116 protein-coding genes, 1 tRNA gene and 2 pseudogenes (2 of these 119 only partly in view) are annotated in these 111,407 nt (G+C 72.1%); 58 read left to right on the top strand and 61 right to left on the bottom strand.

Annotated features, from left to right (window positions below):
- Positions 1-727, top strand: the 3' portion of a protein-coding gene (locus FHX44_RS14310) for an MFS transporter (protein WP_170308903.1). Its footprint begins 644 nt before the window's first position; 727 of the gene's 1,371 nt are visible here — the last part of the coding sequence; its start codon lies beyond the left edge, outside the window; its stop codon occupies positions 725-727.
- A gap of 59 nt (positions 728-786) precedes the next feature.
- On the opposite strand, the gene FHX44_RS14305 is transcribed toward FHX44_RS14310, so the two are convergent.
- Positions 787-978 carry a hypothetical protein gene (locus FHX44_RS14305; RefSeq protein ID WP_147256260.1) on the bottom strand — a complete coding sequence of 64 codons (192 nt, stop codon included), beginning with the start codon at positions 976-978 and terminating at the stop codon, positions 787-789.
- 207 nt (positions 979-1,185) lie between these two features.
- Positions 1,186-1,905: a GntR family transcriptional regulator gene (locus FHX44_RS14300; protein WP_147256259.1), complete on the bottom strand. Its 720-nt coding sequence runs from the start codon at positions 1,903-1,905 to the stop codon at positions 1,186-1,188.
- A 111-nt stretch (positions 1,906-2,016) separates the two neighbouring features.
- Between FHX44_RS14300 and arfB the strand changes: the two genes are divergently transcribed.
- Positions 2,017-2,445 carry an alternative ribosome rescue aminoacyl-tRNA hydrolase ArfB gene (gene arfB / locus FHX44_RS14295; RefSeq protein WP_147256258.1) on the top strand — a complete coding sequence of 143 codons (429 nt, stop codon included), beginning with the start codon at positions 2,017-2,019 and terminating at the stop codon, positions 2,443-2,445.
- 24 nt (positions 2,446-2,469) lie between these two features.
- Here arfB and FHX44_RS14290 read toward each other — a convergent pair whose 3' ends face one another.
- From FHX44_RS14290 to FHX44_RS14280, 3 genes are read right to left on the bottom strand one after another with little or no spacing between them, the layout of a single operon-like run.
- A complete protein-coding gene (locus tag FHX44_RS14290) occupies positions 2,470-3,213 on the bottom strand; it encodes an ABC transporter permease (RefSeq protein WP_147256257.1) in 744 nt (247 codons plus the stop codon).
- Complete coding sequence (locus FHX44_RS14285; RefSeq protein WP_212612471.1) at positions 3,213-3,923, bottom strand: fluoroquinolone export ABC transporter permease subunit; 711 nt, start codon at positions 3,921-3,923, stop codon at positions 3,213-3,215. Before FHX44_RS14285 ends, FHX44_RS14290 begins: the two co-directional genes overlap by 1 nt.
- 8 nt (positions 3,924-3,931) lie before the next feature.
- A complete protein-coding gene (locus FHX44_RS14280; protein WP_147256255.1) occupies positions 3,932-4,792 on the bottom strand; it encodes an ABC transporter ATP-binding protein in 861 nt (286 codons plus the stop codon).
- A gap of 123 nt (positions 4,793-4,915) precedes the next feature.
- Between FHX44_RS14280 and FHX44_RS14275 the strand changes: the two genes are divergently transcribed.
- Entirely contained in the window at positions 4,916-5,377 is a 462-nt protein-coding gene (locus FHX44_RS14275) for a GbsR/MarR family transcriptional regulator (protein WP_425469186.1), read from the top strand.
- Positions 5,378-5,383: 6 nt separating this feature from the next.
- Here FHX44_RS14275 and FHX44_RS14270 read toward each other — a convergent pair whose 3' ends face one another.
- Genes FHX44_RS14270 through FHX44_RS14260 form a run of 3 tightly spaced genes read right to left on the bottom strand, consistent with a single transcriptional unit; the run spans position 5,384 to position 7,992 of the window.
- Positions 5,384-6,589 (bottom strand): FAD-dependent monooxygenase, encoded by a 1,206-nt coding sequence (locus FHX44_RS14270; protein WP_147256254.1) that lies wholly within the window; start codon positions 6,587-6,589, stop codon positions 5,384-5,386.
- Between the two features lie 3 nt (positions 6,590-6,592).
- The gene (locus FHX44_RS14265) at positions 6,593-7,471 is read right to left on the bottom strand and encodes a class I SAM-dependent methyltransferase (protein ID WP_246170375.1); all 879 of its coding nucleotides are present in this window, start codon (positions 7,469-7,471) and stop codon (positions 6,593-6,595) included.
- The gene (locus FHX44_RS14260; RefSeq protein ID WP_246170374.1) at positions 7,468-7,992 is read right to left on the bottom strand and encodes a GbsR/MarR family transcriptional regulator; all 525 of its coding nucleotides are present in this window, start codon (positions 7,990-7,992) and stop codon (positions 7,468-7,470) included. The genes FHX44_RS14265 and FHX44_RS14260 overlap by 4 nt, the downstream gene beginning before the upstream one ends.
- Positions 7,993-8,115: 123 nt before the next feature.
- Here FHX44_RS14260 and nhaA (FHX44_RS14255) point away from each other — a divergent pair, with 123 nt between their 5' ends.
- From nhaA (FHX44_RS14255) to FHX44_RS14245, 3 genes are all read left to right on the top strand, one after another.
- Positions 8,116-9,423 (top strand): Na+/H+ antiporter NhaA, encoded by a 1,308-nt coding sequence (gene nhaA / locus FHX44_RS14255; RefSeq protein ID WP_147256252.1) that lies wholly within the window; start codon positions 8,116-8,118, stop codon positions 9,421-9,423.
- A 115-nt stretch (positions 9,424-9,538) separates the two neighbouring features.
- Positions 9,539-9,871 carry a DUF3040 domain-containing protein gene (locus FHX44_RS14250; protein WP_147256251.1) on the top strand — a complete coding sequence of 111 codons (333 nt, stop codon included), beginning with the start codon at positions 9,539-9,541 and terminating at the stop codon, positions 9,869-9,871.
- 46 nt (positions 9,872-9,917) lie between these two features.
- On the top strand, positions 9,918-10,826 hold the full coding sequence (locus FHX44_RS14245; RefSeq protein WP_246170373.1) for a slipin family protein: 909 nt from the start codon (positions 9,918-9,920) through the stop codon (positions 10,824-10,826).
- Here FHX44_RS14245 and FHX44_RS14240 read toward each other — a convergent pair.
- Positions 10,795-10,980, bottom strand: a complete 186-nt coding sequence (locus FHX44_RS14240; RefSeq protein WP_147256250.1) for a DUF1707 SHOCT-like domain-containing protein — start codon at positions 10,978-10,980, stop codon at positions 10,795-10,797. The two genes, FHX44_RS14245 and FHX44_RS14240, sit on opposite strands and share 32 nt — an antisense overlap.
- Positions 10,981-11,171: 191 nt before the next feature.
- On the opposite strand from FHX44_RS14240, the gene nhaA (FHX44_RS14235) reads away from it, so the two are divergent.
- The 7 genes from nhaA (FHX44_RS14235) (at position 11,172) to FHX44_RS14205 (ending at position 19,471) form a co-directional block, all read left to right on the top strand.
- A complete protein-coding gene (gene nhaA, locus FHX44_RS14235; RefSeq protein WP_147256249.1) occupies positions 11,172-12,422 on the top strand; it encodes a Na+/H+ antiporter NhaA in 1,251 nt (416 codons plus the stop codon).
- Positions 12,423-12,523: 101 nt separating this feature from the next.
- Complete coding sequence (locus FHX44_RS14230) at positions 12,524-13,018, top strand: phage holin family protein (RefSeq protein ID WP_246170372.1); 495 nt, start codon at positions 12,524-12,526, stop codon at positions 13,016-13,018.
- 27 nt (positions 13,019-13,045) lie between these two features.
- A complete protein-coding gene (locus FHX44_RS14225; RefSeq protein ID WP_147256247.1) occupies positions 13,046-13,969 on the top strand; it encodes an alpha/beta fold hydrolase in 924 nt (307 codons plus the stop codon).
- Positions 13,970-14,040: 71 nt separating this feature from the next.
- Complete coding sequence (purD, locus tag FHX44_RS14220) at positions 14,041-15,306, top strand: phosphoribosylamine--glycine ligase (RefSeq protein ID WP_147256246.1); 1,266 nt, start codon at positions 14,041-14,043, stop codon at positions 15,304-15,306.
- A 341-nt stretch (positions 15,307-15,647) separates the two neighbouring features.
- Positions 15,648-17,375 carry a hypothetical protein gene (locus FHX44_RS14215; RefSeq protein WP_147256245.1) on the top strand — a complete coding sequence of 576 codons (1,728 nt, stop codon included), beginning with the start codon at positions 15,648-15,650 and terminating at the stop codon, positions 17,373-17,375.
- A gap of 90 nt (positions 17,376-17,465) precedes the next feature.
- On the top strand, positions 17,466-18,650 hold the full coding sequence (locus FHX44_RS14210; protein ID WP_147261169.1) for an aminotransferase class I/II-fold pyridoxal phosphate-dependent enzyme: 1,185 nt from the start codon (positions 17,466-17,468) through the stop codon (positions 18,648-18,650).
- Between the two features lie 35 nt (positions 18,651-18,685).
- A complete protein-coding gene (locus FHX44_RS14205; protein WP_246170371.1) occupies positions 18,686-19,471 on the top strand; it encodes a potassium channel family protein in 786 nt (261 codons plus the stop codon).
- 104 nt (positions 19,472-19,575) lie between these two features.
- Here the strand turns inward: FHX44_RS14205 and FHX44_RS14200 are convergent, their stop codons facing one another.
- Positions 19,576-20,592 carry a threonine aldolase family protein gene (locus FHX44_RS14200; protein ID WP_425469185.1) on the bottom strand — a complete coding sequence of 339 codons (1,017 nt, stop codon included), beginning with the start codon at positions 20,590-20,592 and terminating at the stop codon, positions 19,576-19,578.
- Between the two features lie 251 nt (positions 20,593-20,843).
- On the opposite strand from FHX44_RS14200, the gene FHX44_RS14195 reads away from it, so the two are divergent.
- From FHX44_RS14195 to FHX44_RS14170, 6 genes are all read left to right on the top strand, one after another.
- On the top strand, positions 20,844-21,362 hold the full coding sequence (locus FHX44_RS14195; protein WP_147256243.1) for a SigE family RNA polymerase sigma factor: 519 nt from the start codon (positions 20,844-20,846) through the stop codon (positions 21,360-21,362).
- Between the two features lie 13 nt (positions 21,363-21,375).
- On the top strand, positions 21,376-22,116 hold the full coding sequence (locus FHX44_RS14190) for a hypothetical protein (protein WP_147256242.1): 741 nt from the start codon (positions 21,376-21,378) through the stop codon (positions 22,114-22,116).
- Positions 22,117-22,137: 21 nt separating this feature from the next.
- The gene (locus FHX44_RS14185; RefSeq protein ID WP_147256241.1) at positions 22,138-22,710 is read left to right on the top strand and encodes a TetR/AcrR family transcriptional regulator; all 573 of its coding nucleotides are present in this window, start codon (positions 22,138-22,140) and stop codon (positions 22,708-22,710) included.
- Positions 22,711-22,925: 215 nt separating this feature from the next.
- Positions 22,926-24,341 carry an adenylosuccinate lyase gene (purB, locus tag FHX44_RS14180; protein ID WP_246170370.1) on the top strand — a complete coding sequence of 472 codons (1,416 nt, stop codon included), beginning with the start codon at positions 22,926-22,928 and terminating at the stop codon, positions 24,339-24,341.
- Entirely contained in the window at positions 24,338-25,168 is an 831-nt protein-coding gene (locus FHX44_RS14175) for a phosphoribosylaminoimidazolesuccinocarboxamide synthase (RefSeq protein ID WP_147256239.1), read from the top strand. Before purB ends, FHX44_RS14175 begins: the two co-directional genes overlap by 4 nt.
- 80 nt (positions 25,169-25,248) lie before the next feature.
- Positions 25,249-25,995, top strand: a complete 747-nt coding sequence (locus tag FHX44_RS14170) for a DUF2334 domain-containing protein (protein ID WP_212612469.1) — start codon at positions 25,249-25,251, stop codon at positions 25,993-25,995.
- A 13-nt stretch (positions 25,996-26,008) separates the two neighbouring features.
- On the opposite strand, the gene FHX44_RS14165 is transcribed toward FHX44_RS14170, so the two are convergent.
- The gene (locus tag FHX44_RS14165) at positions 26,009-26,635 is read right to left on the bottom strand and encodes an MBL fold metallo-hydrolase (protein ID WP_147256238.1); all 627 of its coding nucleotides are present in this window, start codon (positions 26,633-26,635) and stop codon (positions 26,009-26,011) included.
- Between the two features lie 135 nt (positions 26,636-26,770).
- Here FHX44_RS14165 and purS point away from each other — a divergent pair, with 135 nt between their 5' ends.
- The 5 genes from purS to FHX44_RS14140 are packed head-to-tail and all read left to right on the top strand — an operon-like array spanning position 26,771 to position 30,903.
- Positions 26,771-27,004: a phosphoribosylformylglycinamidine synthase subunit PurS gene (purS, locus tag FHX44_RS14160; RefSeq protein WP_147256237.1), complete on the top strand. Its 234-nt coding sequence runs from the start codon at positions 26,771-26,773 to the stop codon at positions 27,002-27,004.
- A complete protein-coding gene (gene purQ, locus FHX44_RS14155; protein WP_147256236.1) occupies positions 27,001-27,675 on the top strand; it encodes a phosphoribosylformylglycinamidine synthase subunit PurQ in 675 nt (224 codons plus the stop codon). Before purS ends, purQ begins: the two co-directional genes overlap by 4 nt.
- Positions 27,676-27,704: 29 nt before the next feature.
- Complete coding sequence (locus FHX44_RS14150) at positions 27,705-28,880, top strand: PP2C family protein-serine/threonine phosphatase (protein ID WP_147256235.1); 1,176 nt, start codon at positions 27,705-27,707, stop codon at positions 28,878-28,880.
- On the top strand, positions 28,877-30,454 hold the full coding sequence (locus FHX44_RS14145; RefSeq protein ID WP_246170369.1) for a sensor histidine kinase: 1,578 nt from the start codon (positions 28,877-28,879) through the stop codon (positions 30,452-30,454). The genes FHX44_RS14150 and FHX44_RS14145 overlap by 4 nt, the downstream gene beginning before the upstream one ends.
- Positions 30,451-30,903 carry a response regulator gene (locus tag FHX44_RS14140; protein ID WP_147256234.1) on the top strand — a complete coding sequence of 151 codons (453 nt, stop codon included), beginning with the start codon at positions 30,451-30,453 and terminating at the stop codon, positions 30,901-30,903. The genes FHX44_RS14145 and FHX44_RS14140 overlap by 4 nt, the downstream gene beginning before the upstream one ends.
- A gap of 21 nt (positions 30,904-30,924) precedes the next feature.
- Here FHX44_RS14140 and FHX44_RS14135 read toward each other — a convergent pair whose 3' ends face one another.
- The 3 genes from FHX44_RS14135 to FHX44_RS14125 form a co-directional block, all read right to left on the bottom strand.
- Positions 30,925-31,323 carry a RidA family protein gene (locus FHX44_RS14135; RefSeq protein WP_147256233.1) on the bottom strand — a complete coding sequence of 133 codons (399 nt, stop codon included), beginning with the start codon at positions 31,321-31,323 and terminating at the stop codon, positions 30,925-30,927.
- A 15-nt stretch (positions 31,324-31,338) separates the two neighbouring features.
- Positions 31,339-31,815, bottom strand: a complete 477-nt coding sequence (locus FHX44_RS14130) for an RrF2 family transcriptional regulator (protein WP_147256232.1) — start codon at positions 31,813-31,815, stop codon at positions 31,339-31,341.
- An 88-nt stretch (positions 31,816-31,903) separates the two neighbouring features.
- Positions 31,904-32,800 carry an RNA polymerase sigma-70 factor gene (locus FHX44_RS14125; protein WP_147256231.1) on the bottom strand — a complete coding sequence of 299 codons (897 nt, stop codon included), beginning with the start codon at positions 32,798-32,800 and terminating at the stop codon, positions 31,904-31,906.
- Between the two features lie 146 nt (positions 32,801-32,946).
- Between FHX44_RS14125 and purL the strand changes: the two genes are divergently transcribed.
- The 10 genes from purL to FHX44_RS14075 all read left to right on the top strand — a co-directional run bounded on the left by purL (position 32,947) and on the right by FHX44_RS14075 (position 45,100).
- Positions 32,947-35,214: a phosphoribosylformylglycinamidine synthase subunit PurL gene (purL, locus tag FHX44_RS14120; RefSeq protein WP_147256230.1), complete on the top strand. Its 2,268-nt coding sequence runs from the start codon at positions 32,947-32,949 to the stop codon at positions 35,212-35,214.
- 81 nt (positions 35,215-35,295) lie between these two features.
- Complete coding sequence (locus FHX44_RS14115; protein ID WP_246170368.1) at positions 35,296-35,655, top strand: sterol carrier family protein; 360 nt, start codon at positions 35,296-35,298, stop codon at positions 35,653-35,655.
- A gap of 125 nt (positions 35,656-35,780) precedes the next feature.
- Positions 35,781-37,955, top strand: a complete 2,175-nt coding sequence (locus FHX44_RS14110; protein ID WP_147256229.1) for a putative bifunctional diguanylate cyclase/phosphodiesterase — start codon at positions 35,781-35,783, stop codon at positions 37,953-37,955.
- Between the two features lie 60 nt (positions 37,956-38,015).
- Complete coding sequence (purF, locus tag FHX44_RS14105; RefSeq protein ID WP_147256228.1) at positions 38,016-39,605, top strand: amidophosphoribosyltransferase; 1,590 nt, start codon at positions 38,016-38,018, stop codon at positions 39,603-39,605.
- A gap of 68 nt (positions 39,606-39,673) precedes the next feature.
- The gene (gene purM, locus FHX44_RS14100) at positions 39,674-40,753 is read left to right on the top strand and encodes a phosphoribosylformylglycinamidine cyclo-ligase (protein ID WP_147256227.1); all 1,080 of its coding nucleotides are present in this window, start codon (positions 39,674-39,676) and stop codon (positions 40,751-40,753) included.
- 223 nt (positions 40,754-40,976) lie between these two features.
- Positions 40,977-41,411 carry an SRPBCC family protein gene (locus FHX44_RS14095; protein ID WP_147256226.1) on the top strand — a complete coding sequence of 145 codons (435 nt, stop codon included), beginning with the start codon at positions 40,977-40,979 and terminating at the stop codon, positions 41,409-41,411.
- Between the two features lie 119 nt (positions 41,412-41,530).
- On the top strand, positions 41,531-42,694 hold the full coding sequence (locus FHX44_RS14090) for an NAD(P)/FAD-dependent oxidoreductase (RefSeq protein ID WP_212612468.1): 1,164 nt from the start codon (positions 41,531-41,533) through the stop codon (positions 42,692-42,694).
- On the top strand, positions 42,691-43,590 hold the full coding sequence (locus FHX44_RS14085; RefSeq protein WP_147256224.1) for an RNA polymerase sigma-70 factor: 900 nt from the start codon (positions 42,691-42,693) through the stop codon (positions 43,588-43,590). Before FHX44_RS14090 ends, FHX44_RS14085 begins: the two co-directional genes overlap by 4 nt.
- Positions 43,591-43,766: 176 nt before the next feature.
- On the top strand, positions 43,767-44,303 hold the full coding sequence (locus FHX44_RS14080; RefSeq protein WP_212612467.1) for a DoxX family protein: 537 nt from the start codon (positions 43,767-43,769) through the stop codon (positions 44,301-44,303).
- A gap of 11 nt (positions 44,304-44,314) precedes the next feature.
- The gene (locus tag FHX44_RS14075; protein ID WP_246170947.1) at positions 44,315-45,100 is read left to right on the top strand and encodes an LLM class flavin-dependent oxidoreductase; all 786 of its coding nucleotides are present in this window, start codon (positions 44,315-44,317) and stop codon (positions 45,098-45,100) included.
- A gap of 48 nt (positions 45,101-45,148) precedes the next feature.
- Here FHX44_RS14075 and FHX44_RS14070 read toward each other — a convergent pair whose 3' ends face one another.
- The 6 genes from FHX44_RS14070 to FHX44_RS14045 form a co-directional block, all read right to left on the bottom strand.
- Positions 45,149-45,988: a class I SAM-dependent methyltransferase gene (locus FHX44_RS14070; RefSeq protein ID WP_147256222.1), complete on the bottom strand. Its 840-nt coding sequence runs from the start codon at positions 45,986-45,988 to the stop codon at positions 45,149-45,151.
- Positions 45,989-46,025: 37 nt separating this feature from the next.
- On the bottom strand, positions 46,026-46,490 hold the full coding sequence (locus tag FHX44_RS14065) for a VOC family protein (RefSeq protein WP_147256221.1): 465 nt from the start codon (positions 46,488-46,490) through the stop codon (positions 46,026-46,028).
- Between the two features lie 53 nt (positions 46,491-46,543).
- Positions 46,544-47,218 carry an NUDIX hydrolase gene (locus FHX44_RS14060; protein WP_147256220.1) on the bottom strand — a complete coding sequence of 225 codons (675 nt, stop codon included), beginning with the start codon at positions 47,216-47,218 and terminating at the stop codon, positions 46,544-46,546.
- 71 nt (positions 47,219-47,289) lie between these two features.
- Complete coding sequence (locus tag FHX44_RS14055) at positions 47,290-48,291, bottom strand: Gfo/Idh/MocA family protein (protein WP_147256219.1); 1,002 nt, start codon at positions 48,289-48,291, stop codon at positions 47,290-47,292.
- On the bottom strand, positions 48,291-49,067 hold the full coding sequence (locus tag FHX44_RS14050) for an SDR family oxidoreductase (RefSeq protein WP_147256218.1): 777 nt from the start codon (positions 49,065-49,067) through the stop codon (positions 48,291-48,293). The genes FHX44_RS14055 and FHX44_RS14050 overlap by 1 nt, the downstream gene beginning before the upstream one ends.
- On the bottom strand, positions 49,067-50,209 hold the full coding sequence (locus FHX44_RS14045; protein WP_147256217.1) for a phytanoyl-CoA dioxygenase family protein: 1,143 nt from the start codon (positions 50,207-50,209) through the stop codon (positions 49,067-49,069). Before FHX44_RS14045 ends, FHX44_RS14050 begins: the two co-directional genes overlap by 1 nt.
- 76 nt (positions 50,210-50,285) lie before the next feature.
- On the opposite strand from FHX44_RS14045, the gene FHX44_RS14040 reads away from it, so the two are divergent.
- Positions 50,286-51,284, top strand: a complete 999-nt coding sequence (locus FHX44_RS14040) for a LacI family DNA-binding transcriptional regulator (RefSeq protein WP_246170367.1) — start codon at positions 50,286-50,288, stop codon at positions 51,282-51,284.
- 83 nt (positions 51,285-51,367) lie between these two features.
- On the opposite strand, the gene FHX44_RS14035 is transcribed toward FHX44_RS14040, so the two are convergent.
- The 13 genes from FHX44_RS14035 to iolC form a co-directional block, all read right to left on the bottom strand.
- Positions 51,368-51,541 carry a type II toxin-antitoxin system CcdA family antitoxin gene (locus FHX44_RS14035; protein WP_147256215.1) on the bottom strand — a complete coding sequence of 58 codons (174 nt, stop codon included), beginning with the start codon at positions 51,539-51,541 and terminating at the stop codon, positions 51,368-51,370.
- 92 nt (positions 51,542-51,633) lie between these two features.
- Positions 51,634-52,521 (bottom strand): sugar phosphate isomerase/epimerase family protein, encoded by an 888-nt coding sequence (locus FHX44_RS14030; protein WP_147256214.1) that lies wholly within the window; start codon positions 52,519-52,521, stop codon positions 51,634-51,636.
- Positions 52,522-52,726: 205 nt separating this feature from the next.
- Positions 52,727-53,755, bottom strand: coding sequence for a Gfo/Idh/MocA family oxidoreductase (locus FHX44_RS14025; RefSeq protein ID WP_246170366.1), 1,029 nt, complete (start codon positions 53,753-53,755; stop codon positions 52,727-52,729).
- Positions 53,752-54,774 (bottom strand): Gfo/Idh/MocA family oxidoreductase, encoded by a 1,023-nt coding sequence (locus FHX44_RS14020; protein ID WP_147256213.1) that lies wholly within the window; start codon positions 54,772-54,774, stop codon positions 53,752-53,754. The genes FHX44_RS14025 and FHX44_RS14020 overlap by 4 nt, the downstream gene beginning before the upstream one ends.
- A gap of 12 nt (positions 54,775-54,786) precedes the next feature.
- Positions 54,787-55,602 carry an ATP-binding cassette domain-containing protein gene (locus FHX44_RS14015; RefSeq protein WP_147256212.1) on the bottom strand — a complete coding sequence of 272 codons (816 nt, stop codon included), beginning with the start codon at positions 55,600-55,602 and terminating at the stop codon, positions 54,787-54,789.
- A gap of 5 nt (positions 55,603-55,607) precedes the next feature.
- Positions 55,608-56,672: an ABC transporter permease gene (locus tag FHX44_RS14010; RefSeq protein ID WP_147256211.1), complete on the bottom strand. Its 1,065-nt coding sequence runs from the start codon at positions 56,670-56,672 to the stop codon at positions 55,608-55,610.
- Positions 56,673-56,735: 63 nt separating this feature from the next.
- Positions 56,736-57,731 carry a substrate-binding domain-containing protein gene (locus FHX44_RS14005; protein WP_170308901.1) on the bottom strand — a complete coding sequence of 332 codons (996 nt, stop codon included), beginning with the start codon at positions 57,729-57,731 and terminating at the stop codon, positions 56,736-56,738.
- A 53-nt stretch (positions 57,732-57,784) separates the two neighbouring features.
- Entirely contained in the window at positions 57,785-58,708 is a 924-nt protein-coding gene (locus FHX44_RS14000; RefSeq protein ID WP_147256210.1) for a TIM barrel protein, read from the bottom strand.
- Positions 58,709-58,710: 2 nt separating this feature from the next.
- Complete coding sequence (locus FHX44_RS13995; RefSeq protein ID WP_147256209.1) at positions 58,711-60,207, bottom strand: CoA-acylating methylmalonate-semialdehyde dehydrogenase; 1,497 nt, start codon at positions 60,205-60,207, stop codon at positions 58,711-58,713.
- A complete protein-coding gene (iolD, locus tag FHX44_RS13990) occupies positions 60,204-62,066 on the bottom strand; it encodes a 3D-(3,5/4)-trihydroxycyclohexane-1,2-dione acylhydrolase (decyclizing) (protein WP_246170365.1) in 1,863 nt (620 codons plus the stop codon). The genes FHX44_RS13995 and iolD overlap by 4 nt, the downstream gene beginning before the upstream one ends.
- Positions 62,063-62,917, bottom strand: coding sequence for a 5-deoxy-glucuronate isomerase (gene iolB, locus FHX44_RS13985; RefSeq protein ID WP_147261162.1), 855 nt, complete (start codon positions 62,915-62,917; stop codon positions 62,063-62,065). Before iolB ends, iolD begins: the two co-directional genes overlap by 4 nt.
- An 83-nt stretch (positions 62,918-63,000) precedes the next feature.
- Positions 63,001-63,873, bottom strand: a complete 873-nt coding sequence (locus tag FHX44_RS13980; RefSeq protein ID WP_212612986.1) for a Cgl0159 family (beta/alpha)8-fold protein — start codon at positions 63,871-63,873, stop codon at positions 63,001-63,003.
- Complete coding sequence (iolC, locus tag FHX44_RS13975) at positions 63,866-64,819, bottom strand: 5-dehydro-2-deoxygluconokinase (protein WP_212612466.1); 954 nt, start codon at positions 64,817-64,819, stop codon at positions 63,866-63,868. Before iolC ends, FHX44_RS13980 begins: the two co-directional genes overlap by 8 nt.
- Positions 64,820-64,939: 120 nt before the next feature.
- Here iolC and FHX44_RS13970 point away from each other — a divergent pair, with 120 nt between their 5' ends.
- Positions 64,940-65,668 (top strand): GntR family transcriptional regulator, encoded by a 729-nt coding sequence (locus tag FHX44_RS13970; RefSeq protein ID WP_147256206.1) that lies wholly within the window; start codon positions 64,940-64,942, stop codon positions 65,666-65,668.
- Positions 65,669-65,715: 47 nt separating this feature from the next.
- On the opposite strand, the gene FHX44_RS13965 is transcribed toward FHX44_RS13970, so the two are convergent.
- The 4 genes from FHX44_RS13965 to FHX44_RS13950 all read right to left on the bottom strand — a co-directional run bounded on the left by FHX44_RS13965 (position 65,716) and on the right by FHX44_RS13950 (position 68,968).
- On the bottom strand, positions 65,716-65,919 hold the full coding sequence (locus tag FHX44_RS13965) for a DUF3073 domain-containing protein (RefSeq protein ID WP_147256205.1): 204 nt from the start codon (positions 65,917-65,919) through the stop codon (positions 65,716-65,718).
- Between the two features lie 240 nt (positions 65,920-66,159).
- On the bottom strand, positions 66,160-67,350 hold the full coding sequence (locus FHX44_RS13960) for an MFS transporter (protein WP_147256204.1): 1,191 nt from the start codon (positions 67,348-67,350) through the stop codon (positions 66,160-66,162).
- A 170-nt stretch (positions 67,351-67,520) separates the two neighbouring features.
- Positions 67,521-68,615, bottom strand: coding sequence for a CAF17-like 4Fe-4S cluster assembly/insertion protein YgfZ (gene ygfZ, locus FHX44_RS13955; protein WP_425469131.1), 1,095 nt, complete (start codon positions 68,613-68,615; stop codon positions 67,521-67,523).
- Complete coding sequence (locus FHX44_RS13950) at positions 68,585-68,968, bottom strand: Fur family transcriptional regulator (protein ID WP_147261159.1); 384 nt, start codon at positions 68,966-68,968, stop codon at positions 68,585-68,587. Before FHX44_RS13950 ends, ygfZ begins: the two co-directional genes overlap by 31 nt.
- 259 nt (positions 68,969-69,227) lie before the next feature.
- Between FHX44_RS13950 and FHX44_RS13945 the strand changes: the two genes are divergently transcribed.
- Positions 69,228-71,330, top strand: a complete 2,103-nt coding sequence (locus FHX44_RS13945; RefSeq protein ID WP_147256203.1) for a DivIVA domain-containing protein — start codon at positions 69,228-69,230, stop codon at positions 71,328-71,330.
- 45 nt (positions 71,331-71,375) lie between these two features.
- Positions 71,376-72,680: a hypothetical protein gene (locus FHX44_RS13940; RefSeq protein WP_147256202.1), complete on the top strand. Its 1,305-nt coding sequence runs from the start codon at positions 71,376-71,378 to the stop codon at positions 72,678-72,680.
- 10 nt (positions 72,681-72,690) lie between these two features.
- Here the strand turns inward: FHX44_RS13940 and FHX44_RS13935 are convergent, their stop codons facing one another.
- The 7 genes from FHX44_RS13935 to FHX44_RS13915 form a co-directional block, all read right to left on the bottom strand.
- Positions 72,691-73,296: a heme-binding beta-barrel domain-containing protein gene (locus FHX44_RS13935; protein ID WP_147261158.1), complete on the bottom strand. Its 606-nt coding sequence runs from the start codon at positions 73,294-73,296 to the stop codon at positions 72,691-72,693.
- A gap of 17 nt (positions 73,297-73,313) precedes the next feature.
- On the bottom strand, positions 73,314-73,472 hold the full coding sequence (locus FHX44_RS42140) for a hypothetical protein (protein WP_170308900.1): 159 nt from the start codon (positions 73,470-73,472) through the stop codon (positions 73,314-73,316).
- A gap of 58 nt (positions 73,473-73,530) precedes the next feature.
- Positions 73,531-73,830: a DUF1416 domain-containing protein gene (locus FHX44_RS13930; RefSeq protein WP_147256201.1), complete on the bottom strand. Its 300-nt coding sequence runs from the start codon at positions 73,828-73,830 to the stop codon at positions 73,531-73,533.
- Positions 73,830-74,681, bottom strand: coding sequence for a sulfurtransferase (locus FHX44_RS13925; RefSeq protein WP_147256200.1), 852 nt, complete (start codon positions 74,679-74,681; stop codon positions 73,830-73,832). The genes FHX44_RS13930 and FHX44_RS13925 overlap by 1 nt, the downstream gene beginning before the upstream one ends.
- Before the next feature lie 136 nt (positions 74,682-74,817).
- Entirely contained in the window at positions 74,818-74,892 is a 75-nt protein-coding gene (locus FHX44_RS44195) for a putative leader peptide (protein ID WP_370645493.1), read from the bottom strand.
- Positions 74,893-74,949: 57 nt separating this feature from the next.
- Positions 74,950-75,741: an LmeA family phospholipid-binding protein gene (locus tag FHX44_RS13920; protein ID WP_147256199.1), complete on the bottom strand. Its 792-nt coding sequence runs from the start codon at positions 75,739-75,741 to the stop codon at positions 74,950-74,952.
- Positions 75,738-76,661 carry an alpha/beta hydrolase family protein gene (locus tag FHX44_RS13915; RefSeq protein WP_246170363.1) on the bottom strand — a complete coding sequence of 308 codons (924 nt, stop codon included), beginning with the start codon at positions 76,659-76,661 and terminating at the stop codon, positions 75,738-75,740. The genes FHX44_RS13920 and FHX44_RS13915 overlap by 4 nt, the downstream gene beginning before the upstream one ends.
- A gap of 140 nt (positions 76,662-76,801) precedes the next feature.
- On the opposite strand from FHX44_RS13915, the gene FHX44_RS13910 reads away from it, so the two are divergent.
- The 6 genes from FHX44_RS13910 to pstB all read left to right on the top strand — a co-directional run bounded on the left by FHX44_RS13910 (position 76,802) and on the right by pstB (position 82,829).
- Positions 76,802-77,581 carry a winged helix-turn-helix transcriptional regulator gene (locus FHX44_RS13910; protein WP_147256197.1) on the top strand — a complete coding sequence of 260 codons (780 nt, stop codon included), beginning with the start codon at positions 76,802-76,804 and terminating at the stop codon, positions 77,579-77,581.
- Between the two features lie 38 nt (positions 77,582-77,619).
- Positions 77,620-78,504 carry a mycothiol synthase gene (mshD, locus tag FHX44_RS13905; protein ID WP_147256196.1) on the top strand — a complete coding sequence of 295 codons (885 nt, stop codon included), beginning with the start codon at positions 77,620-77,622 and terminating at the stop codon, positions 78,502-78,504.
- A gap of 241 nt (positions 78,505-78,745) precedes the next feature.
- On the top strand, positions 78,746-79,858 hold the full coding sequence (gene pstS, locus FHX44_RS13900; protein ID WP_147261157.1) for a phosphate ABC transporter substrate-binding protein PstS: 1,113 nt from the start codon (positions 78,746-78,748) through the stop codon (positions 79,856-79,858).
- 194 nt (positions 79,859-80,052) lie between these two features.
- On the top strand, positions 80,053-80,955 hold the full coding sequence (gene pstC, locus FHX44_RS13895; RefSeq protein WP_342792552.1) for a phosphate ABC transporter permease subunit PstC: 903 nt from the start codon (positions 80,053-80,055) through the stop codon (positions 80,953-80,955).
- Complete coding sequence (gene pstA, locus FHX44_RS13890) at positions 80,955-82,040, top strand: phosphate ABC transporter permease PstA (protein ID WP_147256194.1); 1,086 nt, start codon at positions 80,955-80,957, stop codon at positions 82,038-82,040. The genes pstC and pstA overlap by 1 nt, the downstream gene beginning before the upstream one ends.
- Before the next feature lie 9 nt (positions 82,041-82,049).
- On the top strand, positions 82,050-82,829 hold the full coding sequence (gene pstB, locus FHX44_RS13885) for a phosphate ABC transporter ATP-binding protein PstB (protein ID WP_147256193.1): 780 nt from the start codon (positions 82,050-82,052) through the stop codon (positions 82,827-82,829).
- A 35-nt stretch (positions 82,830-82,864) separates the two neighbouring features.
- Here the strand turns inward: pstB and phoU (FHX44_RS13880) are convergent, their stop codons facing one another.
- From phoU (FHX44_RS13880) to FHX44_RS13855, 6 genes are all read right to left on the bottom strand, one after another.
- The gene (gene phoU, locus FHX44_RS13880) at positions 82,865-83,524 is read right to left on the bottom strand and encodes a phosphate signaling complex protein PhoU (RefSeq protein ID WP_246170361.1); all 660 of its coding nucleotides are present in this window, start codon (positions 83,522-83,524) and stop codon (positions 82,865-82,867) included.
- Between the two features lie 68 nt (positions 83,525-83,592).
- Positions 83,593-84,249: a phosphate signaling complex protein PhoU gene (gene phoU / locus FHX44_RS13875; RefSeq protein ID WP_147256192.1), complete on the bottom strand. Its 657-nt coding sequence runs from the start codon at positions 84,247-84,249 to the stop codon at positions 83,593-83,595.
- A gap of 72 nt (positions 84,250-84,321) precedes the next feature.
- Positions 84,322-87,393, bottom strand: coding sequence for an LCP family protein (locus FHX44_RS13870; protein WP_147256191.1), 3,072 nt, complete (start codon positions 87,391-87,393; stop codon positions 84,322-84,324).
- A gap of 79 nt (positions 87,394-87,472) precedes the next feature.
- Positions 87,473-88,318, bottom strand: coding sequence for a GGDEF domain-containing protein (locus FHX44_RS13865; RefSeq protein WP_147256190.1), 846 nt, complete (start codon positions 88,316-88,318; stop codon positions 87,473-87,475).
- A gap of 32 nt (positions 88,319-88,350) precedes the next feature.
- Positions 88,351-89,487 (bottom strand): tRNA dihydrouridine synthase DusB, encoded by a 1,137-nt coding sequence (dusB, locus tag FHX44_RS13860; RefSeq protein WP_147256189.1) that lies wholly within the window; start codon positions 89,485-89,487, stop codon positions 88,351-88,353.
- Between the two features lie 21 nt (positions 89,488-89,508).
- The gene (locus FHX44_RS13855; protein ID WP_147256188.1) at positions 89,509-90,087 is read right to left on the bottom strand and encodes a superoxide dismutase; all 579 of its coding nucleotides are present in this window, start codon (positions 90,085-90,087) and stop codon (positions 89,509-89,511) included.
- Between the two features lie 295 nt (positions 90,088-90,382).
- On the opposite strand from FHX44_RS13855, the gene FHX44_RS13850 reads away from it, so the two are divergent.
- Positions 90,383-90,458 (top strand) — tRNA-Lys (locus tag FHX44_RS13850).
- A gap of 10 nt (positions 90,459-90,468) precedes the next feature.
- Here FHX44_RS13850 and FHX44_RS13845 read toward each other — a convergent pair.
- The 3 genes and pseudogenes from FHX44_RS13845 to FHX44_RS13835 form a co-directional block, all read right to left on the bottom strand.
- Positions 90,469-90,660: a hypothetical protein gene (locus FHX44_RS13845; protein WP_147256187.1), complete on the bottom strand. Its 192-nt coding sequence runs from the start codon at positions 90,658-90,660 to the stop codon at positions 90,469-90,471.
- A 150-nt stretch (positions 90,661-90,810) separates the two neighbouring features.
- Complete coding sequence (locus FHX44_RS13840) at positions 90,811-91,674, bottom strand: LLM class flavin-dependent oxidoreductase (protein ID WP_147261155.1); 864 nt, start codon at positions 91,672-91,674, stop codon at positions 90,811-90,813.
- Positions 91,675-91,833: 159 nt separating this feature from the next.
- A pseudogene (locus FHX44_RS13835) lies at positions 91,834-91,950 on the bottom strand (transposase); the annotation flags it as partial.
- Positions 91,951-92,189: 239 nt separating this feature from the next.
- On the opposite strand from FHX44_RS13835, the gene FHX44_RS13830 reads away from it, so the two are divergent.
- The 8 genes and pseudogenes from FHX44_RS13830 to FHX44_RS13795 all read left to right on the top strand — a co-directional run bounded on the left by FHX44_RS13830 (position 92,190) and on the right by FHX44_RS13795 (position 102,308).
- Positions 92,190-92,435 carry a hypothetical protein gene (locus FHX44_RS13830; RefSeq protein ID WP_147256186.1) on the top strand — a complete coding sequence of 82 codons (246 nt, stop codon included), beginning with the start codon at positions 92,190-92,192 and terminating at the stop codon, positions 92,433-92,435.
- An 88-nt stretch (positions 92,436-92,523) separates the two neighbouring features.
- Entirely contained in the window at positions 92,524-93,720 is a 1,197-nt protein-coding gene (locus FHX44_RS13825; protein ID WP_147256185.1) for a tyrosine-type recombinase/integrase, read from the top strand.
- A gap of 59 nt (positions 93,721-93,779) precedes the next feature.
- A pseudogene (locus tag FHX44_RS13820) lies at positions 93,780-94,724 on the top strand (IS1380 family transposase); the annotation flags it as partial.
- Between the two features lie 704 nt (positions 94,725-95,428).
- On the top strand, positions 95,429-96,439 hold the full coding sequence (locus tag FHX44_RS13815; RefSeq protein ID WP_147256184.1) for an SIR2 family NAD-dependent protein deacylase: 1,011 nt from the start codon (positions 95,429-95,431) through the stop codon (positions 96,437-96,439).
- A gap of 5 nt (positions 96,440-96,444) precedes the next feature.
- A complete protein-coding gene (locus FHX44_RS13810) occupies positions 96,445-98,937 on the top strand; it encodes an nSTAND1 domain-containing NTPase (RefSeq protein WP_147256183.1) in 2,493 nt (830 codons plus the stop codon).
- A 2-nt stretch (positions 98,938-98,939) separates the two neighbouring features.
- Positions 98,940-99,626: a hypothetical protein gene (locus FHX44_RS13805; RefSeq protein ID WP_147256182.1), complete on the top strand. Its 687-nt coding sequence runs from the start codon at positions 98,940-98,942 to the stop codon at positions 99,624-99,626.
- A 434-nt stretch (positions 99,627-100,060) separates the two neighbouring features.
- The gene (locus tag FHX44_RS13800) at positions 100,061-100,585 is read left to right on the top strand and encodes a hypothetical protein (RefSeq protein WP_147256181.1); all 525 of its coding nucleotides are present in this window, start codon (positions 100,061-100,063) and stop codon (positions 100,583-100,585) included.
- Positions 100,586-102,008: 1,423 nt separating this feature from the next.
- On the top strand, positions 102,009-102,308 hold the full coding sequence (locus tag FHX44_RS13795; RefSeq protein WP_147256180.1) for a hypothetical protein: 300 nt from the start codon (positions 102,009-102,011) through the stop codon (positions 102,306-102,308).
- 658 nt (positions 102,309-102,966) lie between these two features.
- Here the strand turns inward: FHX44_RS13795 and FHX44_RS42135 are convergent.
- Positions 102,967-103,704 (bottom strand): DUF4386 family protein, encoded by a 738-nt coding sequence (locus FHX44_RS42135; RefSeq protein ID WP_170308899.1) that lies wholly within the window; start codon positions 103,702-103,704, stop codon positions 102,967-102,969.
- A 439-nt stretch (positions 103,705-104,143) separates the two neighbouring features.
- Here FHX44_RS42135 and FHX44_RS13785 point away from each other — a divergent pair, with 439 nt between their 5' ends.
- Positions 104,144-104,593: an acetyltransferase gene (locus FHX44_RS13785; RefSeq protein WP_246170360.1), complete on the top strand. Its 450-nt coding sequence runs from the start codon at positions 104,144-104,146 to the stop codon at positions 104,591-104,593.
- Positions 104,594-104,664: 71 nt separating this feature from the next.
- Here FHX44_RS13785 and FHX44_RS13780 read toward each other — a convergent pair whose 3' ends face one another.
- Positions 104,665-104,919 (bottom strand): hypothetical protein, encoded by a 255-nt coding sequence (locus tag FHX44_RS13780; RefSeq protein WP_147256177.1) that lies wholly within the window; start codon positions 104,917-104,919, stop codon positions 104,665-104,667.
- Between the two features lie 237 nt (positions 104,920-105,156).
- Between FHX44_RS13780 and FHX44_RS13775 the strand changes: the two genes are divergently transcribed.
- Both FHX44_RS13775 and FHX44_RS13770 read left to right on the top strand, forming a co-directional pair.
- Positions 105,157-106,032 (top strand): helix-turn-helix domain-containing protein, encoded by an 876-nt coding sequence (locus FHX44_RS13775; RefSeq protein ID WP_170308898.1) that lies wholly within the window; start codon positions 105,157-105,159, stop codon positions 106,030-106,032.
- Positions 106,029-106,223: a DUF397 domain-containing protein gene (locus FHX44_RS13770; protein ID WP_147256175.1), complete on the top strand. Its 195-nt coding sequence runs from the start codon at positions 106,029-106,031 to the stop codon at positions 106,221-106,223. The genes FHX44_RS13775 and FHX44_RS13770 overlap by 4 nt, the downstream gene beginning before the upstream one ends.
- Before the next feature lie 14 nt (positions 106,224-106,237).
- On the opposite strand, the gene FHX44_RS13765 is transcribed toward FHX44_RS13770, so the two are convergent.
- Positions 106,238-106,852 (bottom strand): TetR/AcrR family transcriptional regulator, encoded by a 615-nt coding sequence (locus FHX44_RS13765; protein WP_246170359.1) that lies wholly within the window; start codon positions 106,850-106,852, stop codon positions 106,238-106,240.
- Positions 106,853-106,900: 48 nt separating this feature from the next.
- Between FHX44_RS13765 and FHX44_RS13760 the strand changes: the two genes are divergently transcribed.
- Together FHX44_RS13760 and FHX44_RS13755 are read left to right on the top strand one after the other, a co-directional pair.
- Positions 106,901-107,332 (top strand): nuclear transport factor 2 family protein, encoded by a 432-nt coding sequence (locus FHX44_RS13760; protein ID WP_147256173.1) that lies wholly within the window; start codon positions 106,901-106,903, stop codon positions 107,330-107,332.
- Positions 107,329-108,207 (top strand): alpha/beta fold hydrolase, encoded by an 879-nt coding sequence (locus FHX44_RS13755; RefSeq protein WP_212612464.1) that lies wholly within the window; start codon positions 107,329-107,331, stop codon positions 108,205-108,207. The genes FHX44_RS13760 and FHX44_RS13755 overlap by 4 nt, the downstream gene beginning before the upstream one ends.
- A 35-nt stretch (positions 108,208-108,242) precedes the next feature.
- On the opposite strand, the gene FHX44_RS13750 is transcribed toward FHX44_RS13755, so the two are convergent.
- The 5 genes from FHX44_RS13750 to FHX44_RS13730 all read right to left on the bottom strand — a co-directional run.
- Positions 108,243-108,806 carry a GNAT family N-acetyltransferase gene (locus FHX44_RS13750; protein WP_147256172.1) on the bottom strand — a complete coding sequence of 188 codons (564 nt, stop codon included), beginning with the start codon at positions 108,804-108,806 and terminating at the stop codon, positions 108,243-108,245.
- Between the two features lie 31 nt (positions 108,807-108,837).
- Entirely contained in the window at positions 108,838-109,476 is a 639-nt protein-coding gene (locus FHX44_RS13745; RefSeq protein ID WP_147256171.1) for a LysE family translocator, read from the bottom strand.
- 83 nt (positions 109,477-109,559) lie between these two features.
- A complete protein-coding gene (locus tag FHX44_RS13740) occupies positions 109,560-110,225 on the bottom strand; it encodes a maleylpyruvate isomerase family mycothiol-dependent enzyme (RefSeq protein WP_147256170.1) in 666 nt (221 codons plus the stop codon).
- Positions 110,222-111,112 carry an aminoglycoside phosphotransferase family protein gene (locus FHX44_RS13735; RefSeq protein ID WP_147256169.1) on the bottom strand — a complete coding sequence of 297 codons (891 nt, stop codon included), beginning with the start codon at positions 111,110-111,112 and terminating at the stop codon, positions 110,222-110,224. Before FHX44_RS13735 ends, FHX44_RS13740 begins: the two co-directional genes overlap by 4 nt.
- Positions 111,113-111,312: 200 nt before the next feature.
- On the bottom strand, positions 111,313-111,407 hold the 3' end of the coding sequence (locus tag FHX44_RS13730; protein WP_147256168.1) for a TetR/AcrR family transcriptional regulator. The gene runs 538 nt beyond the window's last position; only the last 95 of its 633 coding nucleotides appear in the window; its start codon lies off the right edge, out of view; its stop codon occupies positions 111,313-111,315.

Raw genomic sequence — 111,407 nt, 5'->3', positions numbered from 1 at the left:
CCCGCCCGAGCGGTGGTGGCCCGCCGAGGTCGACCCGCAGGCGTGGGCCCTGCGCAACCCGGCGCGCCGGATCAACCCGCCCGCCGTTCGCGAGTTCTCCGCGGCGCAGGCGATGCAGACCCGGGTGCTGCCGGTGATGTACCTGATCCTGCTCGCGGCCGGGGCGGTCTCACTGTTCAACGCCGCGTTCATCGTGGTCTACGCCGGTGGCGTCGCGGCCACCGTGGGCGCCGTTGCCCTCGCGGCCGGCCTGTTCGCCGGGGTCAACGGAGCGGGCCGCGCGCTGGCGATGGGGGTGTCGGATCGGCTTGGGCGCTGCAGGACGTTGAGCGCGGTGCTCACCGTCCAGGGCGCGGCGCAGCTGCTGTTCGCACTGTCGGCCACCACCGGATCGACGGGTGCGCTCGTCGTCGCGGCGGGCCTGGCCGGCCTCGGTGGTGGCGGGTTCTATCCGATCTTCGCCAGCCTCGCCCGGGAGTACTTCGGTGAGCAGAGCGCGCTCGAGGTGCACGGCCTGGTCTACAGCGCCAAGGCCGCGGGCGGTGTGCTCGGCGTGGGTGTCGCCGCGCTCGCCGTCACCACGTGGGGCTGGGCTGCCACGTTCGTGGGTGCGGCCGTCGTGTCGCTCGTCGCGGCCAGGGCCGCCGGTGCCCTGCAGCGACCCGGCCTGCCCCGCACCCTGCCGCTGCCCCGGATCCCGGAGCAGACGTCTCGGTATGCCGTCTGAAACGCCGGTGGCCGCCCCGATTCGTTCGGGGCGGCCACGGCGTGGTGTTCGGCGGTCGGTCAGGCCCGGGTGAACGGGCGGTCCTCGGTGGCCGCCGGACGGGTCCGCGTGGTGAGCGGCTCGGCCTCCGCACCGCGGGCCCGCTGGGCCCGCAGTGCGGCGTCCAGTCCGAGGCCGATGCTCCGGCCGTCGGCAGAGGAGCCGCGCGGAAGGTCCTTCAGGGACCGGATGAAGTTGCGCAGCGAACGCATGCTTGTCACCTCCGTGATCAGGGTTCCCCGACCGCGAGCCGGCATGCGGATTCGGACGCGGCGGCGCCGATCGATCGGCGCGCGGGGACGGCCGGCGCGCAGCGTCGCGCGTCGGTTGGGCGTGCGGGACCCGCCGGTCAGGCGGGTGAAATGCCTCGGCTTCGTCGTCGGCGCCGAGGTGGGGCGGGGCGCGAGCGGCCCGGCCGGTCAGTGGACGCGGCCCCGCAGTGCAGGGGCTGCGTCGTCCGCGTCGTCGCGGTGCTCCAGGTAGGAGCGGCGGGTGTGCTCCGTGTGGGCGGCCATGACCTCGCCTGCACGGGCGGCGTCGCCCGCCGCGATGGCGTCGATCAGGGCCGCGTGCTCGATCCAGGACTGCTCGCCGCGGTGGCGGGCCACCGGCGTGTAGTACCAGCGGACCCGGCGGTCGACCTGGGCCGCCAGCTCGACGAGCACGTCGTTGCCGGACATCTGCATGACCTGTTTGTGCAGCTCGGCGTTGAGCTCGACCAGCGTGGTGACGTCCTCGGCCGCGAGGGCGTCCTGGCCGCGGTCGCACAGCTCGCGCAGGCGGGCGACACCCTCATCGGTGGCGCGGGTGGCCGCGAGCCGGGCGGACTCCGTCTCCAGCAGGCTGCGGACGGCCAGCAGCTGGTCGGCCTCCTCGACCGTGGGGGTGTGGACGAACGCGCCCAGCCCTGGACGCAGGTCCACCCAACCGTCGTTCTTCAGCCATTGGAGCGCTTCGCGGACCGGCTGCCGGGATACCCCCAGCATCAGGGCCAGCTCGCTCTCCACCAGGTGCTGGCCCGGCTGGAGGTTCCGGCTGACGATCATGTCCAGGATCGCGTTGTAGACGCTCTCGCGGAGCGGGACCGGCCGGGCGATCCGCCGGCTGCCGGCCTCGGTTGGCGTCTCGGATAGTGCCATCGCGTGCTCCTGGTGCGGTCGACTGCTTACAGCATACAAAGTGCTGCGCCTGTCTGAGCTGTTCCCGGCCGTGAACATGCTCACTCGGGACGGAAAGGGCATCCTGAGGCGGTGGCCGAAGCAGATCTTCCGGTGCGCCGGGCGCTCGTACTGCCCGGCCGGGAGCTGCACTGGCGGTTCTCCCGCGCCTCGGGACCCGGTGGCCAGGGCGTCAACACCACCGACTCCCGCGTCGAGCTCTCGTTCGACCTGGCGCGATCGCCCTCGGTGCCCGAGCCGCTGCGCGAACGCGCCGTGCGCCGGCTCGGCGCGCGCCTCGTCGACGGTGTCCTCACCGTCGTCGCCGCGGAGCACCGCAGCCAGCTCCGCAACCGCGAGGCGGCCCGCGAACGGCTCGCCGCGACACTCCGGGACGCGATGCGCCCCGCCCCACCGACGCGCAGGCCGACCCGGCCCACCCGGGGCGCCCACCGCAGGCGGCTCGAGTCCAAGGCGCGCCGCGGAGCGGTCAAGCGGCTGCGGGGGCGGCCCGAGGCCTGAGCGACGGGTGTGGTCGCCGGACCTTCAGCGGAGCCGCATCGTGACCACCCGCAGGAGGACTCCGACGAGCGCGGCGTTGTAGAGCAGGCCCCCCGCGACGTAGGGCCAGTAGGTGCCGCCGTCGAACGCGGACCAAAAGGCCCGAACCGGCCAGTACGGGGGCACGACACCGAAGGCGAGCTGCCACGGGGAGTCGAGGATGAAGAACGGGATCATCGGAACCGTGAACACGGCGAGCCCGATCACCCGCATCACGGCGAGGCCTTCGATCTTGTTGCGCCCCAGCGAGGCCATGACGAACCCGAGTACGGGCGCGAGCAGGCCCGCTGTGAGCGCGATCGGCCCGCTCAGCAAGAGCGTCCAGGCGTCGACCTGCCCGGAGACGGCGAGCGAGGCCAGCACCGAGAACGTGGTCAGCGCGATGGTCGAGCCGGCGCGGTAGGCCGTGTACGTGGCCGGAGGCACCGGCGTCACGCGGAGCGCGGCGAGCGTGTTCTGGTCCCGCTCGTCGAGCAGTTGCAGCGCGAGGACCGCGCCCAGCAGCAGCGGTGGGCCGAGCACGCAGAACGCGCTGACGATCGCCGAGTGGTACGGCACGAGGTCGAACGCGTACTCGCGGGCGACGTGGCCCGTGATCGACGGGAGGAACCACAGCGCCGCCGCGTACAGGAACGGGCCGAGCATGACCGTCACGAGCATGCTGTCGCGCCGGACGGTGCGCAGGTCGTTGCGGCCGAAGGTGGCGATGAAACCGGTGGCGGTCCCCATCACCGGCCGCCTTCCGAGGTGACGACGTGGCGGTGGAACACGTGCTTCGCGAGCAGGCACAGGCCCGCGATCCACAGCGCCGGGTAGCCGATCGCGTAGGTCCACTGCCATCCCGTGAGCGCGACCTGGTGGAAGGCGGCGCCGAGCAGCCGTAGCGGCCCGTCGGTGGGAACGAGGGAGAACGCGGGGTGCGGGTAGAGCCCCGAGTAGCCGACGATGGGCGCGTTCAGGAGGGCGAGCACGAGGGTCGAGGGCAGGAGCCACTCGCTGATCGACGGGAACAGCGGGGCCGTGATGAACCCGGCGAGCAGCATGAGCAGGGTCATCAGGACCACGCCGGCCACGAACGGGAACAGCGCGACACCGGGCCCGTAGTCGGCGAGCACGACCACGACGCACGTCACCAGGGCGAGCGCGGACATCGTCAGCAGCTTCGCCGTGAGGTAGTGCCGGAACCGTAGCGGTGTGGTCACCAGGGCGAACACGGTGCGCTCGCCCTTCTCGAAGAAGACCGCGCCCGCGATGAAGAACATCATGAATGCCAGGTCCGCCATCAGCAGGTACGGCATGGCCGGGCCCAGCAGCGGATCGGGAACCAGCTGCAGCACCCCGATCCACAGCAGTACGACGAACGCCGTGGCGTACCAGAATCCGTAGCGCCGCTGGAGGCGGAAGTCCATCCGCACCGCGGTGGGGAGAACCCCGCTCATGACCCTGTTCATGCGAGCGACCGACCGGTCACGTCGATGAACACGTCCTCGAGGGTGGCTTCCTGGCTGTGCAGGGCCTCGACGTGGTGCTCGCGGGCGAGGGAGCGGAAGGTCTCGTCGTCGGTGAGGCCGTCGAGCGGGAAGTCCTCGTGCTCGAGCCGGCCCCCGTTGCGGTACGTCACGCGCACGGTGCGCCTGCTGCGGCTGACCTTGTGCTCGGTGGGGGTGTCGAGCGCGGCGATCCGGCCGTCGACCACGAAGGCGACGCGGTCGCACAGCTCCTCGGCGGTCGCCATGTCGTGCGTGGTCAGGAAGACCGTGCGGCCCTGCCCGCGCAGCTCCCGGACGATGTCCTTCACGCGCCCCGCGTTCACCGGGTCGAGACCGGAGGTCGGCTCGTCGAGGAACAGCAGTTCGGGGCGGTGCAGCAGCGCGCGGGCGAAGACCAGCCGCATCTGCATTCCCTTGGAGAACTGCCCGACGCGGGTGTCGGCGGCCGCAGCGAGTTCGACCGCCTCCAGGAGCGCCATCGGGTCCTCCGTGGGGCCGGCGTACAGCGAGGCGAAGAACTGCAGGTTCTCCAGCGCCGTGAGCTTCTGGTAGTGGTTGGGCAGCTCGAACGAGACGCCGATGCGCTGGTAGTACTCGCTTCCCCAGTCGGCGGGGTCGCGGTCCCACACCGCCACGCGGCCGCCGTGGCCGGTGAGCAGCCCGGTGAGGATCTTCTGAGTGGTCGACTTCCCGGCGCCGCTGGGGCCGAGGAAGCCGAACACCTCTCCCCTGTCGACGGAGAAGCTCATCCCCTTGACCGCCGGTGCGGTGGTCTTCGGGTAGCGGAAGGTGAGGTCGTCGACCTCGATGACGGGCATGCGAACTCCTGGGGGCACGCGAGTACGACGGCGCCGACCAGGCTTCCCGGCTCACCACGGCTCCGCGCCCGGGCGGAACCGACCGGTGAACGGTAGCATGATTTCAGAGATTTTTGAAAGGTGGTGACTCGGTTGAGCGGCAGCAGCGAGGTCGCCGAGCGTCTTGCGCTCGCGCTGAACCAGAACGGGATGCAGCGGATGATCGCCCGCGTGCTGGCGGCGTTCCTGTTCTCCGAGCGCGAGTCGGTGACCGCGGCCGAGCTGGGTGAGCAACTCGGCGCGAGCGCGGGTTCGATCTCGGGTGCGATCACCATGCTCCGCACCGTCGGGCTGATCGAGCCCGCCCCGGTCCCGGGAAGCAGGCGCGCCCACTTCCGCATGCGGGACGACGCCTGGGCAACGATGATGAGCAGCCAGAACGAGATGATCCAGGTGATGCAGGAGATCGCGGAGGCAGGAATCGCCAGCGCCCCTCCCGACAGCCCGGCGGCTCGGCGGCTGGAGCGGATGCGGGACTTCTACGCGTACCTGTTCGCGGAGCTCCCCGCACTCATCGATCGCTGGAAGGAAGAGCAGGACACCTGACCCCACTCACCTGCCGCAGGGGTAGTCCTTGACGCGCATCGAGTCGTGCAGACGCAGGCCCTTGTTGTTGGTCTTGGCGATCGCACGGCTGATCGGGGTGGGCAGCGCGGAGAGCAGACGCGCGCCAGTCACCAGCACCCGCGCCCCCAGTGCGGAGGTCGGGATCAGCGTCTTGGCGACACCGCGGGCGAACGCGCGACTGCGCCGGACGAGCTCTCCCATCTCCTGCTCGTAGGCGGGATAGGCGCGCTGGTGGTCGCCGCCCGCTAAGGCCAGCTCGCCGGCGAGGACGTAGGCGCCCAGGATCGCGAGGCTGGTGCTGCCCCCTACGGCAGGCCCGGGGCAGTAACCGGCGTCGCCGACGAGCGTCACGCGGCCCCGTGACCAGGAGTCGAGCTGGAGCTGGGTGATGGAGTCGAAGTAGAACGCCGCGGTGGGTTCCAGCTCGTCGAGCCACCGGTCCACATCCGGGTGCATGCCGGCGAAGGTCTCGCGCAACAGCTCCTGCTGCCGCCGCACGTCGCGATGGTGGTAGTCGAGTTCGCGGTCGGGGCGGAACAGGAACCCCGCTCGGGCGTCCGTCAGATGCCGGGCGCCCTGGACCGCGGCCTCGCGCCCGATCCCCATGTGCATGCGCATCTCTCCGTCGCGCCCGAGCTCCTTGGGGACCGACAGCACGGCGATGTAGGCGCAGGCGAGGTGGATGTGGCGGGCCTCGCCGCCGAAGACGAGCTCGCGGACGCCGGAGTGCAGACCGTCGGCGCCGATCACGAGGTCGAAGCGGCGCGGCGAGCCCTTCTCGAAGGTCACCTCGCCGGAAGGGGAGATCGCCGTGATCCAGTCACCGAAGACGTACTCCACGTCGTCCCGGGCGGCTTCGTAGTAGATCTCGCTGAGGTCGTCGCGCATGATCTCGACGTGGCGGTCCGAGGCCACGCTGAACACCTTGGTGAGGTCGATCTCGACCGGTCTCGCGGCGCCTTCCCGGATCACGGTCAGCCGGTTCGTGCCGGTGACCAGCTCCTCGATGCGGCCGAGCACCCCCATCCGCTCGGAGATCTCCATCGCGGGGCGGAACAGGTCGACCGGGTGTCCGCCGGTCTTGCGCAGCGTAGGGGCGCGTTCGACCACCGTCACCGCGTAGCCGTAGCGGCTGAGCCAGTAGGCGAGAACGGGACCGGCGATGCTCGCCCCCGAGACGAGGATCCGCACCCCTCACACCTTCTCGGCCTGGACGAACCGCTCGATCTCGCTGATCGGCATGTCGCGGCCGACCGGTTGGAGGTAGCGCGCCGCGTACTCCGCGGGGCCCACCTGCTCCCGCTCGGCCCACCCGTACTCGCGCAGCAGTGCAGCGACGTCCCGAGGGGCGATGCCGAACTTCCAGACGGCGTACCTGCCGGTCATCCGATCGCGCAGCCGCCCGGCGTCGTAGAGGTTCGTGCCGTCGAGGTAGTCCGAGCGGACGTAGGTGAAGATCAGCCGGCTGCCAGCGGGTGCCTTCGCGAGGAACGTGAACGTGGCACGGACGGCCTCCTCCGTGAGGTACTGCGTGACCGCTTCCCAGACGAACAGGGCGGGTCGCCCGCTGTCGAAGCCCGCCGCGGACAGTACGGCGGCCAGGTCGTCGACCTCGAAGTCGACCGGGATCACCCGGACCCGGTCGGGGGCACGTTCGTAGATCACCCGCAGCCGGCGCAGCTTGTCGTCCGTGTTCGCGCGCTGGTCCAGCTCGAAGGCGACGGCTCCCGCGGGGCCGACCAGCCGGTATGCCCTGGTGTCCAGGCCGGCGCCGAGGATCACGACCTGGCCGATTCCGGCGGCGAGTGCATCGGTGACCGCGTCGTCGGCGTACCGCTTGCGGCACAGCATGCTGCCCCACATCCCGGGCGCGTACCGCTCCGTCGCGTGCACCAGCAGGTCGCGCACCGGCCGCCAGCGGCAGGCCCGCACGATCCACCGCGCGCCGGGCGGGAGGAACCGCGCAGCCAGCTCGTCGTCGACGAGCCGCTGCGGCAGCGGCGTGTACCGCTCGGCCGCCGCGATCACCATCGGGCCGATCGCGGTCTGCGCGCTCGCCGACCTGCTGTTCACGGGCGTGTTCTCCTCGTCGTGTCGCTGCCGGATGGCAGTGGCGGGGCGGCGGCGAACACGTCGTCCAGCCATGAGAACACGGCATGGGTGGTGTGCATCCGGGTGCCGTGCTCGCCATCGACGAGATCGAGCCCGTCGCGCAGGATGCCGCCGAGCGCGGACAGCGACTGCACCTGCCGCTGCACAACCCGGGCCCACGCGGCGTCGTCGACCCGGTAGTACACGGTGCGTTCGCCCGGCCTGGTGACCTGGCCGAGGAAGCCGACCGACGTCAGCAGGCGCAGGTTGGTCGTGAGCGACGCACGGCTGGCCCCGATCGCCTCGGCGATCTGCGCAGCCGATTGCTCGGCTGGCACGCACACCGTCAGCCAACCGAGGATCCTGCCCGCGATCAGCGGAATGCCGTCCTGGTCGACGCAGTACCTTGCGATGCGTTCGACCCACTCCAGCACCTCCGCGCGCGGAGGATCGCTTCCCAACCTTTCACCTCCGGCTGTCGCTGCTGGCAATTTCAGCCACAACTGAAACACAATCCGACGGCCGGGTCCGGCCTCCGCACCGTCAGGAAGGCGTTAGGGTTGTCGACGGTGTGCCGGGAAGTCTGGTCGGCGAGTGGATCGCCGACGTCTTCCCGAGGAGCATGAATGGGCCCGCCCGCTCGACCCACCCCCTCCCTGCTCGCCAGGCGCAGCTGGCCGGAGGCGCGCCGGATCGGCGACATCCTCCGCACCGAGACCGTCGGTGGCATCCTGCTGGTCGCGGCCGCGGCGGTCGGGCTGCTGTGGGCGAACTCGCCGTGGGCGGACGGCTACCGGTGGCTGAGCGACCTGAAGGTCGGCCCCGCCGCGCTCCACCTCGATCTCACGCTCCACCAGTGGGCGGCCGACGGCCTGCTCGCGATCTTCTTCTTCGTGGCCGGGCTGGAGCTCAAGCGCGAGTTCGTGGCGGGTGACCTGCGCGACCCGCGACGCGCGGCCCTCCCGGTGGCCGCCGCGGTGGGCGGCATGGCGGTTCCCGCGCTGCTCTACACGTCGATCAACGCCGCGGCCGGATCGGAGGCGCTGGTCGGCTGGGCCATCCCGACCGCCACCGACATCGCGTTCGCGCTCGCCGTCCTCGCGGTGATCAGCACGCACCTGCCATCGGCCCTGCGGACGTTCCTGCTGACGCTCGCGGTGGTCGACGACCTGCTCGCGATCACGATCATCGCTGTCTTCTACACGGACTCGCTGTCGTGGGGCCCGCTCGCGCTCGCCGCGATCCCGCTGGGGCTGTTCGCGCTGCTGGTGCAGCGGCGGGTGCGGTCCTGGTGGTTGTTGCTCCCACTGGCCGTCGCCACCTGGGTGCTGGTGCACGAGTCGGGCGTGCACGCCACGGTGGCAGGGGTCCTGCTCGGGTTCGCCGTGCCGGTGATCCGGCGCTCGCCAGGACCGGGGCCGGGACTCGCCGAGCACTTCGAGCACCGGTTCCGCCCGTTGTCCGCCGGTGTGGCCGTGCCGATCTTCGCGTTCTTCGCCGCGGGTGTGACGATCGGCGGTGCGGCCGAGATGGGCGCGAGCCTCGGTGACTCGGTCACGCTCGGGATCATCGTCGGGCTCGTGGTCGGCAAGCCGGTCGGCGTACTGGGCTCCACCTGGCTGGTGCAGCGGTTCACCCGTGCCCGGCTCTCCGACGACCTCGGCTGGACGGACGTGCTGGGGCTCGCGCTGCTGGCCGGCATCGGGTTCACCGTGTCGCTGCTCATCGGCGAGCTCGCCTTCGGCGAGGGAAGCACGGGCGACGAGCACGTCAAGATCGGAGTGCTGCTCGGGTCGCTGCTCTCGGCGCTGCTGGCCACGGTCGTACTGCGCATGCGCAACCGGCGCTACCGGCGCATCTGTGCGGAGGAGGAGCGGGACACGGACGCCGACGGCGTTCCCGACGTGTACGAGTCCGACCAAGGCCGGGCCTGAGCTCGATCCGCACCGCTGCGGGGTGGTGGGTCGACGTGCTGAAACGTACGATCAGGGCGGGGCGTGCCGGGAAGGCTGGTCGGCAGCACATGCCGACTGCGCGAAAGGCCCCGCGATGACCGCATCGTCCACTCCCGGTCACGACGACCCCGACGCCCTGTCCGAGTGGGAGCGTCGAACCCTCGCCGGCATCGAGCGCGACCTGGCCGCGAGCGACCCCCGCCTCGACCAGAGGCTCAGCCGCCCGTGGCGGTACCGCTCGGCGCCGCCACGCTGGTGGCCGCTGTCCGTTCCGACCACGGGCCTCCTGCTCGTTGGGCTGCTCGTCCTCGTGGTCGTCGGCTCGCTGTTGCCGGCGTCGTGGTGGGCCGTTGTCGGTCTCGTCACCACCCTCGTCGTCGTCCCGTGGCTGCTGCTCGCCGTCACCGAGAAGAACGGTTGGGACTGAATCAGCACCTGATCGGAACCAGCCGCCATACGAAGGATGTGGAGCTGTGCTCACAACCGCACTGATCGTGATCGTCGCGCTGGTGATCCTGCTGGTGGCCAGCGGTGTCCGGATGGTGCAGCAGTACCAGCGGGGTGTGGTCCTGCGCTTCGGGCGGCTCCTGCCCGTGGTGCGGCAGCCGGGCCTGCAGCTGATGATCCCGGTCGCAGACCGGATGGTGAAGGTGCCCGTCCAGACCATAGTGCTCGACGTCCCGCCGCAGGGCGCGATCACGAAGGACAACGTGACCCTCAGCGTCGACGCCGTCGTGTACTTCCGGGTGACCGACCCGGTGAAGGCGGTGGTCAACGTCGAGAACTACCTCGGCGCCATCTCCCAGGTCGCGCGGACGTCGCTGCGGTCGGTGATCGGCCGGGCCGACCTCGACACCATGCTGTCGGACCGGGAGCAGGTCAACGCCGAGCTGCGTGCGGTGATCGACACACCTACCGACGACTGGGGGATCTCCGTCGATCGGGTCGAGATCAAGGACATCGCCCTTCCCGAGAGCATGCGCCGCGCGATGGCGCACCAGGCGGAGGCCGAGCGGGACCGCCGCGCCCGGGTCATCGCCGCCGACGGCGAGTACCAGGCCTCGACCCGGCTGGCCGACGCCGCACGGGTCATGGCCGACACGCCCGGTGCGCTGCAGCTGCGGCTCCTGCAGACCGTCAGCGACGTGGCCTCGGACCAGAACAGCACGCTCGTGATGCCGTTGCCGGTGGAGCTCCTGCGCTTCTTCGAGAACGCGACGGGCGCGCCGAGCCGCGACCGGGCCGCTTCCGCACCTTCCGAGGCGTCGAACCCCCTGCCGCCGGTGCGGTCCGTGGCGCCCGCCCCGGACCTCCCGAACACCGATGGTGACGAGGCCGGCAAGCGCGCGGTCACCACAGATCAGGAGGCAGGTCCTCGGTGAGGTCGTCCAGCTCACCGCGCGTTCTCGCCGCGTAGGCGGCCTGCGTCCGCTCGTCGAACTCGACGACCGTCAGCCGCCCGTCCCGGAACGCCCGCTCGAGCCGCCGGGTGACCGCCTGCCGCTCGGCGTCGGACGCTCGGAGTTCGCGTGGCACCTGCGCTCCGCCCCTTTCCTCGACGGGTTACAGCGTAGGGCGGCGGCAGCCGGGCGAGCCGCACCGGACCCGGCCGGGGGCGGGTCGGCGGAGCCGCCACGCATGACCGTGATCACGCCCCCGTCCTCGGTGGATGCGGGTTAAGGTTCTCGCGGGGTGTGCCGGGAAGTCTGGTCGGCGACGTCGTTGTCATGCCCACGGAAGGACCGGAACCGCCCGTGCAGGAACGCCGCCCCGTCACGCCCATCAGTGAGTTCGCGCGCTTCCTGCGCACCGAGACCGTCGGCGGCGTGGTGCTGCTCGTCGCCACAGCTGTTGCTTTGATCTGGGCCAATTCGCCGTGGTCACAGGCCTACGAAGCGATGCGGGGCACGGTGGTCGGACCGTCGGCCCTGCACCTCGACCTGACGCTGGCGAAATGGGCGACGGACGGCCTGCTGGCGGTGTTCTTCTTCGTCGTCGGCCTCGAGCTCAAGCGTGAGCTGGTGATCGGTGAGCTGTCCACGCGCAGCCAGGCACTCCTCCCGGTGGCTGCAGCGCTCGGCGGGATGATCGTGCCCGCCCTGCTGGCGCTGGTCGTCGGCTGGGGTGCGCCCGGGATCGAGCAGGCGTGGGCGATTCCCGTGGCAACCGACATCGCGTTCGCGCTCGGGGTGCTCGCGGTCGCCGGTTCGTCCCTGCCGGTGAGCGCGCGGGTGTTCCTACTCGGGCTCGCGGTCGCCGACGACCTCGGCGGCATCATCGTGATCGCGGTGGTGTTCAGCAGCGGCCTCGACGTGCTCTGGCTCGGGGCCGTCGTGCTCGCCGGCGCCGCGTACTGGTGGCTGCAGCGCAAGCGCGTGCGGGCTCGGTGGCTCTACGTGCCGCTCGGTCTGTTCACCTGGTTCGCGGTGCACGAGGCCGGCGTGCACGCGACGATCTCCGGCGTGCTGCTCGGCCTGCTCACGCGCGTGCGAGCCGACCCGGAGGAGGAGTTCGCACCTGCGCTGCGACTCGAACACCGGCTCCAGCCCTGGTCGGCAGGGCTGTGCGTTCCGGTGTTCGCGCTCTTCGCGGCCGGGGTCCCGATCGGCCCGGATGCGCTGCGGGCGGTGTTCGTGGAACCTGTTGCGCTCGGCGTGCTGGTGGGGCTACTGGTCGGCAAGATCATCGGGATCTTCGGGTCCTGCTGGCTCGTCATCCGGCTCACGCCGGCCTCGCGGCCACGCGGCCTGAGCTGGCGGGATCTCGCGGCCGTGTCCATGCTCGGCGGTGTCGGGTTCACCGTGAGCCTGCTGATCGCGGAGCTGTCGTTGGCCGACCAGGGGAGTCTGCTCGACACGGCCAAGGCGGCCATCCTGATCGCCTCCGCCGCGGCGTCGGTGATCGGAGCGGCGATGCTCATCCGCCGAGTTCGCGCACGGGCCAGGGAGAACGGGGACGACGGGGCCGCGGCGGCCTGATCGGGCGCGGCGCGCCGGTGTTCCTGAGCGGCGCCGGGCCCACCGTCGTGGAAGGATGTCCCGCGATCACCGAACCCGGACGGATGAGCAGGAGGACCGCGGTGGCCAGCCCGACCAGCTCCGGCGGCGGGGACGTTCCGCCCGTCCTGCCGTCGATCCCGCTCGCGCCAGAGCCCGTCCGATCGGTGGACGAGCAGTCGATCGGTGAGCTCGTCCGGCAGGCGACGACGCACGTGTCCACCCTGGTGCGGGCCGAGGTCGAGCTGGCCCGCGCCGAGATCACGTCCGAGGTCAGGAAGGGCCTGCAGGGCAGCATCTTCTTCGTCATCGCGCTGACGATCCTGCTGTTCAGCCTGTTCTTCGCGTTCTTCGCCCTCGGCGAGGTGCTCGACATCTGGCTGCCGCGCTCGGCCGCCTTCGGCATCGTCTTCGGGATCATGCTGGTCGCCGCGGCGCTCTTCGGCCTCCTCGGCTATCTGCGCGTCCGCCGGATCCGCAAGCCGGAGCGCACGATCTCGACGCTCAGGGAGTCGGCGCAGGTGCTCGCGCACCGGGGCCACGACGAGGACGCGCACCCCGAGCTGACGGCGCGCTGACGGCGCGTTCCGGTGGGGGGCGCTGGGGTGCGCCGGGGACCGAACGCCTCCTCGCTCCGGTTGCCCGGCCCGTGGACGCACCGCGCCGTCTCGGCCAACGGGATCCGGCTGCACGTCGCGGAGTGCGACGGCGGTGGTCCCCTCGTCGTCCTGCTGCACGGCTTCCCCGAGTTCTGGTGGGCGTGGCGCCACCAGCTCCCGGCGCTCGCCGAGGGCGGCTACCGGGTGGTGGCCGCCGACCTGCGCGGCTACGGCGAGTCCGACAAGCCGCCGCGTGGATACGACCTGTGGACCCTCGCAGGCGACGTCGCCGGGCTGATCCGGGCGCTCGGCGAGCCGAGGGCGCACGTCGTCGGGCACGGCTGGGGCGGTCTGATCGGCTGGACGGTGACGGCGCTGCACCCGCGGCTCGTCCTGTCGCTCACCTCGCTCGCCGCGCCGCACCCGCTCGCCGTCCGCTCCGCGGTGGTGCGCGATCCGCGCGGCCAGGGCACGGCCACCGCCCGCTACGCCGCGGCGTTCCAGCTCCCGCGCTGGCCGGAGCGGTCGCTGCGCAAGGACGGCGGTGCCCGGGTGGCGCGGATCCTGCGGGACTGGTCCGCTTCGGAATGGGCCGACCTCGAGGAGGCGGCCGGGCACTACCGGCGCGCCATCCAGGTCACGGGCGTGGTGCACAGCGCGCTCGAGTACTACCGGTGGGCGGCGCGGTCGCAGCTGCGCGCAGAGGGGCGGCGGTTCGCCGCCGCCGTGGCCAGGAGCCCGACGGTGCCGGTGCTGCAGGTGCACGGCGCCCTCGACCCGTGCGTGCTGGTGCGCACCGCGCTGGCGTCGGGCCGCTGGGCGGGGCGTGAGCACCGCGTGGACGTCGTGCCCGGCACCGGGCACTTCCCGCACGAGGAGCGCCCGGCAGCCACCACCGCCATCCTCGAGGCCGCTCTGCGGTCCTCGTGAGCGGACACCGGCGCTCCGGCACCCGTATCCAGTCACCAGGGACGGCGCAGGGCCATCTACGATCCTGTGACGTGCGCGTTCTGGTCGTTGGGTCCGGTGCTCGGGAGCACGCCATCGTTCTCGCCCTCGCGCAGGACCCTGGCGTCACGGCGCTGGCCTGCGCGCCGGGCAATGCGGGCACGGCCACGGTGGCCGAGTACCGCGGTGTCGACGCGGCGGATCCCGCCGCGGTGGCCGCGCTCGCCGTCGACTGGCGTGCCGACCTCGTCGTGATCGGGCCGGAGGCGCCGCTCGTGGCCGGTGCGGCCGATGCCGTGCGCGCCGCCGGGATCCCGTGCTTCGGCCCGAGCGCGGCCGCCGCCCGGATCGAGGGCTCGAAGAGCTTCGCCAAGGAGGTCATGGCCGCTGCCGGCGTCAGCACGGCGACCTCGGTCGTGGTGGACAACCCGGCGCACCTGGACGCCGCGCTCGCCCGCTTCACCGCACCGTACGTCGTGAAGGACGACGGCCTGGCCGCGGGCAAGGGCGTGGTGGTGAGCTCCGACCTCGACGTCGCCCGCGCCCACGCGAGCACGCTCCTGGACGGTGGGCACCCGGTGCTGCTGGAGTCCTACCTCGACGGGCCCGAGGTGTCGCTCTTCTGCCTCGTCGACGGCGAGACCGTGGTGCCGCTCCTGCCCGCGCAGGACTTCAAGCGCGTCGGCGACGACGACACCGGCCCGAACACCGGTGGGATGGGGGCGTACGCACCGTTGCCGTGGGCGTCGCCCGACCTCACCGACGAGCTGGTGGAGAAGGTGGTCGCGCCGGTCGCGGCCGAGCTCCACCGCCGGGACACGCCGTTCAGCGGGCTGCTCTACGCCGGGTTGGTGCTGACCGCGGCCGGCCCGGCCGTCATCGAGTTCAACTGCCGCTTCGGGGACCCGGAGACCCAGGTCGTGCTGGCGCTGCTGCGCAGTCCGCTCGCCCGGCTGCTGTTCGCCACGGCCACCGGCCGGCTCGCCGAGGAGCCGCCGCTGCAGTGGGCCGACGGCGCCGCCGTCACCGTCGTCGTGGCGGCGGAGGGGTATCCCGGCCTGGCCCGCGGGGGCGATGTGATCACAGGCGCAGATGCCACCGGCGTGCTGCACGGGGGCACGCGCAGGCGCGACGACGGGGCCGTGGTGTCGTCCGGTGGGCGGGTGCTGTCCGTCGTGGGGACCGGTGCTGACCTGCTCGCTGCCCGCCAGGAGGCCTACCACCGGTTGGAGCAGGTCCACCTCGCCGGCTCCCACCATCGGACCGACATCGCCCTCCGAGCGGCGCAGGGCGAGGTCTCTGTACCCGCCCAGTCGTGAAATTGGGTCCTCCGAACAGGTGACATTTGCGATCTCTTGTCGTACGCTCCGGCGCGTGAAGCGCAAGCTCATTGCCCCGATCGGGGTGAGGCGTGCCGGCCACGGGTCGCTCTCCGCGATTTGCACCCGGACGGGTGGCGCGCCAGGGTCTGCGCACCCGGGGTGATCACGTCGTCGCCGCTCCCCACGACGGCTCCCTACTGATCACGTCGGGTCCGATGTTCGCTCCCCCGAGAAACATGAGGACTCGAATGACGAACAACGCACGGCCTCGACACGCAGCCCCGAGCCGCGCGTCGAAGATCGCCGGGCGCGCTGCTGTCGGCGTCTTGGGTGCGCCGATGGCGATGATGGCCGCAGCCGGGCCTGCGTCGGCCGCCGCCACGGACGCGCACGTCACCGACGACAACACCGGCGCCGACCTCCAGCTGTCGATGGTCGGATCCGTCCTGCCCGGGCTCGAGGCGCTGGGAGTCGAGGGGCTTCCCACACCCGACCTGCCCACGGACGGTCTCACCGGCAACCTCGACGTGTTCGACGTCGCCAGCGCGCTCTCCACGGCGCCCACCCTCGCCGGCGGTGTCCTGCCCACCGGTCTCGGCCCGGGTGCCGACCTGCTGCCGGTGGTCGGCGACCTGACGGCGCTGCCGGTCGCCAGCGGCGCCGACCTGGTCGCGCTGCCGGGCGCCGACGTGCTGCCGCTGGTCGGCGACCTGACGACGCTGCCCTCCCTCGGGTCGCTCTCGGACTCCGAGCTGCCCGCGGTCGGCAACCTGAACCTCGCCGGGAACACCGTCGGCGGCCTGACCGGCGCGCTGGACGGCGTCGACCTGGACGCCCTGCAGGACCTCGACCTGGACGACCTCCCGGTCGACCTGCGGAACGTCCAGCTGGGTGAGCTCGCCGGTGTGCTGGACGACCTGGACGTCGACCTCGACGACCTGCCGTCCGTCCTGCAGGACCTGGACCTGGACAACCTCCCGTCGGCCCTGCAGGGCGTCAAGCTGAGCCAGCTGCCCGCCGTCGGGGACGGGCTCGAGCTCGGCCAGGTCACCACGCTCCTCTCGGACCTGAACCAGCTTCCGGTCGACCTCCAGGACCTCGACCTCGGCGAGCTCCGCAGCGTCGTCGGCGGGCTCGACCTGGACGGCGTCGACCTGCAGAACCTGGACCTCGGCGAGCTGCGCACCGTCCTCTCCGACCTCGACGTGCAGAGCCTGGACGTCGACGAGCTGCAGGCCGTTCTCGACGACCTCGACATCGACGGCGTCACCGGCGATGTCACGGCCACCCTGGCCACCGTGCTGAACGGCAACGACGTGCGCGCCGGCCTGCCGCTCGACCTCGGTGACCTGACCGACGGCGAGCGCGGCGTGCTGACCGGTTTGCTCGGCAGCGACGACGTCGACGACGACGTGCGCGGTGGCCTGCTCGGCGGCCTGCTGGGTGGCGGCTCGGCGAGCGTCGATGTCGACGACGACGACGACGAGAGGGTCCGCGGCGGCCTGCTCACCGGCCTCCTGGGCGGTGGCTCGGCGAGCGTCGATGCCGACGACGAGGACGACGACCGGGACCGCCGTGACGGTGGCCTGCTGGGCGGCCTGCTGGGTGGCGGCGCCACGCAGAACGTCGACGCGGACGACTCGGACGACGAGGAGGCCGACGACGACCAGGACCGCCGCGGCGGCGGCCTGCTGGGCGGTGTGCTCGGTGGCGGCTCCGACAGGAACGTCGACGCCGACGACTCCGACGAGGACGAGTCCGAGTCCGAGTCCGAGGAGGCCTCCGACGACGACCGTCGCGGTGGCGGCGGCCTGCTGGGCGGCCTGCTCGGTGGCGGCTCCTCCGAGAAGGCCGACTCCGACGAGGACACCGACGAGGCGGACTCCGAGGACGCCGACGCAGAGGAAGCCGACGCAGAGGAAGCCGACTCCGACGACGCCGGCTCGAGCGACTCCGACGACGACGACTCCGGCTCCTCGAAGAGCGAGTCCGACGACGAGGGCGACTCGGGCAGCAGCGGCGGCGACCGGTTCTCGGCCAAGGACCTGGTCTCCAGCCTGCTCTGACAGCCGGGCTACATCCCGGTACGGAATCGGCGGCCGCCCTCCATCGACGTGGGGCGGCCGCCGATCCGCATAAGCTCACGAATCGTGCCGATGCAGCCCGTTCCGCCCGCTCAGCTCACGGTCGCCGCGCGGGCCGCGGTGCCGCCGTTCCACGTCATGGACGTGTGGGCGGCTGCCGCCGAACGCCAGCGGACCCACGGCGACCTCGTCAACCTCTCGGCAGGCCAGCCCTCCACCCCGGCTCCGGCCGCAGTGCGGGCCGCCGCAACGGCGGCGCTCGACGCCGACGTGCTCGGTTACACCGTCGCGCTCGGGATCCCTGAGCTGCGCGAGGCGATCGCCGCGCACTACGCGCGCACCTACGCGCTCGACGTGCCACCCGAGCAGATCGTGGCCACCACGGGTTCGTCGGGCGGGTTCCTGCTCGCGTTCCTCTCGGCGTTCGACGCGGGCGACCGCGTGGCACTCGCGCGGCCCGGCTACCCCTGCTACCGCAACATCCTCACCGCGCTCGGCTGCGAGGTCGTCGACCTCCCGTGCGGGCCGCAGACCCGCTACCAGCCCACCGTCGCGATGCTCGAGGGCCTCGACGAGCCCGTGCAGGGCCTCGTCGTCGCGAGCCCGGCCAACCCGACGGGCACCGTCCTCGCCCCGGCGGAGCTGGCGGCTCTCGCGGAGTACTGCGAGCAGACCGGCGTTCAGCTGGTGAGCGACGAGATCTACCACGGCATCTCCTACCCGGGTGCCCCTGCCACGTCGTCTGCGTGGGCAACGTCGCGAGAGGCGATCGTCGTCAACTCCTTCTCCAAGTACTTCTCCATGACCGGTTGGCGGCTGGGCTGGCTGCTCGTGCCCCCGCGGCTCCTGCGTGCCGTCGACTGCCTCACCGGGAACTTCACGATCTGCCCACCCACCCTCGCGCAGCGTGCGGCGCTCGGCGCGTTCGAGGAATCGAGCTACGCGGAGGCCGACGGGCACGTCGCCCGCTACGCCGTGAACCGCGAGCTGCTGCTCGACGGGCTAGCCGGGCTGGGCATCACCCGGCTCGCGCCCGCCGACGGCGCGTTCTACGTCTACGCCGACGTCTCGCACCTGACGCTCGACTCGATGGACTTCACCCACCGGCTGCTCGCCGAGACGGGTGTGGCCACAGCACCGGGCGTGGACTTCGACCCGGTCGACGGCGGGCGGTTCATCCGGCTGTCCTTCGCGGGCGCCACGGAGGACATCAGGGAGACCCTGGCGCGCCTGGAGGCGTGGCTGCCGCGGGCCTGACGCGGGCGGGCAGGCCGGCGCCTACGCTGCGTGACATGCCTCCGCCCGTTCCCGTCGCCGAGCCCCGGATCGCCGCGTGGGATCGGCGGGTCGACTGGTGGCTCACGGGGCTCGCGGTCCTGTTCCTCGTCGCCTACGCGTGGCAGGTGCTCGACACCTCGCTCACGCCTGCCGCCCGGGTTGTGCTGGAGGTCGTGCTCACCGGGACCTGGGTGTTGTTCGCCCTCGACTACCTGGTGCGGATCGCGCTGGCCCGCCACCGCTGGCGCTTCGTGCGCACCCACCTGCTGGACCTGGTGATCCTGGCGCTGCCGATGTTCCGGCAGCTGCGGGCCTTGCGGCTGATCACGGTGGTGAGCGTGCTCAACCGGCAGCTGCGTGACGACGCCCGCGGCCGGGTGGTGTTCTACGTCGTGGGCAGCGTCGCGCTCATCGGGTTCGTCGCGTCGCTCGCCGTGCTTGAGGCCGAGCGGTACGCGCCCGATTCGTCGATCACCACCTTCGGCGACGCCGTGTGGTGGACGATGACGACCATCTCCACCGTCGGGTACGGCGACCGGTACCCCGTGACGCCCGAGGGACGGCTCGTCGCGGTGTCGCTGATGGTGTCGGGCATCGCGTTGCTGGGCGTGGTGACGGCCTCGATCGCCTCCTGGTTCGTGGAGAACCTGCGGCGCAGCGACGCCGTGGTCGAGCGCGAGCTGGACGAGGTGTCGGCCGACGTGAACCGCGCCGAGCTGCAGCTCGCGGCCGTGCTGGTGGAGCTGCGGGCGATCAACGACCGGCTGGACGCGCTCGAGCGGAGCAGCAGGCCTTCCTGAGAATGTGTTCGAGAAGCGCGGAGCGGGCCGCCAGAGCAGGCGAGACTCGCCGGATCACCGGCGTCTGCGGCCCACATGCGTGCTTCTCGAACACATTCTGAACGTCACCGCCGACCCGGGCGGACCGGGGAACGGTGCCCGTCGGCGCGACCGTCCGCGCCGTCGACCGGCCCGATGCGGCGCAGGGCGGTCTGGATGTCGGCGTCGGTGAGGTCGGCGTGCGTCATCAGCCGCACCCGGCCCGCCATGGGCACGGCCCGCACGCCCGCCGCCTCGAACCGCTGGAGGGTGCCGGCCAGATCGGCGACCGAGACGAGCACGATGTTGGTCTGCGGGACGGCCACCTCCCAACCGCGTTCGCGCAGCCCGGCAGCCAGCGTGCGGGCGCGGTCGTGGTCCTCGCTGAGACGGTCGATCCGGTCCAGCGCAACGAGACCGGCCGCGGCCACAACGCCGCCCTGCCGGACGCCTCCGCCGAGCATCTTGCGCAGCCGGCGGGCGTTCGCGACGAACTCGGTCGAGCCGGCCACGACCGAACCCATCGGCGCGCCGAGGCCCTTGCTGAGGCAGACCTGCACGGTGTCGACCCCGACCGTCAGGGCCGCAGGCGGCACGCCGAGCGCCACCGCGGCGTGCCAGAGCCGGGCGCCGTCCAGGTGCACCTTGAGCTTCGCGGCCCGGGCCGCCGCGACGACGGCCGCGTGCTCGTCCGGGGCGCTGACCGTGCCCCCGGCGGCGTTGTGGGTGTTCTCCAGGCAGAGCAGGGTGGTGCGCAGCGCGTGGTAGGGCCCGTCGCCCCCTGCCGCTGCCCGGCGGACGGCCGACGGGGTGACCTTGCCCGGTCCGGCGTCGTGATCCATGGGGCGCGGCATCCCGCCCGCGAGCCAGGCCGCCGTGCCGAGCTCGTTGTCCAGGACGTGTGCGCCCGCCGGGGCGAGGAAGGCGTCGCCTCGGCCGAGGTGGTGCATGAGCGCGATGAGGTTGCCCATCGAACCGCTGGGCGTCCAGAGGGCGTCCGAGGCGCCGAGCATCCCGGCCACCCGGATCTCCAGCTCGCGCATCGTCGGGTCGCGGTCGAGGACGTCGTCGCCCACCTCGGCCGCGGCCATCGCCGCCCGCATCTGCTTGGTGGGCCGGGTGACGGTGTCCGAGCGGAGGTCGATCGGGCCGTCGTGGGCCGATGACCGCCGCGCTCGAGAGGTGGGTCGCACGGCCTCCGATTCAACCAGGAGGAGACGGTCAGGCGGCGGGAGGGTCACGGAACGGTCACAGTGTTGGGCCGTTCGGGGGAATCGCGCGCGCTCGGACAACCACGGTCGAGGATGCTCGCGTCCCTTGCACGACGGACCGGCGGGAAGGGGGGCAAGGCCGGGTGGACGACGCCAGCGAGCGGGAGTTCGCCGAGTACTTCCGCGCGCGCCGCGACGCCGTGCGGCGCACCGCCTACCTGCTGTGCGGTGACTGGCACCGCGCCGACGACCACGCGCAGGCCGCGTTCGTCGCGTTGCACCGCCACTGGCGCCGCATCCGCGACCGTGACGCGCTCGACGCGTGGGTGCGTCGCACGCTGGTGCGTGCCGTCGTCGACGAGTCACGGCGGCCGTGGCGGCGGGAACGGGCGACGGCGGAACCGCCGCCGGAGAGGAGCGGGGTGCCGTCGGCGTCCGAGGCGGTGACCACGCGGCACGTGCTCGTCGACGGCCTGCGGGCCGTTCCGCCGCGCCAGCGCGCCGTGCTCGTACTGCGCTACCTCGACGGGCTCGACGTCGCGGGCACGGCGGCGGCGCTGGGCTGCAGCGAGGGCACCGTGAAGAGCCAGACCGCGCACGGGCTGACGGCGCTGCGCACCGTGCTCGGCGACGCGCTCGACGACCTGCGACCGGCGGGATGAGGAGGTGGGCGACATGACCGACGACGAGAGGCTCGGCGCGCTCTTCCGCGCCGCCGCCTCCGACTCCGCCGCGCCGGAGCCCGGGTTCGACCACCAGACGGTCGTGCGGACGTCGCGCCGGATCACCGTGCGGCGGCGGGCCGCGGTCACCGTCGGGGGCCTCGCGCTGTTCGCCATCGTCGGGATCGGCGGCACCCTCGCGTTGCCCGGGCCGACCGGAGGTGCGGATGACGCGACGGTCGCCGCACCGATGCTCGCCCCGGAGGCGCCGTCCGCGGACTCGCGGCGGGCTCAGCAGCAGGTGCCACCGCCCGCGGCGGCGGAGAGTGCACCGGGTGCGGCGGACGCCCCGCTCGTCGCACCGGCCCCGGGCGCGGCGGCCGTCGGGGGACCGCCCCTGGGACCGGGCACCGGCGAGTGCGCAGACCGGCAGGACCCTGCGCTGCGCTCGGTCGTGGAGGAGTTCCTCCCCGAGGTCGTCGGTGCGCCCGAGGCGGCGGTCACGGAGGAGTGCCGGCCCGGTGGTGAGCGGGGCGTCAACCTCGAGGTCCGCGACGGCGCACGGCCCGGCCTGCTGACGGTGCAGTACCTGCCGCCCGGCGTGGCGCCCGATCTCGTCGCCGGGGCGGTGTCCGCACCGACGGCATCGGGCGGCACCGTTGTCGTCAGCACGCGGGGCGACGGCGCCGATGCGCCTGCTCCGTTCGCGGATCGACTCGACGCCCTGGTCACCCAGCTCGCACCCCGCCTCTGACGCGGCGAGGAGGATGGGGACGTGGGCACGACGAAGGGGGAGCGGCGGCGGGAGGAGCTGATCACCGCCGCCGCCGCGCTCCTGCGCTCCGGCGGGTTCGATGCCGTGCGCCACCGGGCGGTCGCCGAGCGGGCCGGGCTGCCGCTGGCGTCCACCACGTACTACTTCTCCTCGCTCGAGGAGCTGGTCACGGCGGCCGTCGAGCGCACGGGCCGGGACGAGCTCGCCGAGGTCCGCGAGCAGCTCGACGCCCTCCCGGAAGGCCCGCTCGGCGCGGACGAGTTGGTGGAGCTGATCCTCGACCACCTGATCGGGCGGGAGTCGCGGGAGCGCGGGCTCGAGGCGGCGCTGCTGCGCTTCGAGCGGCTGGTCGGCGCCGGGCGGCGCCCCTATCTCGCCCCGTCGATGCGGAAGATGCGCAGCGATTTCGAGGCGCTGCTCGCCGAGATCCTCGCCCGGTCCGGCCGCTCGCTCGACCCGACGGCCGTCCGCGACCTCGTCTCGCTCGTGGACGGTGCCCTGGTCAGCGCGCTCATCGAGGCCGACCCCGACCCCCGCGCCGTGGGCAGGGAGCTCCTCCTCCGCACCCTCTGACGAGGACCGCTCTGCTCGGACGCCCGACTCGCCGCGCCGAAACGTCGGACTCGCCGCGCCGAGACGTCGGACTCGCCGTGACGAGATGCCCGACTCACCGTGTCCGGATGTCGGACTCGCCAGGGGGTGTGCGAGTCCGACGTCCTGGCACGGCGAGTCGGGCAATCGGGCACGGCGAGTCGGGCGCCGCGGCACGGGCCGTAAGCTGCCGGAACGTGATTCCCAACGTGCTGGCCGCCCGCTACGCGAGCCCGGAGCTCGTTCGCATCTGGCAGCCGTCGAACAAGATCGTGCTGGAGCGGCGGCTCTGGATCGCCGTTCTTCGGGCCCAGCGCGACCTCGGCGTCGACGTGCCGGACGGCGTGGTGGAGGACTACGAGCGGGTCGTCGAGCAGGTCGACCCGGAGTCGATCGCGGCCCGGGAGCGGGTCACGCGCCACGACGTCAAGGCGCGGATCGAGGAGTTCAACGCGCTCGCCGGCCACGAGCACGTCCACAAGGGCCTCACGAGCAGGGACCTCACCGAGAACGTCGAGCAGCTGCAGGTGCGGCTCTCCCTCGAACACGTCCGCGACCGCACCATCGCGATCCTCGCCCGGCTGGCCCGGCGCGCGGGCGAGCACGCCGAGCTGGTGATGGCCGGGCGCTCGCACAACGTCGCCGCGCAGGCGACGACGCTCGGGAAGCGGTTCGCCACCGCCGCCGACGAGCTGCTCGTGGCCTACGCACGGTTGGAGGACCTGCGGGCCCGCTACCCGCTGCGCGGGATCAAGGGCCCGGTCGGCACGGCGCAGGACATGCTCGACCTGCTCGGCGGCCCCGACACGCTCGCCGAGCTGGAGGACAGGGTCGCGGCGCACCTCGGGTTCGCCGCCAGGTTCACCAGCGTCGGGCAGGTCTACCCGCGCTCGCTCGACTTCGACGTCGTGAGCGCGCTCGTCCAGCTGGCGGCAGCGCCGTCGTCGCTGGCCACCACGATCCGGCTGATGGCGGGCGCCGAGCTGGCCACGGAGGGGTTCCGGCCGGGCCAGGTCGGGTCCTCGGCGATGCCGCACAAGATGAACTCCCGCTCCGCGGAGCGGATCAACGGGATGCTGGTGCTGCTGCGCGGCTACGCCGGGATGGCGTCCGAGCTCGCGGGCGCTCAGTGGAACGAGGGCGACGTCTCCGACTCCGTCGTGCGCCGCGTGGCGCTGCCCGATGCCTTCTTCGCCCTCGACGGCCTCTACGAGACGACGCTGACCGTGCTCGACGAGTTCGGTGCCTATCCGGCGGTCATCGCGCGTGAGCTGGACCGGTACCTGCCGTTCCTCGCCACCACGGCCGTGCTGATGGCAGCGGTCCGGGCCGAGGTCGGGCGGGAGACCGCGCACGAGGTGATCAAGGAGCACGCCGTGGGCGTCGCGCTCGCGATGCGCGAGAAGGGCCAGGCCGAGAACGATCTCGTCGCCCGGCTCGCCGGTGACGAGCGGCTCGGGCTGCCCGCGGGCGCCCTCGACGGCCTGCTCGCCGACCCGCTGCGGTTCACCGGTGCCGCCACCGCGCAGGTGAACGCCGTCATCGAGCGCGTGCGGGAGGTCGTCGACGCCCACCCGGACGCCGCCGCCTACACCCCCGGAGCGATCCTGTGAAGCTGCTGCACTCGGGCAAGGTCCGCGACCTGTACACGGACGGCGACGACCTGATCATGGTCGCCTCCGATCGCGTGTCGATCTACGACGTGGTGCTCCCGACGCCCATCCCGGACAAGGGCAGCGTGCTCACCCGGCTGTCGCTGTGGTGGTTCGACCGGCTGGCCGACATCGTGGCGCACCACGTGATCTCCGGAACCGACGTGCCGGCCGAGTTCGCCGGGCGCGCCGTCCGCTGCCGGCGCCTGGAGATGCTGCCGGTGGAGTGCATCGCCCGCGGCTACCTCGCCGGGCTGGGGCTCGAGGAGTACCGCAAGCAGGGCACGGTGTCCGGCGTGCCGCTCCCGGACGGCCTCGTCGAGGGCTCGAAGCTGCCCGAACCGATCTTCACCCCGACGACGAAGGCGCCGGTCGGGGAGCACGACGAGTTCATGACGTTCGACGACGTCGTCGCGGCTGTCGGCGCGGACACCGCCGCCCGGTTGCGCGAGCTGACGCTCGCCGTCTACACGCGTGGCGCCGAGACCGCAGCGACCAGCGGGATCATCGTCGCCGACACCAAGCTCGAGTTCGGCGTCGACGTCGACGGCGGGATCGTGCTCGCCGACGAGGTGCTCACCCCCGACTCGTCGCGGTTCTGGCCCGCCGACGCCTGGGAGCCGGGCCGTCCGCAGTTCGCGTTCGACAAGCAGTTCCTGCGTGAGTGGTCGCAGGGCCTCGACTGGGACCGCACCCCGCCCGGCCCGGAGATTCCCGCCGCCGTCGTGGCGGCCACCCGCGCCCGGTACGTCGAGGCGTACGAGCGGATCACCGGTCGCGACTGGTGACGGGGTGAATTGACACCAGCACCATCCGCCCCTCACGGCCTGGCCAACCGCTGTTCACACCGGCGTGCGTCCATAGCGGTGTGGCCGAATCCCACCTGGTCGTCTCCCTCTCGGGCCTGACCCACGACGCCCCCGAGGCGCTCGACCGAGCCGTCGCGTTCACCGCTGAGCTCCGGGTACGCGGGGTCCCGGTCTCGCAGCTCCTCCGCCCGGCAGGCGTTCCGGCGGCGTCCCCGCTCGGGCGGTGGATGCACGAGCGTCGTGCCGCGGGCGACGCGCTCGTGCTCCACGGCTACGACCACGCCACCGCCCCGATCGTGATGCCGCGGGTGGGCAGGCGCGCCGAGTTCGCCGCGCTCCCGCGCCACGAGGCCGGCCTTCGGCTGGTGGCCGCCCGCCGGGCGCTCACGGCGTTGGGGCTGCGGACGGACCTGTTCGTGCCGCCCCGCTGGCTCGCCTCGCCCGGCACCGTGGACGCGCTGCGTGAGCAGGGCTTCGGCGTGCTGGCCGACGAGAACGGCGTGCACTTCCTCCGCGAGCCCGGTACGCCGCTCCTGCGCTCGCGCGTGCTCGGCTTCCGGGTGTCCGGCGAGCGTCACCCGCTTGCCGACGATCGGCGAGCCGCCGAGGCGTGGCGCTGCCGGGTGCTGGTCGCCGAGGTGACGCGCACGGTGCGCCGCGGCGGTCTCGTGCGGATCAACGTGCGGGCCAAGGACCTCAAGCGCCCGGCTCGTCGGGCCGCCGTGCTGGCCGCGGTGGACGCCGCGCTCGGGCTCGGTGCGGCCCCGACGACCTACCGCGTCACCGTCGCCGCCCGCGCCGCCTGACCCGCCTCCCCGATCAGAGATCGGTGGCGGACTCCCGGTCCAGGACCGTGATCGTCGTCTTCTCCGGGCCGAGCCGCTCGAACATGCCGTAGTGCATCGCGGGGCGGGCGAGCACGGCCTCGTGGATCGGGACGGCCGTGCGCGGCGCGACGGCGCGCAGGTAGTCGACGGCCTCGGAGACCTTGAGCCACGGGGCGCCGCTGGGCAGGAACAGCACGTCGACGGGCGCCGGCGGCGGGGTGAACGAGTCGCCGGGATGCAGGTGCGTGCCGTCCACCAAGTAGGCGTTGTTCGGCACCACCGGGATGTCGGGGTGGATCACGGCGTGCTGTCCGCCCAGCACGTCGACGCGCGCCCCGCCGATCTCCAGCACGGCTCCCGGCGCGGTGACCTCGTGGGGGAGGTCCCCGAGCTGTTCCGCGGTGCCGGAGTCGACGATCAGTCGGGCGTCGGGGTTGGCGTCCAGCAGCGGACGGATGCGGTCGGCGTCGAGGTGGTCGAAGTGCTGGTGCGTGACGAGAACCGCGTCCAGCCCGCGCACCGACTCGAACCCGGCGGAGAAGGCACCCGGGTCGAGGAGCAGCCGGGCGGTGCCCGTGTCCAGCAGGAGGCACGAGTGGCCGAAGTGGGTGATGCGCACGGCCGCTCACTCTGCCACTGCCGTTCGGCGCTGGCCTGCCACGTTCCACCTCGTGGAGGAGTACGTCCGCCGAGTGGGAGGGGCTTCACGGCCGGTCGCGGCGAGGGCGCGGGGGCTCGCCCGTAGGCTTGGGGTGTGGCGAAGGTCGTGGTGGATGTGATGCCGAAGCCGGAGATCCTCGACCCGCAGGGGCAGGCCGTGGCGGGGGCACTCACGCGGCTCGGCGTCGCAGGCGTCGCGGATGTGCGGCAGGGCAAGCACTTCGTGCTCGAGGTCGACGACTCGGTGGACGACGAGACCCTTGAGCAGGTCGCGGCCACCCTCCTGGCCAACCCCGTGATCGAGGACTGGGTGGTGACCCGGGCGTGAGGATCGGCGTCATCACCTTCCCGGGCACGCTCGACGACGTCGACGCCGCCCGCGCCGTGCGGTACGCGGGCGCCGAGCCCGTGGCCCTGTGGCATGCCGACCACGACCTCAAGGGCGTGGACGCGATCGTCGTGCCCGGCGGTTTCTCCTACGGCGACTACCTGCGGGCGGGCGCGATCGCGAGCATCGCGCCGATCATGACCGAGGTCGTGGCGGCCGCCGGACGGGGCACCCCCGTGCTCGGCATCTGCAACGGCTTCCAGATCCTCTGCGAGGCGGGGTTGCTGCCGGGCGCGCTCGTGCGCAACGCCGGGCTGCACTTCGTCTGCCGGGACCAGCTGCTGCGCGTCGAGTCCACCGCCACCGCGTGGACGGGTGGGCTCAGGGTCGGGCAGGAACTGCTCGTGCCGCTCAAGTCGGGGGAGGGCCGGTTCGTCGCGGACGCCGCCACGGTCGCGCAGCTGGAGGCCGAGAACAGGGTGGTGTTCACCTACGCCGGTGGGAACCCGAACGGTGCGCTCGCGGACATCGCCGGCATCGCCTCCGCCGACGGGCGGGTGGTGGGGCTGATGCCGCACCCCGAGCACGCCATCGACCCACTGACGGGCCCGTCGGCCGACGGGCTCGGCCTGTTCACGTCGGTGCTGCAGGCCGCGGTGTCGGCCGCCTGACCGGCCTCGCACCGCCCTCCGCTGCGCAGATGACCGGATCCGTCCCCGCCTCCCCGCGACGCGTGCTGCTGGTCGAGGACGATCCGGGTGACGTGTTCCTGGTGCGGGAGCTGCTCGCGGAGGCCGATCCGGCGCTGCAGGTCGTCGTGGTGCACTCGGTCACCGACGCCGTGGCGAACGACCTGCTGCACCGCGTCGACTGCGTGCTGCTGGACCTGAACCTTCCCGGCGCGCACGGTCTCGACGGGTTGCGCCGCGTCCTGCGTGCCCACGGGGGCGCCGCGGTGTGCGTGCTCACCGGCGTGGACGACGAGCATCTCGGGGTGGCGGCGGTCGCGGCGGGTGCGCAGGACTACCTGGTCAAGGGCAAGGTGGATGGTCAGGTCCTGATCCGTGCGGTGCGCTACGCGGTGGAGCGGCGCAGGGCCGAGTCCAGCCTGTTGCGGCTGCGGGAGGAGCAGCTGGCCGCCGCCGAGTCGGCGCGGCTGGAGCGTGGGCTGCTGCCGTCCCCGCTGCTGGCGGGGAGCTCGGTGCGCGCCCGGTCGTTCTACCGGGCGGGCCGCACGCGCTCGCTGATCGGTGGGGACTTCTTCGACGCCGTCCTCGGCCCGACCGGCACCGTGCACGCGATCGTCGGCGACGTCTGCGGCCACGGGCCCGACGAGGCCGCGCTCGGCGCGCTGCTGCGGGTGTCGTGGCGCGCCCTCGTCCTGGCCGGCCTCGACGAGGCGCAGCTGCTGCCGAAGCTGCAGCAGGTCCTGGTGAGCGAACGGCACGACCCGGCGCTGTTCACCACGGTGTGCGCGCTCGCGATCCGGGCGGGCCGCGGCGGGCACCGGGAGCTGGTGGTGCGCCTGGCCGGGCACCCGCCGCCCGAGCTGTTGCGGCCGCACCTGCGCAAGCTGGAGCCGCCGGTCGGCGTTCCGCTCGGCGTGCTCCCGGACGCCACGTGGGACCGCCTCACCATGCCGCTGGACGCCGGGTGGGCGCTGCTGGCCTACACCGACGGCCTCATCGAGGGCCGCGGCCCCGAGCCCGGTGAACCCCTGTGGGAGGAGGGGCTGCACGCGATGCTGGAGGGGGAGCGGGAGACCGACCTGGAGCGGTTGCCCGCGCGTCTCGTCGAGCGCGCGCAGGAGCTGAACGGGGGTCCGCTGGCCGACGACGTCGCGATCCTCATCCTGTCCGAGGACGTGACCCCGTGACGGCGCCCGTCGACCCCGTCCGGCGCCCGCGTCGCCGCCCACTGCGCCTGCGCCCGAACACCGCAGGCACCGGGCGCTGGCCGCTCGCGCGGGTGTTCGTCGTGGGTGCGGTGCTCGCCGGGCTGGTCGCCGCAGGCACCGTGGCGCTGGGCGCCACCGCGATGTGGCGGCTGACGGAGGCCCGAGCCGCCCTCCTGGACCGGTCCGGGCCGGCTCTGCTCGCGGTGAAGGACCTGGCGAACGCCCAGCTCGAGCAGGAGACGGCGGTGCGCGGGTTCCTCCTCACGCGACGGCCGCAGTACCTCGAGCCGTACCACGCGGGCGCCGGTCGCAGCCAGGACGCGGTGAACCGGCTGAGGGCCGCGACGGAGGCGCTGCCGGAGATCGGACCGGAGCTCGACGCCGCGGTGCTGGCCCAGCAGGACTGGCGCACGGGGTACGCCGAACCCGTGGTCACCGGGGAAGCCGTGGCGCTGGGGCCGGACGCGGGCCTGGTCTTCTTCGACCGCGTGCGCAGGACCACCGGCGCCCTCGAGGAGCGGCTCTCCGAGCTGCGGCTCGACGGGCGGGAGCAACTGGCGTCCGCCGCGTCGTTCATCGCGTGGGCCAGTGCCGCGATCGGTGTGACGCTGCTCGTCCTGCTCGCCGTGGTGGGGATCGGGCTGCGCCGGCTCGTGCTGCGGCCGGTGTCCGACCTCGCCGCGCAGGTACGCGAGGTCGTCGCAGGCGACACGGACCGTCAGGTGGACGTCGAGGGGCCGCGCGAGATCCGCGAGCTCGGCGCCGACGTCGACGCGATGCGCAGCCACATCCTGCGCGAGCTCGACCACGCCCAGGCCGTGAACCGGAGGCTGGACGACCAGGCGCGCGAGCTGGAGCGCTCGAACCGGGACCTGGAGCAGTTCGCCTACGTGGCGAGCCACGACCTGCAGGAGCCCCTGCGCAAGGTGGCGAGCTTCTGCCAGCTCCTGCAGCGGCGCTACGCGGGCAAGCTCGACGAGCGCGCGGACCAGTACATCGCGTTCGCCGTCGACGGGGCGCAGCGGATGCAGCAGCTGATCAACGACCTGCTGGCGTTCTCCCGCGTCGGCCGCACCACCGAGGGCTTCGGCCGGGTCGATCTCGGCGCCGTAGCCGCGGCGGCCGTCGAGCAGCTGGAGCAGGCCAGGAACGAGGTCGGCGGCGAGATCGTGCTGGGCGCACTGCCGACGGTCCCGGGGGATCCCGGCCTGCTGCAGGCGCTCATGGCCAACCTGATCGGCAACGGCCTGAAATTCCACCGGAAGGGCGTGCCGCCGGTGGTGCGCGTGGACGCCCGGCGCGACGACGGGATGTGGGCGATCACGGTCAGCGACAACGGCATCGGCATCGAACCCGAGTACGGTGAGAAGGTCTTCGTGATCTTCCAGCGGCTCCACGGGCGGGACGCCTACAGCGGCACCGGGATCGGGCTCGCGCTGGCCAAGAAGATCGTCGAGTTCCACCAGGGGCACATCGGACTGGCTACCGGTGATGGTCCTGGCACCACGATCCGCTTCACCCTGCCCGCGCTGCGCGAGGAGACCGCCGAATGACCGACCAGCAGCCCAGGACGATCAACGTCCTGCTCGTGGAGGACGATCCCGGCGACGTCCTGATGACGCGCGAGGCGTTCGAGGAGAACCTGCACAACCGCCTGGACGTGGTCACCGACGGGGCGGCGGCGCTCGACTACCTGCGACGCGCGCAGCCCTACGCCGACGCACCCCGGCCGGATCTCATCCTGCTCGACCTGAACCTGCCCCGCCGCGACGGGCGTGAGGTGCTGCAGGAGATCAAGGCCGACCCGGATCTGCGGCACATCCCGGTGATCGTGCTGACCACCTCGAAGGCCCAGGAGGACGTTCTGCGCAGCTACCAGCTGCACGCTAACGCCTACGTCACCAAGCCGGTCGACTTCGACGGCTTCATCGAGGCGATCAAGCAGATCGACCACTTCTTCGTGAGTGTCGTCCAGCTCCCCCCGGACGTGCGGAGGAATTGAGGGCAGGTGGCGGAATCCGGGCTACGGCCGGACCGCGACCGCGTCGACCTCGAACAGCATGTCCGGGAGCGCGAGGCGGGCGACGCCGAGCAGGGTCTGGGCGGGCGGGTGCTCGCCCCAGATGCGGGTGATCACGCGGAGCAGCGCCTCCAGCTTCGCCTCGTCGTGGTCGACGATGTAGGTGCCGAGCCGTGCGACGTGCTCGAACCCCAGGCCCGCTGCGGCGAGGGCCGTGCCGAGGTTGGCGAAGGACAGCTCGACCTGTTCGGCGAAGTCGGCGGACGGCACGCCCCCATCGGGCCCCGATGCGTACTGGCCTGCGACGAACACGAGGTCCGGCGCCGGCGCAGCGGCGAGGTGGCTGTAGCCGAAGCCGACCGGGTCGTGCAGGGTCGGCGGGTTCGTCAGGGTGTGCGACATCTCGGTTCCTTCCGGTCACGTGTGTGAGCTGAACCAGCGCCGGGCGCGCTCGGGCACGCCGGGGGCATCGCGCTCGACGGCCTCGGTGAGGCCGGCGAGGGTCTGGGCCGCGAGCTCCCGGCGCCACGCGAGCTCCGCCCGGCGCATGGCCTGGTCGACGAGGCAGTGGCCGGTGACGCTCTCCCGTTCGTCCCCGAAGGGGCCCTGCTGCCGGATCTCCGCGCAGCGGAACGCAGGCTCGGGTCCCTCGATCGCGGTGACGATGTCCAGGAGGGAGATCCGCTCCGGCGGCCGGGCGAGCCGGAACCCGCCGCGCCGTCCGGGGACCGACGAGGCGATCCCCCCGCGCACGAGCGCCTGGATCTGCTTGTTGAGGTACGCCACCGGCAGGTCGTAGAAGGCCGCCAGCCGCGTGACCGTGACCGCCTCCTCGGGCCCGATCCACACGAGGTTGAGACAGCAGTGGACAGCCCACTCGACCCCGCGCCCCATCTTCACAATTCTGGACACTACATATCCAGAATATTCTCGTCCACATCGCCGGCGCTCGGGGCATCGCGGGGACACCGCGATCCACTGATCAGCGGCGCAGGGCGGTCTCCTGCTCCATGTGCGACAGCTTCTCGGGGTTGCGCACCGCGTAGAGCCCGGTGATGAGACCGTCGTCGATGCGGACCGCCAGGACGCTGTCGAGCTCGCCGTCCATCCGGACGACCAGCGCCGGGTAGCCGTTGACCTGTGCCGGCTGCATCGACAGCACGTCGGCGACCCTGCCCAACCCGACGGCCAGCAGGCGGGACACCTTGTCGGCGCCCACGACGGGCCGCGGCACGGCCTGCTTGAGCCCGCCACCGTCACCGATGAGGACGACGTCCGGCGCGAGGATGTCGAGCAGGCCCTGGATGTCGCCCGTCGCGGCCGCCTGCCGGAACGCCTCGAGCGCGTCGCGGGTGGCGGACTGGGAGACGACCTCGCGCGGACGGCGGGCCGCGACGTGCGCGCGTGCGCGGTGGGCGATCTGGCGCACCGCGGCGGGGGTCTTGTCGACGGCTTCCGCGATCTCGTCGTAGCCCAGGTCGAACACCTCGCGCAGCACGAACACCGCCCGCTCGGTCGGGGCGAGCGTCTCCAGCACCAGCAGCATCGCCATCGAGACGCTGTCGGCCAGCTCGACGTCCTCGGCCACGTCGGGCGAGGTGAGCAACGGCTCGGGCAGCCAGGGGCCGACGTAGGACTCCTTGCGGCGGCCCAGCGTGCGCAGCCGGGTGAGGGCCTGCCGTGTGGTGATCTTGACGAGGTACGCGCGCTGGTCCCGCACGTCGGAGAGGTCGACGCCCACCCAGCGCAGCCAGGTCTCCTGCAGGACGTCCTCCGCGTCGGCGGCCGAGCCGAGCATCTCGTAGGCGACGGTGAACAGCAGATTGCGGTGGGCGAGGAACGCCTCGGTGGCGGCGTCGGGCCGGTCGTCCTGGCTCATGTCCCTCCCTCTCGACGGGTACACCCCACCAGACGCCGGCCACCGCCGTCCTGTGACACGGGCACGGTCATGGCCCACGTCACGTGGACGCGTCCGGACGTGGGGTTGCGTCGGGCTTCCACGGTCCGCACGTAGGCTGAGCAGCTGTGACGCCTCACGCGGCCGCCGACACCGTCAAGAACGCCGCCACCACCCCCGACCAGCCCCAGCCCTACCAGGAGCTGGGGTTGAAGGACGACGAGTACGCCCGGATCCGGGAGATCCTGGGGCGCAGGCCCACCGACGCCGAGCTGGCGATGTACTCGGTGATGTGGAGCGAGCACTGCTCCTACAAGTCGTCCAAGGTGCACCTGGCCTACTTCGGTGAGACCACCACCGACGCCATGCGGGAGCGGATGCTCGCCGGCATCGGCGAGAACGCAGGCGTCGTCGACATCGGCGACGGCTGGGCCGTGACGTTCAAGGTCGAGTCGCACAACCACCCGTCCTACGTCGAGCCCTACCAGGGGGCGGCCACCGGTGTGGGCGGGATCGTCCGCGACATCATGGCGATGGGGGCTCGTCCGGTGGCAGTGGCCGACCCGCTGCGATTCGGTCCCGCGGACGCACCGGACACCCGGCGGGTGCTGCCGGGCGTGGTCGCCGGGGTCGGGGGCTACGGCAACTCGCTCGGCCTGCCCAACATCGGCGGCGAGGTCGTCTTCGACGAGAGCTACCTGGGTAATCCGCTGGTCAACGCGCTGTGCGTCGGCGCGATGCGCACCGAGGACCTGCACCTGGCGTTCGCCTCCGGCACCGGCAACAAGATCATCCTGTTCGGGGCGCGCACGGGCCTCGACGGGATCGGCGGTGTCTCGGTGCTGGCGAGCGAGACGTTCGGCGAGGAGACGGGCCGCAAGAAGCTCCCGAGCGTGCAGGTGGGCGACCCGTTCACCGAGAAGGTGCTCATCGAGTGCTGCCTCGAGCTGTTCCACGCCGGCCTCGTGGTGGGCATCCAGGACCTGGGCGGTGCGGGCCTGTCGTGCGCCACGTCCGAGCTGGCGAGCGCCGGTGACGGCGGCATGCACATCGACCTGGACGCCGTGCCGCTGCGCGCCTCGGGGATGACGCCCGCGGAGATCCTCTCCAGCGAGTCGCAGGAGCGCATGTGCGCCGTGGTGCGTCCGCAGGACGTCGACGCGTTCCTCGCGGTGTGCCGCAGGTGGGACGTGCTGGCCGCGGTGATCGGAGAGGTCACCGCGGGCGATCGGCTCGTCATCGACTGGCACGGCGAGACCGTCGTGGACGTGCCGCCGCGCACCGTCGCGCACGAGGGACCGGTCTACCGCCGTCCGGTCGCCCGTTCCGAGCGGCAGGACGAGCTGGTCGCCGACGCACCCGACCGGCTGCCCCGCCCGGCCGCGCCGAGCGAGCTGCACGCCGAGATCCTGCGGATGACCGCCAGCCCGAACCTGTGCAGCCGCGCGTGGGTCACCGACCAGTACGACCGCTACGTGCGCGGCAACACCGTCGCCGCGCAGCCCGCCGACGCCGGGGTGCTGCGCATCGACGAGCGGACCGGGCGCGGGATCGCCGTCGCCACCGACTGCAACGCCCGCTTCGTGGCGCTCGACCCCTACGCGGGGGCCCAGCTCGCGCTGGCCGAGGCCGTCCGCAACGTGGCCTCGAGCGGCGCGGTTCCGCTCGCCGTCACGAACTGCCTCAACTTCGGCTCGCCGGAGGACCCGCACGTGATGTGGCAGTTCCAGCAGGCCGTGCGGGGGCTCGCCGACGGCTGCGCGCAGCTGGGCATCCCGGTGACGGGCGGCAACGTGAGCTTCTACAACCAGACCGGCGAGCGGGCGATCCTGCCGACGCCGGTGGTGGGGGTGCTGGGCGTGCTCGACGACGTCGCCCGGCGCGTCCCGTCCGGGTTCCGGCGCGACGGTGACGCGATCGTGCTGCTCGGCAACACCCGCGACGAGCTGGGCGGCAGCGAGTGGGCGCACGTCGTGCACGGGCACCTGGGCGGGCGCCCGCCCGCCGTCGACCTGGCCGCGGAGGCCCGGCTCGCGGACCTGCTCGCGAAGGCCGCGGCGGCGGGGCTGCTCACCGGTTCGCACGACCTCTCCGACGGTGGGCTCGCGCAGGCGCTCGTCGAGGCGTGCCTCGTGGGCGGCCGTGGCGCAGGCGTGCAGCTCCCGCCGCTCGACCCGTTCGTGGCGCTGTTCTCCGAGTCGGCCGGGCGCGTGCTCGTCGCGGTCGCACCCGAGCACGTGTCCGAGGTGCTGTCCCGGGCGGCGGACGCCGGGGTGCAGGCACGCGAGATCGGCACCACGGGGGGATCTGCGCTGGTCGTCGAGGGCGTTCCCGAGCTTCCGCTCGCGACGCTGCGCACCGCGTGGGAAGGAACGCTTCCGGCGCTGTTCACCTGACCGGTCGCACGTTCTGCGCCGATCGAGCCCTGTTGCCTGGCCGAAGGGTCAGGGCTGGACTGAATCGGTTACCTTCGCCGGGTGCGGGGAGGAACCAGCGACACGCGGATCGGCTCCGCCGTCCTGGAATGGCTGGACGGCGGGCCTGCTCCGGACCGGCCGGTGCTGCGCGCCGCGGTGAAGGAGAGCCTCGCGGCCGTCGCGGCCGCCGCGCCCGGTCACAGCGTCGAGGTGCGGGTCCCTCCGTTCGGGGCGATCCAGTGCGTGAGCGGCCCCCGACACGGCAGGGGCACGCCACCCAACGTCGTCGAGACCGACCCGCGCACCTGGCTCGCGCTGGTGACTGGCCGCACCACGTGGGACGCCGCGCTCGGGAGCGGCGCGCTGCAGGCATCGGGCATCCGAAGCGGTGAGATCTCCAGGCTGTTGCCGGTGCAGTAGGGCACTGGGGTGCCGCTCGCTCCGGTGAATGCGAACACGTCGCGGTGGCGCGAACTCGGGCGAGGGACGGAAGATTGATCCGATCAGGGTCGAGCCGGACCGAACGGGCGACAGGAGGTGGCCGCGTGGTCGCACCGCGCAGCCTTCCCGACCCCCTGGGGCCACGGTGTGACCCGACCGCGTGCCGCCCGTTCCCCACGGTGGAGGGCGACCGGATCGACACCCTCGCAGCCCGCTGGGCCGAGTGCGCCTTCCACGACGACCCCGGCGCGGCCGCGCACCTCGCCACACTGCTCCGCAAGCTGGCGAGCGTGCTGCGCGCCGAGCCGTTCTGGCCGCTGTCGGCGCGCGCGATCGGCGCGGAGCTGGTCACGGCGGGCGGTCGCGGCGACCCGGAGCGCACCGACGCCGGCGACGTCGAGGGGCTCGTGGCGCCCAGCCTCCGGCTCCTGCGCCGGGAGCTGCCCGGGGCGTTCGGGCTGCAGGGGGCCGAGGGGGAGCGTCGCCTCACGGCCGCCCTCGACGAGATGGTCGCCGGCGTGGTGGGTGCCCTGCGCGACCGGATCCGGGTCGACCGCGACGAGATCGACCGCGCCCGCCCCGCGCGCGCGTCGGCCGTGGACGGAAGGCACATCCGGGCCGTCTACGAGCAGGCCGTGGTGGGGATCGCCATCGTGGCGCTCGACGGGAAGGTCCTCGACCTCAACCCGGCGCTCTGCCGCATGTTCGGTCTCGAGGGGCCGCTCGACCAGCCGCGCCCGATGTCGGACTTCGTGCACCCCGACGACATGGTCGACGTCGTCGAGCGCCTCAAGCGCCTCGCGGGCGGCGGCGAGCCCGACGTCGTGCGCATGGAGATGCGGCTCGTCCGCGTCGACTCACGGGTGATGTGGGTGCACGTCACGGCGTCGCGCGTGCTCGGAGAGGACGGCGCCCCCTCGCACGTGGTCGGGCTCGTCGAGGACGTGTCCGACCGGCACCGGTTGTGGTCCCGGCTGCGCGAGGCGTCCTTCGCCGACCAGCTCACCCGCCTGCCGAACCAGGCGGTGGCCGACCAGTGGCTGCACCGCGCGTTCGCGGGCGGCGGGCCGTCCCGCGTGGGCCTCTGCGCACTCGACCTCGACGGCTTCCACGCGATCAACGACGAGCTCGGCCAGCAGATCGGCGACCGGTTGCTGCTCGGTGTGGCCGGGCGGCTGCACCTCGCGGCCGGCAACAACGTCGTGTGCCGCACCGGCGACGACGAGTTCGCCGTGCTGATCGCCGACCCGACGGGCAGCTCGGACGTCAGCAGGATCGCCGACCGGCTCCAGGCCGCGCTCGCCACGCCGTTCCACATCGACGGGCACACCCTCGTCGTCTCCGCGAGCATCGGGGTGGCCGAGGCCCCCACGGCCCGCGGGAGCGCCGCCGAGCTGCTGCGGGCCGCCGACGTCGCCCGCGGATGGGCGCGGGCGCTCGGCGGCGGCAGGCGCGTGGTCTTCGACCCGGAGCGCGACGCCGCGGAGGCCGCGCGGTTCGCGCTGCTCTCCGGGCTGCGCGGCGCGATCGACCGGGGCGAGTTCCGCCTCGTGTACCAGCCGCTCGTGCGCCTGGCCGACGGCCGCGTGCGCGGTGCGGAGGCGCTGGTGCGCTGGCAGCACCCCGACCAGGGCGTGGTGGGGCCGGGCCAGTTCATCGAGCTGGCCGAGCACAGCGGCGCGATCGTCCCGCTGGGGCGCTGGGTGCTCCAGGCCGCCTGCGAGCAGGCGGCGGCGTGGTGGCGCGAGCTCGGCGACGAGGCGCCGTTCGTCAGCGTGAACGTGTCGCCGGTGCAGCTCGCCGAACCGACCTGGGTGCACGAGGTCACCCGCGTGCTCGCCGCAACCGGCCTGCCCGCGCACCTGTTGCAGCTGGAGATCACCGAGCAGGCCGTGCTGGGCGACGAGCTGGTGGTCCTCGGCGCGCTGGGCGAGCTGCGGAACGCGGGCGTCCGGATCGCGCTGGACGACTTCGGCACCGGCTACTCCAGCCTCGCCTGGCTGCGCAGGCTGCCCGTGCACGGCCTGAAGATCGACGGGTCGTTCATCGACGGGCTGCGCAAACCGTCGGCCGACCCGACCGACACGTCGATCGTCCGCGCGCTGATCGAGCTCGCCCACGCGCTCGGCCTCGAGGTCACCGCCGAGTGGGTGGAGACCGCCGTGCAGGCCCAGCGCCTCGCGGAGCTGGGCTGCGACGTCGGGCAGGGCAGGTGGTTCGGTGATGCGGGTCCCGGTGGGTGGGTCCCGGAGCTTTCCCGGCGTAGCATCGGCCGCTGAGCGGCCAGTTACACCCCAGAGTGCGCCGCTGCACCGTGCCGTCTGCGCGAGGAGCGTGTTGTGGGCCCGAGTTCCGCCCGGAACGAGCAGCCGACCGACCGCAACCCGGAACCCGACCCCCTCGGCCACGACCCCGACCCGGAACCGCGCGAGGAGTGCGGGGTCTTCGGTGTCTGGGCGCCCGGCGAGGACGTCGCCAACCTCACCTACTACGGCCTCTACGCCCTCCAGCACCGCGGCCAGGAGGCGGCCGGCATCGCCGTGTCCGACGGGCGCAGGATGGTCGTGTTCAAGGACCTCGGGCTGGTCAGCCAGGTCTTCGACGAGCAGGTGCTCTCGTCGCTGAAGGGCCACCTCGCCGTCGGCCACTGCCGCTACTCCACCACGGGCTCCACCACGTGGGAGAACGCGCAGCCCACGTTCCGCACCACGGCCACCGGCAGCGGCATCGCGCTGGGCCACAACGGCAACCTCGTCAACAGCGCCGAGCTGCGCGACGAGGTGGCGGCCGCCCGCGCCGAGGAGCGCGCCGATCGCGGTGCGATCCCGGCCAGCACCGACTCCGACCTGGTCGCCGAGCTCCTGGCCGTCACCGCGGCCGACACCGGGGTGGAGGAGGCGGCGATGCGCCTCCTGCCACGCGTGCGCGGGGCGTTCTCGCTCGTGTTCGCCGACGAGCAGACGCTCTACGCGGCGCGCGACCCGCACGGCGTCCGCCCGCTCGTGCTCGGCAGGCTCGAACGCGGCTGGGTGGTGGCGAGCGAGACCGCGGCGCTGGACATCGTGGGCGCATCCGTGGTGCGCGAGGTCGAGCCGGGTGAGCTGCTCGCCATCGACGCGGGTGGCCTGCGCAGCTCCCGGTTCGCGGCCCCGGAGCCGAAGGGCTGTGTCTTCGAGTACGTCTACCTGGCCCGGCCGGACACCAGCATCGCAGGGCGCTCGGTGCACGCGGCCCGGGTGGAGATCGGGCGCAGGCTCGCGGAGGAACACCCCGTCGACGCCGACCTGGTGATCCCGGTGCCGGAATCCGGCACCCCGGCGGCCATCGGGTACGCCCAGGGCTCCGGTATCCCCTACGGCCAGGGGCTGGTCAAGAACCAGTACGTGGGCCGCACGTTCATCCAGCCCAGCCAGACCATCCGCCAGCTCGGCATCCGGCTCAAGCTCAACCCGCTGCGCGACGTCATCCGCGGCAAGCGGCTCGTCGTCGTCGACGACTCGATCGTGCGGGGCAACACCCAGCGCGCGCTGGTGCGCATGCTCCGCGAGGCCGGGGCCGTCGAGGTGCACGTCCGGATCGCGTCCCCGCCGGTGCAGTGGCCGTGCTTCTACGGCATCGACTTCGCCACCAGGGCCGAGCTCGTCGCGAGCGGCCTCGACACCGAAGGCGTGCGCCGCTCCATCGGCGCCGACACGCTCGGCTACGTCTCCGTCGACGGGATGGTCGGGGCCAGCGAGCAGCCGCGCAGCAGGCTGTGCACGGCCTGCTTCACCGGCGAGTACCCGATCCCGCTGCCCGAGGAGGCGCGGCTCGGCAAGCACCTGCTCGAGGACCTCGCCGTGCCGGAGAACGCCTCCGGGGCCGCATCGGGCGATCCCGGCCCGCTCTCGGTCGGGTACGGGGCGGCCGACGCGCTCGGCCGGCCCTGAACCCGGCCCGAACCCGATCCCCGGCGGCGTGCGTGCCGCCGACCCGACTGCTCAGGAGTGCGACGACCATGCCGCCGATCACCGCCCGACCCGCCGGGGCAGGCACCAGCTATGCCGCTGCCGGCGTGGACATCGACGCCGGTGAGGAAGCCGTGGAGGCGCTGCGCCCGTACGCGGAGAAGGCGAGCCGCCCCGAGGTGATGGGTGGGATCGGCGGCTTCGCGGGGCTCTTCGCGCTCAAGCTGGGCAAGTACACCGAACCGGTGCTGGCCTCGTCCACCGACGGCGTCGGCACCAAGGTCGCGATCGCGCAGGCCCTCGACAAGCACGACACGATCGGGCTCGACCTGGTGGCGATGGTCGTCGACGACCTGGTCGTCTGCGGCGCCGAGCCGCTGTTCATGCAGGACTACATCGCGGTCGGCAAGGTCGTTCCGGCGCAGATCGCCGCGATCGTCAAGGGCATCTCCGACGGCTGCCAGCAGGCAGGCTGCGCCCTCCTGGGCGGCGAGACCGCCGAGCACCCCGGCCTGATGGAGGCGGGGAGCTACGACATCTCGGGCACCGGCGTCGGGATCGTCGAGGCGGCCGCGATGCTGCGGCCCGACCGGATCCGGCCGGGCGACGTGCTCGTGGCGCTCGGCTCGTCCGGCCTGCACTCCAACGGCTACTCCCTCGCCCGGCACGTCCTGCTGGACATCGCGCGGATGCCCCTCGAAGGCCACGTCGAGGAGTTCGGCCACACCCTCGGCGAGGAGCTGCTCTCCCCCACCCGCATCTACGCACGCGACTGCCTCGCGCTCACCGCGGAGACCGGCGTGCGGATGTTCGCGCACATCACCGGCGGCGGGCTCGCGCGCAACCTGGAGCGCGTGCTTCCCGACGGGGTCGAGGCGGTGCTGGAGCGCGGCAGCTGGACGCCGGCGCCGGTCTTCAAGCTGATCGCCAGCCGCGGCCGCGTCGAGCGCGCGGAGATGGAGAAGACGTTCAACATGGGCGTAGGCATGGTGGCCGTGCTGCCGGCCGACGAGGTGGACCGTGCCCTCGCGGTCCTCACCGCGCGGCACGTGCCGGCGTGGGTGCTGGGCGAGATTCGCCGGGGCAAGCACCGCAAGGTCACGCTGAAGGGCGACCACCCGAGGTTCTGACACCGCAGCACGTCGACTTCACACATCGGCGCCGGACTTCGCACAAAGCCGGCCCTGTGTGAAGTCCCCGCCGGGTCTGTGAAGTTCCCGGCCGTGGCCCTCGTCGAGCTGTGCGGAGCCAAGCAGTGGCCTGTGATCGGCGTCACTCCGTGCAGCCGATCAACTCCGCTCCACCTCCCGGTCCATACTCCAACGGCCCCAGCCCGGGGTCATGGAGAAGGGGATGACGATGAGCGAGACCGCCACCACGTACGAGTACAGCCTGACCCGCGAGCTCGACGCTCCGGTCGAGAACGTGTGGGCCGCCTGGACCCAGCCGGACCACTACGCGCAGTGGTCCGGTGCGGTGCGGTCGTCGATCTCCCTCGACGTGCGCCCCGGCGGCGCGTGGAGCGCCACGATGGCCACGCCGGACGGCTCCGAGTTCCCGCTGACCGGCTCCTACGGTGAGGTCGTCGAGAACGAGCGCCTCGAAGTGATCATGGACCTGCCCGGCGGCGCGTCCACCGCCATGGCCGTGGACCTCACCGACCTCGGGGGCAAGACCCGGATCGTGGTGTCCCAGACGTGTGCCACCGCCGAGGCGCGGGACATGTCGGAGCAGGGGAGCGGGATGCTGCTCGACGGGCTGTCGGCCTACGTGCCCACGATCTCGTAGTCGCCGTACGCCCTCGCGCACCGGCGGCCCGGCGGCTCGGTCGAAGTGACTCAGATCACAACGTGTCACGTCCGAGTAGCCGCCGGTGTCCCGAGGGCATGCCTGGTCACAAGAGCCCCATGAGGGTCGTCGTCATCGGCGGTGGGTACGCCGGCACTCTCGCGGCCAATCGCCTCCGGATGCGTGCCGGTGTCGACATCACGCTGGTCAATCCGCGCCCGAGGTTCGTCGAACGGATCCGGCTGCACCAGTTCGTGGCGGGCACCGGCACCGCGACCCTCGACTACGGCACGCTGCTGGGCGAGGGCGTCCGGCTGGTGGTCGACAGCGCCACCCGCATCGACGCCGCCGGGCGCAAGGTGCTGCTGGCATCGGGCACCGCGCTGGACTACGACTACGCCGTCTACTCGGTCGGCAGCACCGGTGCCACCCCGGCCGCGGTGCCGGGAGCGGCGGAGCACGCTCATCACCTCACCGAGCTCGAGCAGGCGCAACAGCTGCGCGATGCGCTGGAGCAGCTCGATCCGTACGCCCCCGTCACGGTCGTCGGCGCCGGGCTCACCGGGATCGAGACGGCCGCGGAGCTGGCCGAACAGGGCCGTACCGTCAGGCTGGTGTGCGGCGGGGCGTTGGCCCCGGCGCTGTCCGAGCCGGGCAGGCGGTCGGTCGCTGGCTGGCTCGCCCGCAACGGTGTCGAGCTGGTCGAGACCGCGGTGGTGGTCGAGGTACGGCCGGACTCGGTCGTGCTCGACGACGGCGTCGTGCTGGCCAGCGCGGTCACCGTCTGGACGGCCGGATTCGGGGTGCCGGAGCTCGCCGCCCGCAGTGGTCTGCACATCGATGCGGTGGGCCGGTTGCTCACCGACGAGACCTTGACCAGCGTCGACGACGACCGGATCGTGGCTGCGGGCGACGCCGTGGCACCGTCGGGACAGCCGCTGCGGATGAGCTGCCAGGCGGCAGGGCCGCTGGGTCTGCAGGCCGCCGACACGGTGCTGAGCCGCATGGCCGGAACCGAGCCTGCGGTGCTGGACCAGGCGTTCAAGGGATCGGCCGTGAGCCTGGGCCGGCGGGCGGCGACGATCCAGTTCGCCCGCAAGGACGACACACCGGTGAACTCGTTCATCGGTGGCCGAATGGGAGCGCCGATCAAGGAGCTGGCCTGCAGGGCCGCGGTGTGGGGAATGCGTCGCGAAGCCCGCAAGCCCGGTTCCATCGTCTGGTTCAAGGGTGGCCGGCGCATCGAGCGTCCGGTGTCCGCCCAGGTGGGTACGCACCCGTGACGGGCGGGGAACACGCGGAGCGGTTCACCCACCTGCGGCCGCTGCTGTTCACGATCGCCTACGAGATCCTCGGTTCGGCGGCCGAATCCGACGACGTGCTCCAGGACAGCTACCTGCGCTGGGCCGCGGTGGACCTCGCGACGGTGCGGGACACCAAGTCGTATCTGGCGCAGCTCGTCACCCGTCAGGCGCTCAACGCGCTGCGCGCGAGCGCCCGCCGCCGCGAGCACTACGTCGGCCCGTGGCTGCCCGAGCCGCTGCTGCTCGACGACCACGACGGCGCCTCCGACCTCGTGCTCGCCGAGTCGGTGTCGATGGCCATGCTGGTGCTGCTCGAGACGCTCGGCCCGGACGAGCGGGCCGTGTTCGTGCTGCGCGAGGTGTTCGGCTTCGACTACGACGAGATCGCGGGCGCGGTGGGCAAGTCCGTGTCGGCGGTGCGACAGGTGGCGCATCGCGCGAGGGAACACGTGCGGGCGCGGCGCAAGCGGTTCGAGCCGGTCGATCCTTCCCGGACCGCGCGGATCACCGAGCGGTTCATGACCGCCGCCGCCACTGGTGACGTGGACGGGCTGCTGGCGATGCTGGCGCCGAACGCCACCTGGACGGCCGACAGCGGCGGCAAGGCCACGGCGGCCCTGCACCCCGTGGTCGGCGCCGAGAAGGTGACCGCAATGGTCATGGGCCTGTTCCGGACCGGGCCACGGCTGCTGCCCGACCTGCGTCTCGAAGCGGTCATCTGCAACAGCGTGCCCGCGATGGTCGCCTACAGCGCCGGAAGGCTCGACGGCGTCCTCCTCATCGAGATCGTCGGCGAGAAGATCACCAATTTCTACATCATCCGCAATCCGGACAAGCTGGCCGGCGTCGCGGTACCACGCACGATCAGCCGGTAACAGCACCGATGGGCGGGCAAACCGTCCACAGTGGATTTGCATCGCGACACCGGACCAGAGAGTGCGCGCCGAGATCATCGATTGATGCTCAACCCTGCAAGGAGGATCTCATCGCCATGTCGGTGCACGATTCGACCGTCGCACGAAGCGACTGGAACTGGAGCAGGATTCGCCCCATGGCCTTCTGGGCCACGACGTTCGTCATCGTCTTCGAGCTGGCCGCGGGATCCGTCTGGAACCTCGTGACGATCGAATGGATCGAAGTCCAGATGATCCACCTGGGATACCCGCACTACTTCGCCTACATCTCGGGCTGGTGGCAGACCGCTGCGGCCGCCGCGATCATCGCGCCCGGCCTCCCGCTGCTCAAGGAATGGGCGTACGCGGGCATCTTCTTCCTGTGGTCGGGCGCCGTGGCGTCGCATCTGTCCGCCGGTGACCCCCTCGAGACGTGGGGGGCGCCGCTGATGTTCACCGTGTGCGGCATCGCATCGTGGGCGCTGAGGCCTGCCGACCGCCGGCTCCCGGGGACGCGGCTCCGCCGTGCCGACGCCGGCCGTGACGGGACCGATCCGGCGGGAACCCGTCCTCGCGCCTGGGCCATGTCGATCGGGCTCCTCGTCGTCCTGTACGTCGTTTCGTTCCTGACGCTGCCCGCGGTCGAGGAGGTCATGCACGAGAACGCAGTTGAGCTCGGATGGATCGACGAGTAGTGCTGGTGACCATGCGACACGCGGTCAACCTGCCTCCGTTCGCCCCACCGGGGACCCTGGTCTCGCTCGCCGTCGACGCCGAGCAGGCGGGCTGGGACGGTGTCTTCTTCTGGGATCACATGACCTGGCTGCCCGAGCTGCGGCTGCACGTGCACGATCCGTGGGTCCTGCTCGGCGCCGTGGCCGCCCGGACCGAGCGAGTGCTCCTGGGCACCATGGTGACCCCGCTGGCCCGGCGCCGACCGTGGAAGGTCGTCAAGGAGATCACCACGCTCGACCACCTCAGCGGCGGGCGGGCGGTGCTCGGTGTGGGTCTCGGCGCGCCGCCCGACGCCGAGTTCGGGGCCTTCGGCGAGCCGACTGCCGCGCGCCACCGCGCGGACCTGCTCGACGAAGGCCTGACCGTCCTGGACGGCTTGCTGCGCGGCCGCGTCGACCACGACGGCGAGCACTACCGCGTACACGCCGAGCTGCTCCCCCGGCCGGTGCAGGATCCACGGCCGCCCATCTGGGTCGCGGGCGAGAGCCCGCACCGGAGGCCGCTGGAGCGGGCCGCCCGCTGGGACGGCTTCGTCCCGCTGTCCGGGGACGGGATCCTGACCCCGGACCAGGTCGCCGACTACGTCGACGGGGCCGAGCGGCCGCCCGGCTGGGACCTGGTGGCGTTGCACCCGGACGGCATCCCCGCCCACGAGTACCAGCAGGCGGGTGTGACGTGGCTCGTGGAGGGCATCGACCCCGAGGGCGACTGGGTCGACGAGCTCCGGGCGTCGATTCGCCGCGGGCCACGCAACTGACGACACGCAGGGGTCTCGTGCGGCGATGCTGCTCGACGGGCTGTCGGACTACGCCCCCACGATCTCGTAGCGGACGTACAGGCTCATGTCGCGCACCGGCGGCACGAGCTGGGTCATCCGGGAGGCGAGCTCCGAGCCGCGCGGTGCAGCCCCGGGCGGTAGGCCGCCGAGCAGGGCGGGGGAGAGGGCGCTGATCGCGTCGGTGCACCGCAGCTTGGGGTTCGATCGCTCGAGCTCGTGCGCGTCCTCGATCGCCCAGCGCATCAGGGACGACCCGAAGCGGCGCTTCAGCATCCAGTTGCTCGTGCGGACGGCGAGCCGGTTGTGGGTGTCCAGGACGACGGCGCCGGTCGGGAAGCGATCGGTGATCCGCCGGGAGAGCGCATGCCCTTCGGCGGGTTCCAGGTACATGACCAGACCCTGGGCGACGACCAGCACCGGCCGGTCGGTGGGGATCTCTTCCCACCACGCCGGATCGGCCACCGACGCCGCGATCATCCGGTAGTTCTCGCGCTGCGGGTAGAGCTTGCCGCGCGCCTCGATGACCGGGGGCAGGTCGACGTCGTACCAGTGCACGCCGGGCCCCGGGTCGATCCGCCACACGCGGGTGTCCAGCCCGGCGCCGAGGACGAGCACGGTGGCCCGCTCGTGGTCGGCGAGGAACTCCGCGGTCCAGGCGTCGAAGTGCTTCGCGCGCAGCGCGACCTTGGTCCGGACGCTCTTCGGTGAGGAGAACCGGGTCAGCCACGAGAAGTCGTAGTCGATCTTCTCGAACGCTTCGGCCGCCATCCCGTCGCCGAGGATCGTCGGTTCGATGCGCGCGTCCGTTGCGATCCCGTAGAGCGTGATCAACGAGGTCTCCATGGCGTCCGGAAACCGGATCTCCACCCGCGTCACGTCGCCGGATACCCCGTCGAGCCGCCGTTCAGGCCAGCGGTTCGACGCGCATGTCCGGCCCCGGGTCGTGCACGCGGTGCGGGCCGGACGGCGCGTCCTCGTGGCGGGCGTGGGTGTAGAAGCGCACCTCGTGCCCGTCGGGGTCGTGCAGCATCGGCAGGATCCAGCCCTCGCTGGCCCGGTGCACCCCGCCGTGGCGCAGGCCGAGGCCGTCGAGGTGGGCGGCGAGCGAGGTGATGCTCGGGTGGTCCGGCACCCCGATGGAGAAGTAGTCGAACCCGGCGGCGGCCTCGGCGAGCGCCGGGTCGAGGCGCAGGGCGAGCGGCGGGCCGCCGTCGGGGTGTTCCATGCCCAGCCCGGCGAGCTCGCCCTGCTCCACGAACTCCACGGTGACGCGGTAGCCGAGCACCTTCCCGTACCAGTCCGCCGACCGCTGCAGGTCGCGCACCGGGAGCTTCAGGTGGTGGATGCCGGCGAGGGTCGGGGCGCTCATGCCGGGAAGCTCGTTCGGCGCGGCCGTTGCGTGACGGGTGCGGGCCTGCCGGCCTATCGCGGAGGGTCGGAGGGCTGATCCCGCAGCATCGGCGGGTGCAACGCGGTGGCCGGGCCGCGGCGGTACAGCTGCCCCGGCCTGCCCCGGCCGGAGCTGACCTTGGTGCCGGTCGGCACCAGGAAGCCGGGCGTCGAGGTGACCTTGCGGGAGAAGTTGCGCGGGTCGGGGCAGGTGCCCCACACCGCCTCGTACACGCGCCGCAGCTGCGAGATCGTGAACTCGGCCGGGCAGAACGCCGTGGCGAGCGTCGTGTACTCGAGCTTGGCGCGCGCCCGCTCCACGCCGTCGGCGAGGACCTGCGTGTGGTCGAAGGCGAGGGTGCCGGCCTCGGCCACCGGTACCCAGATGCACTCGCCGGGTGGCTCGGGGAGGTCGGGCACGAGCGCGAGGTGCCCGACCGTGAGGACCCGGCCGCGCGGGTCCCGGTCGGGGGCGGCGTAGCTCGCCAGCTGCTCCAGGTGGTGACCGTCGATCGCCAGCCCGATCTCCAGAAGCTCCCGGCCCGCCGCGTCGAGGAGGTCCTCGCGCCCGCGCACGAAGCCACCCGGCAGCGCACGTTCACCGGCGAACGGGGGCGCGGCACGCTCGCGCAGCAGCACGCACAGGACACCGTCGCGCACGGTGAGCACGACCAGGTCCACCGCCACGGCGAACAGGTTGCCGCGCATCGTCCTCCCGACTTATCGTCGGGCTGACGCTACCGGATGTCGATCATCGCCTTGCGCTGCGGGTCCCCGGATCAGGGGCGGACCTCCTCCACGCGCACCGGGCGGTGCTCCTGCCGGGAGAGCGTCGTGGCCTCCGCGATGAAAGCCACCTCCAGCGCGTCCTGCACCGTGCACGGGCTCGGCCTCGCGCCCGCGACGACCTCGGTGAACGCCGCCAGCTCCGCCCGGAACGCCGCGGCGAGCCGCTCCATGAAGAAGTCGTGCGGCGGGCCGGCGGGGAAGGTGACGCCGGGCTCCAGCGAGCGCAGCGGCAGCCCGTCGTCCAGGCCCGCGGCGGCGCTGTCGGCGGTGCCGTGCAGCTCCAGCCGCACGTCGTAGCCGCGCGGGTTGCCGCGGCTCACCGACACCACGCCGAGCGTGCCGTCGTCGAGCGTGAGGATTACCGCCGCGGTGTGCACGTCCCCGATCCCGGTGAACAGCGGGTCGCCGCGGTCGGAACCCGTCGCGTAGACCTCGACGACCTCCCGCCCGGTCACCCAGCGCACGGCGTCGAAGTCGTGCACGGCGCAGTCCCGGAAGATCCCTCCGGACCCGGCCAGGTACGCGGCGGGTGGCGGGGCCGGGTCGAGCGTGGTGGAGCGGACGGTGTGCAGCCCACCGAGCTCCCCGCTCTCGACGGCCGCGCGGGCGGCGAGGAACGCCGGGTCGAACCGGCGCGGGTAGCCGACCTGCACCGGCACGCCCGACTCCTGCACCCGCCGCGCCACCGTGACGGCATCGGTGACGGCGCGGGCGAGCGGCTTCTCGCAGAACACCGGCAGCCCGGCCTCGACCGCGGCGAGCACCAGCTCCGGGTGCGTGTCGGTGGCGGCCGCCACCAGCACGCCGTCGACGCCCGCCGCGAGCAGCTCGGCCACCGAGTCGACCGGCTGCGCGCCGACCCGCTCGGCCACCTCCTTCGTCACCGCAGGCACGGCATCGGTGACGACCAGCGAGTCGACGGCGTCCAGGTCGGCGAGCGTCTGCGCGTGGAACGCGCCGATCCGGCCGAGCCCGATCAGTCCGAGCCGCATCAGTCCAGCCCTCCGAACACGTTCTGGTCCCAGTCGATCACCGAGCCGGTGACGACACCGCTGCGGTCCGACAGGAGGAACACGACGAAGTCGGCGATCTCGTCGACCTGTCCGAGCTTGCCCATCGGCAGCCGCCTGCCCGCCTCCTCCCGCCAGCCGTCGTCGGCGTCGTGGAACCGGCGCTGGATGGCGTCCTCGCCCTCGGTGTCGGTCCAGCCGATGTCGAGGCCGTTGATCCGGATCCGGTCGAAGCGGTGGGCGTGGGCCGCGTTGCGGGTGAGCCCGGCGAGACCGGCCTTCGCCGCGACGTACGGCGCCAGGTAGGGCTGCCCGCCCAGCTCCGACGAGGAGATGACGTTGACGATCCCGCCCGGCGCGCCGCGGCGCAGCATGTCCCTGACAGCGGCCTGCATGAGGAAGAACGGAGCCCGCAGGTTGATCGCGATGTGCTCGTCGAACAGCTCGGGGCTCGTGTCGACCAGCGTTCCCCTCGACGTCAGTCCGGCCGCGTTGACCAGCGCGTCCACCCGGCCGAACGCCTTGACGGTGGTGGCGACCGAGGCCTGGGCCTGCGCCACGTCCGCGACGTCGGTGGCCACGAACAGCGCCTCGGCGCCGGACTCGCGCAGCGCGGCCACGAGCTTCTCGCCGGGCTCCCGGCGCCGCCCCGTGACGGTGACGGTCGCGCCCTCGCGTGCGGCGGCCCGCGCGACGCCCGCACCGACACCCTGCGTCCCGCCGCTGACCAGCACGACCCGGTCGTTCAGGAGGCCCATCACGCGGTCCTGCGGCGGTCGGTGTGCTCGGTGAGCGCGGTTCCGAAGGTCTCGGGCGACCAGCCCTCGGCCAGCGCCCGTCGGACGAGGTCCGCCTGGCTGGGCGGGGCGAGCCCGTCGACCGGTGGGTCGCGGTCCAGGTTGGTGGGGAACGCGTAGCCCTCCGCCGCGGCGGCGACCGCGTGCTCGGGCGCCGGGTGCGCCCGCAGGGCGGGGTAGACGGCGCGGCAGATCCGGTCGCGGTCGACGCTCTCCATCGCCCGCCCGAACGCGGAGGAGACCTGCAGCAGGTTCGCCATCCGCCGCACGTCCACCGAGCGGTTCGCGCCCGCACCGTGGATCACCGCCGGGTTGAAGAACGCGGCGTCCCCCGTCCGGAGCGGGAGCTGCACGTGGTGGCGCTCGAAGTGCTCGCGGAACTCGGGGCGTCCGGTGGCGAGGTAGCCGGGGCCGTACTTCTGCGAGTGCGGCAGGTACATCGTGGGGCCGCTCTCCACCGGCATGTCCGTGTGCGCCACCGCGCCCTGCAGCGTGAGCACGGGGGAGAGCACGTGCACGTGCGGCGGGAACTGCTCGATGCGCGCGGGCGGCAGGAACCCGAGGTGGTAGTCCCGGTGCCCGACCTGGGCCGCACCGCCCGGGTTGACGACGTTGACCTGCGAGGTCACCTGGTAGCCGGGGCCCAGCCATGCCGTGGAGGCGAGGGCGATGACCGGGTTGGCGTAGTAGTCGACGAACACCTCGGGTGCACGCACGGCGAGCTTCTCGAGGGCGTTCCAGACGCGGTCGTTGGCCCCCGGCTTCGCGAAGTGGTCGCCCGCGACGACGCCGCTCGCGCGCTGCTCGGCGATCATCTCCTCGAACGCGGCCGTGGCGCGGTCGACCACGGCCCGGTCCGGGTAGGCGCCGCGCACCACGACGACGCCGGGGCCGTCGGCGAAGGCACGCACGAGCTCGGCCCGTGCGTCGTCGGCCGGCACGTCCAGCAGCCGCGCGGCGTCGTAGACGAGCACCTCGGCGACGACCTCGGTGGCCAGCGGGAACGCGCGCGGGTCGGTGCGTTCGGCGAGCACGGCCAGTAGGTCCTCGAGCCGGCAGGCGGCCTCGGTCCAGCGGGTGTCGGGGGCGTGCGTCGTTGCCATCTCGGCTCCCGTTTAAAGCGCTTTAAGGACCTCGGTTACGATCCTCGCGTCATCGACGGCTGTCAAGGGGGTGGGCGTGCACCGCAGGCCCCGGCTGGAGGACGTCGCCGCCGAGGCGGGCGTCTCCACCGCGTCGGTCTCCCTCGTGCTGCGCGACGTGCCCGGGCCGAGCGCCCGGACGCGGGAGCGCGTGCTCGCGGCCGCCGAGCGCCTGGGCTACCGGGCGGACCGCGCGGCCAGCCTGCTCGCCCGCAGGCGCACCCGGCTGCTGGGTGTCCCGGTGCTCCTGCGCGACGCGTTCCGCACGGAGCTGGCCGAGGAGGTGCAGATCGCCGCGGACGCGCGCGGCTACGCGGTGGCGCTGAGCGCGATCACGCCGGTCTCCGACGAGCCCAGGGTGGTGGAGGCCCTGCTAGACATGCGCTGCGAGGCGGTCCTGCTGCTGGCCCCCGAGCTGCCGCCTGCCGACCTGGCGGCGCTCGGCACGCGGGCCCCCGTCGTCGTGGTCGCCCGGCACGTCGCTCCCGAGGGCTTCGACGTGGTGCGCGTGGCCGACGAGGCCGGTGTCGGCGAATCCGTCGACCACCTCGTCGGCCTCGGACACCAGCGGATCGTGCACGTCGACGGCGGCGAGGCGGCCATGGCAGCCGACCGCCGGGCGGGTTTCCTCGCGGCGGTGCGCCGCCACGGCCTCGACGGCCGCGTCCTGCGCGGCGGTTACGTGGAGGCGGCCGGGGCGGCCGCGGCGCGGGCCCTCCTGGAGGACCCGGAGCTGCCGACCGCGGTGGTCGCCGCCAACGACCGCTGCGCGATCGGCCTCCTCGACGTGTTCCTGCGCGCGGGCGTGCGCGTGCCGCAGGACGTGTCGGTGATCGGCTACGACGACGGCGAGCTCGCCCGCCTCTCCCACATCGATCTCACGACGGTGCGCCAGGAGGCGGCCGAGCAGGCCCGCCGAGCCGTGGCGGCGGCCGTGGAGCGCCTGGAGGGGACCCGTACGGACCCCGTGGAGGTGGTCCTGAAGCCCCACCTGGTGGTCCGGGGCACGACGGCCCCACCCCGCGCCGCCGGCTGACGCATCCCTCGTGGCTCGCGCTCCCGGTCCCGGCTCACGCTCCCCGTTGACGGGGGGCACCGGGGAGACGGGCCGCGTCGGGCCTATGCGTCCGGGCCCTCGAGCTCCTCCGGCGGCTGGATCGGGCGCCGCCGCTGCTCGCGCGTGTGCTCGGCGATGGCCGCCTCCACGGCGGCGTGCACCGCGGCGGGCGACACGTTCGGGTCGACCCGGCGGGCGGCCGCCAACGACCGCGAGGACACGGAGATATTGATCATGGTGGTCGCCCCCCTCGGAGTCTCGTGCCGATGTGCTCTGCGGGTTATCGTCGCAGCGGGCCCGAGCGTGTCACCTTCGGGTGAGGCCTGCGTCACTCATTCGAGGAAACGCTCTCCAGGAGCGCCCGGAGGGCCGTCACGCTCGTGCGGACGTCGGTGAGGGGTCCCTCGCCGATCGGCTCTTCGGTCAGGATCGTGTCCTGCTCGAGCACGTACCAGCCCTCGTACCCGTCGGCACGCAGGTGACTCACGATCGCGGCGAAGTCGACGTCACCACGCCCGACCGGGCGATAGATCCCCTCCCGCACGGCCTCGGTGTAGGTCCGCCGTCCGGACTGCACCTGCCGGGCGAGGCCGAGGTCGACGTCCTTGACGTGCGTGTGCGCGATCCGGTGCGGGGCCTGCCGGGTGAGCTCCGCCGGGTCGGTGCCGCCGATCAGCAGGTGACCGGTGTCGAGGCAGAGCGCGATCGACGAGCCGTCGAGCACGCGCTGCACGTCGGTGCCGTTCTCGACCATGGTGCCGACGTGCGGGTGCAGCACGGCCTTCACGCCGTGGTCGGCGGCGAGCGCGTCCAGCCGGTCGAGGTTCCCGAGCAGGGTGCGCCACCCCTCGGGGTCGAGCTCGGGGCGCACGTCGTACCCGTCGAGCCCGGTGACGGCCGACAGCACGAGCACGTCCGACCCCGTGGCGGCGTAGGTCTGCAGCAGCTTCTCGACGTCGGGCACCGGATCCTGACCCGGGACGTGCAACAGCAGGGGCGTGAACCCGCCGATCGCCTGCAGGTCGTGCCGGGCCAGCACGTCGGCCATCGCGCTCGCGTCGGCCGGGAGGAAGCCGTCCGGGCCGAGCTCGGTGGCCGCGAGCCCGACGTCGTGCATCTCGGCGAGCACCCGCGCGGGCGGCAGCTGGTAGCCCCAGCCGGGCACCTCGCACACGCCCCACGAGATCGGGGCGCCTGCGATCCGGTCCGTGTTCATTTGCCTCCGCTCCGCTCCGGCGTGCTCGCGGGCCTTTCGGACGCCGCCCTGCTCCTCCGGTGCTCAGTCGCGCTCTGCCTGATTGCCTCGCTGCGCTCCGGCGGCTCGCAGGCCCTCGAGATGCGGTCCCGCTCCTCCGGTGCTCGGTCGCTCCTTCCTCGCTCCCTGCGCCTCCCCCCCAAGGCGGCGTCGGCCCGCAAGCTGTTCACCGCATGCCTCCGGCAGGCAGAACGGTGGTGATGGGTTGGGCGCCGATGGTGACGGGACGGCCGGTGCGCCAGGACTCATCGGCGGCCACGGCCAGGTCGAAGGCGGCGAGCGCGTCCCGGCCGGTGACGCGCGGTGGGGTGCCGGTGCGCACGCAGTCGGCGAACGCGTCCAGCTCGGCGGCGTAGGCGTACGGGTAGCGCTCCTCGAAGTCGTGCACGAGGTCGCGCGCCGCGACGCCGGGGGTGCGCCACTCCAGCCCGCGGCGGTGCGGGTTGTCGATCCGGGCGGTGGCGAGGGTGCCCATCACCTCGGTGGAGCATTCGTAGCCGTAGCGGGCGCCCCGGCTGTTGTCGATCACGCCGAGCGCGCCGTTCGCGAAGCGCAGCACGACCACGGCGGTGTCGATGTCGCCCAGCTGTCCGAACGCCGGGTCGGACGCGGCTCCGTGCGCGCTGACCTCGACGACTTCGCCGACCAGCCAGCGGGCGACGTCCAGGTCGTGCACGGTGACGTCGACGAAGAAGCCGCCGGAGCCGGCGAGGTAGGCGGGGTCGGGCGGGTTCATGTCCCGCAGCGACGTGCGGAAGAGCGTGACCTCGCCCAGCTCGCCCGCGGCGATCCGCTCGGCCGCGGCCACCCAGTCGGGGTCGAACCGGCGGTGGAAGCCCACCTGGAACACCACGCCGGCGGCCTCGACGGCCTCGATCGTCGCCACGGTGGTGGCCCGGTCCAGCGAGACGGGCTTCTCGCAGAACACCGGCTTGCCTGCCCGGGCCGCCGCCACCGACAGCTCCGCGTGCGTGCCGGTGGGGGTGGCGATCGCGACCGCCTCCGAGCGTTCGAGGAGCTCGTCGAAGCTCGCCGCCACCGGCACGTCCAGCTGTGCGGCCAGGGCGGCCGCGCGCTCGCCGTCGGCGTCGTAGACGCACGCCAGGCCGGCCCGGGCGCAGCGGGAGACGAGGTCGACGGCGTGGATGCGCCCCATCCGCCCGACCCCGGCGAGGCCGATGCCGAGCTTCTTCACGCCACTCCTTCCTTGGCGTACAGGTCGGGCCGCTCCCGCAGGACGACCTCCTCGCGCAGCCCGCTGCGCAGCGCCGCGAGGCCCGTCTCGCACGCGACCGTGGCCGCGTAGCCGTCCCACGCGCTCGGGCCGGTGCTCCCGCCCGCCGAGACGGCGTCGACCCAGGCCTGCAGCTCCAGGTCGAACGCCCCGACGAACCGCTCCTTCCAGGTCTCCGGCACACGTCCGGAGTACCGGCCGGCGAGCTTGACGACGGCGCCCGCGCTCTCCGACAGCTCCACGGTGCCGTCCTCGCAGACCACCTCGCCGCGGATGTCGTAGCCGAAGCCCGCGTTCACCATCGCCTCGACGTCCACGATCACGCCGCTGCGCATCTCCAGCAGCACGAGCAGCGGGTCGTTGAACCCCGCCTTCGCCTTGCGGCTGATCCGCCCCTTCAGCACGGTGACGGCCGCGATCTCGTCGTCGAACATCCAGCGGGCCACGTCGATGTCGTGGACCGTGGAGTCGTTGATCGTCATGTCGCTGGTGAAGAAGTCCGGCACGGAGGGGTTGCGGTGCGCCGCGTGCATGAGCAGCGGCGCCCCGATCTCCCCGCTGGTGACGACGGCCTTCATCGCCCGGTACTGCGGGTCGAACCGGCGCATGAACCCGACCTGCACCAGCCGCTTGCCCGTCGCGACCTCGGCGTCGACGATCCGGTCGCACGCCTCGCGGGTGGTTGCCAGTGGCTTCTCGCAGAACACCTGCTTGCCCGCGGAGATCGCGGCGAGCACGTACTCCTCGTGCGTCGGTCCCCACGACGTGACGACGACGGCGTCGACGCCCGGATCGTCGATCAGGGCCTGGCCGGTGTCGTGCACGACCGACCCGGGGACGCCGTCGGCGACCGCGCGGGCCCGGTCGAGGTCCACGTCGGTCACCGCGGCCACCCGGGCGCCGGACAGCACCGAGGTGAGCCGCCTGATGTGGTCCTGGCCGATCATGCCGGTGCCGATGACGCCGACGTCGAGTGTCACGCGAGTACTCCTCTATCGCTTGAGTTCGTGGGACAGCTCGGCGAGCTCCTGCCCGCCCGCCATCTCCGCGGTCAGCTCATCGAGGCTCACCTCGGAGCGCTTCTTGTCCAGCACCCGCCGGCCGAGCTTCAGGATGATGAAGTGGTCGCCCACCAGGTAGGCGTGGTGCGGGTTGTGGGTGATGAACACGACGCCGAGGCCGGCGTCGCGGGCCGCGGCCGTGTACTTGAGCACCACGCCGGACTGCTTGACGCCCAGCGCGGCGGTCGGCTCGTCGAGGATGAGCACGCGCGCCCCGAAGTACACGGCGCGGGCGATCGCGACGCACTGGCGCTGGCCGCCGGACAGCGTGCCGATGGGCTGGTTGATGTCCTTGACGACGATGCCCATCTTGCGCAGCTCGGCGTCGGCGATCTCCTTCATGCCCTTGATGTCCAGCGGGGCGAGCGGGTAGCTGCCCTTCCGGATCTCCGAACCGAGGAAGAAGTTGCGCCACACCTCCATCAGCCCGACGACGGCCAGGTCCTGGTAGACGGTGGCGATGCCGTGGTCGAGCGACTGGCGCGGCGACGAGAAGTGCACCTCCTGCCCGTCCACCTTGAGGGTGCCCTCGGTGTGCGGGTGCAGACCAGAGATGATCTTGATGAGGGTGGACTTGCCGGCACCGTTGTCGCCGAGCACGCAGGCGACCTCGCCCGCGTTCACGGTCAGGTTGATGCCCTCCAGGGCCCGGATGGCGCCGTAGGCCTTGCCGACGCCCTCCATCTCGACGAGCGGTGTGCCGACTTTCAGGCTGCGGTCGGCATGCCCCACGATGGTGTCCGTCATGACCTTCAGCTCCTGCGGTTGAGGGCGTAGTTCTTGACGTAGAGGTTGAGGATGACCGCGAGCAGGAGCATCGCTCCGAGGAAGAACTTGAACCAGTTCGGGTCCCAGCCGGCGAACACGATGCCCTGGGTGGTCATCCCGAAGATGAAGGCGCCGACAGCGGCGCCGATCGCCGAGCCGTACCCGCCGGTGAGCAGGCAGCCGCCGACGACCGCGGCGATGATGTAGAGGAACTCGTTGCCGACGCCCTGCCCGGACTGCACGGTGTTGAACGAGAACAGGATGTGCATCCCGTAGAACCAGCACATGAAGGCCACGCCCATGAACAGGCCGATCTTGACCTTGTTCACCGGCACGCCGACCGCGCGGGCGCTCGCCGCATTGCCGCCGACCGCGAAGATCCAGTTGCCGAGCCGGGTGCGCAGCAGGATCCACGTCGCCAGCGCCACGAAGAAGATCCACCACAGCACGGTGATGCGGACCGTCACACCGCCGAGTGCGAACTCCGAGGCGAAGACCGCGCGCGCGGAGGCGAACCCGTCCATGTCAGCCACGTTCTGGGTGGCCACCGTGCCGGTGACCAGCTTCGTGACCCCGAGGTTGATGCCCGTCAGCATGAAGAACGTGCTCAGCGTGATCAGGAAGCTCGGGATCCCGGTCCGCACCACGAGGTACCCGTTGACGAACCCGATCGCCAGCATCACGACCAGGCTGACCAGCACCCCGACCCACAGGTTCGCGTTCAGCTGGTAGCTGATCATCGACGCGGTCAGCGCGCCCGTCACGACCGAGACGCCGGCGGACAGGTCGAACTCGCCCCCGATCATCAACAGGGCAACGCCGACCGCGACGATGCCGATCGACGAGCTCGCGTAGAGCACGGTCGACAGGGCCGGCAGCGTGCGGAACGGCTCGGCGATCACGGTGAAGAAGATGAAGATCGCGATCGCCGCCGCGAACGACCCGATCTCCGGACGGGTGAGCAGGGTGGACAGCAACGACTTCTTGGGACGCTCGACCTCGGTGGTCGGCGTCGGAGGGGACGGCTGGGTCGCCACGGGTGAACTCATGGCTCGCTCCAGGGTTGGGAAGGGCCAGGGGGAGCCGGGCGGCCGGCTCCCCCTGGGAGGGCATCAGCGCTTGTTGTTCTGCGCGTAGGTCACGATCTGCTCGACGTTGGTCGAGTCGACGAAGGACGGGCCGGTGAGCACGGGGCCGCCGCCGCCCATGTCGTTGCCGTTGGTGAGGTTCAGCCACAGCGATGCCACGGCCATGTAGCCCTGCACGTAGGGCTGCTGGTCGACGGCGAACATGAGCGTGCCCTCCTGGATCGCCTTCGCCGCGTCGACGTTCAGGTCGAAGGTCGCGACCTTCGCCTGGCTGCCGGCGTCGGAGACGGACTCGAGCGCCGTGAGGGCGAACGGGGCGCCGAGCGCGATGACGTGCGTGATCGACGGGTCCTCCTGCAGCTTCGCGCCGATCGTCGACCGCACCGACGGCAGGTCCGTGCCCTGCACGTACAGGTTCTCCGTGTTCGGGAAGCTCGCGGCCACACCTGCGCAGCGGGCCTCGAGCGCGACGTGACCCTGCTCCTGGACCACGCAGATCACCTTCTGGGCGCCGTCCTGGGCGAGGCGCTGACCGGCGGCCTGGCCGGCGAGGGACTCGTCCGACCCGAAGTACATCTTCGCGCCGAACCGCTGGTAGTCGTCCTTCCCCGCGTTGAACGCCACGACCGGGATGCCGCGGTCGGCCGCCGCCTTCGCCGCGGGGCCGACCTGCTCCACCTGGGCGAGCGTGACGGCGAGGCCGTCGACCTGGCTGTCGATCGCGTTCTGCACCAGGGTCGCCTGCTCGGGCGCCTGAGCGCCGTTCGAGTACTTCAGGTCGACGTTGTGTGCGCGCGCCGCGTCCTCCGCGCCGGCCCGGATCCGGTCCCAGAACGTGTCGCCGGGCTGCTCGTGCGTGACCATCGCGATCGTGAACTGCTCGCCGCCGACGTTGCCGCCGGCCGGGCCGCCCGCGCCGCCCTGTTCCTGCTGGGCCCCGCCCTGGCTGCTGCACGCCGCCAGCGCGATGCCGAGCGCCGCGGCCACCGCCAAGGTGCGCATCGTCTTCCTGGTACTCATCTTTGAGTTTCCTTCCAGTGCACAGCCGGCCGCAGCGGCGGGCTGGGAATGGGTCAGTAGGGCCACCTGCGGACCGGGCCGAGGCCGCAGCCCCGGAAGTACCCGGCCGTGCGTGCGCCGATGGGCAACGGGATGTGCGGCTCGACCGGGTAGAGGTCCTGCTCGACCACCGTGAACAGGTCGGTTTCCAGCCGGGCGAGTGCGTCGAGCAGCGGTGGCATGTCGGGCTCCCCGTAGGGCGGCTCGACCATCACCCCGAGCGGGACGGCCTCGGCCATCGAGAGCTTCTCGGCGCGAACCCGCTCCCGCACGGCCGGATCGACCTGCTTGAGGTGCACGTAGCGGATCCGTTCGGGGAAGCGTTCGATGATCGCGATGTTGTCGCCGAAGCAGTAGGAGATGTGCCCGGTGTCCAGGCACAGGTTCACGTACTGCGGGTCGGTGTCGGCGAGGAACCGCTCCACCCGATCCTGGGTGTCGACGTGGGTGTCGGCGTGCGGGTGGAAGACCAGATCGACGCCGAACTCCTCGAGCAGGACCTTCCCGAGCCGGTCGTAGCCGGTGGTGAGGTTCTTCCACTGCTCGGGATCGATGTCGCCGGACTGGACGGCGCTTCCGGTGTGCATGTCCGTGTACTGCTCAGGGAGCACCACGAGGTGGCGCGCGCCGAGCGCGGTGAGCAGGCGCGACTCGCGGCCGCACGCCTCGATCGCCTCGTCGAGCGCCTCCGCCCCGCGATGCAGCCCGGCGAAGATCGTGCCGCCGCAGAGCCGCAGGCCGCGTGCGTCCAGCTCGTCGCGCAGGCGCGCCGGGTCCTGCGGGAGGAAACCGGACGGTCCCAGTTCGGTCCACAGGTAGCCGGCCTGCGCGATCTCGTCGAGGTACTGCTGCCAGCCGACCTGCTTCGGGTCGGACGGGAACCACACCCCCCACGAGTCGGGCGCGGTGCCGAGGGTGAGCCTGTCCAGGGCCGCCATGATCAGGTCGCCGTCGGGAAGTGGTAGCTGGCGCCGGTGGCGTGCTCCACGTGCGGCCACCGCGACGTCACGACCTTCGCGCGCGTGTAGAACGACACGCCCTCCGGCCCGTGGATGTGCTTGTCGCCGAACAGCGAGTCCTTCCAGCCGCCGAAGGAGTAGTAGGCCATCGGCACCGGGATCGGCACGTTGATCCCGATCATCCCGACGTTCACCCCGCGCTGGAACCGGCGCGCCGCCTCCCCGGAGGAGGTGAAGATCGCGGTGCCGTTGCCGTACGGGTTGGAGTTGATCAGCGCGATCGCCGCGTCCACGTCGTCGGCGCGGACCACCGACAGCACCGGCCCGAAGATCTCCTCGCGGTAGACGTCCATCGCAGGCTGAACGCGGTCGATCACCGTGGGGCCCACGAAGAAGCCGTTCTCGTGGCCGGGCACGGTGAGCCCGCGGCCGTCGACGGCGAGCTCGGCGCCCTGCTCGGCACCGCTGCCGATCAGCCCGACGATCCGCTCCTTCGCCGCGGCGGTGACGACCGGGCCCATCTCGCTGTCCGGTTCCCGGCCGGGGCCGACCTTCACCGCACGGGCCTTCTCGCTGACGGCGGCCACGAGCTCGTCGGCCGCCCCGCCGACGGCGACCGTGGCGGAGATCGCCATGCAGCGCTCGCCCGCGGAGCCGAACGCGGCCGCGACGAGGTGGTCGGACGCGTAGTCGATGGGGGCGTCGGGCAGCACGACGGCGTGGTTCTTCGCGCCGCCGAGTGCCTGCACGCGCTTGCCGTTCGCGGTGCCGCGCTCGTGGATGTACTTCGCGATCGGGGTGGAGCCGACGAACGACACCGCGGCCACGTCCGGGTGGTCGAGCAGCGCGTCGACGGCCTCCTTGTCGCCGTGCACGACGTTGAACACGCCGTCGGGCAGCCCGGCCTCGGCCCACAGCTCGGCCACCAGCTGCGAGGCGCTCGGGTCGCGCTCGCTGGGCTTGAGCACGAACGTGTTGCCGCACGCGATCGCGACCGGGTGCATCCACATCGGCACCATGGCCGGGAAGTTGAACGGCGTGATGCCGGCGCAGACGCCCAACGGCTGGCGGAACGAGAACAGGTCGACGCCGGTGGAGACCTGGTCGGAGTACTCGCCCTTGAGCAGGGTGGGGATGCCGCAGGCGAACTCGATCACCTCGAGGCCGCGCTGCACCTCGCCACGGGCGTCGGATACGACCTTCCCGTGCTCGTCGGAGATGATCTCCGCGAGGTCCTGGATGCGGGCGTTCACCAGCTCCCGGAAGTTGAACAGGATCTTCGTCCGGTTCGAGAGCGACGACTGCGACCAGGTCTGGAACGCCGCGGCCGCGGCCTGGACGGCCGCGTCGACGTCCGCGCGGCTCGCGAGCATCACCTCGGCCTGCTGCTCGCCGGTGGCCGGGTTCCAGACCGGGCCCGTGCGGGTGGACTCGCCGGTGGCGGGCTTGCCGCCGATCCAATGCGTGACGGTCCTCATCGAGGGGTGCCTCCGATCAGCGGGCGCTGTTCCGACTTGTGCGCCTCGTACGTCTTGCGGGCGGCGGTGGTGGAGTCGAGCTGCGAGACCTCGGCCACCGGCACGTCCCACCAGTTCTCCGAGTCGGGTGCCGGGGCGAGCGGGTCGGTCTCGATGTGGATCGCGGTGGTGCGGTCGGACGAGCGGGAGCGGGCGATCGCCTCGCGGAACTCCTCGATCGTGCGCACGCGGATGACGTCGGCGCCGAGGCTCTCGGCGTTGGCGGCGAGGTCGACCGGGAGTGTCTGGCCGTCGAGCAGGCCGGTGTCGGGATTGCGGTACCGGTAGGCGGTGCCGAACCGCTGCGAGCCCACCGACTCCGACAGCGCCCCGATCGAGGCGAACCCGTGGTTCTGCACGATGACGAGGTTGAGCTTGACCCCCTCCGACACCGCGGTGACGATCTCGCTCGCCATCATCAGGTACGACCCGTCACCGACCAGGGCGAACACCTCGCGCTCCGGGGCCGCCATCTTGATCCCCAGCGCGCCGGCGATCTCGTAGCCCATGCAGGAGTAGGCGTACTCCACGTGGTACTGCTTCGCGTCCCGCGCGCGCCACAGCATCTGGAGGTCGCCGGGCATCGACCCGGCCGCCTGCACGACCACGTCGGTGGGCGCCATCTCCTCGTTGAGCGCGCCGAGCACCTCCGTCTGCGCCGGGAGCGGCTGGTGCCCCAGGTGGAACGCCTCGTCGACGGTCCGGTTCCAGGCGGAGACGTCCCACGTCGAGGAGGCCCGGTAGCCGGCGAGGGCGTCGGTGAGCGCCTCCAGCCCCGCGCGCGCGTCGGCGACCAGCATCTCGCCCGCGTGCTTGGCCGCGTCGAACGCCGCGACGTTGAGGTTGACGAACCGCACGCCCGGGTGCTGGAACGCGGTGCGGGACGCGGTGGTGAAGTCGCTGTAGCGGGTGCCGATCCCGATGACGACGTCGGCCTCGCGGGCCAGCGCGTTCGCGACCGGCGAGCCGGTGGAACCGACACCGCCGACCGCCTCCGGGTGGTCCCACAGCAGCGCGCCCTTGCCGGCCTGCGTGTCCCCGACGGGGATGCCGGTGGCCTCGGCGAAGCGGCGCAGCGCGTCGGTGGCCTCGCTGTAGTGCACCCCGCCGCCCGCGACGACCAGCGGGCGCTCCGCCGAGCGGATCAGCTCGGCGGCCCTGGCCAGCGCAGCGGGCTCGGGCACCGCGCGCGGGATGTGCCAGACCCGCGGCGCGAACAGCTCCTCCGGCCAGTCGTACGCCTCGGCCTGCACGTCCTGCGGCAGCGAGATCGTCACGGCGCCGGTCTCGGCCGGATCGGTGAGCACGCGCATCGCACCCAACAGCGCCGACGGCAGCTGCTCGGGCCGCCACACGCGGTCGAAGAACCGGGAGACCGGCCGGAACGCGTCGTTGACCGAGATGTCGAAGGTGCGCGGGTCCTCCAGCTCCTGCAGCACCGGGTTGGCGACGCGGGTGGCGAACACGTCCGACGGCAGCAGCAGCACCGGGATCCGGTTGGTGGTGGCGAGCGCGGCGCCGGTGACCATGTTCGTCGAGCCAGGTCCGATCGATGCGGTGCACGCTATCGCCTGCAGGCGGTTGCGCATCCGGGCGTAGCCGACGGCCGTGTGCACCATGCCCTGCTCGTTGCGGGCCAGGTGGTAAGGCAGGTCCACGCCGGTGCGGGTGGCCTCCAGCAGCGCCTGCCCGAGCCCGGCCACGTTGCCGTGCCCGAAGATCCCGAAGCAGCCCGGGATCAGCCGGTGCTCCACGCCGTCGCGCTCGCTGTACTGGTTCGCGAGGAACCGCACGAGCGCCTGGGCCACGGTCAGCTTCACGCCGTCGTCTCCTCGGTCGTCGTCAACGGGAGGCGTGGATCGACCTCCTGGTCGTCCCATGTGCGGCGTACCCAGGCGTGGGCCGGGTCGTCGCAGATCAGCCACGCCCGGTCCGGGCTCGGGCCGGCCATCACGTTGAGGTAGTAGAGGTCGTAGCCGGGCGTGGCCATCGACGGGCCGTGCCAGCCGTGGGGGATGAGCACGGTATCGCCGCTGCGCACCTCGGCGCAGACGTCGATCTCCCGGCCCGGTCCCGAGGTGTAGACGCGCTGGTAGGCGGGGCCGTCGCGGTCGACCTCGAAGTAGTAGACCTCTTCGAGCTGCGCCTCGCCCTCGCGCTCCTCGTCGTGCTTGTGCGGCGGGAACGACGACCAGTTCGCCCCGGGGGTGAGCACCTCGACGGCGATCAGCTTGTCGGCGTCGAAGGTCTGCGGGTTGCAGAAGTTGTTGACCTGCCTGCTGGCCTGGCCTGCGCCGCGCAGCTCCACCGCCACGCCCTCGGCAGGGCCGTAGCGCGCGGGCAGCCGCCGCGTGGCCCGGGCGGCGGGGAGCGCGAACCGCCCACCGCCCGCGGACGACACGGTGACCTCGGCGTCCCGTGGCACATAGGCGAAGTCGCTCACGCGGGTGAAGACGCTACGCCGGCCGGCCACGTCGAACGTCTCGCCGTCGCACGACACCCGGCAGCCACCCGACAGCGGCAGCACGACCATCTCGTCCGGGCCGGTCGCGAAGGTGACGCTCGCACCCGGGGCCAGCTCGAGGACGCGCAACGAGCTGTACTCCCACCCGGCGTTCTCGGGCGTCACGACGAGGGAGAAGGGCCCCTCGGAGGTCTCGCCCCGCCGCACGAGCGGCCCGACGTTCCGACGAACGGCGCGTTCGTCGGAACCTATCCGGCCAACGAGCCGTTCGTCGGAACCGATCTGCCCGCTCACAGGAGCCCCACCGCCGCGTCTACCGCCCCCGCCACGTCGTCGCCCGGTGGGTAGAGCAGCGACCGGCCGATCACCAGGCCTTTCACCGTCGGCAGCGCGAGGGCCTTGCTCCAGCTCGCGAAGGCGGCGTCCTGGTCCTCGGTCACCTCCCCGCCGAGGATCAGCGCGGGCAGGGTCGTGGCGGCCATCGCGCGCTCCATCTCCTCGACGATCGGGACCTTGAGCCAGGTGTGGGCGGACGTGTTGCCGAGCCCGGCGGCGACCGTCGAGGCGCGGATCATGGCCTCCGTGGTGAGCTCATTGCGCACCCGGCCGTCGACGCGGTGGGAGATGAACGGCTCGACCATCGCCATCAGCCGGTGGCCGGCCAGCTCGCTCACCGCCCGGCCGCAGGACTCGAGCGTCGCCGCGGTGGCGCGGTCCTCCGGGTCGATGCGGACCAGCATCTTGCCGCCCTCGAACCCGGCCGCCGCCAGGCTCGCCGCGTCGAAGGCGGTGAACCGGTCGTCGATCTCGAAGGCCGTGCCGGCCAGGCCGCCCCGGTTCATGGAGCCGACCACGACCTTGCCGTCGAGCGCGCCGAGCAGCAGCAGGTCCTCCAGCACGTCCGGGGTACCGAGGACGCCGTTGACGCCGGGCCGGGACAGCGCGAGGCACAGCCGGTCGAGCAGGTCGCCGCGGTCGGCCATGGCCAGGGGCCGGTCGCCTGCCCGCAGCGCGCCGCGGGCCGGGTGGTCGGCGGCGATCATCATCAGCCTGCCGTGCTCGCCCAGCAGCGAGTCGGGCTTGCGGCGGCGCCGCGCGGCCTCGGCCACGGCCTGCGGCCTGCGCACCCGCAGCTCGACGAGCTCCTGCAGTCGGTCAGCCAGCACGGACGGCCTCCCCGAGCTTGGCCTCGACCTCGTCGGTCGTGGGCATCGCCTCCGCGCAGGCCAGCCGGCCCGCGACGATCGCGCCGGCGGCATTGCAGAACCGCATCGCGCGCTCCAGGTCCCAGCCCGACAGCAGGGCGTGGCACAGCGCACCGCCGAACGCGTCGCCCGCGCCCAGGCCGTTGACCACCTCGACGGGGACCGGAGGGACGACGACCTGCGTGGTCCCGTCGGAGGCGAGCACGCCCGCAGGCCCCTGCTTCACGACCGCGAGCTCGACGCCCGCCTCGTGCAGCGCTTTGGCCGCGGCGTCCGGCTCGCGGGTCCCGACCGCGGTGTCGCACTCGTCGAGGTTGCCGACGGCCACCGTGACGTGCGGCAGCGCCTCCCGGTACCAGCGGCGGGCCTCCTCGCGGGAGGGCCAGAACATCGGGCGGTAGTCGAGGTCGAACACGGTGATGCCCGCCTTGCCCCGTGCCTGCAGGGCGGCGAGTGTTGCCTCGCGGCTCGGCTCCTGGGACAGGCCGGTGCCGGTCATCCAGAACACGCCGGCGTCCCGCACGGCGTCCATGTCCAGCTCGTCGGCGTGGATCTCCAGGTCGGGGGCCTTGGGGAAGCGGTAGAAGTACAGCGGGAAGTCGTCGGGCGGGAAGATCTCGCAGAACGTCACCGGCGTCGGCAGGTGCGGCACCGGCGTGACGTACCGGTCGTCCACGCCGAAGCCGCGCAGCGCGTCGTGGATGAACTCGCCGAACGGGTCCTGCCCGGTCCTGCTGATCACGGCGCTGCGCCGCCCGTGACGCGCTGCCGCGACCGACACGTTCGTCGCGCTGCCGCCGAGGTACTTGCCGAACGTCTGCACCTCGCGCAGCGACACCCCGGTCTGCAGCGGGTACACGTCCACGCCGATGCGGCCCATGGTGAGCACCTCGAACCCGGCCATCCGCCTCCCCTTCGTCCGTGTTCGGAGGTGACCCCGGACACGCGGGTCAGGTGTACTCTGACCCGCCATACCTGTCAACACTTTGTCAGGACATAGTGCGCAAGGTCCTAGGAGAGGCGTATGAAGGTCCCGGCGCTCGACCGGACCAGCCCGGTGCCGCTCTACTTCCAGGTCGCGGGCAGGCTCGAACAGCTCATCGAGAGCGGGCAGCTACCGGTCGGGGGCCGGCTGGAGAACGAGGTGGAGCTCGCCGACCGGCTCGGCGTGTCCCGGCCCACCATGCGCCGTGCCATCCAGTACCTGGTGGAGCGGGGCATGCTCGTGCGCAAGCGCGGTATCGGCACGCAGATCGTGCACCCGAAGGTGCGCAGGCCCGTCGAGCTCTCCAGCCTGTACGACGACCTGGCGAAGTCGGGCAAGCAGCCCACCACGCGGATCCGCCACCTCGACGTCCGCCCGGCGCCCGACCACGTGGCCGAGGCCCTCGGTGTGCCCGAGGGCACCGAGGTGACCTGGTTCGAGCGGATCCGGTTCGCCACGGGCGAACCGCTCGCGCTGATGCACAACGCGGTGCCGGTGGACGTGCTCCCGCTGCGCCGTGACGACCTCGAGGCGCGTGGGCTCTACGAGCTGTTGCGCGCCGCGGGCTACGTGCCACGGATGGCCGATCAGGTCGTGGGTGCCCGCGCGGCGACGGCAGCCGAAGCCCGGCTGCTCGGCGACACGAGAGGTGCCCCCGTGCTGACGATGACGCGCACGGCGTGGGACGCCGGCGGCCGTGCGGTGGAGTACGGCTCGCACATCTACCGCGCGAGCCGGTACTCCTTCGCGCTCACACTCTCCAGCTGACCCGGATCGGTCCGCTCACCTGCGCCAACCCCCCACCGACCCGCCGCTCAGCGGTAGCGCCGCTGCGGAGCGTCGTCCTCGTCGTCCTCGACCGGAGCGTAGGGATCGGCGTAGTCGTCGTCAGCCCCACCGTTGTGGGGTGCCGCACTCCCGAGCTCACGCTGCAGCGCGTCGAGGTCCATGGTGGGGGAGCTGTACTTGAGCTGACGGGCCACCTTGGTCTGCTTGGCCTTGGCTCGTCCGCGCCCCATGGCTGGTCCCCCTTACAACAGGGAAGGGGCGGCCGGATGTCTCGGCGGCCCCATTCATCTCATCAATCTCCTGGTGTTCACCGTACCTTGCGAACCGGCAGGAGTGCGACGTGGCACCGGTGATGTGACGCCGCACGCGTGTGAGGTCACCCGCTGGGCTGGCCCCAGTGGGTCGGTACCCCGGCATCGCGCGCTTCCACCCCCCGTTTCCGTCACACGTTCGGGCGGACGTGGTCGAGGTCACCCGGGCAGTGACTCGGCCGCGGGCTCCACCAGGTGGCGCAACGCGAGCAGTGCGCCGATCGCGGCGACCGCACCCATCGTCAGCACCGCCGACCAGCCCGCGAGGTCGGCCACCAGCCCGCCGAGGGCGGGGGTTGCGGCGCCGGACACGTAGTTGGCCGTGTTCGACATGGCCATCGCGGTGGCGGCGCGACCTCTCGGGGCCATCTCCCCGGCAGCGGTGAACACGAGCCCGTTCCAGCTGATGGCGAGCGCCGCGGCCGGGACGAGGACGGCGGCGAGCAGGACCGCCGGGCCGGGGCGCAGGACGGCGGCGAGCGCGAAGCCCGTCGCCACGGCGAGCGCCACGATGCGCAGCGGGCCGAGCCTGCTCCGCACCCGGTCCGACCATGCGCCGTTGGCCAGCCGCCCGAGGGCCCCCAGCACCTGGGTGAGGCCCAGCAGCGCCCCGGCGACCGCCAGGGAGAGGCCGGCCCCGCCGTGCAGCACCTCCACCAGGAACACCGAGCCGAGGAACTGAGGCACCACGAGCAGGAGTCCGGCCACGCTCAGCCGCTGCAGCCTCCGGTCGGTCAGCACTTCGCGGGCCCGTGCCGCCGGTCGGGTGGACCTGGCGGGCCGATCGGGCGGTTCGCGGATGAACGCGGCGACGGCCACCGCCGCGGCAAGGCACGTGACGGCCAGTGCTGCGAACACCGCGGGCACCCCGCCCGCGTCGGCGATCGGGGGCAGTGCCACGGCCGCGACCGCGGCCCCGACGGGCACCGCGGTCTGCCGGATCGCCATCGCCGTGCCCCGGCCCGCCGCGGGGAACCACGTGAGCACCGCGCGCCCGCTGGCCGCGTTGACGCTCGCGCCGGACGCCCCGGCCACGACGAGCAGCACGCCCGCGACCACCGCGTCGTCGACGAGCGCGAGGACGCCGAGCGTCCCGGCCGCCCCGAGGAGCCCGGACGCCATCACCCAGCGCTCGCCGAACCGGTCGGCGGCGCTGCCCCACGCCATGAGTGTCGGGATCAGGCCTGCGGAGGCGAGCCCGATGAGCACGCCGACCCCGGAGAGCCCCAGCCCGAAGTGCTCCCGTAGCACGGGCGTGACGGCGGCGAGCCCGAGGAAGTAGGCGGTCGCGGCCTGCGCGGCCGTCCCGACGACCAGTACGACCCATCGATAACGAGGCCCCGAACCCATGGTCCGACGATAGGCGGCTGTACCGGAATTTGGGACGGTCGTCCTATCTACTGAGATCCCCCCGAGCCTTCACACAGCGTGTGGGCACTTCACACAAGGCCGGCCTTGTGTGAAGTGGCTGCTGGGTGTGTGAAGTGACGCCGACCCTCGCGCCCGGGGCGGCTGCGGTACTAGCGGATGCCCAGTTGGGCCGCTCGGCCTGGTGGTGGGGTGTCCACGTCCGGGACGAACGAGCTCGGGTCGATCGCCACCGGCGTCACCCGGTCCTCCTCGCCCGCGGTCAGCTCGGCGTCCACCGGGACGTTGCGCTTCACCAGGGCCAGCGCCACCGGGCCCTGCTCGTGGTGCAGCGCAACGGTGCCGACGCGGCCGACCGCCCGCCCGTCGCGCAGCACCGGGTCACCCGGCTCCGGCAGGGTCTCGTCGCCCGAGTCGAGGTGCAGCAGCACCAGGCGGCGAGGCGGGCGTCCGAGGTTCGCCACCCGGGCCACCGTCTCCTGGCCGCGGTAGCAGCCCTTGGTGAGGTGCACCGCCGTGCCGATCCAGCCCACCTCGTGGGGGATCGTGCGGTCGTCGGTGTCGACGTGCAGGCGGGGACGCTGCGCCTCGACGCGCAGTGCCTCGAAGGCGAGGGTGCCTGCGGCGCGGGCGCCCGCCCCGGTGAGCCGCTCCCACCACGTGTCCAGCGCGTCGCGGGGCACGAGCAGGTCGGCCGCGTCGGGGCCGGGCCAGTCCATGCGGCGGACGACGCCCCCGCCGGGAAGGCCGAGCACGCCGTGCGGGCGCTCCGGCACCACGACACCGGCGGCCGAGAGCACGGCGGGGGTGTCCGGTCCGACGACGCTCAGCACGGCGAGTTCCGCCGTGGCGTCGCGCGGTACCACCTTCGACCAGAACACCATCTTCTGCAGGTAGCCCAGCAGTTCCGGCACGTCGCCCGGCTCGGTGTCGAGGAACACCGTGTCGCCGGTGTTCGCCACCACCATGTGGTGCAGCACCCGGCCGTTGATGTCCAGCACGAGTGCCTCGGTGCCGGTGTCGGCCGGCAGCTCGCTGACGTGCTGGGTGAGCAGCAGGTGCAGCCAGCCCAGCCGCTCTGGGCCTGCGACCGCGATGACACCGCGATGGCTGCGGTCGACGACCGCGGCACCCCGGCTCATGGCGCGCTGCTCGACGAGGGGGTCGCCCCGGTGCGGGGGGACGGCCTCGTCGTTGCCGGTGCCCGGCAGATCCGTCACTGTCGGGCCTCCGCTGCGTCTCGGCACTCGCCGCACTGCCCGGACAGCGCGACGTGGGAGGGGTCCAGCGCGAAGTCGGACTCGGCGAGCAACCGCCGCGCGAGGCCGTCCATCAGGTCGGTCGGGGACTCGGTGACGGACCCGCAGGTGTGGCAGACCAGGTGGAGGTGCTGGTGCTCCTGCTCCGAGTAGGTGGGTGCGCCGTGGCCCAAGTGGGTGTGGCGGACCAGCCCGATCCGCTCCAGCAGGTCGAGGGTGCGGTACACGGTGGTGATGTTCACCGCGGGCGCGGCCTGCTGGACCTGCGTGCAGATCTGCTCCGGGGTGGCATGACCGAGATCGCGCACGGCGTCGAGCACGAGCTGGCGCTGTGGCGTCATCCGCAGGCCGCGTTGGTGCAGGGTTCGGCGGAGGGCGGCAGGCCCGCTCTCCACGGATCCCGACGTGGTGTCCACCGAGCCGATGGTAGGCGCTCCGATGTCCGGTGTGTCGGGTGGTGGACCGGGGGTTACAGCGCTCCGATACCCGAGGACCGGGTCTCGTCGGTATGCTCCGTCAGGGTGAACGACCAGGTTTGGGAGCCTGGACCTACCTACCCTCGGCGGGTGGAAGGGCTATCACGCTCGGGAGGGACCACGGATGACGAGTGATGCGGGCGCGCTCGGCGCCCCCAGTTTTGACGTCGTCCTCCGGGGTTACGACCGCAAGCAGGTCGACGAGCACCTGGCCCGCCTCCAGCGCGTCGTGTCGCGGATGCGCGCCGACCTCGAGATGGCGCGCAGCCACCCGTTGCCCCTCGTGTCCCCGCCCGGCGGCATGCCCGCGGCCGGCGGTCCGCGCCCCCTGCCGCCCCGCCCCGGGCCCGGCGGGCCGCCGCAGCGGGGCGGCGAGGCCCCTGACCTCGTCGGCAGCTTCACCGACCGCATGCAGAGCATCCTGCAGGCGGCGGAGGAGGAAGCCGCCGAGATCCGCAACAAGGCGCGAGCCGCCGCACGGGCCGAGGAGGAGAAGGTCCGCGCGCAGGTGGCCGACCTGGTGCGGCAGCGGGATGCACTCCTGAAAGAGCTCACCCGCATGCGCGGGCAGCTCGAGGGCATGCTCGCGGCCCCCACCGGGCGTCTCGACCTCACCCGCGTCGACGGCGCCCCGGCCCGGCCCGGCGGCCCCTCGCCCTCGCCTGGCCCCGCGAAGCCGAGCCCCGGCAAGCCCCAGCCGTCCCCGCAGCAGCCGTCCCAGCAGCAGTCCTCCCAGCAGCAGTCCTCCCAGCAGTCTCCGCAGCCGGCGGCAGGCAACCGGCCTGCGGGCGCCCCGGCTCCCTCGCCGCAGCCGGCGGCGGGCACCCGATCGGGTGGTTCCACCCCGCAGTCGGCCCCGCCGTCCCAGCAGCCGTCGCAGCAGCCGTCGCAGGCACCATCCGGGCCCCGGCCGCCGGCCAGCCCCACCCCGCGGCCGCGCCCGTCGTCCGACGGCCAGGGGCAGCCCCCGGCTCGTCCGGGGGCCGATGCCCCGAAGGACGCCGCGCGTCCCGTGGCTCCCGACACCGTCACCCGCGCCGCACCCCAGGTCCCGCCGATCGCGCCGGCTCCGTCGCAGCCACCTGCGGCAGCCGGTTCGGGGCAGGCCAGGGGCGCTGCGCCCGCCGCCGGGTCGAGCGGCGGCTCGGGGTCCGGCGGGCCGGCCCAGGGCGGTTCCCGGCCCTCGGCCCCACCGGCCGCGGGCGGGTCCTGGCAGCCGACCGGCACCGGTGGGCAGAACTCCGGCCCGAGCTCCGCTGGGCAGGGCTCCGCTGGGCAGGGCTCCGCTGGGCAGGGCTCCGCTGGACAGGGCTCCGCCGGGCAGGGCTCCGCCGGGCAGGGCTCCGCCGGGCAGGGCTCCGCCGGGCAGGGCTCCGCCGGGCAGGGCTCCGCTGGACAGGGCCGCCCCGCGCAGACCCCGGGCGGCCCGGGAGCGAACCGACCGGGAGGGAAGGGTGCTCCGCCCTCCGCTTCCGGCAACGCCGGATCGGGCTCCGGCGCGACGAGCTCGCCGGCCCCGGCACAGGGTGGCTCGAGCCCGAACCCCAAGCAGGGGTCGGGGCCCGCCGGGCAGCAGCAGGGCGGCCAGCGCCCGAACGGCCCGGCAGCGGGCTCCGCGCAGCCGTCGCCTCCCCGGACGAACGCGCCGGCGGCGAACCAGGGCTCGAACGCGCAGGGAGGCAACGGCCCCGCGCAGCGGCCTCCCGCAGGGCAGCCGGCCCCGCCCCGTGGGAACGGGCAGGGCGGCAACGGTTCCGGCCAGCAGACCGGCACCCGAGGGCCCGGCCCCGGGCAGCAGGCAGGCGCCGGTGGGCGGCCGTCCGGTCCGGGTGCCGCCTCGGCGCCCTCGCCGGGTGCCGATCAGCGCCGGCCGGGCACGCAGGAAGCCGGTGACCTGTTCCGGGCGTCATCCGATCAGGCGAAGCGTGGTGGAGCCGAGCAGAGGCCGCCGGCGCGGCCGGTCGACCGCCCAGCGGGAGATCGCACGGCGCTCGTTCCGACCATCCCGCCCTCCCAGGTCTCGCCGCCGCGTCCGAGCGACAAGCCCGCGAACGGCGCCGCGACCACGGGCAACCCGCCCCGGCCGGCCTCCGGCGCGCGCCCGGACGGCTCCCGCCCCGAACCGCGCCGGGACGGGCAGGGCACGTCCGGGGAGCCGGGAAAGCAGGGTCCCGCACCCTCCGGCAACGGTGCCGAGCGCTCCGCGTCGGCGTCACGCTCTGGGTGATCGTTGTTGCGCACCGTGAGCTGAAAAGGCGTACGGTTCGCAACCATGCAGCTGCCCATGTCGGCGTCTGCGCTGGTCATGCTGGGCCTGGGCGCAGTGCTCGTCGGTGCGACGATCCTTGTCGTGGTTGCCGCGCGCAGGCGGAAGCCGGCGAGCGGCGGTACCCGGATCCCGCCGGACATGCGCAGGCCCCAGCCGGCCGCGGCGACATCGGATCCGGGCCCCGCCGAACGTGCCGTCGTCGACCCGGCCGCGCGGCCGCGCATCCAGGCCGCCGCTGCCGCTCCGCCGGCACCGGTCGAGCCCGCGCCCGCACCCGCCGGGCAGACGCCCATGTCCATGCCCGTACCGGCCGAGCAGACGCCCCGGCCCGCCGTGCCCCCCGCGCCGCAGCAGCCGTCGGCCGCCCCCGTGGCGGCGGCTGCGATGCCGCGCCCCGTTGAGGTCTCCTCGCGGGTGGATCCGCCCGCGGGCGGCGGGCAGACCCCACCCGATCCCGTTCCGCCCGCCGAGCCCGCCGAGCCGGTGCGCCACCACCAGGCCGGCTCGGGCCGCACCGTCGCGGCCGCGGTGGCGCAGGCGTTCGCCGTGCGGGCGGCCGCGGGCCGTGCCGGCGTCCCGCGGCCGGTGGACCCGCCACCGCCCGATGGCACCGCCCCGCCCGCGCACGAGGGTCCGGCACCACAGGCGGAGCCCGATCCCGCCCCGCAGGCCGTCGCGGATGTCGATCCGGCCGCCACCACCGAGCCCGATGGCCTCGGCCTCGCCCCCACGGCGGCTCACGGCCCGGAGGCCGAGCCTCCGGCGGTCGAGGCGAACGTTCCGGACCCGGCCCCGGGCGGCAACGGATGGGCCCCCAGCGCCGCATACGGGTCGAACGGCGACCACAGCCCCGACGGCAACGGTCAGCCGCCTGACGCCGCGACCGACCGGGGCGCGGCCGCCGCGGTGGCCGCAGCAGGCCTGCCGCCCGCGGGCTGGCCCGTGCCCGCCACGCCGGCGCAGCTCCAGCCCGAGCCCGAGCCGGCGGCAGCGGTGCCGGCTCCGCGCCCCGACAACGACGGCGTGGCCCGGCAGGACCCCCCGCCCTCCGACGCGCGCGACCGCCTGCTCGCCGTGCTGCTCGACGACCCGGAGCGGGCCGTCGGCGCCGCCGTCGAGCTGGAGGCCTGCCTGGGCGAGCTGGACCGCCTCTCCGACGCCGTCCGCACGGGCCGCGTGGCCCTGCGTGGCGTGCTGCACCGCCTGGCCGCCGCGGGTCTGCGTCCGGATCAGTTGGCCCGCCTGGCGAGGCTGCCGCAGGCGGAGGTGCAGGAACTGCTGGAGGCCGCGCCGGCAGAGCGGCACTGACCAGGAGAGGTCAGCCTGCGATCCGGTTCAGGCGTGCCGAGAGGTGCGGCTGCAAGGGTTGGCCCATCATCGCCCGCTCGTCGACGTACGCCAGGTCGCCGCCGTCGACGAGGCCGTAGAGGCGGTGGGAGCCGACGACCTCCTTGGCCGACGCCGTCCGCACCACCGCGTCGGTCTTGATCTCCCACGAGGTGAGGTTGCGGGCGCGGCCGTAGAAGATCTCGGTGATCCCGGTGGCGTGGGTGATCAGCACCTCGAGCTCGCCGTCGGGCTGCGGCCGCCAGAACCCCGTTTCACGTGCGGCGGGGCGCAGCACCTCACCGTCCGGGCCGAGCAGCCACGCCTTGGCCTCGTAGGTCAGGAACGGGCGGCCGTCGTGGGCGAAGACGATCTGCTGCCCGAACGTGTACGGGCCGTCGATCGTCGGGTAGACGACCTCCCCGGTGCCGCGCCACACACCGACGAGCGGGAGCAGCCCGATGCACAGCTCGTGCAGGTCGGGGCCCTCACGCAGGTTCGCGGTGTCGTCCGGGATCGGCAGGTCGTCGAACCGCGGCCGGTTGCGCTGCGGTGAGTCGGGTGCGGCGTTGGCCGGGCCGGTGATGGTGCCCGGCAGCTCGCCGTTCGCGCCGGTCACGGCTTCGGCTCCGCCGACGGGTCGAGCTCGGCCGGGGCCGTGGTGAAGAGCCTGCGGAGCAGGTAGCCGGTGAACGTCACGATCCCGGCGCAGGTGGCCAGGAGGACGCCGGTGAACAACCACTGCACCGGGCGCACCTTACCCGGTTGCAGCAAAGCCACTCCTTCCGCGACGTGCTTGCGTGAAGCGGCTTTGCTGCAGCACGGGGTCTGCCTACGCGAGCGCGATCTCCGCCCGGTGGACGCCGGGGCCGTCGGCGGTCAGCTCGGCCTGGCCCGTGCCGACCCGCGAGAGCGCACGGACGGTCCAGGTGCCCGGTGCGGCGAAGAACCGGAACTGCCCGGCCTCCGACGCCACGACCTCCGCCGTGAACTCACCGGTGCCGTCCAGCAGCCGCACGAAGGCGCCGCCGACGGGCTCACCGCCCGCGACGACCCGGCCGGTGAGGACGGTCTCCTTGGTCAGGTCGGTGCCCGGTGGGAGCGCAACCGCCTGGTCGGGGGCGCCGCACATCAGGAGGCCTGCTTCGCGGCCGCGCCCAGCTCGATCGGCACGCCGATGAGGGAGCCGTACTCGGTCCAGCTGCCGTCGTAGTTCTTGACGTCGCCGTGGCCGAGCAGCTCGTGCAGCACCACCCAGGTGTGGGAGCTGCGCTCGCCGATGCGGCAGTAGGCGATGGTCGGCTTGTCCGCGTCGTAGCCCTCCTCGGCGTAGAGCTTCGCGAGGTCCTCGTCGGACTTGAACGTGCCGTCCTCGTTGGCCGCCTTGCTCCACGGGATGTTGATCGCCGAGGGCACGTGGCCGGGCCGCTGCGACTGCTCCTGCGGCAGGTGGGCGGGCGCGAGGATCTTGCCGGAGAACTCGTCGGGCGAGCGGACGTCGACCAGGTTCTTCTTGCCGATGGAGTCGACGACCTCGTCGCGGAAGGCGCGGATCGACAGGTCCGGGTCCTTCGCGGTGTAGGTGGTGGCGGGACGCTCAGGGACGTCGGTGGTGAGGGTGCGCCCGTCGAGCTCCCACTTCTTGCGACCGCCGTCGAGCAGCTTGACGTCGGCGTGCCCGTACAGCTTGAACTGCCAGTAGGCGTACGCGGCGAACCAGTTGTTGTTGCCGCCGTAGAGCACGACCGTGTCGTCATTGCTCACGCCCTTGGCCGACAGCAGCTGCGCGAACTGGTCCTTGTCGACGATGTCGCGGCGCACCGGGTCCTGCAGCTCGGTGGTCCAGTTGATCTTGACGGCGCCGGGAAGGTGACCGCCGTCGTAGGCGGTGGTGTCCTCGTCGACCTCGAGGAAGACGATGCCGTCGGTGCCGAGGTTCTTCTCGGCCCAGTCGGCGGTGACCAGGACGTCCTGGCGACTCATGCGGTGGCTCCCTGGATGTCGGTGGTGCGGTTTCGGGCGTGCGCGAAGACGCTGCCGGCACGGGGCACGGCAGACGGGTGCGGTGGTGCGGACATGCGGATGCTCCTGAGAAGGGGTGCGTGGAGGACGCGAACGCTCAGGAGGCGCGACAGAGGCAGCTGCCGACGCGGCACAGGTCAACTGCGCGGCGACGGGTCAGCGGCCAGAACACGCTGGTGAGGGTAGCCGAGGATGAGTCATCCCGGCAGTGCCGATGAGGAGCACATCACTACCCGGTCGCCGACACCGCACCGTCGCCGAGGGTGAGGTCGTCGGCGAATCCGCTGATCTCGATCGCCCCTCCGGCGGCGCGGAGCTTCGTCGGGGTGGCCGCGAGCGGGAGCGAGCCGGGATCGATCCGCAGGGTGAACCGCTGCTCCAGCGTCCGCTGCACCGCGGGCGGGAGCGGCTCCGCGTCGCTGCCGCCGAGGCGGATGTCGCGCGGCACGATCTGCGCCTGCCCGTCCACCAGCTGGAGCGTGGCGATCACCGACACCTCCGCCTCCTGGCCGAGCAGGGTGGCGGTGCCGGCGAGGCGGACCGCGTTCTCCGGGTCGATCGTGCGCAGCGACTTGTCACCGCCCTCGTCGACGGCCTGTTCCAGCGCGTAGTCGTCGATGTTCTCGATGCGCAGCTTCTCGATGCCCGGGACGAGCCGCTCCACGTCGGAGGCGGGGATCTGGACCGTGCCCTCGACCTCCTTGACGGTCAGCGACTTCGGGCCCGATCCGAGCAGCATCGGCAGCGGGGCTGTGACCTCGCGCAGCTGCGCGTGCACGGTCAGCTCCTGCAGCTCGCCCACGCGGATCCGGGTGGCGTCGACGTCCACGCTGGAGTACTCGCCGGAGATCGCCTGGGTGAGGAACGGGAAACCGTTGATCCGCACGGACGGGTCGTCGACCAGCCCGATCTGCTCGCGCATCTGGCGCGAGACCGCGGACTCGGCGAGCGCGGCCGCTCCGTAGTCCACGGCGACGAACAGCCCGACCAGGACGAGCAGCGCGATGACCAGGCGCCTCATCCGACCTCCGACCTTGCGGCCCGGCGCTCTGCCGGGGTGAGGCCTTCGACGGTAGAGCGAGCCCGTTCCCGCCCGTCACCGGGGTTGCGGAGTTCGGCGCCCCCGCTGCGCCCCGGTGGCTCGCGGTGCCCTTCGGGCGTCGCCCCCTCGCAGGCGGCGAGCGCCCACCGGGCGATCCGCCGGGCGAGCTCGGGATGCGTGCCGCTCTCCCCGTGCCCGTCACCGGGCTCCTCCCACAGCTGCGCCCGATCCCCCGATGCCGTGGCGAGTGTGCGAGCGTGCGCCGCGGAGAAGTAGCGGTCGCCCGCGATGTGGACGAGCAGGAGCGGTACCTCGATGCCGGCGACGACCTCGACGGGCGAGGGCGGGACGACCTCCCAGCCGCCGTCGAGCCGTACCCCCAGCGCCCGGGCGGCGAGCCTGCCGTGCGGCTGCTCCAGCAGCCAGTGGACCCGGCGCATTGCCGCGGTCTCCCGCGAGTACCAGCGGGCGGGCGAGCTCACTGCCACGACCGCGTCCGGGCGGTGGGCGCCGGCCGCGGCCTGGCGCAGGGCCACCGCGGCGCCGAGGGAGAACCCGATGGTGGCCACGCGCTCGTAGCCGAGGGCTCGGGCGGTGGCGACGGCGGCGTCCAGATCGAGCGGCTCGTGGTCGCCGACGGTGTTGCGGCCTCCCGAGCGGCCGTGGCCGCGCATGTCGAGGGCCAGGACGGGCGCCTCGGCCGCGAACGCCGCGAGCAGCCTGCGGGTGGTCGGATGCCGCGTGTGATGGGTGAAAGCGTGCGCGACGACGAGCGCGGTACCCGCCGAAGGAGCCCTCCACGAGAGGTGCACTCCCGCGAGCGCGACCCCGTCGGCCGACGTCACAGCGACCGGGACGGGCGTGACCTGCGCCGCGCGGCTCGTGTGATCGACCGTCACCCGGTTATCCTGCATCGATCCGCGTGTGGTGTTCCCGCCGGGTCACGCGGGTGTGAACGGTGCGTCAGCGCTGCCCGCCGTGCTCGGAGGAGGGGCCGCAGCGGGCGGCCCGACTCCCGGTGGGAGAGGAGGCACACCACGTGGAACTCCTGTTGCTGACGGCCGACCCCGACCCGGGGTCCGTGCTGCCGGCGCTCACGCTGCTCCCACACGGGGTCCGCACGGCGGCCCCCGAGGTCGCGGCGCTGCTCGACGCCGGCCCGCACGACGCGGTCCTCGTCGACGCGCGCACCGACCTGGTCGCTGCGCGCAGCCTGTGCCGGCTGCTCGGCAGCACCGGCATGGACGTGCCCGTCATCGCCGTGCTCACCGAGGGCGGGCTGGTGGCCGTGTCCGGTGAGTGGGTCGTGGACGAGATCCTGCTGCCCGGCACGGGCCCGGCCGAGGTGGACGCCCGGCTGCGGCTGCTGAAGTCGCGGCCAGGGGCCGACTCCGGCCGCGACGGCGGGGCGCTCGTGCTCGGTGAGCTCGTCATCGACGAGGCCACCTACGCCGCGCGGCTGCGCGGGCGGCTCCTCGAGCTCACGTACAAGGAGTTCGAGCTGCTGAAGTACCTCGCGCAGCACGCGGGCCGGGTGTTCACCCGCGCGCAGCTGTTGCAGGAGGTGTGGGGCTACGACTTCTTCGGCGGCACGCGCACCGTCGACGTCCACGTCCGGCGGCTGCGCGCGAAGCTCGGCCCCGAGCACGAGCAGATGATCGGCACCGTGCGGAACGTGGGCTACAAGTTCGTCCGTCCCACCCGGGGCGGGCTGGCCGCGTCGCCGGTCGGGCTCCTGGACGACGACGGTGCTTCCGGGGACGACGAGGAAGGGGACCGGGTCCCGCGCCCGGTGTCCGAGGTCGCCGGCCGCGCCTGAGGCCGCCGCTCGCGCGATGTGGGGCTAACGTCGACGGTGTGATCGAGCTGTCGTGGCGGGCGGGACTGGACGAGGCGCGGGCAGGCGAGGTCAGGGCGCTCGCCGCCGCGGCCACGGACGTCGACGGCACCCCGCCTCTCGGCGAGCACGTGCTGATGCACCTGACCGATCCCGGCGCGACGCACCTGCTGGCGCTCGACGGCGACGATGTGCTCCTCGGAGTCGCCCAGCTGGACGCGGCGGAGGGCGCCGACGAGGCAACGGCCGAGCTCGTCGTGCACCCCGGCCACCGCAGGGCCGGCCTCGGCAGGCGGATCGTCGAGGAGGTGCTGGCCCGCGCCGGCGGCACGCTCCGCGTCTGGGCCCACGGGCAGCATCCCGGTGCGGTGGCGCTCGCCGCCCGTCTGGGCTTCACCCCGGTGCGGGAGCTGTGGCAGATGCGCCGCAGCCTCCTCGACGGGCTGCCCGACCCGGAGCTGCCCGCGGGCGTGCGGCTGCGCCCCTTCGTGCCGGGACAGGACGACGACGAGTTCCTGCGCGTCAACAACGCCGCGTTCGACTGGCACCCGGAGCAGGGCGGCTGGGACCGCGCCCAGCTGCGGCTGCGGGAGGCCGAGCCGTGGTTCGACCCGGCCGGGTTCCTCCTCGCCGTGGACGAGTCCGACCGGTTGCTCGGGTTCCACTGGACCAAGGTGCACACCGATCCGGAGCCGATCGGCGAGGTCTACGTGCTCGGCGTCGACCCGTCGGCCCGCGGCATGCGGCTGGGCGCCGCACTCACCCTCGCCGGCCTACAGCACCTGCGCGAGCGCGGGCAGTCCCGCGTCATGCTCTACGTCGAGGCGGACAACGCGCCGGCGGTCCGGCTCTACAGCGGCATGGGGTTCACCCGCTGGCAGGCGGACGTGTCGTACCGTCGATGACGGTTGTTCACCCTGCGGCAACCACGGCGTCGACGAATGTGATCACGTCGACGCAGGTCACGGCGAGATCACAATCCACGTTCCGTGAGTGTGCTCCCTCACCCGAGGGACCTGTTCATCTTGCGTTCATCTGAACGGCGGTGCCCGTCCACCGGCCTTACCTACCGTTCGCGACGAGCGGCCCCCGAGCCGTGTGCCCGTTGTACGGGAACCCACGTACGGAGGAACACAGGTGAACACCCTGCGGCACGGCTCCCGTGCCCGACTCGCCGCCGTCGGCGTAGCCGCCAGCGGCGCACTCCTGCTCGCAGGCTGCGGCGCGGCCAACGAGTCCGCCCCGCCGGCGGGGGGCGGCGGCGCACCCGCGGCGAGCGATGTCTCCGGCACCATCGCCGGCGCGGGCGCGACATCGCAGCAGGCCGCGATGGAGGCCTGGATCGCCGGCTTCAGCAGCGTCGCTCCTGACGCCACGGTCAACTACGACCCCACCGGCTCCGGCGCGGGGCGCACCCAGTTCACGGCGGGCGCGGTGCAGTACGCCGGTAGCGACGCCGCCCTGGACGAGGAAGAGCTTCCCGCCGCACAGCAGATCTGCGGGGGCCCCGACAACGTCATCCAGATGCCGCTGTACATCTCGCCGATCGCGGTGGTGTTCAACCTGGACGGTGTCGACAACGTCCAGATGTCCGCCGCCACGATCGCGAAGATCTTCAACCGGCAGATCACAACCTGGAACGATCCGGCGATCGCGGCCGAGAACCCCGGTGTGCAGCTGCCGACCACTGCGATCACGCCGGTGAACCGCTCTGACGAGTCGGGCACCACCGAGAACTTCACCGAGTACCTGGCCGAGGCGGCCGGCGCCGACTGGCCGCACGAGCCCGACGGCGTGTGGCCGGTCCAGGGCGGCGAGGCCGCACAGGGCACCTCCGGTGTGATCGGCGCGGTCCAGGGCGGCCAGGGCACCATCGGGTACGCCGACCTCAGCCAGGCGGGCGACCTGGGTACCGTCGACGTCCTGGTCGGTGGCGCTCACGTCAACCCCACGCCGGAGGCCGCGGCAGCCGTCGTCGAGGCGTCCCCGCGTGTCGAGGGTCAGGGCCGGTACAACTTCGCGGTCGAGCTGAAGCGCGACACGCCCGGCGCCTACCCGATCGTCCTGGTGTCGTACACGCTCGCCTGCAGCCAGTACAGCGACCCGGCCCAGGCCGGCACCGTGAAGGCTTTCCTCAGCTACATCGCCAGCGAGGAGGGGCAGGCGCAGGCCCAGCAGAACGCCGGCAACGCGCCGATCTCCGACAGCCAGCGCAGCGCGTTCCAGCCCGCGATCGATGCCATCGCCGCGGCGGGATGATTGAGCGCGACATCACGTAGCCGCAAGGCCCGGACGTTCTTCATCATGAAGGCGTCCGGGCCTTCGGCCCGTGGCCGTCACCTGCGCTCGAACTTCCGCGGCGATCCGCCGGAAGGGATCATGTGAGTACCGAAACCACCCCGGGGCCGGCGCCTGCCGAAACCCAGCCGCCAGTCACCGCCGTCAAGCCCGTCGTGCAGCCCGGGGACCGCATCTTCGCCGGTATGGCCAAGGGTGCGGGCATCCTCATCCTGGTCGTCCTGGCAGGCGTCGCGGCATTCCTGCTCGCCGAGGCGGTCCCGGCGTTCACCGCGCCCTCCGCCGACATCCCCGGCGGGGCCGGGTTCGCCTCCTATGTCATTCCGCTGATCTTCGGCACCCTGCTCGCCGCGGTCATCGCGCTGGTCATCGCGACGCCGCTCGCTGTGGCGGTCGCCCTGTTCATCACCCACTACGCGCCGAGGCGGATCGCCCAGGGGCTGGGTTATGTGGTCGACCTGCTCGCTGCCGTGCCGAGCATCGTCTACGGGCTCTGGGGGGCCTGGACGCTCGCTCCGGCCACCGTTCCGCTGATGCAGTGGCTGGAGTCGAATCTCGGGTTCATCCCGCTGTTCGCCGGCCCGGTGTCGGCCACCGGGCGCACGATGCTGGTGGCAGGCGTGGTGCTCGCCGTCATGATCCTGCCGATCATCACCGCGGTCTCGCGGGAGGTCTTCCTCCAGACGCCGCGGCTGCACGAGGAGGCCGCGCTCGCGCTCGGGGCCACCCGCTGGGAGATGATCCGCATGGCGGTGCTCCCGTTCGGCCGCTCGGGCATCATCAGCGGCGCCATGCTGGGGTTGGGTCGCGCGCTCGGCGAGACCATGGCCGTCGCGATCGTGTTGTCGGTCTCCGGCGGGATCACGCTCAACCTGATCAGCAACGGCAACCCGTCCACGATCGCGGCGAACATCGCCCTGCAGTTCCCCGAGGCCAGCGGGCTGGGCGTCAACGTCCTCATCGCGTCGGGCCTGGTGCTCTTCCTCATCACCCTCGCGGTGAACTCCATCGCGCGCTACATCATCAACCGACGCCGAGAGTTCTCGGGGGCCAACTGATGACCGTCGACACCACCAAGCGCCAGGACCGGGTGGGCGAGCCGCTACCGCCACCCGCCGGTCTGGCCGTTCAGGGGCAACTGCCCCGATGGGCGGTTCCCGGCGGCCTCGCAGCCTCCGCCGTCGTCGTCGGGCTGGTCCTGGCCCTGGTCGGGTTCAGCTTCGGGCTCTTCGTCGTCGGCACCGTCGTGCTCTTCGCCGTGGCGCTGTACGTCGCGTCGCGACGGGTCGAGGGCAGCCGCAAGGCCACCGACCGCCTGGTCACCGTCATCGTCAGCAGCGCGTTCGGCCTGGCAGTCATCCCGCTGATCTCGGTGATCTTCACCGTGGTCTCCCAGGGCATCGTCCGGTTCGACCCCGAGTTCTTCAGCTCGTCCATGCGTGGGGTTGTCGGCGAGGGTGGCGGTGCCTACCACGCCATCATGGGCACGCTGATCATCACCGGGCTGGCGGCGCTCATGTCCATCCCGGTCGGCCTGCTCACAGCTGTCTACCTGGTGGAGTACGGCAAGGGTCGGCTCGCGAAGGCGATCACGTTCTTCGTCGACGTGATGACCGGCATCCCTTCCATCGTCGCCGGGTTGTTCGCGGTTGCGCTGTTCACCTACCTGGTCGGTCCCGGTGCCCGGCTCGGTTTCGCCGGCTCGGTGGCTCTGTCGGTCCTGATGATCCCGGTGGTGGTCCGCGCCACCGAGGAGATGCTGAAGATCGTGCCGAACGAGCTGCGCGAGGCGGCGTTCGCGCTCGGGGTGCCGAAGTGGCGCACGATCCTCAAGGTCGTGATCCCGACGTCGATCGCCGGCATCGCGTCCGGCATCACGCTGGCGATCGCCCGCGTGATCGGTGAGACCGCTCCGCTGCTCGTCGCGGTCGGGCTGACCACGGCGCTCAACTTCAACCCCTTCGACGGTCGGATGGCGACCCTCCCGGTCTTCTCCTACCTCTCCTACGCCACACCCGGCGTGCCGCGGGAGCCCTATCTGGAACGGGCCTGGACCGCGGCGCTCGTACTGATCATCATCGTCATGGTGCTGAACCTGCTGGCGCGCCTCATCGCCCGCGTGTTCGCACCCAAGACCCGATAGGACCCTGCGATGGGCAAGGCGATCGAAGCCAAGGACCTGAACATCTACTACGGCTCGTTCCGCGCGGTCGAGGGCGTCAACATGATGATCCGGCCGAAGACGGTCACGGCGTTGATCGGGCCGTCGGGCTGCGGGAAGTCGACCTACCTGCGGTCGATCAACCGCATGCACGAGGTCATCCCGGGTGCGCGGGTCGAGGGCAAGCTCGAGCTCGACGGCCAGGACCTCTACGGCCCGGGGATCGACCCGGTCGGCGTCCGCCGTCAGATCGGGATGGTGTTCCAGCGGCCGAACCCGTTCCCCACGATGTCGATCTACGACAACGTGATCGCGGGCCAGCGGCTGAACAGCAAGAAGCTGCGCAAGGACGCCACCGACGAGCTCGTCGAGCGGTCACTGCGCGGCGCGAACCTCTGGAACGAGGTCAAGGACCGGCTCGACAAGCCCGGTTCGGGCCTGTCCGGTGGACAGCAGCAGCGCCTGTGCATAGCGCGGGCCATCGCCGTGCAGCCCGACGTGCTGCTGATGGACGAGCCGTGCTCGGCCCTCGACCCCATCTCCACGCTCGCGATCGAGGACCTGATCAACGAGCTGAAGACCGAGTACACGATCGTCATCGTCACGCACAACATGCAGCAGGCCGCGCGCGTGAGCGACTACACCGGCTTCTTCAACATCGAGGGCACCGGCAAGCCCGGCAAGCTCGTGGAGATGGACGAGACCAAGACGATCTTCTCCCAGCCCAAGGAGAAGGCCACCGAGGACTACGTCTCCGGCCGCTTCGGCTGAGCTGACCGCCCGGCCCGTCGGAGCCCGGCGCCCCCTCAGATCGGGAGGGCGTCGGGCTCCTGGCCGGTCACGGCGTAGACCGTCTCCCGTGCCACCACCACCGCGTGGTCGGCGAAGCGCTCGTAGTAGCGCGCCAGCAGCGTGATGTCGACGGCCGAGCGGACCCCGTGCGGCCAGTGCTCGTCCATCAGCACTTCCATCATCTCGCGGTGCAGCACGTCCATCGCGTCGTCGTCGGTGTCCAGCTCGGCCGCCAGGATCACGTTGCGGGTGCGCGCGACCTCGGCGGCCTTGAGCGCCAGCTGCACCGCGACCTTCCCCATCTCGGCGAAGGCCGGGCGCACCTCGGCGGGCAGCGCCGGGTTCGGAGAACGCATCCGGACGACCTCGGCGACGTGCAACGCCAGGTCACCCATGCGCTCGATGTCACCAGCGGACCGGATCGCGGACACGACGGCGCGCAGGTCGCCCGCGACGGGGCTGTGGAACAGCAACGCGTCACCCGCGAGCTCCTCCACCTGGGCGCGGAGCGCGTCGATCGCCTCGTCGCCGGCCACGACCTGCGTGGCCAGCCGTTCCCGCGACTCCAGCAGCGCGGCGGTGGCGCGGTTCAGCGCACCGGCCGCGGCCGCGCACATCCTGCCGAGCAGTTCGGACAGCTCGGTCAGCTGTTGCGGCAGCGGCGCGGGAGGCACGGGGAGAGCCTAGGAAGTCGTCGCCCGGCCGGCAGCGGCGGCCGGATGAACGACGGCTGAACTGGTGATCAGACCGTGAGCGGGCCCGGCATCTGGCCGGTGACGACGTAGACGATCCGCCGGGCCACGGCCACGGCGTGGTCGGCGTAGCGCTCGTAGAAGCGGGCCAGCAGCGTGATGTCGACGGCGGGGCCGACGCCGTGGCTCCAGTCGCGGTCCATCAGCACCGTGAACATGTGCCGGTGGAGGTCGTCCATCGCGTCGTCGTCGGTCTCGAGCTCGGCGGCGCGCGCGAGGTCGCGGGTACGGATGACGTCACCCGCCTTCAGCGCCAGCTCCACACCGACCTTGCCCATCTCGGCGAAGTACGGGGCCACCTCCGCGGGCAGCACCGGGTGCGGGTGGCGGCGGCGGGCGGCCTGGGCGACGTGCAGCGCGAGGTCGCCCATCCGCTCGATGTCGCCCGCACCGTGGATGGCCGAGACCACGATCCGCAGGTCGGTGGCCACGGGCGCCTGAAGGGCGAGCAGCGCGAACGCCTTCTCCTCGGCGGAGGCGCGGATCTCGTCGATGCGGATGTCCTCGGAGATCACCTCCTCGGCCAGCTGCAGATCGACCTCCAGCAGCGCCCGCGTGGCCTTGCGCATCGCATCGGCCACCTGCGTGCACATGCCCGCCAGGGCCCCGGCCAGATCGTCGAGTTGCTCCTGGTAGACGTCGCGCATCCCCCAAGGGTAGTGCCGAATCGGGCGAACCGTCGCGCGGGAGGGTGAACCCGCGGTGAACGTCGGGGGAGCTCACGTGCAGGTGACGGCGGGCTCCGCGGGTGCATCGCTCGTGGGGGCGGCGAGCGCGATCGGTTCCGACGGTGCCCGGACCACGTCGTCGAACGACTGGCCGAGCACCAGCTGCAGCACACCGGTGCTGCCGGGGTCGGGCACCTCGGTGGCCGAGGGCACCGTGGCCCTGAGCACCTCGGCGGCCGCCGCTTGGTCGGGGGAGAACCGGATGACGGTCTCCGAGGTGGGCTGATCGGCGCTGGAGGGCTCGCCCACGTCGAAGCCGAGCGAGCTCAGCGTCTCGCTCACCTCGCCCGCGAGCCCGGAGCGGGTCGAGGCGTTGACGACCTCCACCGAGACCTCGCTCGGCGTGGGACCGGCCGTCCCGGAGCCGGGGTCCGTGGCGTCGGCGGGGAGCGGCTGGTCGCCGCGCACGGCCGCGAACAGCGCCGCCGCCTCCGTTTCGCGCATGACGGCGTTCCCGCGGCTGTTCCGCTCACCGGTCGGCACCGCCGCGTACCGCACGCCCTCGGCGTCCAGGCGGCGCAGGGTCATCGCGAGCGCGAGCACCTGGTCGATCCCCGCCCCGTCGGTCAGCACGGCGGCGGCGAGTGCCGGGCGCAGCGCCGTGAGCCGCCCGACGTCCAGCAGCGCGGTGCCCGACACCGCCGAGTCGAGCACGGCGGCGAGCACCTGCTGCTGGCGTTCGATGCGCCCGTACTCCGCGGAAGGCTCGCCCTCCACATCACCGGCCTGCACGAAGTCGGCGACCCGCACACCCACCAGCCGGTTCGGGCCCGGTTCGGGGACGAGCGGGCCGAGCACGCCGTCGTGCACCGGCCGCGGCACGCAGACCTCGGCCCCGCCGACGGCGTCGGTCATAGCCGGCACGGCGGCGAGGTCGATGCCGACGTACTTGGTGATCGCGAGCCCGCTGAGCTGCTGCACCACGCGGGTGATGCAGCGCGGGCCGCCGAGATCGAGGGCGGTCACGAGCTGGGTGCGGGCCTCCGCCTGCTCCGGCTCCTCCCGGTACGTCGCCGTCGCGGAGTCCCACCCTTCGCAGGGCGGCCGGTTGATCTCCAGGTCGAGGGGGAACGCGAGCACGGTGACCGGGCCGCCGCTGTCCGGGATGTGCGCGACGGCGACGGTGTCCGCACGTGGCTCGGTGGTGTCGGAGGACGCCGGTTTGGTCGCCACGACCAGCACGTTCTCGTCGCCGGCCTGGGCGGCCGCGTCGACAACGGCACTCGATCCCGGATCGAGGGCCGCGGCGTCGCGGACTCCCGAGCCCAGCCAGGTCTTCGTGCCCCAGCCGAACGCCGTGGTCGCGAGCACGGCGAGCGCCAACGCCCCCGCGAGCAGCCGCCCCGCGACGACCGCGGGTCCCCGGCGCGGCGGTGGCGCAACGGGTTCCTCGGCGGGACGGTCGGTCACCGCGAGGGTCACACCGGCGTGGGCGGCCGTGAGCCGGGTGAGCGTCTCGTCGATCCGCATCGCGCGTGTGTGCTGCTCCTCGTCGCGGGCGGATCGTCGAGCGGCGTCGCTGTCCGGGGCGGTCCTGCGGACGCGGGTGGCGGCTGCGCCATCGTCCGGAGCCGCGTCGGGGTCCTTACCGCGCCGACCGGCGGCCGGCACGACCGCCGTCGCCTCCGGGTTCAGCGTGGACGGCCGGGCCCCTGCCCGGGTGGTGGGCAGGGCCGTGGTCGCAGGGGAGTCGGCGGGTTCGGCCGGAGGACGGCGGGCGCGGTCCGGCGAATCGGCGCGGATCCTGCGGGCGGGAATCGCCGTGGTGGCCGGGGCCGGGGGCTCGTCGATGTCGTCACGGGCCCGTCGCCGGGCAGCGGGCAGCGCCGTGGTGGCGGCGGCGTCGACGGGTTCGACCGGGCGGCGTCGGCGGGGGGTGACCGGGACGTCCGCGTCCTCGGGAGGCTCGGGTCGGCGCCTCGGTACCTCACGACCGACCGGCTCCGGCGCGCGCAACCGCGCCGGATCGGGTCGCGCCTGGTGGTCGGCGTCCTCCGAAGGACGCCGACGCGAGGCACCGAGGGCCGGGCGCACCGTGGTGGGGGGCTCCGGGTCGGCATCGGTCCGGCGGCGGCCTGCGGCGGGGGGCGCGGAGGTGCCCGCAGGCTCGGCAGCCCGGCGTCGTCGGCCGATGGGCGGGAGGTCGTTGTCGTCGGTGGGCTCGATGCGCGGGCGGCGAGCGCCGCTGCGCGCCGAAGGGTCGGCGAAGTCGGGATCTGCCGGGCGCTCCCGCCATCCGGCGGCGGTGGGAGGGAAGGCCGGCTCGTCCGTGGTCTCGACACGCCTGCGGCGGGGCGCTCCGCTCGCCGGGGGTGGGCTCGCCGGGGGCGGCGGCGTGGCCGCGCGCCGCGGCGGCGCATCGTCGTCGGGTTCGGCGGCGCGTCGACGCCGGCCGGCCGAGGGGAGGGCCGTGGTGGCGTCCGGGCCGGATGGAACGGCCCGCCGCCGTCGCTCACCCGTCGGGAACTCGGGGGCGTCGACCGGGTCGGGGAGGCGCCTGCGGGTTCCGCCGGTGGCCGAGACCGCCGCGGGATCGAGGTCGGCGTGCCGGCTGCGGCGCCCGTCGGTGGAGGGGTGGCTCGGCTCGGCCGCTCGTCGCGGGGGGCTCGGCGGGCGGAGCAGGTCCGGCTCATCGACGGGACCGGAGTGCCGCCTGCCGTTCGGAGCGTCGGACGGGCCGGGGGCGCGCCTGCGGCCATCGCCGGTGGCGGGCGGGTCGGCCCACAGACCCGCGGCGTGCCCGTTGCGGCGGGAGCGTTCGTCGGGGTATCGCGCCGGCTGGGGTTCGTCGAGGTCCGGACGGTCCTCGCGGTACCGGCGCCCGGACCGCGATCCGGCATCGGGCACGGCACCGTGCCGTCCGGAGGGGCTCTCCGCGCCGGGGAACGAGTCGAGCTCGGCGGACCGGCGTCGGGCCGCGCGGCTGCCGGGTGGCGCCGCGTCGAGGTCGGAGCCGAGCAGGCCGTGACGGGCGAGAACGTCCTGCGGGTCCTCGTACGGGTCCTCGTGGGCGCGCCTGCGACCCCCGGTGGGGCGCCGAGCACGGTACGGACCGTCCTCCACGCCCACCTCCTCGGCACGAACAGAAGGCGGGCACGGGCAAGATCCACCCGAGCCCGCCCCTCAACGTCTCGATCCGAGCTTACGGAGCAGAGGGGTCCTGAACGCAGTGGGGTGCGGCGACCGGTGGCTGCGGGATCGACCGGCGGCCGGCCGCCGCCCCGGCGAGCCGGACATGTCCGGTGTGGGCGTCGTGGAACGCGACGGCGTTGCGCCCGGAGCGCTTCGCCGCGTAGAGCAGCCGGTCGGCGACGGCGACCAGCCCGTCGTGACCGATCACCGGTCCGAAGCCGTGGGCGACGCCGATGCTGACGGTCACGCGGAGCCCCGGGTCGAGCTCCGGCCACAGGTGGCCGTCGACCCGCTCCCTGGCCGTCTCACACACGCGCACCGCCTCGTGGCGGTCGTGTCGGGGCAGGACGATCGCGAACTCCTCGCCCCCGTAGCGGGCGCAGAACGAGCCCTCCGGCAGGCTCGATTCGATCACCGCGACGAGCCGCCGCAGCACGCGGTCGCCGAAGGGATGGCCGTAGGTGTCGTTGATCTGCTTGAAGTGGTCGACGTCCAGCAGCGCGACCGCGATCCCGGCCGCCCCGACCCCGCCCGGCTCGCGGACCAGCGCGACGAGCCGCTCGTCGAGGTAGCGGCGGTTGTAGGTGTCGGTGAGGCTGTCGCGCCGGCTCTGCTCCCTGGCCTCGGCGTGCTCGCGGCGCAGCCGGTCGAGCTCGTCGACACCGGGCTGCCCGTTGAGCATGCGGACGGCCGCGCGGAGGTGCTGGTAGGCCTGCTCCCAGCGGCCGGCCGTGGCGAGCTCCTCAGCCGCCGCCGTGTGCCATGCCGCGCCCGCCGCTCCGGGTGTGGACGGAACGCGCTCCCGCCTCACCGCGTCCAGCATCGTCATGCCGGATGCGTCGACCGCGGATGCCATGACCTTGAGGCCTGCGACCCGACCACTGACCGCTAGCCGCCGGAGTGCTCCAGTTCTGCGCCGAGCGGGACGGTGGGGTCGTCCGGGTCGTCCAGCCAGTGCTCGGGGAGCACGACGCGGCCTGCCGACCCCTGCCGCCCGCGGGGGCCGTCCGCGTCGGGTGGGAAGGGGATGTCGGGGTCGAGCTCGGCGAGCAGTTCGTCCAGCTCGTCGATGCTGCTCACCATGCCGAGCCTGCGGCGAAGCTCCGAGCCGACCGGGAAGCCCTTGAGGTACCAGGCGATGTGCTTGCGCATGTCGCGGATGCCCTTGTGGTCGCCCATGTGCTCGATGAGCAGCACGGCGTGCCTGCGCATGGTGGCGGCCACCTGCCCCAGGTTCGGCGGCTCCGGCAGCGGTCGTCCGGCGAACGCGGCCTCCAGGTCGCCGAAGAGCCACGGCCTGCCGAGGCACCCGCGCCCGACGACGACGCCGTCGCACCCGGTCTGCTCGACCATCGCGAGAGCGTCCGCCGCGCTGAAGATGTCGCCGTTGCCGAGCACCGGCAGCTCCGCGGGCATCGCGTCGCGGAGCCGGGCGATCGCCGACCAGTCGGCCGTGCCCGAGTAGCGCTGGGCGGCCGTGCGCGCGTGCAGGGCGACGGCGGCGACCCCGGCGTCGGCGGCCCGGCGGGCGGCGTCGAGGTAGGTGTGGCGCTCGTCGTCGATGCCGATGCGCATCTTCACGGTGACCGGCACCGATCCCGCGTTCTCGACCGCCGCGCGCACGATTCGCTCGAACAGCCTGCGCTTGTACGGCAGCGCGGCCCCGCCGCCCCGGCGCGTGACCTTGGGGACGGGGCAGCCGAAGTTCATGTCGATGTGGTCGGCGAGATCCCGTTCGACGATCATCCGGACGGCCAGCCCCATCGCCGCCGGGTCGACCCCGTAGAGCTGCATCGACCGCGGGTGCTCGTCCGCGTCGAACTCGATCATCCGGAACGTCAGCGGGTTCTTCTCGACGATCCCGCGCGAGGTGATCATCTCGCAGACGTAGAACCCGGCGCCCTGCTCGCGGCACAGGCGCCGGAAGCCCGCGTTGGTGATGCCTGCCATGGGCGCGAGCACGACCGGCGTATCGGACACGAACGATCCGATCCGCAGCGGGCGGACGGTGGTCGGGGCACTCACAGGGCCCCATTGTCCCCGACGTCAGAAGTCGACGGAGATGCAGGCGACGCGCCCGCCCGCCACGCCCGCCTCACCGGGCTCGGAGGAGGTCGGGTTGGCGTGCAGCACGACCGACTTCGGCCGTCGGTCCGGCGGGAACGTCCACGCGACCGTCGTCTCGGTGCTGCCTGCGCCGGTCTCGTCGGTGGTGAGGTCCAGCCAGATCTCGTTCTGCGGGTTCGCGAACGTGGGGTCGACGCTGGGCTCGACGGGGTCGACGGCGTACTGGAAGTGCGGTCCCGCGTCGTCGGGCAGCACCCCGCACGGCTGCATGTGCACGTGGGCCCCGTACACGCGCTGCCGCTCGAGGGCCCGGACGGCCAGCATCACCGTGGTCGTGCCCTCTCCGGACCGGGACTGCACCGCGCCCCGTGCGCCGGCGGGCACCAGCGTCTCGTCGTAGGTGACGGCCGGGCCCGTGCTGCGCTGGAACGTCTCGCTCACCTGGGTGCTGTGCCCTGGGGTGGTCGAGGCCGCCGTCTGGATGACGGTGTCCGGGGTGGCGCACCCGGCCGCGAGCAGGGCGCCGAGCACTCCGGGGAGCAGGTGACGGGGTCGCATGTTCCCCAGGATGGGTGGTCGCTCACGGTTGCGAGAACTGACCCTGCGTTACTCCGGCTCAGCTATGCGCAGGTCACCGAACCGCTCCGGTGTGTGCCCGGCGCTGCGCCATTGGCGGCATGATCAGCACGAGCAGCACGTGGGCGCTGTGTACGCAGCCCCGGTGTGCTGCTCGGTGGCGTCGTCGGGGCGGCGGCGTTGCGAGCGGCACGTCGATGCCGTGTCCGCAGCGTTGATGGGCGGGTCGTGGTGATCTCCGGGGCGGTGGGCCCCTGCGGCTACCCTTGGGTGCCACGGGCCTCTAGCTCAATCGGCAGAGCAGCGGACTTTTAATCCGCGGGTTCAGGGTTCGATCCCCTGGGGGCCCACCAAACTTGCTAGTCACGGGCTTGCCGGTGATCTCTGCTCAAGATCCAGGGACACTTTTGGCACCCTTTCGTCCCCTGGCACCCCGAACAGCCCCTCCAGCACCTCCGCCGTCTGGCGGTCCGTGAGCCGGCGGCCGAGGTAGCGATCCTGGGTCATGCTGATCTTCGAGTGTCCGAGCTGATCGCTGATCTTGCGGGTGGACACGTCCGCGTCGTCAAGGCGCCGCCTCCGGCGGCGCGCGAGGCCGGCTACGCCGGCCCCGCTGCCAACCGAAAATGCGCCTGCCATCCCGGAGACCGTCTGCAGCGGGCTCCGAGCATCATCGCAACATCGCGACGGCGGGCCCGAAACGCATCAGCCGAGCGTGGGTGGCCCCTGCTCGACGCGCGCCCGGACCGCGTCGAACCTGCCCAGGCTGTCGAACGGGAAGCGCTCGTCCCACCAGGTGGCGCCCGCGGCAGCGAGCGGCCCAACGATGTCGCGGGTGGTCGCGGTGTTTCCGGGGGTCGCCCCGCCGACCACCAACTCGAACGGCTCGTCGCCGAGCCCGGCCTCGTCGCGGTGGGCCTGGGTGTAGGCGTGCATCTCCGCGATGACGTCGGGGTCGGGGGGCTGCTCCCAGGGGCCGATGGTGAGGACCGCGCCGTCCCACCGGGCGGCGCGCCGGGCAGGCGCCTTCCGCGGCCAGTGTCCACCCACCCAGATCGGGACGCGTGGTCGTTGCACCGGGGTGGGCCGCATGATCACGTCGTCGACAGTGACGTAGCGGCCGTGGAAGGTGACCGGTTCACCCGACCACAGCAGAGTGATCGCCTCGAGCCCCTCGTCCAGCAGGGCGGCCAGAACCTTGAAGTCGGTCGGCTCATCGAACCGGCCGTACTCGTTCTCGACCGGGTCGCCCAGCCCAACGCCAAGGATCATCCGCCCTCCTGTCAACCGGTCAAGCGTGGCGATCTCCCGAGCGAGCTGATGGGCCCGACGCCGTGGCACCGGGGTGACCTGGGTACCCAACCGGATCCGGTTGGTGGCCAGCGCAGCCGCTGCGAGCAGGATGTTGGTCGCAGCGAACTCGCCCACCAGGTCCCGGTTGTAGCCGATCAAGTGGTCCCAGATGAACAGCCCGTCCCAGCCCGCGTCCTCCGCGAGTCGGGCTATCTCGCCCACCACCCGCGGGTCGGCGAAGTCGCCCAGGTTCGGGATGTTGACCGAGCACCGCATGGACGCAGTCTCGTCCGCAGCACTGACAAGAGAGAGGGTGCCGGATCTGTCCGCTCCCTCGGCCCCGAAACGCGGCCCACGTCGCACCGGCCGGGTCAAGGGCGGCTTGATTGCGTAATGCTTGCCCCCGCGGCCGAGAATGATCCACGTCTCCGCGGTGGCGACCACGGTCGTGAGGGCGCGCTCGGCGCGGCGGCGCTCGAGCAACCAGTCCGGGAAGTAGGACCCGGAGCGCAGCTTGGGGATCGCCACGTCCAGGGTGAAAACAGAGCGATCCTGCGTCATGCTGATCTTCGCGTGTCCGAGCTGATCGCTGATCTTGCAGGTGGACACGTCCGCGTCGTCAAGGCGCCGCCTGCTGCGGCGGGCGTGGCCGGCTACGCCGGCCCCGCCGACCCACTCCCTCTGCCTCCAGCCCGGTCGGGGCGGGCGAGCCCGGCTACCCGACCGTGCTCCCACGGCCAACGCCTGACTCCTGAGTCGAAGCCGGTAGCGCGCCGAATATTGGCCGTCGCGTGAACTCGCCGGCCGCCGTGTTGCTCGACTTCGCGGTCCGGCACCGCGGTCAGGTCGTTGCGAGGTTCTCGGCGGCAGCCGACCCGCTCAGCGCGGGCGATCTTCGGCAGTTGCTCGTCGACGCGATCCGGCGTCGCGGGACCGACGACGCGGACATCACCGACTACGAGATGGAGATGCGGCCGGCTGGCGAGGACGTGCTGATAACGACCTTCGTGGCGACGCGCAGCTCGAATCAGTCGTAGCCCGCAGTGGAGGTTCAAGACCGTACGAGGATGTGGATAGGTGCCCGCCAGACTGAGCGCTTCGGTGTGAACGCAGTTCTAGGGTCTCCTGTCCCGGGTCAACGACGCGCGCACCACCACGGCCGCCGCCCTGGCCGCCGCACGGGCTGCCCGGCCCGGCGAGTCCTTCCCCGCCGGCGGCCGCACCCTGCGCCTCGCCGCCACCACAGCCGAGGCCGCCGCCCGGATCTGGGGCGAGAACCCCGACACCGGCCGCCGCCACGACCTCACCGGTGAGGAGGACCGGGCGTTCTGGACCTGGGCCGCGATCCAGACACTGCGTCACACCGGGATCCGCATCGAGGAGCTGACCGAGCTCAGTCATCACAGCCTCATCCACTACACCCTGCCGAGCACCGGGGAACCCGTCCCGCTGCTGCAGATCGCCCCGTCGAAGACCGACACCGAACGGCTGCTGGTCATCAGCCCCGAGCTCGCCGACGTCTGCGCCGCGATCATCACCGGGATCCGCGGCCGGGACGGCGCGCTGGGCTGCGTCGCCTCCTACGACACCCACGAACGGGTCTGGAACCCGCCGATGCCGCTGCTGTTCCAGCGCCGGTTCGGCCTCGAACACCGCGCCATCCCCGCCGCCACCATCCGGGAATGGATCAGCGGCGCGCTCGACGGGGCCGATGTCACCGACGTCGCCGGACAGCCACTGCGGTTCACCCCGCACGACTTCCGCCGCCTGTTCATCACCGACGCCGTCCTGCACGGCATGCCCCCGCACATCGCCCAACTCGTGGCCGGGCACCGCGACATCAACACCACCATGGGCTACAAGGCGGTCTATCCCGACGAGGTGATCAATGGGCACCGGGCGTTCATCGCCCGCCGCCGGGCGCTACGCCCCAGCACCGAATACCGGGTGCCGACCGAGCAGGAATGGGAGGAATTCCTCGGCCACTTCGAACGCCGCAAACTCGCCCTCGGCGCCTGCGGGCGCTCCTACGCCACCCCGTGCATCCACGAACACGCCTGCCTGCGCTGCCCTCTGCTGCGCCCCGACCCCGCACACCGCGCGCGGCTGGTTGAGATCCGCGACAACCTGCACGCCCGCATCGCCGAAGCCCGCCGCGAGGGCTGGCTCGGCGAAGTCGACGGCCTGCAAGTCAGCCTCACCGGCGCCCGCCAGAAGCTCACCCAACTCGACCAGCTCGCCAACCAGGCCACCAGCACCCACCTCGGTATGCCCCGCTTCCCGCAGATCGCCGGACGCTCCGTCCCCCACCCGCCAACCTGACCAGCTCCCCCAGCCCCGGCGAAACAGCGCCGGAAAGATCATCTCGTACTGCAGAGAACAAGCGCACCTTCGGCTACCACCCGATGTTGGCGTTCTGCGACAACACCGGCGAGTTCCTCGCCGCGGTGCTGCGGCGCGGGGAACGCGGGCAGCAACACCGCCGCCGACCACATCACCGTGCTCGACGCCGCGCTCGCGCAGCTGCCTGACGCCCACCGGCACGGCACCCCGGTCCTGGTTCGAGCCGACACTGCAGGCTGCAGCCGCGAGTTCCTCGCCCACATCCGCGGCTTGCGCGAGCAGGCGGTCAGCTGCGAGTTCTCGGTCGGCTGGTCGATCAAGGACAGGGAACGATCCGCGATCAGTGCCATCCCGAAGACCGTGTGGGCGGACGCGATCGACGCCGACGGCGGGCACCGCGACGGCGCCGGGCTGGCCGAGATCACCGGTGTCCTGCCCGCCGGGTCGCTGGCCGGCTATCCGGCAGGGACCCGCGTCGTCGTTCGTCGTGAGCGCCCGCACCCCGGCGCGCAGCTCGACGCGTTCGAGGAACGTGACGGGTGGCGCTACACCACGTTCGCCACCGACACCGCGTTCGGCCAGCTCGCCCACCTCGACGCCCGGCACCGCGCGCACGCCCGGGTCGAGGACCGCATCCGCTGCGCGAAGGACACCGGCCTGGACCACTTCCCGTCCCGATCGTTCGGGGTCAACACCGCCCGGCTGACCATCGTGATGCTCGCCGTCGATCTTCTGGCCTGGACCCAGCACCTGCTCCTGCACGGCGATCTGGCGAAGGCCGAGCCGAAGACGCTGCGCTCCCGACTGCTCCACGTCGCCGCCCGCCTCACCCGCGGGCAACGCTGGCTCTGTGGCTTCGCATCCAGTGGTCTTGGCCCTGGGCCCACGACCTCGCGGCCGAGTTCGCCCAGCTCGCTACGCTGCCCGCCCCCCTGGTAACGGCGGTTGGATGCGCACCCAGTCCTGGGACGTCGTCAATCTAGGCCCTCGCCCATAGAGGACGGTGCGAACCAGCCGTCCAGGCGATCAAGCAGGTCCGGCGGCGCCGCCCGCTAACGTCCGGGGCGCAGGCGGACGACCGTCACCGCCTACGCGATCACCACGCTGCGCGAGGGCCAGCGTCGCGCAAAGAATCTCTTCAGGCAGTCTTGACTACAGGTTCTCTCTGCGGCGTCATGTGCACATGGTGCTTGACGTGCACGATATAGATCAAATTGAAGGGTCCCGTTTGGGATCTCCTCGAGGATGCGCCGAGGCTCATTGCATCGTGATCAAACCAGACGATTGTGGATCTGCAGGCTTTCGGTAGCGGCCAGGGTGGCGGACCTGACGACGTTCGTCACCAACTAGCCCGGGGCGGAGGGGTTCGCCCCTGCATAAGCCGTGTGGTTGAGGTGTATCACCCGCTCCCGAAGCGCACTCTTGAGTTACATCCGAGCACGCCACCCGCGAGGAAACCGATCATGTCCGCTGAGACCTCGACCCGCGCCAAGCCGAACGAGATCCAGCTCCGCCGGCGCCCGTCAACGGGAACATCATTTACGGCCGTCGACGTGCGTGATCAAATCGCAGGCGATCATCGGGCATCACGTGCGGGTGAGGACAGTGCGCGGTCGAATGCTTGTGTTCCACCCTTTCCAAAAATGCTCGTCTTCGCAAGAACCGGGGAGACAGGAGGAGGCCAGCTGTGAGGACCAACACTGAGAAGCGCGGCGGCAGTGGCCACGACCCGGAGGACGATTCTCGAATGATCGCGCAGGACGACGGCGGCATTCCGCACGAGCTCTCCCTGAGGGACGAGACCTGGGAGACCTTGGTCGACTCCGTGCTCGGCGGCGAGTGCACCCCGTTCCTCGGAGCGGGCGTCGCAGCGCCCTACCTCCCCCGCGGCTCCGAGCTTGCCGCCGATCTCGCCAAGGAATTCAACTACCCGCTTGACGACGACACGAACCTTGCCCGGGTGACACAGTACATTGCGAGCCTACGCCAGCCATCGTTTGTCAAGCGACGAGTGTGTAAACGACTGGCTGAGGCGCAGCGCCAGGCTGTCGAGGCCCTCGAGGGTGGTCCGCCACCGAACCATCTCATGCTTGCCCAGCTTAGGCTACCGGTCTACGTCACGACGAATTACGACGACTACCTCGAGCGCGCGGTACTCGCGGTCGGACCAGCGAAGCCGACTGTCGAGATCTGTCGGTGGAACGACCGCCTCGCTCGCGATTTGCCGAAATATCGAAGAGAGGCGCCCACGCAAGCCAAGCCCACCATCTTCCACCTGCACGGCCACATGGACGAGCCGAACTCCATTTTGATCACCGACGACGACTACATCGACTTCGCGGTCAGCCTCGCCCAGCGCGCCGTGAGCAAGATTGACCCGGTGATCCCGCACTTCGTCCGCCGAGCGCTCGGAAATACCAACTTGCTTTTCGTTGGCTACAGCCTTGAGGACTGGAACTTCCGTGTGCTGATGCGCCACATCATGAAGCAGCAGGCCGTGCTCCCCAATGAAGTGTATAACAGCCTCAGTATCCAGTTGTCCAGCAACAGCATGCCAGCAGAGCGCAGACGACTCGCCGAGGAATTTCTCGAGAAGTACTTGAAGACGTCAGCCGCGATCGACGTGTACTGGGGAGACGCCGGCCCCTTCCTGAAGGAGTTGCTGCACCGACTTCCCCCCGCGCCCGGTATGAAATAGTCGCGATGGCCAGATACTCCAAAGTCGGCTCAAGCGCCCCGAGCCCGGTAACGACACCCCGGGGGATCAACCCGTTCCCGGGCCCGAGAGCCTATCGACGCGATGATCAGCCGTACTTCTTCGGGCGGGTCGACGAGATCGAGGAACTGACATCGCTCGTGCTGTCCAGCAGCGCAACGCTCCTCTATGCGCCGTCCGGCGCCGGCAAGTCGTCCCTCTTGCAGGCCGGAGTCGCGCCTCACCTCGAGCGAAGGTTCGACTTCGTCATCTTACCGACGGTGCGTCTTGGCGCCGGCACCCGCATGAGCTCGACCGATCATGCGTCCAACCCGTTCGTCCGTGCGGTGTGTGAGACGATCGGCAACCCAGACGTGGCGATTCCTGCTGATATCACCGAGGCTGCGGCAACCCGCCGGCCGGATTCGTCGCGGCGCGTGCTCCTGATCCTGGACCAGTTTGAGGAGGTCTTCAATGATCCCGCGCTGTGGCGGCAGCGCGAGGAGTTCTTCACCGCATTGACGAACGCGCTCGAGAAGAATACGTGGCTGCGCGCCATCATCGCGCTTCGCAGCGACTACTTGGCCGATCTCGTACCGCACGAGCGGAACTTGCCCGCCAAGCTGGTAGTCCGGTACCAGCTGGAGAGCCTGACTGAGGAGCAGGCGGCGAACGCGATCGCGTCCGCCTTCGCTGCATCTGGCCTGAGCCTCGCCGACGACAGCCTGCGCGTCGTCCTAGACGCGCTTCTAGAAGACATCACTCGCCCACCCGGCCAGCAACGGGTCCCGGGGCAGCACGTTAACACTATTCAGCTGCAGATCGTCTGCCGACGGCTGTGGGAGGAGCTTCGAGACGCACACGGTGACCGACAGCGGGAATCCCTTCTGACTCCGACCACCTTCAGCGTGCGCGGCTCCATGTCGCAGTTCGTCGACGAGGCAATCAGCGAGGCGGTGCACCGCAGCCACGGGGACGAGGCCGCGATTCGATGGTGGCTGAGCAACACCTTGATCACGCCGTCCGGCCGACGTGGCTTCGTCGTCGTCGACGAGCAGGAGGCAGCAGGGCTGCCGAACTCGGTCATCGACGCGTTGGAGGTGGTCAGACTCATTCAGCTGGAGCAGCGGCACGGGCTGCGGCTCGCCGAGTTGACACATGACAGCATGATCGCCGGAGTCGAGGTTTCCAATGAGGCGTGGCGCCGGTCTAGAGACCGGAAGCGTCGGCGCAGCTCGGGCATGTTTCTGGCCGCGCTGATCGGGCTGCTAGCCGTTTTCCCGTTCCTCCAGATTGAGCGAGAGGCGATCATCGCGGGCCCGATTACTCAAGAAGACGTGGGGAGGGGCAGAGACGCAAGGCTGGAGTTCTCAGGAAATCGGCGTGGCGTCGTCGTCGATGTCCTAGTAAGCGGCCAGCCGGGCCCTGTCCCCGCCAAGTTCTCCGTCATGGAGGTCGGAGCGGACGGGCGTGACCTGCCTCTCGTCACCGCGGAGATCCCGCTGAGCCCCAAGGCTTATCCAACTACTGTTCCGGTAAGGACCAGCCCCGATCGCACCTACGCGGCAGTGCTCGCGGCCTCCAACGCGCGCTACAGGCTAGCCGTGTCGAGCCTGCCGACCGTACAGGTGGACGAGGATCGGTCTCGGCTGGTCCTGAGTCCACGGGTCACCGTACTGCTGGAACACGGCCGGCGGGAGTTGATCAGTGCTCAGGGCCTGAATGACGTGGCCGGGGTCATGCCGATCGCCGTGGAAACGACGGAAGACTGGGCGCTGATCGAGGGCCCGCCTAGCCCGAAATTTCCTATTCTCCTTCTCGATCCTGAATCGTCTGACAATCCGTTCCAGCCCACCATCATCTCGAGGAAGGCCGTCGCGCCACCGGTCCAAGTTGGGCCTGGCCAATCCATCAAGATTGTGGCCCACCCCATGGGATTGGCATCGCCGACCATTGGCAGCAACCAGCAACCCGCCGGAGCCGAGGTGCACTGCAGCGATTCGACGAAGGTGAAGGTCGTGTACGGCGCAGCAGACACCGGCGTTCCCCCCACCTCATTCGTGGGTGTCGGGAGAGACAGCGTTGTACTGCCGATGAACGTGCTGAACATTCAGGCGAGCCACCCCCAGATACTGCTTCACGGCTCGGCCACTCCGGGCGCCAGCTGCGCGGTGAGCGTCAGGTCCTTCTCGGAGCCCGCGGTAACGGAAATCGGGCGGCGGGTTCTCGTCGTGCCGGAGTCGGCGAGCGCGAATGCGTTCCGAATCGCATTGCCGCAGGATGCGGTGCTGGTCATGAACCAGAATCCGGGCGTCAACGCCTCGCTGGAATGCGCATCGCCCGAGTACAAGCTTGCATTGAGTTCCCGCCAAGACAAGCTGCTTGCCCCCATCCCGGCGACTATGCCGTGCGACCTGTGGCTGGTCCGGAAGGACTCGAGCGCCGGCACCCTGTCACTCCCCATCTGGGTCGTCGACACGTCCGCCGCCGGAGGCTGGTAGTGATGCGCCGCCGCCTTGCCGCCCCTGGCGTAGCCTTCGCGACGATCGGCGGACTGCTCGTCGCTCTCACGCCCCTGCCCACCTTTACCCTGAAAGGCGGCCTCGCGACCAGCGGCGGCTACGCGCTGGCACTGCAGATCGTCTTATCGTTGTTCCTCCTTGCCGCCATCGACGACCTGCCGCAGTCCTCGCCGGTCGACATGTCGGCCCGCCGCGGCGGCCGTCCTATTACACCGGGTTACACCGACACGACGTCCGATATCCGGCTCGCGCTGCTGCGCTTCTACCTCTGGCACCCACTCTCTGCGCTGTTTCTTGCGTTCGGGCTCGCCACGAGCCTGGCAGCGCTGCTGATCGGATTGCTGCCCGCCCGCAGCGAAGCCGCGCTGATCGCGGTCCTGTTGGCCACAGCTCTCGCGCAGCTATCAAGACTCGGTTTGGGCTATTTCGGCTGGTGCGCCGGGTATGCCGCCGGCAGCGTACTCGCGCTGATCAGGTTCGACCCCAGCAGGGAGCCGGGGTCAACACAGCTGGTGTGGCTCGCCCTCGTGGGCGGCCTGTGGACCTTCTGGGGAGCGATCTATGGCGTCAAGTGGCTGAATCGGCGTCGACATGGACAGAGAAACGACGGAAAGGAGCATAACATAGCCATACTGTTCCTCAGGACGAAGAGTGATCTGCGGACCTGAGGGGTGTTGTGACTCTTGTGGTCACAGAGAGAAGCAATCGGTCAAGGGATAATGGACATGTTGAGTTTTGCTGGCATCAGGGCCGTGGCGGCCATCCTAGTCGGAATGGCGATGGTTTCGGCACTTCCGGCCAGCCTAGAGTTCGCAGCCGGATCACCGGCTATCGCCGTCAAGTCAACCGCGGTGGCGTGGACGTACTACGCGACCTACCCGGACTACGCCTCGTGTGTGGCCGCAGGGCAAGCAAACCCTCAAAAACGTAGCTGGCAATGCAACAAGTCGAGCCCGTCCGGGGCACACGACCTGTACCTCTGGTATTAACCCTGACTCTTCATGAGGCTGCGGCGTGTCGGGGCGCTAGCTAGATGAGCGAAAGTGTCTCTTGACCAGGAGAAACTTGGCTTGCTGAGGACCGGTCGATCGCTGGAGTGGTAGTGGACGATGTCACGAGTTTCTGGGCGGTGAACAAGGACCTGTTCGCCCTCGCAGTTTCCCTACTCGCTCTAGCGATATCGATCGTCACGACTCGGCAAAACCTAGCCGCCACCCGGACTATCGCGCGCCAGGCTGCGGACCACGCCCGCAGCCTGGCGCGTGATGCTACTTATCAGCGCGTTCATGAACTTCTGGTCGACCCCAAGGCGGCAGCTGGCCGCAGACGCCTTTTTCTAGCTGCGAGAGCTAAGCAATTCCCCGCTCTCGGTGAGGATGGCTGGGATGAGATCAACTATTCCCTTGCCCTCTACGATACACTTGCAGGCTACGTGCATCGCAACCAAGTGGACGAGGCAGTAGTACTCGATGCCTGGCACCATCCGCTCGCCAATATCGCTGACCCAGTGCGTGCGTTTATGGCGCACAGACAGGAGCAGGCAGTCCAGCAGCCATGGGCTCATCTCATGGGCCTGCTAGCCAAGGCGGAGCAGCATCCGTGCGGGTGCCCAAGGGGCGCGAACTAGCCCGGTAGTCGGCGATGCGCAGGAGTGCCGACCGCCATAACAGGTTGTCCAAGCCAGCCCAATCCCGACAGCCGACCCTGTGGACAAGTCACTTCCCGGACCCGCCGACACCGTGCTGCCAGCCGCGTCCACGTTCACCAGCGGTCAGCTCGGCCGTGACAGCGACCGCTGATAGCAACCGAGACTGGTTGTTCCAAATGATCATTTCGGTGGACAGAACATCGTTCTCTTGTCACAGACGTCCGCGCGCGGACTTGACCGCGCTCCGCGGCCGCGGTTAGACATCAGGCGTGAACGTCCGCTGGGTCGATGACGTCGACGCGCGGGTCGCCATCGCCGTGGCCTGGTCGGCTCCCTGCTGCCGGCCGAGGGCTTCGAGGCGCACGCGCGGTCGGACGCCTACACGTTCCTGATCGCGTTCCCGATGACGGGCCCGACGAGACCCTCGCCGACGCGCTGGCGGTCGCGATCTTCAGCGTGTACGAGCTGCCGATGGCGAATCGCGAGGTGCTCGGCGTCGACGCGCTCACGACCCGGGCCGACTCCTCCGTGATGAGCTCGAGTTTCTACGCTTGATGGCCCAGATCGCCGCGCGGGCGGACCTGCACGGGGTGCTAGTGGCGGAGCGCGGCGTGGCCAAGGCGGGGTTGATGCAGGCGCTCGCCGACCGGGGGCGGCTCGACGCCGAGCCGATCGGCGTCGTAAGGCCGTGGATGATGCGGCGCGAGTCAGCGGGAGTGTGGTCGCCGTTCGCCGACGGGCCGATCCCCGACCGCGTCTTCGAGGCCGTGCCGTCCCTGTGCATCGTCACTGAGGACCTGGCGGTCGACCCGTCGGGCGAGCCCTTCGTTGGGGCAGGCCGCTCTACCGGGGCGAGGGGCGGCTCAAGTGCAACGACTGGGCGTGCGACACCCTCGCCGAGGTCGCCGAGCACCTGCAGCCGTGGGGTTCGAGCCACGTTCGCGGACCGCCTTCGGCGGCACCGTCCCGGCGCAGATCCTGCACCAGGGCGACGTACCGCAGGGCACCGTGTCGCTCTCGTCGTCGTTCGACGTCTGCGCCTACTACGCGACGCGCCGGCACGACCGCTCGGGCGGCATCGTGTTCAACGATCGACCCCGACCTGCTGCGTACACACGGTCCGATCTGGGACGCCTACGCGACGCTCGTCCGCCACTGCGACTGGTTCTTCGCCAGCGAGTTCGAGACGCTGACCGCGGTCGTCGGCGTGATGGGCGTCGAGGAGGGCGGTCGCTTCCTCGCCCGCTGCCACGCCGGCACGCGCGAGCGCGTCGAGCGCACGGGCGGGTTCGGCTCGATCAACTGGGGCGCCTAGGTCGACGGCGGGCTCGCTCGGCTGAGCGCCGCGGGGATCGAGCAGGAGCGGCTCAAGAGCCTACACAAGCCCCTGGAGGTGTACTGGATGCGCGCACTCGCGCAGATCACCGCCGAGGACGTGATCCACGTCGGCGGCGGCACCGAGGAGCGGCGGCATGGCGTGCTCGCGTACGAGCACGCGTTCCGCGATGCCGAGCCGCGGCTGGCGACCGAGGCGCTGGCGCCGCCCGACCCCGGCTGGGACATGACCGTTCGGATACATCGCCAAGACCTGCCGCGATCGCGAGTACCTCTCGACCGGCCCGCCCCCGTTCATCGGCAGGCGGCAGCGAGCCAGCGGATGGCTAGCCCGCCATCCATCATTCGACAGCGCGCGACAACCTGATCGCGCAGCGCGTCGTCCATGCTCGCGATTCGCCTTGGACGTCAGTCGACGATCGGCGCCGCGACGATGCAGTCGGGCAAGAGCGGCGCGGGCCGCAACGCGTGCTGGCTCTCATGACGCGACTCGTGACGCGAAATCGAGTCGGCTGACGAGCTTGTACGCGCCTCCTTCGGCACGATCCACAGCGATTATTGCTGGTAGAGGCGGTATGAGAGCGGACACAACTCCCTCATAATCCGTTAGGTCGACGGGATCGAATCCGATCAAGCGGAGTCGGGCAAGAGCGGTCGGCTTCTCGTCGGCTACCTGGTGAGAACCTTCTATCCGGCTTCAAGCCGCCCCCGACCGGGGCGGGCCGGACTGCGCCGGACGGCATGCGCGGCCGCTACCTCACGCTCCGCTCCCGGGCGGCCGCGTGCCTGTGGGCTGCCGGCCATGCCGGCAAGGGAAAGCTGAGCGACGTCGGGTAGTGGTCATCCCCGCTGGCCGCAGATCGTCTTAGTGTGCCCGTGCGGCGTCAACCCCGCTGCGCGCCCCGATCCCGCCCGCTGGTGACGACGTGCTACCCGGCCACGCTCCGACCGGCCAACGCCTGACTCCAGCCCCGAACCCGGTAGCGCGCGGAACGAGAACCCCCAGCCTGGGACCGGCCGCCGGGCTAGGTGCTAGCCGCGCGGGTGCCCGGCTCTCGGGCTCGGCGGCTGACGAGCAGGCCGACGCCGAAGACGAGGACGACGAGCTGGAGGGCGATGCCTATCGCGTCCTGGAAGCCGCTCTCCAGCCCCTGGTAGCCGATCGAGAACCCTATGGCGAGGGAGAGCAGGCCGCCGACCACCAGGAGCATGCCGAGCCAGCTCGGGACGAGGCGGCTCACGACAGCCGCTGCGCCCAAGAGCAGGAAGGCGATGCCGAGCAGGACCCGGAAGTAGCCCTGGAGGCCCCACTCGATCCAGCGAACGGTTTCGGCATCGGCGTAGCGAGTTGCCTTTTCGGCCCCCGACGCGGCGGCCCAAGCGTCTACTGCCTGCTTGAGCGTGATGCCATCCACCGCTTGGAGAGCGGTCCACGCCGCGCCGCTCGCGGTGATCGCGCCAGCGGCCAGCAGCGCGAGGTAGGGCGTCTCCCGTCGCAGGGCGCGGCAGAGCACCAGCAACCCGGCAAGGGCCACGAGCACGAGTACGAACTCTGCGAAGTGAGTAGCGACCCAGACGTCACTGACCGCGTACTCGGCGAAGATCGCCTCGTGATCGTCTTCCGCTCCGGTCGGGTGCAAGAGCATTCTCTGGATCGCGTTCACGACGAAGCCCACAAGCAGTAGTACGCCGCTGAGGGCCAGCACACCGCGGTCTGCCGAAGTTCCGCTCCCGCGAGGTTCTTCACGACGGCTGGCGCTCATCGCCGCGATCCCTTCACCGCTGCAGACGATCTGGCGTTCACGATCCCGGCGTGACAGCGGGTTGACAACCCGACGCCCCGAGCCCTCGGAGTCGCCGCCCTCCGCCAGCCGTTGCAGTGGAAGGAGGGTACTGCTGTAGACGAGGCGAGGCAGCCCGTGCCCGGCCCGGAGGCCCGGCCCCCCTTGACGCGGCCACCGCGATGAGCTGAACGGCCAGCACGGGGGGAGGGGAGGCGAAAGGCCCCAACAACAAGCCAACAACGAGCGCCGGTCAGCAGCGCTGACTGCGACCTCTGGCAGGACGCGACCGCTGGTCAGGGCCGCTGCCTGGTCGAACAGCCCCTCCGGCACGCCCGCGGCGCCGTGGCCGGCTACCCAGCCCTCACTCGGTACCTGAGCCTGATCCAAACGGGCTCGACGGCCCTGCCACGCTGTCTCCGTGAGCGACGCGACCTTGGCACTACGCGCTGCCACCGAGAGCGACTGGCCCGACCTCGTCCGGATCTGGCGCCGCGCTGTGGAAGCGACGCACAGCTTCCTGGCCCCCTCCGACATCGACGAGATCGAGACCCAGGTCCGCACGACAGTCCTCCCGTCGTTGACCGTCACCGTCGCCCAGCGGGCGAGGAGCGGCTCCGTCGGTTGGATCGGCGTGCACGACACCCAGGTCGAGGCACTGTTCGTGGACCCCACAGCACATCGACAAGGGGTCGGAAGGGCGCTGCTCGACGCGGCCACCGCTGCCATGCCACACGTCACGCTGGACGTGAACGAGCAGAACCCGTCAGCGGTCGGCTTCTACAAGCGCCACGGCTTCGTAGAGATCGGACGGTCCGAGCGTGACGGCGAGGGGCGCCCGTTCCCACTCGTCCACATGCGGAGGGGCTGACCCGGGCTCCGCCCGGACCCGCCACCGGGCGACGACAGTCGATCCCGACTACTGCGCCAGACTCCGCGGGTTCAGCGTGCGATCCCCCGCGGGCCCACCGCACGATGCGCGTCGGCGCCTCGCCGCGATACCCCCGGCCTGCCTGGCCTCGGGCCGGCAGCCGGGGAAACGGCCGACAGCAGGGCGAGTTCACGCTCCTGCACCTCCCGCCTTGCGGCGGCGATGCGCCGCCAGGCGGCGCGGCGGGCGTGTGCGTCGATGAGGCCGATCAGCACGGCGAGGCCGACGAGGATGGTCAGGCCACCGAGGACGATCGCAAGGTTCATTGCTGGCCCCCGTTCGGGTCGGACGACACGCGCCGGCCGGTTGTCGCCTTTGGGTGTCGCAGGTGTAGTTTGCGGGCTGGGCCTTGCCGCCGCAACTCGACGGCTGGGATTCCCAAACAGTGCACCCGACCAGCCGATCCCGGGAGAGCCCGTTGCAGTTGAGCGCACCCGTTCGGCCCCTTCCCCACGGTGACGGTCGCGAGGACCATCGCGCTCCTCGCCGGCCGGGAGGCTCACGTGCCGTCGTCTGAGGGTCCGCTGCTGCACCGCCGCAGGCTCGGGGCCGAGCTGCGGCGCCTGCGTGGGGAGCGCACCCTCGAGGAGGTCGCCGAGGCGACGCTGATCAGCACGTCGAAGCTGAGTCGGCTGGAGAACGGGCAGGGCGTTCCGCAGCCGCGCGACATCCGCGACCTCGTGAACTTCTACCGTCTCGACGCGCAGATCGCCGAGCGTCTGCGTCGTTGGGCGAGCGCCGGACGCAGCCAGGCGTGGTGGCGGGAGTACTCCGATGCCCTGTTCACGGGCCTCGCCACATATGTGGACTACGAGTCCGGTGCATCGACGATCCGCAGCTTCGCTGCCGCGGTCGTGCCACCCCTGCTGCAGACCGAGGCGTACGCCGTCGAGCTCTACAGGGTGCTTCCGGCCATCAAGACCGACGAGTCCGCGCGCAGGGTGCTGGAGGTTCGGGCGAGGCGCCAGCACTTGCTCGTGGAATCCGACGACGCCCCACAGCTGATCTTCGTGCTCGACGAATCGGTGCTGCGGCGGCCGTTCGGCTCGCCCGACGACGTCCGCGAACAGCTCGACCACCTGCATTCCGTTTCGCGTCAGCGGAACGTGTCGCTGCGGGTCGTGCCGTTCAGCGGTGGCCTGCACGCCGGTCTCGTCGGGCTGTTCACGATCCTCCAGTACGCCGACGACCGCGACCGCGATGTCGTGGCCGTCGAGTCGCACACCGGCGAGCGCATCCTCGAACAGCCGTCGAACGTCCTGGAGTACCTCCGGATCTTCGACGCGATCACGCGCAAGGCGCTCGACCATGACGAATCCCGCGCACTCATCGCCGAGATCCGGGATCGAACCACCCACTCCCCGAAGGGCACGCCGTGATCTCGCACGACCGTTTCCGCAAGAGCAGCTTCTCCGGTGCCGGCGGCTGCGTGGAGGCTCGCCTCCTCCCCGACGGCCGCGTCGCCCTGCGCGACAGCAAGGACCTGAGCGTTCCCCCGAACCACTTCAGCCCGACTGCCTGGGAGGCGTTCCTGGCCGGGATCCGGGCCGGCGAGTTCGATCTGGGTTGATCGTGCGCGAGTGATCAGCCGCGCGCGCGGAGGCCATCGGCGATGACGTCGGTGGCCGTCTCGAGCAGTTCGCGCAGCCCCGCCTCGTCCCGGCGCAGTGAGTCGGGACGCCAGGCGAGGCTGATGATGCCGTTCCACGCCGCCCACAGGACGGTCGCGGTCCGGTCCGGGTCGACGGCGCGCAGCTCGCCCGTCGCGATGCCCCGTCTGATCGCGTCGACGAGCCGCTGGTTCTGCTCGTCGACGGAGCGGGCCAGCCGCTCGGACAGCTCCTGCCCTGCTGCGTACCGGCCCGGCGGGTCGGGGAAGGCGAGCATGCGGAAGTGGTCGGGGTGCGCCAGGTAGAAGGCGAGGTACTGCTCGGCCGCTGCGTGGATCTGTTCGACCGGTGAGTCGGTGGACCGGTACGCCCGGTCCATGAAGTCGCGGTCTGTCGCGAGCGCGCGTTCGACGAGGGCGGCGTGCAGGCCGGCCTTGGAACCGAAGTGGTTGTAGATCGACCCGACCGCCACGCCTGCCGACTCGGCGATCTCCTCCACGGTCACGTCCTCGACGGATCGCTCCCGGAAGAGCGCCTCGGCCGCGTGCAGCAGCGCGGCCGTGGTCCGTTCCTTGCGCTGATCGGCCACGTCTCGACCTTCTCTTGTAACCGTTGCAAAAACTGGTACCGTCCGATCATGGCCGATTGGCCGAGCGTGCACCAGCAGGTGGTCGACCGCTTCGCGAAGGGTTGGGACCGCCCCGATCCCCATGCCTGGGACGAGCTGCTCGCCGAGGACGCGGAGCTCGTCCAGCCACTGTTGTGCTCCGGCCGGGGGCGGGCCGTCTGGCAGGAGGAGGCGCGTCGGCTGCTCCGGCTCGCGCCCGACCTGCGTGGCGACGTGCTGGGGTGGGCCGGGCACGACGACGTCGTGTTCATCGACGTGCGGCTCAGCGCGACGGTGGGCGGCAAGCCGCTGACCTTCCGCAGCTTCGACAAGCTGCTGATCGGCCCGGACGGGTGCGTCCTGCGCCGCGAGGCCTTCTTCGACCCGTCTCCGGTCGCGCTCGCGCTGCTCCTGCGCCCGAAGGCGTGGCTCCGGGCGGCCCGGCTCCTCCTGCGCCGGTGACCCGGGAGACCTGGCGGGACCCCCGGCTGGGCCCCGCGCGCGAGGTGCGACTGCCGGCCGGCCCGATCCGTTACCACGAGGTGGGGCACGCGCCGGTGCTCGTCTTCGTCCACGGCTACCTGGTCAACGCCAACATCTGGCGCAAGCTGGTGCCGCTCCTCGCCGACGGGTATCGCTGCGTCGCGGTCGACTGGCCGCTGGGCTCGCACCCGGTGCCGATGGCGCCCGGGGCGGATCTGTCGCCGCCGGGAATCGCACAGCTCATCGGCGACTTCCTCGACGTGCTCGCCCTGGACGACGTCACGCTGATCGGCAACGACTCCGGTGGGGCATACGCCCAGGTCGCCGCCGCCGACCGTCCCGAGCGGGTCGCCCGGCTCGTCCTGAACTCCTGCGAGACGCCGGACTGCTCGTGGCCACCGGGGCCGGGCGGGTTCGGGCTGCTCAAGGCCGCCGCGCGCCACCCGGCCGCGCACCGGTTGCTCTACCAGCCGTTGCGGCTGCCCCTGACGTGGCGGCTGCCGAACACGTACGGCTGGCTCGCCAAGCGCCCGATCGATGCGCAGGTGATGCGCAGCTACGTGCGGCCGGTGCTGACCCGCCCGGCCATCAGGAACGACGGGCGCAACGCGATCGGCGCCGTCTCGCCGCACTTCACGAGGGCCGCGGCCGAGCGGCTGCGGCGGTCGTTCGACAAGCCGGTGCTGCTCGCGTGGGCTGCGGAGGACCGCGTCTTCCCGCTCGACCACGCCGAGCGGTACGCCGCCGCCCTCGGCGCCGAGCTGCGCACGATCGCCGACGCGTACACGTACACGGCCGAGGACCAGCCGGAGCGCACCGCCCGGACGATCGGGGAGTGGCTCGCGACAGCCTGACGGCCACCGGGTCCGCCGCTGGACCTCCTGCCAGATCAGCGGCGCACCAATACGGATGCATCCGGCCAGGCGATGCGGCACATGGTCGGGGCGCCCTCGAGACGGGACGGCACGCCACCGGGCGGGGGGACGGGCGCTTCCTCCACGTGGGCGCCGCCTCGGGCCCGGTAGAACTCCCGCGCCGTCGTGTTCTGCTCGAGCACCCAGAGGTAGGTGGCCGGGGTGGCGGCGCGCTCGAGGACGCCCTGAGCGGCGTGGGCGAGGAGGGCGGTGCCGAGGCCGGTCCGTTGATGGGGAAGCGCGACGTGCAGGTTGTCGACGAGGCTTCCCCATTCGGCGTCCTCGTCTAGGACGATGTGGACGAAGCCGGCGAGGTCGCTGCCGTCCTCGGCCAGCACCGTGATGCTGCCGGCCGGCTCGGCCAGGCGCGCCGACCAGACCGCCCGGCGGTCGGCGAGGACGTCCCCGTCGAGGTAGGCGTCGGCATAGGCACCGCGGTAGTGCCGCTGCCAGCTCGCAGCGTGCAACGCCGCCACCCGCTCGGCGTCACCTGCGTGTGCGGACCGGAAGTGGATCGCCGCCGGCTCGTTCTCGGCCATGGCGCAGCACGCTAGCCGCGCGTTTGTCCACCTAGTCCTTCCGCCCCGTCACCGCCACCGTGACGCCGAGCCCGATCATCGAGAGCCCGCCGATGCGGCCGACCGCGGCGAGCCGGCGTGGCGAGCGGGCGAACCAGTCCCGGGCGACGGACGCCCCCATGCCCCACACGCTGTCCGACGCGAGGGCGATGACGTTGAAGACCAGGCCGAGCAACAGCATCTGCCCGGTCACGTGTCCCTGTGCCGGATCGACGAACTGCGGCAGCACCGCGGCGAAGAACACGATCGTCTTGGGGTTCGTCACGCCGACGACGAAGCCTTCCCGCAGCGTGCGGAGGCTGCCGTGCGCGGCTCCGCCGTCGGTGGCCGGGTCAGGCAGCGTCCCTCGCTGCCGCCACGTCCTGACCCCGAGGTACACCAGGTATGCAGCGCCGGCCAACTTGAGCACCGTGAAGGCGACGGCCGAGCTCGCCACGAGGGCCCCGACCCCGAACGCCACCGCCACGACGAGCACGTAGGCGCCGGCGGCGTTGCCCACGACCGAGCTGAGCGCGGCGCGGCGGCCATGGGCGAGGGCCCGGCCGACCGTGAACAGCACGCTGGGGCCGGGCACCACGATGAGCAGGAACGACATCGCCGCGAAGGCGAGCAGCCGGTCGGGGGACACCATGCCTCCATGCCAGCACGTTCCAGGCTCCAGCGGCACCCCTGACGGCGGTGAAGCAGTTTCCCGCTCCAGGGCGACGCCGTTGCTCAGCAGCGGGCACGCAGTGTGTCGACTCCCTCCCCGGCCAGCTCGTCGCAGTACGCCCGCCGACCCGTCATCGCCATCACCAGCGCCAGCGTGCGGCCGGTCACGAGCGGGCCGGAGCCGGTGGTGAACGGACCGTCGGTCGCCTGGAGGCGGAGCCCGCGCACCCGGCGCCGGGCGAGAACGACCTGGTCGGAGCCGGCGTAGTAACGCGCGACGCGCGTGAGGACGTTCAACGGGTGGTCGCGCGTGATGCCCGAGGGCCGCCGGATGTCCTCGCCGTGCACGACGACCTCCCCGAGCAGCGCGAGCACCGGGAGCGGTGGAGACGTCGTGCTGTCGACGACCCGTTCGAACCGCGCGAGGGTCTCCGCAGGCGAGGATCCGAGCTGCTCGGCCAGGCGCATCGCGACCTGGCGGTCGAAGTCGAACCGGCAGCGGATCACGCCCGCCAGCCAGCGGAACCCGTTCAGGCTGCCGGCCGCGGTCACGTGCGCGACGACCTCGCGCACGCTGAGACCGGCGCACAGGGACGGGGCCGACCAGTGCTCGTCCCCGAGATGCGCGAGGTCGGCGGCCAATGCCGCGCGCTCTGCGTGGACGAGTGGCCAGATCTCACTCGATGTCCTCGACACGGGAGTGGGTCGCGGCGGGCGGCCCGGGTTCATCGGCCGTTTCGGTGTTCGGCGAGCACCTCCTTCGCCACCCGCGCCGACTCGTCCGCGACCCACGGCCCCGCGTACGGGTTGTCGATCGTGATCAGGGCCTTCCACAGCGCCCAGCCGCGGGCGCGGGCCCACATCGCGTCGTCGGCCGGCATCAGGCGGCGGAACTCGGCGCGGCTCTCCCCGTCGAAGAGCGTCCAGGCGATCACGAGGTCGCAGGCCGGGTCGCCGACGCCGGAGGTGCCGAAGTCGATCACGGCGCTGAGGTCGCCCCGTTCGTCGAGGAGGAGGTTGCCGGAGGCGATGTCGCCGTGGAACCACACGGGTGGCCCGGCCCAGGTGGCCGCGAGCGCGGCCGTCCAGAGACTCATGGCGGCGGCGCCGTCGATCCGCGACCCGAGCGCGGCGATCGCCTCGTGCGTCTCGGCGTCGTAGACGCGCAGGGAACCGCCGCGGTGGAAGCAGTGCGCGCCAGCCGCAGGTCCACCGGACGCGTCGATGCCCTGCAGTGCGACGAGGAAGCCCGCGAGGTCGCGGGCGAAGGCGACGAGGTCGCTGATCCGTTCCCGGGAGCTCGGGCGCCCGTCGATCCAGCGCCGGACCGACCACGGCCACGGGTAGCCGCCCCCTGGCGCGCCGAGGGCCAGCGGGACGGGGATCGGGAGTGGCAGCTGCGGCGCCAGCCGCGGGAGCCAGGTGTGTTCCTTCTCCACGCTCGGCACGTACGCCGCGGCGCTGGGCAGGCGTACGGACATCGCGTCGCCGAGGCGGAACGTGCGGTTGTCCCAACCCGGCTGGTCGACGGGGACGACCGGCAGCCCCGCCCACTCCGGGAACTGCGCGGCCACGAGCTGTTCCGCAAGGGCTGTGTCGATCGCGTCGCGGTGCATCGCGGGCCATCCTGGCCGCCCGGGGAGCGGGCGCGCGACCGGATTGCACAGACCCGGCACAGCGTCACGAGAGGCCGCAGACAGGAAGATCGGGCAGATTCGTCGGTGCCGGACATGCCGCACCCGGAGCTGGGGGGCTCGGGACGCGGCCCGGGAAGGGACCCGCCGGGAGAGACGGGGGCACCGGCGGGTCCCTGCCGCTACCCCCGGGGCGCGGCGTAGGCGGCCAGGAACACGCGCACCGCCTCGTCGGCGTAGTACTCCAGCTTGTCGGCCGGTTCCTCGACACCCGAGA

It is taken from the genome of Pseudonocardia hierapolitana (assembly GCF_007994075.1).
In the GTDB taxonomy this organism is placed as follows: domain Bacteria; phylum Actinomycetota; class Actinomycetes; order Mycobacteriales; family Pseudonocardiaceae; genus Pseudonocardia; species Pseudonocardia hierapolitana.
This window is presented reverse-complemented; position numbering and strand designations above follow the sequence as displayed.

Bases quoted from the DNA above. Each gene is read 5' to 3' on its own strand.
- FHX44_RS14305 (WP_147256260.1), bottom strand. From the start codon at position 978: ATGCGTTCGCTGCGCAACTTCATCCGGTCCCTGAAGGACCTTCCGCGC.
- FHX44_RS14300 (WP_147256259.1), bottom strand. From the start codon at position 1,905: ATGGCACTATCCGAGACGCCAACCGAGGCCGGCAGCCGGCGGATCGCC.
- FHX44_RS14290 (WP_147256257.1), bottom strand. From the start codon at position 3,213: ATGGGGACCGCCACCGGTTTCATCGCCACCTTCGGCCGCAACGACCTG.
- FHX44_RS14285 (WP_212612471.1), bottom strand. From the start codon at position 3,923: ATGAGCGGGGTTCTCCCCACCGCGGTGCGGATGGACTTCCGCCTCCAG.
- FHX44_RS14280 (WP_147256255.1), bottom strand. From the start codon at position 4,792: ATGCCCGTCATCGAGGTCGACGACCTCACCTTCCGCTACCCGAAGACC.
- nhaA (WP_147256252.1), top strand. From the start codon at position 8,116: ATGGGCCCGCCCGCTCGACCCACCCCCTCCCTGCTCGCCAGGCGCAGC.
- FHX44_RS14250 (WP_147256251.1), top strand. From the start codon at position 9,539: ATGACCGCATCGTCCACTCCCGGTCACGACGACCCCGACGCCCTGTCC.
- nhaA (WP_147256249.1), top strand. From the start codon at position 11,172: ATGCCCACGGAAGGACCGGAACCGCCCGTGCAGGAACGCCGCCCCGTC.
- FHX44_RS14215 (WP_147256245.1), top strand. From the start codon at position 15,648: ATGGCGATGATGGCCGCAGCCGGGCCTGCGTCGGCCGCCGCCACGGAC.
- FHX44_RS14210 (WP_147261169.1), top strand. From the start codon at position 17,466: ATGCAGCCCGTTCCGCCCGCTCAGCTCACGGTCGCCGCGCGGGCCGCG.
- FHX44_RS14205 (WP_246170371.1), top strand. From the start codon at position 18,686: ATGCCTCCGCCCGTTCCCGTCGCCGAGCCCCGGATCGCCGCGTGGGAT.
- FHX44_RS14200 (WP_425469185.1), bottom strand. From the start codon at position 20,592: ATGCGGGCGGCGATGGCCGCGGCCGAGGTGGGCGACGACGTCCTCGAC.
- FHX44_RS14190 (WP_147256242.1), top strand. From the start codon at position 21,376: ATGACCGACGACGAGAGGCTCGGCGCGCTCTTCCGCGCCGCCGCCTCC.
- FHX44_RS14150 (WP_147256235.1), top strand. From the start codon at position 27,705: ATGACCGGATCCGTCCCCGCCTCCCCGCGACGCGTGCTGCTGGTCGAG.
- FHX44_RS14140 (WP_147256234.1), top strand. From the start codon at position 30,451: ATGACCGACCAGCAGCCCAGGACGATCAACGTCCTGCTCGTGGAGGAC.
- FHX44_RS14135 (WP_147256233.1), bottom strand. From the start codon at position 31,323: ATGTCGCACACCCTGACGAACCCGCCGACCCTGCACGACCCGGTCGGC.
- FHX44_RS14130 (WP_147256232.1), bottom strand. From the start codon at position 31,815: ATGGGGCGCGGGGTCGAGTGGGCTGTCCACTGCTGTCTCAACCTCGTG.
- FHX44_RS14125 (WP_147256231.1), bottom strand. From the start codon at position 32,800: ATGAGCCAGGACGACCGGCCCGACGCCGCCACCGAGGCGTTCCTCGCC.
- purM (WP_147256227.1), top strand. From the start codon at position 39,674: ATGCCGCCGATCACCGCCCGACCCGCCGGGGCAGGCACCAGCTATGCC.
- FHX44_RS14095 (WP_147256226.1), top strand. From the start codon at position 40,977: ATGACGATGAGCGAGACCGCCACCACGTACGAGTACAGCCTGACCCGC.
- FHX44_RS14090 (WP_212612468.1), top strand. From the start codon at position 41,531: ATGAGGGTCGTCGTCATCGGCGGTGGGTACGCCGGCACTCTCGCGGCC.
- FHX44_RS14080 (WP_212612467.1), top strand. From the start codon at position 43,767: ATGGCCTTCTGGGCCACGACGTTCGTCATCGTCTTCGAGCTGGCCGCG.
- FHX44_RS14075 (WP_246170947.1), top strand. From the start codon at position 44,315: ATGCGACACGCGGTCAACCTGCCTCCGTTCGCCCCACCGGGGACCCTG.
- FHX44_RS14065 (WP_147256221.1), bottom strand. From the start codon at position 46,490: ATGAGCGCCCCGACCCTCGCCGGCATCCACCACCTGAAGCTCCCGGTG.
- FHX44_RS14060 (WP_147256220.1), bottom strand. From the start codon at position 47,218: ATGCGCGGCAACCTGTTCGCCGTGGCGGTGGACCTGGTCGTGCTCACC.
- FHX44_RS14055 (WP_147256219.1), bottom strand. From the start codon at position 48,291: ATGCGGCTCGGACTGATCGGGCTCGGCCGGATCGGCGCGTTCCACGCG.
- FHX44_RS14050 (WP_147256218.1), bottom strand. From the start codon at position 49,067: ATGGGCCTCCTGAACGACCGGGTCGTGCTGGTCAGCGGCGGGACGCAG.
- FHX44_RS14045 (WP_147256217.1), bottom strand. From the start codon at position 50,209: ATGGCAACGACGCACGCCCCCGACACCCGCTGGACCGAGGCCGCCTGC.
- FHX44_RS14035 (WP_147256215.1), bottom strand. From the start codon at position 51,541: ATGATCAATATCTCCGTGTCCTCGCGGTCGTTGGCGGCCGCCCGCCGG.
- FHX44_RS14030 (WP_147256214.1), bottom strand. From the start codon at position 52,521: ATGAACACGGACCGGATCGCAGGCGCCCCGATCTCGTGGGGCGTGTGC.
- FHX44_RS14015 (WP_147256212.1), bottom strand. From the start codon at position 55,602: ATGACGGACACCATCGTGGGGCATGCCGACCGCAGCCTGAAAGTCGGC.
- FHX44_RS14010 (WP_147256211.1), bottom strand. From the start codon at position 56,672: ATGAGTTCACCCGTGGCGACCCAGCCGTCCCCTCCGACGCCGACCACC.
- FHX44_RS14005 (WP_170308901.1), bottom strand. From the start codon at position 57,731: ATGAGTACCAGGAAGACGATGCGCACCTTGGCGGTGGCCGCGGCGCTC.
- FHX44_RS14000 (WP_147256210.1), bottom strand. From the start codon at position 58,708: ATGGCGGCCCTGGACAGGCTCACCCTCGGCACCGCGCCCGACTCGTGG.
- FHX44_RS13995 (WP_147256209.1), bottom strand. From the start codon at position 60,207: ATGAGGACCGTCACGCATTGGATCGGCGGCAAGCCCGCCACCGGCGAG.
- iolC (WP_212612466.1), bottom strand. From the start codon at position 64,819: ATGGCCGGGTTCGAGGTGCTCACCATGGGCCGCATCGGCGTGGACGTG.
- FHX44_RS13970 (WP_147256206.1), top strand. From the start codon at position 64,940: ATGAAGGTCCCGGCGCTCGACCGGACCAGCCCGGTGCCGCTCTACTTC.
- FHX44_RS13965 (WP_147256205.1), bottom strand. From the start codon at position 65,919: ATGGGGCGCGGACGAGCCAAGGCCAAGCAGACCAAGGTGGCCCGTCAG.
- FHX44_RS13960 (WP_147256204.1), bottom strand. From the start codon at position 67,350: ATGGGTTCGGGGCCTCGTTATCGATGGGTCGTACTGGTCGTCGGGACG.
- FHX44_RS13950 (WP_147261159.1), bottom strand. From the start codon at position 68,968: ATGACGCCACAGCGCCAGCTCGTGCTCGACGCCGTGCGCGATCTCGGT.
- FHX44_RS13945 (WP_147256203.1), top strand. From the start codon at position 69,228: ATGACGAGTGATGCGGGCGCGCTCGGCGCCCCCAGTTTTGACGTCGTC.
- FHX44_RS13940 (WP_147256202.1), top strand. From the start codon at position 71,376: ATGCAGCTGCCCATGTCGGCGTCTGCGCTGGTCATGCTGGGCCTGGGC.
- FHX44_RS13930 (WP_147256201.1), bottom strand. From the start codon at position 73,830: ATGTGCGGCGCCCCCGACCAGGCGGTTGCGCTCCCACCGGGCACCGAC.
- FHX44_RS13925 (WP_147256200.1), bottom strand. From the start codon at position 74,681: ATGAGTCGCCAGGACGTCCTGGTCACCGCCGACTGGGCCGAGAAGAAC.
- FHX44_RS13920 (WP_147256199.1), bottom strand. From the start codon at position 75,741: ATGAGGCGCCTGGTCATCGCGCTGCTCGTCCTGGTCGGGCTGTTCGTC.
- pstA (WP_147256194.1), top strand. From the start codon at position 80,955: ATGACCGTCGACACCACCAAGCGCCAGGACCGGGTGGGCGAGCCGCTA.
- pstB (WP_147256193.1), top strand. From the start codon at position 82,050: ATGGGCAAGGCGATCGAAGCCAAGGACCTGAACATCTACTACGGCTCG.
- phoU (WP_147256192.1), bottom strand. From the start codon at position 84,249: ATGCGCGACGTCTACCAGGAGCAACTCGACGATCTGGCCGGGGCCCTG.
- FHX44_RS13865 (WP_147256190.1), bottom strand. From the start codon at position 88,318: ATGGCATCCGCGGTCGACGCATCCGGCATGACGATGCTGGACGCGGTG.
- FHX44_RS13855 (WP_147256188.1), bottom strand. From the start codon at position 90,087: ATGCGACCCCGTCACCTGCTCCCCGGAGTGCTCGGCGCCCTGCTCGCG.
- FHX44_RS13840 (WP_147261155.1), bottom strand. From the start codon at position 91,674: ATGCGGTGCTCGGTCAACATCCCGAACCTGGGCGACTTCGCCGACCCG.
- FHX44_RS13810 (WP_147256183.1), top strand. From the start codon at position 96,445: ATGGCCAGATACTCCAAAGTCGGCTCAAGCGCCCCGAGCCCGGTAACG.
- FHX44_RS13805 (WP_147256182.1), top strand. From the start codon at position 98,940: ATGCGCCGCCGCCTTGCCGCCCCTGGCGTAGCCTTCGCGACGATCGGC.
- FHX44_RS13795 (WP_147256180.1), top strand. From the start codon at position 102,009: ATGCGCGCACTCGCGCAGATCACCGCCGAGGACGTGATCCACGTCGGC.
- FHX44_RS42135 (WP_170308899.1), bottom strand. From the start codon at position 103,704: ATGAGCGCCAGCCGTCGTGAAGAACCTCGCGGGAGCGGAACTTCGGCA.
- FHX44_RS13780 (WP_147256177.1), bottom strand. From the start codon at position 104,919: ATGAACCTTGCGATCGTCCTCGGTGGCCTGACCATCCTCGTCGGCCTC.
- FHX44_RS13760 (WP_147256173.1), top strand. From the start codon at position 106,901: ATGGCCGATTGGCCGAGCGTGCACCAGCAGGTGGTCGACCGCTTCGCG.
- FHX44_RS13750 (WP_147256172.1), bottom strand. From the start codon at position 108,806: ATGGCCGAGAACGAGCCGGCGGCGATCCACTTCCGGTCCGCACACGCA.
- FHX44_RS13745 (WP_147256171.1), bottom strand. From the start codon at position 109,476: ATGGTGTCCCCCGACCGGCTGCTCGCCTTCGCGGCGATGTCGTTCCTG.
- FHX44_RS13740 (WP_147256170.1), bottom strand. From the start codon at position 110,225: ATGAACCCGGGCCGCCCGCCGCGACCCACTCCCGTGTCGAGGACATCG.
- FHX44_RS13735 (WP_147256169.1), bottom strand. From the start codon at position 111,112: ATGCACCGCGACGCGATCGACACAGCCCTTGCGGAACAGCTCGTGGCC.